General features: G+C 64.4%; 99 protein-coding genes and 11 tRNA genes (1 of these 110 running past the window's edge). 30 read left to right on the top strand and 80 right to left on the bottom strand.

Annotated features, from left to right (window positions below):
- A protein-coding gene (locus CAF92_RS17740) for a GntR family transcriptional regulator (protein WP_085601508.1) crosses the window boundary here: on the top strand, positions 1-514 show its 3' portion. 224 nt of this gene lie to the left of the window's left edge; the window shows 514 of its 738 coding nt (coding positions 225-738); its start codon lies beyond the left edge, outside the window; its stop codon occupies positions 512-514.
- A 72-nt stretch (positions 515-586) separates the two neighbouring features.
- On the opposite strand, the gene CAF92_RS17735 is transcribed toward CAF92_RS17740, so the two are convergent.
- Positions 587-3667: a MexW/MexI family multidrug efflux RND transporter permease subunit gene (locus tag CAF92_RS17735; protein ID WP_085601507.1), complete on the bottom strand. Its 3081-nt coding sequence runs from the start codon at positions 3665-3667 to the stop codon at positions 587-589.
- Complete coding sequence (locus tag CAF92_RS17730) at positions 3664-4761, bottom strand: efflux RND transporter periplasmic adaptor subunit (protein ID WP_046616295.1); 1098 nt, start codon at positions 4759-4761, stop codon at positions 3664-3666. Before CAF92_RS17730 ends, CAF92_RS17735 begins: the two co-directional genes overlap by 4 nt.
- 85 nt (positions 4762-4846) lie before the next feature.
- Between CAF92_RS17730 and soxR the strand changes: the two genes are divergently transcribed.
- Positions 4847-5302 (top strand): redox-sensitive transcriptional activator SoxR, encoded by a 456-nt coding sequence (gene soxR, locus CAF92_RS17725; RefSeq protein WP_085601506.1) that lies wholly within the window; start codon positions 4847-4849, stop codon positions 5300-5302.
- 191 nt (positions 5303-5493) lie between these two features.
- Here the strand turns inward: soxR and CAF92_RS17720 are convergent, their stop codons facing one another.
- Positions 5494-5790 carry a DUF3144 domain-containing protein gene (locus CAF92_RS17720; RefSeq protein WP_015269483.1) on the bottom strand — a complete coding sequence of 99 codons (297 nt, stop codon included), beginning with the start codon at positions 5788-5790 and terminating at the stop codon, positions 5494-5496.
- A 143-nt stretch (positions 5791-5933) separates the two neighbouring features.
- Here CAF92_RS17720 and CAF92_RS17715 point away from each other — a divergent pair, with 143 nt between their 5' ends.
- On the top strand, positions 5934-6794 hold the full coding sequence (locus CAF92_RS17715; protein ID WP_085601505.1) for a CAP domain-containing protein: 861 nt from the start codon (positions 5934-5936) through the stop codon (positions 6792-6794).
- Between the two features lie 37 nt (positions 6795-6831).
- Here the strand turns inward: CAF92_RS17715 and CAF92_RS17710 are convergent, their stop codons facing one another.
- Genes CAF92_RS17710 through CAF92_RS17690 form a run of 5 tightly spaced genes read right to left on the bottom strand, consistent with a single transcriptional unit; the run spans position 6832 to position 12671 of the window.
- Positions 6832-8016, bottom strand: coding sequence for an acetyl-CoA C-acyltransferase (locus CAF92_RS17710; protein ID WP_085601504.1), 1185 nt, complete (start codon positions 8014-8016; stop codon positions 6832-6834).
- Positions 8013-8465 (bottom strand): thioesterase family protein, encoded by a 453-nt coding sequence (locus tag CAF92_RS17705; protein ID WP_085601503.1) that lies wholly within the window; start codon positions 8463-8465, stop codon positions 8013-8015. Before CAF92_RS17705 ends, CAF92_RS17710 begins: the two co-directional genes overlap by 4 nt.
- Positions 8465-9628, bottom strand: coding sequence for an iron-containing alcohol dehydrogenase (locus CAF92_RS17700; protein WP_046616300.1), 1164 nt, complete (start codon positions 9626-9628; stop codon positions 8465-8467). The genes CAF92_RS17705 and CAF92_RS17700 overlap by 1 nt, the downstream gene beginning before the upstream one ends.
- Before the next feature lie 32 nt (positions 9629-9660).
- Positions 9661-11436 carry an acyl-CoA dehydrogenase C-terminal domain-containing protein gene (locus CAF92_RS17695; RefSeq protein ID WP_085601502.1) on the bottom strand — a complete coding sequence of 592 codons (1776 nt, stop codon included), beginning with the start codon at positions 11434-11436 and terminating at the stop codon, positions 9661-9663.
- Entirely contained in the window at positions 11433-12671 is a 1239-nt protein-coding gene (locus CAF92_RS17690; RefSeq protein WP_085601501.1) for a 3-hydroxyacyl-CoA dehydrogenase, read from the bottom strand. Before CAF92_RS17690 ends, CAF92_RS17695 begins: the two co-directional genes overlap by 4 nt.
- Before the next feature lie 83 nt (positions 12672-12754).
- On the opposite strand from CAF92_RS17690, the gene CAF92_RS17685 reads away from it, so the two are divergent.
- Together CAF92_RS17685 and CAF92_RS17680 are read left to right on the top strand one after the other, a co-directional pair.
- Positions 12755-13678 carry a LysR family transcriptional regulator gene (locus tag CAF92_RS17685; protein WP_085601500.1) on the top strand — a complete coding sequence of 308 codons (924 nt, stop codon included), beginning with the start codon at positions 12755-12757 and terminating at the stop codon, positions 13676-13678.
- A gap of 101 nt (positions 13679-13779) precedes the next feature.
- The gene (locus CAF92_RS17680) at positions 13780-15741 is read left to right on the top strand and encodes an alkyl/aryl-sulfatase (protein ID WP_085601499.1); all 1962 of its coding nucleotides are present in this window, start codon (positions 13780-13782) and stop codon (positions 15739-15741) included.
- A gap of 82 nt (positions 15742-15823) precedes the next feature.
- Here CAF92_RS17680 and CAF92_RS17675 read toward each other — a convergent pair whose 3' ends face one another.
- Genes CAF92_RS17675 through CAF92_RS17660 form a run of 4 tightly spaced genes read right to left on the bottom strand, consistent with a single transcriptional unit; the run spans position 15824 to position 19679 of the window.
- Positions 15824-16117, bottom strand: coding sequence for a DUF202 domain-containing protein (locus tag CAF92_RS17675; protein WP_046616305.1), 294 nt, complete (start codon positions 16115-16117; stop codon positions 15824-15826).
- Positions 16110-16496: a YidH family protein gene (locus CAF92_RS17670; protein WP_046616306.1), complete on the bottom strand. Its 387-nt coding sequence runs from the start codon at positions 16494-16496 to the stop codon at positions 16110-16112. Before CAF92_RS17670 ends, CAF92_RS17675 begins: the two co-directional genes overlap by 8 nt.
- Complete coding sequence (locus CAF92_RS17665) at positions 16496-17806, bottom strand: DUF1329 domain-containing protein (protein ID WP_085601498.1); 1311 nt, start codon at positions 17804-17806, stop codon at positions 16496-16498. The genes CAF92_RS17670 and CAF92_RS17665 overlap by 1 nt, the downstream gene beginning before the upstream one ends.
- 22 nt (positions 17807-17828) lie before the next feature.
- Complete coding sequence (locus tag CAF92_RS17660) at positions 17829-19679, bottom strand: DUF1302 domain-containing protein (protein WP_085601497.1); 1851 nt, start codon at positions 19677-19679, stop codon at positions 17829-17831.
- A gap of 214 nt (positions 19680-19893) precedes the next feature.
- Here CAF92_RS17660 and CAF92_RS17655 point away from each other — a divergent pair, with 214 nt between their 5' ends.
- Positions 19894-20838, top strand: coding sequence for a LysR family transcriptional regulator (locus CAF92_RS17655; RefSeq protein ID WP_046616309.1), 945 nt, complete (start codon positions 19894-19896; stop codon positions 20836-20838).
- 12 nt (positions 20839-20850) lie between these two features.
- Here CAF92_RS17655 and CAF92_RS17650 read toward each other — a convergent pair whose 3' ends face one another.
- The 3 genes from CAF92_RS17650 to CAF92_RS17640 form a co-directional block, all read right to left on the bottom strand.
- The gene (locus tag CAF92_RS17650; protein WP_046616310.1) at positions 20851-22104 is read right to left on the bottom strand and encodes an MFS transporter; all 1254 of its coding nucleotides are present in this window, start codon (positions 22102-22104) and stop codon (positions 20851-20853) included.
- Positions 22105-22206: 102 nt separating this feature from the next.
- On the bottom strand, positions 22207-23373 hold the full coding sequence (locus tag CAF92_RS17645; RefSeq protein WP_046616311.1) for an acyl-CoA dehydrogenase family protein: 1167 nt from the start codon (positions 23371-23373) through the stop codon (positions 22207-22209).
- A 14-nt stretch (positions 23374-23387) separates the two neighbouring features.
- On the bottom strand, positions 23388-24935 hold the full coding sequence (locus CAF92_RS17640) for an AMP-binding protein (protein ID WP_085601496.1): 1548 nt from the start codon (positions 24933-24935) through the stop codon (positions 23388-23390).
- A gap of 239 nt (positions 24936-25174) precedes the next feature.
- Here CAF92_RS17640 and CAF92_RS17635 point away from each other — a divergent pair, with 239 nt between their 5' ends.
- Both CAF92_RS17635 and CAF92_RS17630 read left to right on the top strand, forming a co-directional pair.
- Positions 25175-25957 (top strand): aldolase, encoded by a 783-nt coding sequence (locus tag CAF92_RS17635; RefSeq protein WP_085601495.1) that lies wholly within the window; start codon positions 25175-25177, stop codon positions 25955-25957.
- Between the two features lie 44 nt (positions 25958-26001).
- Positions 26002-26886, top strand: a complete 885-nt coding sequence (locus CAF92_RS17630; protein ID WP_046616314.1) for a dihydrodipicolinate synthase family protein — start codon at positions 26002-26004, stop codon at positions 26884-26886.
- Positions 26887-27025: 139 nt separating this feature from the next.
- Here the strand turns inward: CAF92_RS17630 and CAF92_RS17625 are convergent, their stop codons facing one another.
- On the bottom strand, positions 27026-28333 hold the full coding sequence (locus tag CAF92_RS17625; protein WP_085601494.1) for a DUF2235 domain-containing protein: 1308 nt from the start codon (positions 28331-28333) through the stop codon (positions 27026-27028).
- Between the two features lie 230 nt (positions 28334-28563).
- Here CAF92_RS17625 and CAF92_RS17620 point away from each other — a divergent pair, with 230 nt between their 5' ends.
- The 9 genes from CAF92_RS17620 to CAF92_RS17580 all read left to right on the top strand — a co-directional run bounded on the left by CAF92_RS17620 (position 28564) and on the right by CAF92_RS17580 (position 41189).
- Positions 28564-29523: a MoxR family ATPase gene (locus tag CAF92_RS17620; RefSeq protein ID WP_013971644.1), complete on the top strand. Its 960-nt coding sequence runs from the start codon at positions 28564-28566 to the stop codon at positions 29521-29523.
- A gap of 4 nt (positions 29524-29527) precedes the next feature.
- A complete protein-coding gene (locus CAF92_RS17615) occupies positions 29528-30472 on the top strand; it encodes a DUF58 domain-containing protein (protein WP_046616317.1) in 945 nt (314 codons plus the stop codon).
- 13 nt (positions 30473-30485) lie between these two features.
- Complete coding sequence (locus CAF92_RS17610) at positions 30486-30980, top strand: DUF4381 domain-containing protein (RefSeq protein ID WP_046616318.1); 495 nt, start codon at positions 30486-30488, stop codon at positions 30978-30980.
- Positions 30973-32049: a VWA domain-containing protein gene (locus tag CAF92_RS17605; RefSeq protein ID WP_046616319.1), complete on the top strand. Its 1077-nt coding sequence runs from the start codon at positions 30973-30975 to the stop codon at positions 32047-32049. Before CAF92_RS17610 ends, CAF92_RS17605 begins: the two co-directional genes overlap by 8 nt.
- Positions 32046-33761, top strand: a complete 1716-nt coding sequence (locus tag CAF92_RS17600) for a tetratricopeptide repeat protein (protein ID WP_085601493.1) — start codon at positions 32046-32048, stop codon at positions 33759-33761. The genes CAF92_RS17605 and CAF92_RS17600 overlap by 4 nt, the downstream gene beginning before the upstream one ends.
- Positions 33761-35395 carry a BatD family protein gene (locus CAF92_RS17595; protein ID WP_085601492.1) on the top strand — a complete coding sequence of 545 codons (1635 nt, stop codon included), beginning with the start codon at positions 33761-33763 and terminating at the stop codon, positions 35393-35395. Before CAF92_RS17600 ends, CAF92_RS17595 begins: the two co-directional genes overlap by 1 nt.
- A gap of 324 nt (positions 35396-35719) precedes the next feature.
- Positions 35720-36958 (top strand): exonuclease SbcCD subunit D C-terminal domain-containing protein, encoded by a 1239-nt coding sequence (locus CAF92_RS17590; RefSeq protein WP_085601491.1) that lies wholly within the window; start codon positions 35720-35722, stop codon positions 36956-36958.
- Positions 36955-40599 carry an AAA family ATPase gene (locus tag CAF92_RS17585; protein WP_085601490.1) on the top strand — a complete coding sequence of 1215 codons (3645 nt, stop codon included), beginning with the start codon at positions 36955-36957 and terminating at the stop codon, positions 40597-40599. Before CAF92_RS17590 ends, CAF92_RS17585 begins: the two co-directional genes overlap by 4 nt.
- On the top strand, positions 40596-41189 hold the full coding sequence (locus CAF92_RS17580) for a glutathione S-transferase (protein ID WP_046617084.1): 594 nt from the start codon (positions 40596-40598) through the stop codon (positions 41187-41189). The genes CAF92_RS17585 and CAF92_RS17580 overlap by 4 nt, the downstream gene beginning before the upstream one ends.
- Before the next feature lie 121 nt (positions 41190-41310).
- Here the strand turns inward: CAF92_RS17580 and CAF92_RS17575 are convergent, their stop codons facing one another.
- The 11 genes from CAF92_RS17575 to CAF92_RS17525 form a co-directional block, all read right to left on the bottom strand.
- Positions 41311-41490 (bottom strand): hypothetical protein, encoded by a 180-nt coding sequence (locus CAF92_RS17575; RefSeq protein ID WP_025338263.1) that lies wholly within the window; start codon positions 41488-41490, stop codon positions 41311-41313.
- A gap of 122 nt (positions 41491-41612) precedes the next feature.
- Entirely contained in the window at positions 41613-42743 is a 1131-nt protein-coding gene (locus CAF92_RS17570) for a lactonase family protein (protein WP_256573763.1), read from the bottom strand.
- On the bottom strand, positions 42709-42999 hold the full coding sequence (locus tag CAF92_RS17565) for a DUF5629 family protein (protein ID WP_025338261.1): 291 nt from the start codon (positions 42997-42999) through the stop codon (positions 42709-42711). Before CAF92_RS17565 ends, CAF92_RS17570 begins: the two co-directional genes overlap by 35 nt.
- A 118-nt stretch (positions 43000-43117) precedes the next feature.
- Entirely contained in the window at positions 43118-45493 is a 2376-nt protein-coding gene (locus CAF92_RS17560; RefSeq protein ID WP_085601525.1) for an RND family transporter, read from the bottom strand.
- Positions 45494-45513: 20 nt separating this feature from the next.
- The gene (locus CAF92_RS17555; protein ID WP_085601488.1) at positions 45514-46533 is read right to left on the bottom strand and encodes a YCF48-related protein; all 1020 of its coding nucleotides are present in this window, start codon (positions 46531-46533) and stop codon (positions 45514-45516) included.
- Positions 46534-46798: 265 nt separating this feature from the next.
- Positions 46799-49456, bottom strand: coding sequence for an aminopeptidase N (pepN, locus tag CAF92_RS17550; RefSeq protein WP_085601487.1), 2658 nt, complete (start codon positions 49454-49456; stop codon positions 46799-46801).
- Positions 49457-49469: 13 nt separating this feature from the next.
- Positions 49470-50300 carry a DUF2797 domain-containing protein gene (locus CAF92_RS17545; RefSeq protein WP_046617080.1) on the bottom strand — a complete coding sequence of 277 codons (831 nt, stop codon included), beginning with the start codon at positions 50298-50300 and terminating at the stop codon, positions 49470-49472.
- The gene (locus CAF92_RS17540) at positions 50297-50557 is read right to left on the bottom strand and encodes a YeaC family protein (RefSeq protein WP_003260154.1); all 261 of its coding nucleotides are present in this window, start codon (positions 50555-50557) and stop codon (positions 50297-50299) included. The genes CAF92_RS17545 and CAF92_RS17540 overlap by 4 nt, the downstream gene beginning before the upstream one ends.
- A gap of 13 nt (positions 50558-50570) precedes the next feature.
- On the bottom strand, positions 50571-51458 hold the full coding sequence (locus CAF92_RS17535; RefSeq protein WP_085601486.1) for a rhomboid family intramembrane serine protease: 888 nt from the start codon (positions 51456-51458) through the stop codon (positions 50571-50573).
- Positions 51455-52426, bottom strand: a complete 972-nt coding sequence (locus tag CAF92_RS17530; protein WP_046617078.1) for a metallophosphoesterase — start codon at positions 52424-52426, stop codon at positions 51455-51457. The genes CAF92_RS17535 and CAF92_RS17530 overlap by 4 nt, the downstream gene beginning before the upstream one ends.
- Positions 52426-53316, bottom strand: a complete 891-nt coding sequence (locus CAF92_RS17525; protein WP_025338255.1) for an NAD(+) kinase — start codon at positions 53314-53316, stop codon at positions 52426-52428. Before CAF92_RS17525 ends, CAF92_RS17530 begins: the two co-directional genes overlap by 1 nt.
- Positions 53317-53404: 88 nt before the next feature.
- Here CAF92_RS17525 and CAF92_RS17520 point away from each other — a divergent pair, with 88 nt between their 5' ends.
- The gene (locus tag CAF92_RS17520; RefSeq protein WP_085601485.1) at positions 53405-54337 is read left to right on the top strand and encodes a DUF1853 family protein; all 933 of its coding nucleotides are present in this window, start codon (positions 53405-53407) and stop codon (positions 54335-54337) included.
- Between the two features lie 223 nt (positions 54338-54560).
- Positions 54561-55106, top strand: a complete 546-nt coding sequence (locus tag CAF92_RS17515) for a cytochrome b (RefSeq protein ID WP_085601484.1) — start codon at positions 54561-54563, stop codon at positions 55104-55106.
- Here CAF92_RS17515 and CAF92_RS17510 read toward each other — a convergent pair.
- Both CAF92_RS17510 and CAF92_RS17505 read right to left on the bottom strand, forming a co-directional pair.
- Entirely contained in the window at positions 55097-55987 is an 891-nt protein-coding gene (locus CAF92_RS17510) for a 1-aminocyclopropane-1-carboxylate deaminase/D-cysteine desulfhydrase (protein ID WP_085601483.1), read from the bottom strand. The two genes, CAF92_RS17515 and CAF92_RS17510, sit on opposite strands and share 10 nt — an antisense overlap.
- 153 nt (positions 55988-56140) lie before the next feature.
- Positions 56141-58177, bottom strand: a complete 2037-nt coding sequence (locus tag CAF92_RS17505) for an NADPH-dependent 2,4-dienoyl-CoA reductase (RefSeq protein ID WP_046617250.1) — start codon at positions 58175-58177, stop codon at positions 56141-56143.
- Positions 58178-58368: 191 nt separating this feature from the next.
- On the opposite strand from CAF92_RS17505, the gene CAF92_RS17500 reads away from it, so the two are divergent.
- Complete coding sequence (locus CAF92_RS17500) at positions 58369-59487, top strand: nitrilase-related carbon-nitrogen hydrolase (RefSeq protein WP_046617249.1); 1119 nt, start codon at positions 58369-58371, stop codon at positions 59485-59487.
- Positions 59488-59491: 4 nt separating this feature from the next.
- Positions 59492-60532: an AraC family transcriptional regulator gene (locus CAF92_RS17495; protein WP_085601482.1), complete on the top strand. Its 1041-nt coding sequence runs from the start codon at positions 59492-59494 to the stop codon at positions 60530-60532.
- Between the two features lie 350 nt (positions 60533-60882).
- Here the strand turns inward: CAF92_RS17495 and CAF92_RS17490 are convergent, their stop codons facing one another.
- From CAF92_RS17490 to leuC, 21 genes are all read right to left on the bottom strand, one after another.
- Complete coding sequence (locus CAF92_RS17490; RefSeq protein WP_085601481.1) at positions 60883-61722, bottom strand: DUF2242 domain-containing protein; 840 nt, start codon at positions 61720-61722, stop codon at positions 60883-60885.
- Positions 61723-61922: 200 nt separating this feature from the next.
- Positions 61923-61999 (bottom strand) — tRNA-Asp (locus tag CAF92_RS17485).
- Positions 62000-62140: 141 nt separating this feature from the next.
- Positions 62141-62217: transfer RNA gene (locus CAF92_RS17480), tRNA-Asp, on the bottom strand.
- Between the two features lie 99 nt (positions 62218-62316).
- Positions 62317-62393, bottom strand: a tRNA-Asp gene (locus CAF92_RS17475).
- Positions 62394-62459: 66 nt separating this feature from the next.
- Positions 62460-62535 (bottom strand) — tRNA-Val (locus CAF92_RS17470).
- A gap of 179 nt (positions 62536-62714) precedes the next feature.
- Positions 62715-63488, bottom strand: a complete 774-nt coding sequence (locus tag CAF92_RS17465) for an SDR family oxidoreductase (protein WP_046617028.1) — start codon at positions 63486-63488, stop codon at positions 62715-62717.
- Complete coding sequence (locus tag CAF92_RS17460; protein ID WP_025338247.1) at positions 63485-64696, bottom strand: O-succinylhomoserine sulfhydrylase; 1212 nt, start codon at positions 64694-64696, stop codon at positions 63485-63487. Before CAF92_RS17460 ends, CAF92_RS17465 begins: the two co-directional genes overlap by 4 nt.
- A gap of 16 nt (positions 64697-64712) precedes the next feature.
- A complete protein-coding gene (gene purF, locus CAF92_RS17455; protein WP_046617029.1) occupies positions 64713-66218 on the bottom strand; it encodes an amidophosphoribosyltransferase in 1506 nt (501 codons plus the stop codon).
- Between the two features lie 42 nt (positions 66219-66260).
- Positions 66261-66818: a CvpA family protein gene (locus tag CAF92_RS17450; RefSeq protein ID WP_013971612.1), complete on the bottom strand. Its 558-nt coding sequence runs from the start codon at positions 66816-66818 to the stop codon at positions 66261-66263.
- Positions 66819-67029: 211 nt separating this feature from the next.
- Positions 67030-67701, bottom strand: coding sequence for an SPOR domain-containing protein (locus tag CAF92_RS17445; RefSeq protein ID WP_085601480.1), 672 nt, complete (start codon positions 67699-67701; stop codon positions 67030-67032).
- Positions 67685-68992: a bifunctional tetrahydrofolate synthase/dihydrofolate synthase gene (gene folC / locus CAF92_RS17440; protein WP_085601479.1), complete on the bottom strand. Its 1308-nt coding sequence runs from the start codon at positions 68990-68992 to the stop codon at positions 67685-67687. The genes CAF92_RS17445 and folC overlap by 17 nt, the downstream gene beginning before the upstream one ends.
- Positions 68992-69885 (bottom strand): acetyl-CoA carboxylase, carboxyltransferase subunit beta, encoded by an 894-nt coding sequence (accD, locus tag CAF92_RS17435; protein WP_046617032.1) that lies wholly within the window; start codon positions 69883-69885, stop codon positions 68992-68994. The genes folC and accD overlap by 1 nt, the downstream gene beginning before the upstream one ends.
- 221 nt (positions 69886-70106) lie before the next feature.
- Complete coding sequence (locus tag CAF92_RS17430; protein ID WP_046617033.1) at positions 70107-70727, bottom strand: phosphoribosylanthranilate isomerase; 621 nt, start codon at positions 70725-70727, stop codon at positions 70107-70109.
- A gap of 61 nt (positions 70728-70788) precedes the next feature.
- A complete protein-coding gene (truA, locus tag CAF92_RS17425) occupies positions 70789-71649 on the bottom strand; it encodes a tRNA pseudouridine(38-40) synthase TruA (RefSeq protein ID WP_046617034.1) in 861 nt (286 codons plus the stop codon).
- Between the two features lie 211 nt (positions 71650-71860).
- Positions 71861-74584: a FimV/HubP family polar landmark protein gene (locus tag CAF92_RS17420; protein ID WP_085601478.1), complete on the bottom strand. Its 2724-nt coding sequence runs from the start codon at positions 74582-74584 to the stop codon at positions 71861-71863.
- Positions 74585-74655: 71 nt separating this feature from the next.
- A complete protein-coding gene (locus tag CAF92_RS17415; protein WP_085601477.1) occupies positions 74656-75660 on the bottom strand; it encodes an aspartate-semialdehyde dehydrogenase in 1005 nt (334 codons plus the stop codon).
- 552 nt (positions 75661-76212) lie between these two features.
- On the bottom strand, positions 76213-77325 hold the full coding sequence (asd, locus tag CAF92_RS17405; RefSeq protein ID WP_003260268.1) for an aspartate-semialdehyde dehydrogenase: 1113 nt from the start codon (positions 77323-77325) through the stop codon (positions 76213-76215).
- Positions 77326-77388: 63 nt separating this feature from the next.
- Positions 77389-78471 carry a 3-isopropylmalate dehydrogenase gene (gene leuB / locus CAF92_RS17400; protein WP_013971603.1) on the bottom strand — a complete coding sequence of 361 codons (1083 nt, stop codon included), beginning with the start codon at positions 78469-78471 and terminating at the stop codon, positions 77389-77391.
- Between the two features lie 54 nt (positions 78472-78525).
- Complete coding sequence (locus CAF92_RS17395; RefSeq protein WP_085601476.1) at positions 78526-79290, bottom strand: class I SAM-dependent methyltransferase; 765 nt, start codon at positions 79288-79290, stop codon at positions 78526-78528.
- 146 nt (positions 79291-79436) lie between these two features.
- Positions 79437-80081, bottom strand: a complete 645-nt coding sequence (leuD, locus tag CAF92_RS17390; protein ID WP_046617038.1) for a 3-isopropylmalate dehydratase small subunit — start codon at positions 80079-80081, stop codon at positions 79437-79439.
- On the bottom strand, positions 80078-81511 hold the full coding sequence (gene leuC / locus CAF92_RS17385) for a 3-isopropylmalate dehydratase large subunit (RefSeq protein WP_013971600.1): 1434 nt from the start codon (positions 81509-81511) through the stop codon (positions 80078-80080). The genes leuD and leuC overlap by 4 nt, the downstream gene beginning before the upstream one ends.
- A gap of 131 nt (positions 81512-81642) precedes the next feature.
- Here leuC and CAF92_RS17380 point away from each other — a divergent pair, with 131 nt between their 5' ends.
- Both CAF92_RS17380 and CAF92_RS17375 read left to right on the top strand, forming a co-directional pair.
- Positions 81643-82521 (top strand): LysR family transcriptional regulator, encoded by an 879-nt coding sequence (locus tag CAF92_RS17380; RefSeq protein WP_085601475.1) that lies wholly within the window; start codon positions 81643-81645, stop codon positions 82519-82521.
- Positions 82522-82583: 62 nt separating this feature from the next.
- Positions 82584-85880 (top strand): PAS domain S-box protein, encoded by a 3297-nt coding sequence (locus CAF92_RS17375; protein WP_085601474.1) that lies wholly within the window; start codon positions 82584-82586, stop codon positions 85878-85880.
- Positions 85881-85974: 94 nt separating this feature from the next.
- Here CAF92_RS17375 and CAF92_RS17370 read toward each other — a convergent pair whose 3' ends face one another.
- The 12 genes from CAF92_RS17370 to gltX all read right to left on the bottom strand — a co-directional run bounded on the left by CAF92_RS17370 (position 85975) and on the right by gltX (position 92355).
- On the bottom strand, positions 85975-86418 hold the full coding sequence (locus CAF92_RS17370) for an Hsp20 family protein (protein ID WP_003260273.1): 444 nt from the start codon (positions 86416-86418) through the stop codon (positions 85975-85977).
- Positions 86419-86651: 233 nt separating this feature from the next.
- On the bottom strand, positions 86652-87623 hold the full coding sequence (locus CAF92_RS17365; protein ID WP_046617040.1) for a tRNA-dihydrouridine synthase: 972 nt from the start codon (positions 87621-87623) through the stop codon (positions 86652-86654).
- Positions 87624-87674: 51 nt separating this feature from the next.
- Positions 87675-88109 carry a thioesterase family protein gene (locus CAF92_RS17360; RefSeq protein WP_046617041.1) on the bottom strand — a complete coding sequence of 145 codons (435 nt, stop codon included), beginning with the start codon at positions 88107-88109 and terminating at the stop codon, positions 87675-87677.
- 140 nt (positions 88110-88249) lie between these two features.
- Positions 88250-89131: an alpha/beta fold hydrolase gene (locus tag CAF92_RS17355; RefSeq protein WP_046617042.1), complete on the bottom strand. Its 882-nt coding sequence runs from the start codon at positions 89129-89131 to the stop codon at positions 88250-88252.
- A gap of 15 nt (positions 89132-89146) precedes the next feature.
- Entirely contained in the window at positions 89147-89686 is a 540-nt protein-coding gene (locus tag CAF92_RS17350) for a TetR/AcrR family transcriptional regulator (protein ID WP_046617043.1), read from the bottom strand.
- 174 nt (positions 89687-89860) lie between these two features.
- A tRNA-Glu gene (locus CAF92_RS17345) sits at positions 89861-89936 on the bottom strand.
- Between the two features lie 42 nt (positions 89937-89978).
- Positions 89979-90054, bottom strand: a tRNA-Ala gene (locus tag CAF92_RS17340).
- Between the two features lie 60 nt (positions 90055-90114).
- A tRNA-Glu gene (locus tag CAF92_RS17335) sits at positions 90115-90190 on the bottom strand.
- Positions 90191-90231: 41 nt separating this feature from the next.
- Positions 90232-90307 (bottom strand) — tRNA-Ala (locus tag CAF92_RS17330).
- A 53-nt stretch (positions 90308-90360) separates the two neighbouring features.
- Positions 90361-90436: transfer RNA gene (locus CAF92_RS17325), tRNA-Glu, on the bottom strand.
- Between the two features lie 72 nt (positions 90437-90508).
- Positions 90509-90584 (bottom strand) — tRNA-Ala (locus tag CAF92_RS17320).
- Between the two features lie 289 nt (positions 90585-90873).
- Positions 90874-92355: a glutamate--tRNA ligase gene (gltX, locus tag CAF92_RS17315; protein ID WP_046616983.1), complete on the bottom strand. Its 1482-nt coding sequence runs from the start codon at positions 92353-92355 to the stop codon at positions 90874-90876.
- Positions 92356-92498: 143 nt separating this feature from the next.
- Between gltX and CAF92_RS17310 the strand changes: the two genes are divergently transcribed.
- Positions 92499-93554, top strand: a complete 1056-nt coding sequence (locus CAF92_RS17310; protein WP_046616984.1) for an HlyD family secretion protein — start codon at positions 92499-92501, stop codon at positions 93552-93554.
- The gene (locus CAF92_RS17305) at positions 93544-95094 is read left to right on the top strand and encodes an MDR family MFS transporter (protein ID WP_046616985.1); all 1551 of its coding nucleotides are present in this window, start codon (positions 93544-93546) and stop codon (positions 95092-95094) included. The genes CAF92_RS17310 and CAF92_RS17305 overlap by 11 nt, the downstream gene beginning before the upstream one ends.
- Positions 95095-95221: 127 nt before the next feature.
- Here CAF92_RS17305 and uvrB read toward each other — a convergent pair whose 3' ends face one another.
- On the bottom strand, positions 95222-97237 hold the full coding sequence (gene uvrB, locus CAF92_RS17300) for an excinuclease ABC subunit UvrB (protein ID WP_046616986.1): 2016 nt from the start codon (positions 97235-97237) through the stop codon (positions 95222-95224).
- Positions 97238-97525: 288 nt separating this feature from the next.
- Here uvrB and CAF92_RS17295 point away from each other — a divergent pair, with 288 nt between their 5' ends.
- The 3 genes from CAF92_RS17295 (at position 97526) to CAF92_RS17285 (ending at position 100261) form a co-directional block, all read left to right on the top strand.
- Positions 97526-98722: an amino acid aminotransferase gene (locus CAF92_RS17295; protein WP_085601473.1), complete on the top strand. Its 1197-nt coding sequence runs from the start codon at positions 97526-97528 to the stop codon at positions 98720-98722.
- 62 nt (positions 98723-98784) lie between these two features.
- Positions 98785-98860, top strand: a tRNA-Asn gene (locus CAF92_RS17290).
- A 114-nt stretch (positions 98861-98974) separates the two neighbouring features.
- A complete protein-coding gene (locus tag CAF92_RS17285) occupies positions 98975-100261 on the top strand; it encodes a cytosine deaminase (RefSeq protein ID WP_085601472.1) in 1287 nt (428 codons plus the stop codon).
- Here CAF92_RS17285 and CAF92_RS17280 read toward each other — a convergent pair.
- From CAF92_RS17280 to CAF92_RS17200, 17 genes are all read right to left on the bottom strand, one after another.
- Positions 100234-100650 (bottom strand): cupin domain-containing protein, encoded by a 417-nt coding sequence (locus CAF92_RS17280; protein ID WP_085601471.1) that lies wholly within the window; start codon positions 100648-100650, stop codon positions 100234-100236. The two genes, CAF92_RS17285 and CAF92_RS17280, sit on opposite strands and share 28 nt — an antisense overlap.
- A 108-nt stretch (positions 100651-100758) precedes the next feature.
- Positions 100759-101319 (bottom strand): DUF1285 domain-containing protein, encoded by a 561-nt coding sequence (locus CAF92_RS17275; protein ID WP_085601470.1) that lies wholly within the window; start codon positions 101317-101319, stop codon positions 100759-100761.
- A gap of 10 nt (positions 101320-101329) precedes the next feature.
- Positions 101330-101935, bottom strand: coding sequence for a DUF4823 domain-containing protein (locus CAF92_RS17270; protein ID WP_046616991.1), 606 nt, complete (start codon positions 101933-101935; stop codon positions 101330-101332).
- Between the two features lie 66 nt (positions 101936-102001).
- Entirely contained in the window at positions 102002-102970 is a 969-nt protein-coding gene (locus CAF92_RS17265) for a GTP 3',8-cyclase MoaA (RefSeq protein WP_046616992.1), read from the bottom strand.
- 284 nt (positions 102971-103254) lie between these two features.
- A complete protein-coding gene (locus tag CAF92_RS17260) occupies positions 103255-103890 on the bottom strand; it encodes a TetR/AcrR family transcriptional regulator (protein WP_003260720.1) in 636 nt (211 codons plus the stop codon).
- Between the two features lie 503 nt (positions 103891-104393).
- On the bottom strand, positions 104394-105176 hold the full coding sequence (locus CAF92_RS17255; RefSeq protein ID WP_046616993.1) for a TatD family hydrolase: 783 nt from the start codon (positions 105174-105176) through the stop codon (positions 104394-104396).
- 30 nt (positions 105177-105206) lie between these two features.
- Positions 105207-106193 carry a DNA polymerase III subunit delta' gene (locus CAF92_RS17250; protein ID WP_085601469.1) on the bottom strand — a complete coding sequence of 329 codons (987 nt, stop codon included), beginning with the start codon at positions 106191-106193 and terminating at the stop codon, positions 105207-105209.
- Positions 106186-106818 carry a dTMP kinase gene (gene tmk, locus CAF92_RS17245; protein WP_046616995.1) on the bottom strand — a complete coding sequence of 211 codons (633 nt, stop codon included), beginning with the start codon at positions 106816-106818 and terminating at the stop codon, positions 106186-106188. Before tmk ends, CAF92_RS17250 begins: the two co-directional genes overlap by 8 nt.
- A gap of 9 nt (positions 106819-106827) precedes the next feature.
- Complete coding sequence (gene mltG / locus CAF92_RS17240) at positions 106828-108036, bottom strand: endolytic transglycosylase MltG (protein ID WP_085601468.1); 1209 nt, start codon at positions 108034-108036, stop codon at positions 106828-106830.
- 4 nt (positions 108037-108040) lie between these two features.
- Positions 108041-108856 (bottom strand): aminodeoxychorismate lyase, encoded by an 816-nt coding sequence (pabC, locus tag CAF92_RS17235; RefSeq protein WP_085601467.1) that lies wholly within the window; start codon positions 108854-108856, stop codon positions 108041-108043.
- Complete coding sequence (gene fabF, locus CAF92_RS17230) at positions 108856-110100, bottom strand: beta-ketoacyl-ACP synthase II (RefSeq protein ID WP_015269411.1); 1245 nt, start codon at positions 110098-110100, stop codon at positions 108856-108858. The genes pabC and fabF overlap by 1 nt, the downstream gene beginning before the upstream one ends.
- 188 nt (positions 110101-110288) lie before the next feature.
- Positions 110289-110525 carry an acyl carrier protein gene (gene acpP / locus CAF92_RS17225; protein ID WP_013971576.1) on the bottom strand — a complete coding sequence of 79 codons (237 nt, stop codon included), beginning with the start codon at positions 110523-110525 and terminating at the stop codon, positions 110289-110291.
- Between the two features lie 203 nt (positions 110526-110728).
- Positions 110729-111469: a 3-oxoacyl-ACP reductase FabG gene (gene fabG / locus CAF92_RS17220; protein ID WP_003247160.1), complete on the bottom strand. Its 741-nt coding sequence runs from the start codon at positions 111467-111469 to the stop codon at positions 110729-110731.
- A gap of 15 nt (positions 111470-111484) precedes the next feature.
- A complete protein-coding gene (fabD, locus tag CAF92_RS17215; RefSeq protein ID WP_085601466.1) occupies positions 111485-112423 on the bottom strand; it encodes an ACP S-malonyltransferase in 939 nt (312 codons plus the stop codon).
- Positions 112424-112654: 231 nt separating this feature from the next.
- Positions 112655-113665, bottom strand: coding sequence for a phosphate acyltransferase PlsX (gene plsX / locus CAF92_RS17210; protein ID WP_023661403.1), 1011 nt, complete (start codon positions 113663-113665; stop codon positions 112655-112657).
- A gap of 3 nt (positions 113666-113668) precedes the next feature.
- A complete protein-coding gene (rpmF, locus tag CAF92_RS17205) occupies positions 113669-113851 on the bottom strand; it encodes a 50S ribosomal protein L32 (RefSeq protein ID WP_010223221.1) in 183 nt (60 codons plus the stop codon).
- 13 nt (positions 113852-113864) lie between these two features.
- The gene (locus CAF92_RS17200; RefSeq protein WP_012313431.1) at positions 113865-114392 is read right to left on the bottom strand and encodes a YceD family protein; all 528 of its coding nucleotides are present in this window, start codon (positions 114390-114392) and stop codon (positions 113865-113867) included.
- 96 nt (positions 114393-114488) lie between these two features.
- Between CAF92_RS17200 and CAF92_RS17195 the strand changes: the two genes are divergently transcribed.
- Both CAF92_RS17195 and CAF92_RS17190 read left to right on the top strand, forming a co-directional pair.
- On the top strand, positions 114489-115067 hold the full coding sequence (locus tag CAF92_RS17195) for a nucleoside triphosphate pyrophosphatase (protein ID WP_085601465.1): 579 nt from the start codon (positions 114489-114491) through the stop codon (positions 115065-115067).
- 118 nt (positions 115068-115185) lie between these two features.
- Positions 115186-115343, top strand: a 158-nt coding sequence (locus CAF92_RS17190; protein ID WP_143516153.1) for a transposase, incomplete at its 3' end; no start/stop codon positions are given.

Genomic DNA, 115343 nt, shown 5'->3' with positions numbered 1-115343 from the left:
TGGCTATTCGCAGTCACTGGCCAGCGTGGCGGACCTGGCGCACCTGGCGGAAACCCAGCAACGGGAAATCCAGGACGTGCGCCACTTCGTCGCCGACCTGAGCGAGGCGGTGCGGCTGGGGCTGGTACCGGGCGAGCACTACTTCTGCGTGTCGAGCATCCGTGTCGACCGCGTGCACAACACGGCGCCGCTGTGCTGGACCGATGTGTACGCGCAGCGCGACTATGCCGAGGTCATCGAGTTGGCCCGCGAGCACCCCGACCAACTGATTGCGGGGCTGATCGAGCAGCACTATGGCCGGGCGATCGCGGTGGTCGACCAGCAGGTGCGGGCAGTGTTGCTGACCGCGGAAATGGCCAGGGTGCTGAAGGCCGAGGCAGGCGCGCCGGGGCTGAAGATCATTCGCCATTACCGCGAGGAAAACGGCGACCTGATGGCGGTTTCCGAGACGGTGCACCCGGATGATCGCTTTACCCTCGTCACCCAGATGCGCCGCGATCGGTCGCCTGGCTGATCAAACCAGCGCCATGCTCGATATCCCAAAACTTGCGCGATCCCTGTAGGAGCGCATGTGGTCAGGTTTACCTCACATGTCCAGCACCCGCTCAGCCTCCGCCAACTGCTGCCCCCGCACCGTGGTCACCCGATGGTCTCGCGCCAGCAAGGCATAGATCGTCGGCAGCACAAACAGGGTAAACAAGGTCCCCACCAGCATCCCGCACACGATCACCACCCCCAGGCCAAAGCGGCTGTTGGCCCCGGCGCCGCTGGCAAACAGCAGCGGCAGCACGCCGAAGGTCATCGCCGCCGTGGTCATCAGCACCGGCCGCAGGCGTATCTGCGCGGCGCGGACGATGGCGGCGGCACGGTCGAGGCTGTCACGCACCTGGATCTCGTTGGCAAACTCCACCATCAAGATGCCGTGCTTGCTGATCAGGCCGATCAGGGTCACCAGGCCGATCTGCGTGTAGATGTTCAGCGTGGCCCAGCCCAGCGCCAGCGGCAGCAGCGCACCGCAGATCGACAGTGGCACGGTCACCAGGATGATCAGCGGGTCCACCAGGCTTTCGTACTGCGCGGCCAGCACCAGGTAGATCACCACCAGGGCGGCGAGAAACGCCCACATCAGGGCAAAGCCCTCCTGCACGTACTGGCGCGACTCCGATTGCCAGTCATGGCTGAAGCCAGGTGGCAGTTCGGCGGCAAGCTGTTCGAGAAATGCCACGGCATTACCCATCGACACACCGGGCGCCGGGATCGCCTGCAGGGTACTGGCGTTCTGCTGGTCGAACTGCAGCAAGCGGTTGGGCGCCACTTCGATGTCCAGGTGCACCACCGTGGCCAGCGGCACCAGGCTGCCGTTTTCGGCACGCACGTACTGGCGGTTCAGCGCAGCCGGTGTCAGGCGCTGGTCCTGGATGCTTTGCGGGATCACGTCGTAGGAGCGCCCGAACAGGGCGAAGCGGTTGAGGTACTGTTCGCCCACCAGCACGCCCAGCGACTCGCCGATGGCCTGCATACTGATGCCCAGGCTGGCCGCCTTGGCGCGGTCGATGCGCACCTTGACCACCGGGTTGTTGTAGTCGAGGTCGCTGTCCACCACGCTGAACAGGCCGCTGTCGCGGGCGCGCTGCTTGATCATCTCCATGGTCTGGTACAGCTCGGGGTAGTCCTGTGCGCTGCGCAACACCATCTGCACCGGCAAGCCACCGCTGGAGCCCGGCAGCGAGGCCACCTGGAAGGCGAAGATGCTGCTGCCCTCGATGTCCGCCACGGCCTGCTGCAACTGCGCCTGCACCTGCGCGGCGGAACGCTCGCGAACCTGCCAGGCGCTGAGGTTGATGCCGCCGAAACTGGCGGCCGGGCCGTCGGTGCCGTTGATGATCCAGGTGTCGGTGGTTTCGGCGAGGGACTTCATCACCTGGTCCAGTTTCAGGGCAAAGCGCTCCACATAATCCAGGCTGGCATGCTGCGGCGACTTGATGGCCGTCAGCACCGCCGCCTGGTCCTCGGGCGGGGCCAGTTCGCGCTGCGGCAGCAGGTATAGCCAAGGCAGGCTCAGGCACACCAGAAGCGCCACACCACCACTGATCCAGCGATGCGACAGGGTGTAGGCAAGTGCTCGCCCATAGGCCCCGGTCAGCATGCCGAACAGGCGGTCGGCCATGTTGGCCATGGCGCCATGCTGCTGGCCGGGTTGCAACAACAGCGAACTCATCACCGGCGACAGGGTGAGCGCGACGATGCCGGACACGATCACCGCCCCCGCCAGGGTCAGGGCAAACTCACGGAACAGCGTGCCGGTCAGCCCGCCCATCAAGCCGATCGGCGCGTATACGGCGGCCAGGGTCAGGGTCATGGCGATCACCGGCCCGGCGATTTCCCGCGCCCCGGCCAGCGCCGCGGCAACCGGCGACTTGCCCTCTTCGATATGGCGGTGCACGTTCTCCACCACCACGATGGCGTCGTCCACCACCAGGCCGATGGCCAGCACCATCGCCAGCAAGGTCAGCAGGTTCAGGCTGAAGCCGAACAGCAGCATCAGGCCTGCCGCGCCGAGCATCGACAGCGGGATGGCCACCACCGCGATCACCACGCTGCGCAGCGAACCCAGGCACAGCCAGATGACCAGCACCACGATCAGCATGGCTTCCACCAGGGTACGCAGCACCTCGTCGATCGAGGCGTCGATGAAGCGTGCGGTCTCGTAGGCCAGCGCCACCTCCACCCCGGGTGGCAGGGTCTGGCGGATCTGCGGCAGCAGCTGGCGAATACCCTCGACGATCACCAGCGGGTTGCCGGTTGGGGTGGGGAACAGCCCCAGGTGCACGGCGGGCTTGCCGTCCATGGTGGCGCTGGTCTGTGTGGCGGCCGCGCTCAGCTCGACGGTGCCGACATCGCGCAGGCGCACCAGGTCGGTGCCATCGTTGCGGATGATCAGCTCGCGGAAGTCCTCGACCCGGGTCAGGTCGGTGTCCACCTGGATATCGGCCAGCACGTACTGCCCACGCACCTGCCCCGGCGTCGCCTGGTAGTTGTTGGCACGCACCGCCTGCGCCACGTCGGCGGCCGTCACCCCGCGCCCGGCCATCTGCTCGCTGTCCAGCCACAGGCGCATGGCCAGGCGCTGCCCGCCGAACGACTGCACCTTGGCCACACCGTCGATGCCGGAGAACTGCGGTTCCACCACCCGCGACAGGTAATCGCTCAGTTCGGGTATCGATAAGGTTTCGCTGGCAAAGCCCACGTAGGCCACCGCCGTGGAGTCCCCTGCCGACAGCTCCACCACCGGGTCGTAGGCCTTTTCCGGCAGGCGATAGCGCACCTGGTTGACCTTGGCCATGGTCTCGGCAAGCGCCTGGGTCGAATCGCGATTGAGCACCATGCGCAAGGTGATCAGGCTGCGCCCCTGCTGCGACGACGAGGACAGGTAGTCGATGCCCTCTACCGACGACACCGCCTGGGTGATCGGCTGGGTCACGAAGCCTTGCATCAGCTCGGCAGAGGCGCCCGGGTACTCGGTGCTGATGGTGATGGTGGAGGTTTCCAGCAGCGGGTACTGGCGGATCGGCAGCTTGCCCATGGCAAACAGCCCCAGCAGGATGATCAGGCTGCTGACCACCAGCGCCAGCACCGGGCGGCGGACAAAGAGGTCAGTGAACTTCACGATTGCCGCCCTCCCTGGCTGGCCTGCAGGCTGTCCTGCGCCACAGGCTCGACCGGCATGCCGTCGCTCAGTTTCAACTGGCCGGACACCACCACCTGGTCACCGGGCGCCAGGCCTGAGGTGATCTCCACCCGCCCCTGCCAGCGCTCACCAGTAGTCACCCGCACCCGGCTGACCCGGGTGCCCTGTTCCGGGTCCCGGGTAGCGACGAACACCGTCTGCCCGTAGGCGGTGTAGGTGATCGCGGTTTCCGGCACGGCCAGCACGCTTGACGGCTGCGCGGCATCCAGGCGCACGCCGGCGTACATGCCCGGCTGCAACTGCCCGCCCGGGTTCGGCAAGGCCGCCTGCACCTGCACCAGGCGCGCCTTGCTCACCACCGGGTCCACCGCGACCACCCGGGCCTGGAAGTCCTGCCCGCGCACCGCATCCACCGTCAGCGCCAGCAGTTGCCCCACGTGCACTTCGGGGGCGGCTTGTTCGCCCAGGGAAAAATTGACGTGCAGCTGGCTGATGTCGGCCAGGCTGGCGATGGTCTCACCGGCGCTCAGGTACTGGCCCTGATGCACCCGGCGAATGCCGAGCTTGCCGGCAAACGGCGCGCGTATTGCCTTCTGCGCGATCAGCGCCTCGACATGCTGCAGCTCCCCGCTGGCCACGTCCACGGCGGTGGCCGCATTGTCGAGCAGCTCCTGTGACACGGCGTTCACCGCGCGCAGCTTGCGGCTGCGCTGCAGCACCACTTCGGCATTGCGTAGCCTGGCCCGCAACTGCACACGCTGGGCCTGCTCCGGGGCATCGTTCAGCTGTACCAGCAATTGCCCTGCACTCACCCATTGTCCCGACTCGAAGGCGATGCGGGTGATGCGCCCCGCCGTCTCGGCCGCCACCTGTACCTGGTTGACCGCCTCCAGTTCCCCCGAGGCAAAGTTCTGCCGTGCCAGCTGCACTTGCTCGGCCGTGGCCAGCGCCACCTTGGTCGCCGGCCATGCCGCCGTAGCCGGCGGCGCCGAGCCACTGCCGACCAATGCATAGGCAGCGGCCAGCACACCTGCAACAGCGCCAGCCCAGGCCAGTAACGTCCTTTTGTTCATGCAGTGCTCCGATCATCAGGAAAAGCGGTTGCGGGGAAGATCGGGCAGGACTATAAAAGCTCGAGTTAACTTGAGGTCAACAGGCATGGCAGCGGACAACACACGGATGCTAACGGTAGGGGAAGTGGCCAAGCGCAGCGGCGTGGCGGTGTCTGCGCTGCACTTCTACGAAACCAAGGGGCTGATCGCCAGCGTCCGTACGGCGGGTAACCAGCGCCGCTATCCTTCACTGGTGCTGCGCACGCTGGCCATCATCAAGGTGGCGCAGCGCACGGGTATTGCGCTTGAGGAGATCAAGCAGGCCTTCAGCCGCTATGCGCCCAACAGCAAGCTCACGGCAGCGCAATGGAGTGAGATGTCGACCGCCTGGCGCGAAGACCTGAACGCCCGCATTCGCACCTTGGAAGCGTTGCGCGACAGCCTGGACAACTGCATTGGTTGTGGCTGCCTGTCGCTGGAAGATTGCCCACTGCGTAACCCCGAGGATGTGCTGGGCAAGGAAGGTACCGGGCCGCGGATTCTGGAAAAAAAGGCCCGGTAAGGCTGCGCTGGCGGGTAGAGGACTGAATTCGCAAGCGGTCCGCGTACCCTGTGGGAGCGGGTTTACCCGCGAAGAATCCAACGCGGTGCATGGCACCGGCTGCGCCGGTGTTCGCGGCTAAAGCCGCTCCCACAGGGCCCCTGCTAATTCAATGAGCCTTGTGCAGCTCCATGAGATCGCGCCTCCATGGCTCAGTCGCCTTTGCCCAGCACATACCGGTCAAAATGCTCGATGTGCTCGTCCAGGTTGTCCTCGAGCATCATCCGGTACTGCTCGCAGAAATACTTCAACAGCTCCTCCCGCGCGGCAGCCAGTTCGGCACTGGTCTTGAAACTGCGGGCACTCATCCAGGCATTGAAGCGCGAGGCGCCGAAGGTCAGCGAGGCACTGACCTTGCCCAGGTCTTCGATTTTCTCGATCTGCTGGTTCGCCAGTTCGATATGCGCATCCGCGCGGTCGTAAAAAGCCTGATCGGTAGCTTGTGTCATTGCGGTTTACCTTGTTGCAGCATTCACGTTGAGTACCCGCGAAAAATTGTACTCCGTACACGTGAACCTGTATTGAGCCGCACAGTCTTAGCCGAGCTTTCAAATCGGCCTTGCCGTCGTTATCCACCAGAGCCATTCACCCCATGCGCCAAGCAGTCCGTCGCTTCCCCTTTGTCTCGCTCTGCTTCATTCCTTTACTTCCCCTGTTTGCCAACCCCGCCCATGCCAGCGGGGAAAGGCAACTGGTGGCAGCCATCAACGACTATCGCGCCCAGCCACAGCGCTGCGAGCGGCGCATTGTCCGGGTCTCGACACCGCTGGTGCAGAAACCGAAACTGGCGTTGCCGGTCGGCTACAGCGGGGGTTTGCGGGAAGGATTGAAGGCTGCGGGTTATCAGGCGGTGAAGGTGCGGGCCATCCGCCTGGTCGGCGCGCGAGATGCCGAGGAGGCCTTTGACATGCTCCGCAGCGACTACTGCGCAGCCCTGCTCGATAGCCAATATGCCGATATCGGCGTCAGTCGCTCACGCAATGAATGGCGGGTGCTGCTGGCTCGGCCCCTGCTCGATGCCCAGCTTGACGATAGGCGATCGGCAAGCAACGCGTTGCTGGCACAGGTGAACGCTGCACGGGCGAAGCCGCGCCTGTGTGGTCGCAAGCGCTTTGCCGCTGCACGCCCGTTGACCTGGAACACCGCCCTGGGAACGGCGGCGCAGCGCCACAGCCGGGCGATGGCCAACGACAATTTTTTCGCGCACCGCGACCTCGACGGTGATCTGCCCGCGGATCGGGCATGGGATGCCGGCTACCGTGGGCGGCAGATCGGCGAGAACATTGCCGCAGGCCAGGGCTCGCCGAGCAAGGCGATGGCAGGCTGGCTGGCCAGCCCCGGGCATTGCGCCAACCTGATGAACCCGATGTTTACCCAGGTAGGTGCGGCCTTTGCCGAAAACTCGCGTAGCGATAACGGCGTTTACTGGACGATGCTGTTCGGCGCGCCTTGACCGGCCCAGGCTCCGGGGCTGGCCAGACAAACCTTTGCTACAGCACTTCGAACAGCCCCGCCGCGCCCATCCCGCCGCCAATGCACATGGTCACCACCACGTACTTCACACCACGCCGCTTGCCCTCCAGAAGCGCATGCCCGACCATCCGCGCCCCGCTCATGCCGTAGGGGTGGCCGATGGCGATGGCACCGCCATTGACGTTCAGCTTCGCAGGGTCTATCTGCAAGCGCTGGGCGCAGTAGAGTACCTGGCAGGCGAACGCCTCATTCAGCTCCCACAGGCCGATGTCGTCCACCGTCAGGCCGTGCTGGCGCAGCAACCTGGGCACCGCCAGCACAGGGCCGATACCCATTTCTTCAGGCGCAAGCCCAGCCACGGCAATGCCACGATACAGCCCCAGCGGCGCCCTGCCCGAGCGGGCGGCCAGGGCACCTTCCATCAGCACGCAGGCACTGGCGCCATCAGACAGCTGGCTGGCATTGCCAGCCGTCACGCAGCCGCCTTCGACAACCGGCTTCAACCCTTGCAGGTCTGCCAGGGTGGTCGCCGGCCGGTTGCCTTCGTCCTGGCTGAGGCAGACTTGCTCATGGCTCACCGCACCGGTCAACTTGTCGACCACCTTCCTGCGTGCCGTGACGGGTACGATTTCATCGGCGAACAACCCCGCCGCCTGCGCCGCAGCAGTGCGTTGCTGCGACTGCAAGGCGTAGGCATCCTGCGCATCCCGGCTGATGCCATAGCGGCGGGCGACGAACTCGGCGGTTTGCAGCATCGGCATGTAGGCGTGTTCGCTCATGCGCAGCACGGCAGGGTCACAGGCCTCGCTGGCAAGCTGGTTGTGCACCTGCTGCACCAGGCTGATCTGCTCCTGCCCGGCGCCGATGGTCACCTGCATGCCATCGACAATGATCTGCTTGGCCGCTGTGGCGATGGCCATCAGGCCCGACGCACACTGGCGATCGAGGGTCTGCCCGCTGACCGACTGCGGCAAACCGGCTGCCAGCGCCGAAAGACGCCCAGGGTTGATAGCGGCAGTACCACTCTGCATGGCGGTACCCAGCACCAGGTCCTCCACCTGCGCCGGCTCGATACCAGCCCGTTCGACGGCTGCGCGAATGGCGACGGCTGTCATGCTGGGGGTTTTCAGGTCGTTGAAGGCGCCACGCATGGCTTTGCCGATGGGTGTACGGGCAGTGGCTACGATCACGGCGTCTTTCATGGTCGAAATTCCTCAGGGGACAAGGGCTGCAATTCGCTCAACACCTGCCGCAAACGGGCAGGCACCGGGACTGGGCGTCGACCCTGCCGGTCGACGAACACATGGACGAAGCGTCCGGTGGCGCAGGCCAGGGATTGGCCCTGGATGAAAACGGCCAACTGGTATTGCACCGAGGTGTTGCCCAGCCGGTTTACCGCCAGGCCCACCTCGATGTCCTGCGGAAACGCTACAGGCGACTGGTAGTCGCAGGCCGAGCTGACCACCAGCGCAATCGCCGCGCCGTGGTGGATATCCAGTCCGCCCTGCTCGATCAGCAGGCGGTTCACGGCGCTGTCGAAAAAGCCGTAATAGACCACGTTGTTCACGTGCCCATAGGCGTCGTTGTCATGCCAGCGGGTGGCGATGGGCGTGAAGTGCCGATAATAGTCACGTTGCCGATGCACGCTCATCAGTAGGCCGCCTCGTAGATGGCCAGTGCATCGGCCTGGGTGACTTCACGCGGGTTGTTGACCAGCAGGCGCTGCTGTTGCATGGCATCTTCTGCCAGTTGCGGCAGGCGATGGCGCGGAACATCGGCATCGCGCAGTCGCCCAGGCAAACCGCAGCGGGCGCCCAGCACAGCCAGTTCCTCGACGAACTGATCAGCCTGCCGGTGCAGGTCGCCAGGCTGCAACCGCGCGCCCAACAGGGGCACCGCCAGCTGGGCATAGTCCGTCACCGCGACGGGCAGGTTGAAGCGCAGCACATGTGGCAACACCAGTGCGTTGGACAGGCCATGGGGAATGTGGAAGTGCCCACCCAACGGATAAGCCAGGGCGTGTACCGCCGCCACCGGGGCATTGGCAAACGCCTGGCCGGCCAGGCAGGCGCCGAGCAGCATGGCCTGGCGCGCATCCAGGTTGCCGCCGTTGTGCACGGCCTGGTCCAGGTTCTCCGCCAGCAGCCGCAGTGCCTCGCGGGCCAGCAGGCTCGACAGCGGGTTGCGCTTGAGACGGCTGGTATAGGCTTCGATGGCATGCACCATCGCATCGATGCCGGTCGCAGCGGTTACCGCGGGGGGCAGGCCGAGGGTGCACACGGCATCAAGTACCGCCAGGTCCGGCAACAGCAGGGGCGAGACGATGCCCATCTTGCTGGTGGCGCCGGTGGTGACGATGGCGATTGGCGTCACCTCCGAACCGGTGCCGGCCGTGGTCGGCACCTGGATCAACGGCAAGCGCCGGCCCTTGGCCTTGTCTATGCCATAGAGCTCGGCAAGCGGCTGGCTACAGTCACGGTGAGCCAGCAACGCGACCAGCTTGGCGACATCCATCGAACTGCCGCCGCCAAAGCCTACCACCAGGTCGGCGCCGATATGCCGGGCCCGCTGGGTGGCCGCCAGCACACAGGCTTCGCTGGGGTCGGCGGTGACCTCGCTGAAGATCGCCACGCCGACCTTGGCCGTCGTGAACCCCGGCAGCAGGTCATCGAGCATGCCCAGGCGGGCGATACCGGGGTCACTGACGATCAGCACACGCCGTGCGCCGCGCTCGCGGCACAGAGTGGCAAGGCGCTGAACCGCGCCCGCTTCGCAGAGTATCTGTCCGGTAGTGGCAAAACTGAAAGGCTGCATCTGGCTCTCCTTGTGTCGTCGTTGGCCGAGCGCTAAAAGGCAAAGTCGCTCGCTGGCAGCGCCATGAGGCAATCTGCACCGCCCAGCAGGGCTTCACGGTGGGCGGTGGCACGGGGCAGGACACGTCGCCAGTAGAACTGCGCCGCGTGCAGTTTGGCCCGATAGAAACCCGTTTCGGCACTGCCACCCGCCAGGGCCGCCTCGGCGCGCATGGCCGCCTGCAGCCACAACGCGGCAAGCAGCACATAGGCCGAGTAAGCCAGGAAGTCCACCGAGACCGCGCCCATTTCCTGGGGGTCATGCTGGCAAGCCTCGACGACATGGCCGGCCAGTGCGCGCCATTCCTCCAGGCGCTGCCCGACCGCTGTCGCCATGGCATGCAGACCACCACCGGCACCAGCCGCCTCGACCTGCAGGGCCAGTTCATCGACCAGAAGGTTCAGCTCGGCCCCGCCATCGCCCAGCAGCTTGCGGCGCACAAAGTCGAGGGCCTGGATGCCGTTGGTGCCTTCATAGAGCTGGGTGATGCGGCTATCACGCATCAATTGCTCCATGCCCCACTCGCGGATATAGCCGTGCCCGCCGTACAGTTGCACGCCCAGGCTGGCGACCTCCTGCCCGACATCGGTGAAGAACGCCTTGACGATCGGGATCAGCAGCGCCGCCCGTCGGGCTGCGCCCTGGCGTGCCTGATCGCCCGCCGCTGCGTGCTCCAGGTCAAGCTGCCGGGCCGTGTAGATAGCCAGCATGCGACAGCCCTCGGTGAGGGCCTTCTGGGTCAGCAGCATGCGTCGCACATCCGGGTGGACGATGATCGGATCGGCCGGCCTGTCCGCCGCAACCGGGCCTGTCAGCGCGCGCGATTGCAAGCGTTCGCGAGCATAGGCCAGGCCACCCTGGAAAGCTGCCTCGGCAATGCCCAGCCCTTGCAGGCCGACCTGGAAACGGGCGTCGTTCATCATGGTGAACATGCACGCCAGGCCCTGGTTGGCCTCACCCACCAGCCATCCCAGGGCACCGTCGAAATTCATCACGCAAGTCGAGGCACCCTTGATGCCCATCTTGTGCTCAAGCGCACCACAACCCAGCGCGTTGCGCTCGCCACCCGGCAGCAGCTTGGGCACCAGGAACAGGCTGATGCCCCGCACCCCGGCAGGCGCATCGGGCAGGCGGGCAAGCACCAGATGAATGATGTTGTCGGTCAGGTCCTGCTCGCCGCCACTGATGAAGATCTTGCTGCCAGTGATGCGATAGGAGCCGTCGACCTGCGGCTGGGCGCGGGTGCGCAGCAAGGCCAGGTCGGTGCCGGCCTGCGGTTCGGTGAGGCACATGGTACCGGCCCACTCGCCACTGACCATGGGCGCCAGGTAGGCCTGCTGCAGCGCCGGGCTGCCATGGCGATGCAGGGCCAGCACGGCGCCTTCGGTGAGGCCGGAATAGATGCGGAACGACAACGACGCGGCCATCAGCATTTCGTGGAAACTGGCCGAGGCCATTTGCGGCAGGCCTTGTCCGCCGTAAGCCTGCGGGCCGGTCATGCTGGCCCAGCCATGGGCGACGTATTGCCGGTAGGCGTCGCGAAAACCGTCGGGCGTGGTGACCTCCCCCCCGGCCAACTGGCAGCCCTGCTCGTCACTGTTGCGGTTGAGAGGAGCGACGACTTCGCCGGTAAAACGCGCGGCCTCTTCCAGGATGCCGTCGAGGGTGTCGCGGTCCAGATCGATGCCCAGCTGCCGACAATGGCCGGCAACGTCGAACAGTTCGTGCAGCACGAAGCGCATGTCGCGCAAGGGAGCCTGGTAATTCATGCCTGAGCCTCCGCCAGCTGGTCGAAGCGCTTGCCCTTGGCCACCATCGAGTAGAGCAGGCCGGCCGGGCGCCAATGCTCGCCCAGTACGCTTTGCAGGTACTCCAGCCGGGCCAGGATGAATGCTGCACCCTGGTCATCGGCCCAGCGCATCGGGCCACCAGTGGCCGCCGGGAAGCCATAGCCGTTGAGCCACACCCGGTCGATGTCGGTGCTGTCGGCAGCGATGCCTTCCTGCAGAATCCTGGCCCCCTCGTTGACCAGCGCCAGCAGGCAGCGCTCGACGATTTCCTCCGCACTGATGCCCCGGCGACGGTAACCCAGGTCGTTGGAAACCTTGAGCACCAGGGCGTCGACCTCGGGGTCATGCTCGGCCTGGCGGCTGCCAGGTGCATAACGGTAATAGCCCTTCCCGGTCTTCTGACCCAGCCGGCCCAGATCGCACAGCGCATTGTCCACTTGCACCAGCGGATCGTGCATACCCTGCCTGGCCAGCTGACGGGCGCGCCATTCCAGGTCGATGCCTACCACGTCGTACATGCGGAACGGGCCCATGGCAAAACCGAACTGTTGCAGCACCGCATCCACCTGGTGCGGCAGCGCGCCTTCGAGCAGCAACTTGCGCGCTTCGGCCACATAACTGCGCAGCATGCGGTTGCCGATGAAACCCGGGCAGTTGCCGGCCACTACCGCCACTTTGCCCAGGCGTTCGCCCAGCGCCAGGGCGGTATCGAGCACCGCCTGGTCGGTGTGCGCGCCGCGCACTATCTCGAGCAGCTTCATGACATGCGCGGGGCTGAAGAAATGCAGGCCCAGCACCCGCGACGGTCGCTGGGTCACCGCCGCGATCGCGTCGATGTCCAGCGCCGAGGTATTGCTGGCCAGGATCGCCTCAGGTTTGAGGTACTGATCCAGGGCTCGGAAGATTTCCTGCTTGAGTTCAAGGCTTTCATACACCGCCTCGATCACCAGATCGGCCTGGGCCAGCGCGGTGTAGCCATCCACCGCCTGCACGCGCGCCAGGCAGGCTTGGGCCTCGGCCTGGGTGACACGCTGCTTTTCCACCTGCTGGGCCCAGGCCTGGCTGACCATGCTCAGGCCAGCGTCCAGGGCTGATGCGTTGCTGTCGAGCCACAGCACCGACAGGCCGGCACTGGCGAGGCTGATGACGATACCGCGGCCCATGGTACCTGCGCCTATCACGGCCACCTGGTTGATCGGAAAGGGGGTATTCACGCGCAACGCTCCTGCTTGTTGTAGGTATGAGGACAGGCATCACCCTAAGCAGGCCGCAGGTATTTTTGAAATTTCCATTTCGTATGCCATATATTCTGGCCATGAATATTTCCAACTTCGATCTGAACCTGTTACGGGTCTTCGACATGCTGCTGCGCGAGCAGAATGTCTCGCGGGCGGCTGAACGACTGGCCCTGACCCAGCCCACGGTCAGCAACGCCCTGGCGCGGCTGCGCGACCAGCTGGGCGACCCGCTGCTGGTTCGTGTTGGCCGGCGCATGCGCCCTACGCCGCGAGCACTGGCACTGGAAGGGCCGATTCGAGCGGCGCTGCAACAGATCGAGCAGACCCTGGCCACCGGCGATGCCTTCGAGCCACAGCGCAGCCACCGTCAACTGCGCATCGCCCTCACCGACTTCGTCGAACAGCTGTGCATGCCACCGCTGCTGGCACGCCTGCAGGTACTGGCCCCACACTTGCGCATCGATGTGGTGCACCTGGCTCCCAACCTGCCGGCCGAAGCGCTGGACCGCGGCGACCTCGATCTGGTACTGGGGCGCTTCGACGAGGTGCCGGCACGCTTCAGCCGTCGCCCCTGGCGGCGTGAAACCCTGCAAGTCGCGCTGCGCCAGAAGCATCCGCAACTGGCGCCGGACCAGGCGCTGGACCTTCAGGCGTTCCTCGGCTTGCGGCATATCTGGGTACACGGTGGCCAGACCCGGGGCATGGTCGACCAATGGCTGGCCGAACAAGGCCTGACCCGGCAAATTGCGTACACCACTCCCAACTACCTGCAAGCCGCGCATCTGGCTGCCGCCACCGAGATGTGCGTGGTGCTGCCGCGGCAACTTGCACAGCAGTTCGCGAAGTTGCTGCCCCTCACGGTGCACGAACTGCCCTTTGCCCTTGAGCCGTTCGAGCTGGAACTGGTGCACCTGACCCACCGCCGGCACGACCCCGCCCTTGCCTGGCTGGTGGAGCAGATCCTGGAGCTCCCGCCTGCCTGAGGCCATCAGCAAATGCGATGGCAACCATGCCGCTCTGGTATTGGCTGGTGCCCGAACCGGTCCCCTACAGTGGTCCGCCCCGATAACAACAAGGACACACCATGCGCTTCCCACTGTCGATGCTGGCGCTCGCCCTGCTGGCGCCCCTCCCGAGCCTGGCCGCTACGGCGGCAAAGGACGCCACCCCGGCCACCCAGGCCAGCAACCAGCAATGGCTGCAACGCCTGCCCTTCGATGACCACCGGGATTACGAGGCGGCCCGGCGCGGGCTGATCGAACGCTTCGACGGGCCGGTCGCGACCGCCGATGGCAAGACAGTGTGGGACCTGGGCCAGTACCGTTTTCTCGACCCGGCGCAGGCCCCGGCCACGGTAAACCCGAGCCTGTGGCGCATCGCCCAGCTGAACACCATCGCCGGGCTGTTCAAGGTCACCGAAGGCATCTACCAGGTTCGCGGCCTGGACCTGGCCAACATGACCATCATCGAAGGCCAGGACGGGCTGATCGTGCTCGATCCGCTGCTGGCCGTCGAAACCGCCAGGGCTGGCCTTGAGATGTATTTCCGGCACCGCCCGCGCAAGCCGGTGACCACGCTCATCTACACCCACCCACACATCGACCACTTCGGCGGCGCGCGCGGGGTGATCGACGAGGCGGACGTCAAGGCCGGCAAGGTCCAGGTCATTGCACCTGAAGGCTTCTTCGAGCATGCCATCGGCGAGAACGTGCTGGCCGGCCCGGCCATGAAACGCCGCGCCCAGTACATGTACGGCGCCCCACTGCCCCGCGGGCCACGCGGCCAGGTGGATGCCGGCCTGGGCAAAGGGGTGCCGGCCAATGCCACCGTCAGCCTGATAGCGCCGACGCTGGAAATCAGCCAGCCGCTGCAACGCATGACCCTCAGCGGCGTGGAGGTAGAGTTCCAGTTGACCCCGGGCACCGAAGCGCCAGCAGAGATGAACATCTACTTCCCTGGGCTCAAGGCATTGTGCATGGCCGAGAACGCCACCCACGTGCAGCACAATGTGCTGACCCTGCGCGGGGCGCTGGTGCGCGACCCGAAAGTCTGGGCGCACTACCTGGACCAATCGCTGTTGCGTTACGGCGACCAGGCCGAGGTGGTGTTTGCCCAGCATCACTGGCCGACCTGGGGCGGGCCGGCAATCCGCGAATACCTGGCCGACCAGCGTGACATGTATGCCTTCATCGATAGCCAGACCTTGCGCCTGATCAACCAGGGCCAGACACCGATGGAAATCGCCCAGAGCCTGGCCAGCCTTCCGCCGCGCCTGGCCAGCAAATGGTACAGCCGCGACTACTATGGCTCGCTCAGCCATAACGTACGTGCTGTCTACCAACGCTATATGGGCTTTTACGATGGCAACCCGGCCAACCTCGACCCACTGCCGCCGCAAGCTGCCGGCAAGCGTTACGTGGCGGCAATGGGTGGCTCCGATCAGGTGCTGGCCAGGGCACGCCAAGCCTTTGCCGAAGGTGATTACCGCTGGGTGGCGCAACTGGTGAACCACCTGGTATTCGCCGAACCGGGCAATACCGCAGCGCGCGAGCTGCAGGCCGATGCGCTGGAGCAGCTGGGTTACCAGAGCGAGAACGCCACCTGGCGCAATGCCTACCTCAGCGGCGCCCAGGAGCTGCGCGACGGAGTAGCCGCCAGCACCGGCAGTGGCGGCAATGCCGACGACATGGTACGGGCACTGACACCCAGCCTGTTCTTCGATTACCTGGGGGTACGAGTGGATGCCTTCAAGGCGGTGGATAGCGACCTCAGCATCAACTGGCGCTTCACCGACCTGGGCGAAGATTACGCCCTGACCCTGCGCAACGGCGTGCTCACCCATCGCGACCTGACTCGTCACGCCCAGGCCGATGTGCAGGTGAGCATGAGCAAACAGACGTTGGACCGCATTGCTCTGAAGCAGACCGGGTTCCTCAAGGAGGCCACCCTGGGCGAAATCTCCATCGAGGGTGAGCGGGTGAAGTTCCTGCGCTTCATGGGCGGCCTGGAGAACGCCGATTCCCGTTTCAACATCGTGACCCCTTGAGCCCCGGCGTCTTCGCCAGCAAGCCCGCTCCCACCGGTACCGTCTTGGCTTTCAGACTCACATTGTACCTGTGGGAGAGGTTTCAGCCCCCGTTCGCCAAGCGGTACAACCCTGCCAGCGCCATCAGGCACACCCCGCCACCCAGCGCCAATACCGGCAGAATCGCAGGCTGACCGCGCTCGGCGCACAACATCGCCAGGCCCTCGCTGTAGCGCCGCCCCTGGCGGGCCAACAGCATCAGCGTTGCGCAGCCCACCAGTGCGGCCAGCGGCAGGTCGCCCTGTCGCAAAGCCAGCCCCGCGACTGCCACCAGCGCCAGCCAGGTACGCCGCCAGGCCAGTTCGGTGCGTTCGGCCTGCAAACCCGGGTCAAGCATGCCAACGCGGCCACAACACGGCAGCGGCCATCAATGCCGCGACCAGGCAACCCAGTGCCAACATCGGCACCAGCGCTGGCAGCGGCAATGGCCGGCGTTGGCGCAAGGCACGCTCCACCCGCAGCCAGCGCAGGCAGGCGCCGGCGCTCAGCAGCGTGCTCAACAACATCAGGCCGCCGACCAGCCAAAGCCGAAGCGGCGCCTGCAGGGCCTGGCCGGCAAAGGTCTCGATGGCAATAGCACCTCCCAGCAACGCCAGCGCGGTACGGATCCAGGCCAGGAACGTGCGCTCGTTGGCCAGGGTGAAACGAGGGTCGGGCGCCTCGCCTTGCCCCAGCAGGCGCCGAGTCCAGTCCGGCCGTGGTTCGAACACGTCCATCAGCGCACGCCAAAGCTGCGCAAAGCGCCGGGAGAGAAATACGAAAGGCTGGTGCGAACATTGAAGTCAAACGGGCGACGCTGCTCGTTGATCAGCCCTGACGCATGGTAGCGGCCACTCTTGAGGTCATAGGTGACCTCCATTGCGTTGACCGCCACCTCGCCGCCCGGGTGGTAAAAGCTGTGGGCCTGTGATGTACGCCACAGCTGGCCGCCAGCATCGTAGCTGTCGGTTTCGAGAATGGCCCAGGTGTCTTCGTCGACATAGAAGCGTCGCTTGGCGTAGATGTGCTGTGCGCCGGGCTTCAGGGTCGCCTCCACCACCCACACCCGATGCAGCTCGTAGCGGGTGGGCGCCGGATTGACATGGCCAGGTTTGATCAGCTCGGCATAGCTCAGCTCGGGCGATGCCAGGCGGTAGCTGTTGTAGGGCACATGCAGGGCCTGCTTGCCCAGCAACTTCCATTGGTAACGGTCGGGGGCGCCATTGAACATGTCGCGGCTGTCGGCAGTACGCAGGCCGGCAGTGCCTGGCCCGGTGGTGTCGTAGGCGATGCTCGGCGCGCGCCGTACACGCCGCTGACTGGCACTGTAGACCCAGGACAAGCGGGGCTCGGCTACCTGGTCAAGGGTTTCATGGACCACCATGGCATCACCGGCAAGCCGTGATGGTGCCATCATGCGGTAGGTGAAGTAATACAGCACATTGCTTGCACCCAGCCCGCTCAGGCCTTCCGGGCGGGCCAGGTCCTGGCGCGCGCTCATCAGCACGAAGCGGCCGTTCTTGAGCGGTGTGACGCTGTCGGACATCTGAATGTAGCTGGCATTGCGGTGCCGGGTCAGGTGGTTCCAGATCACCTGCAGGCCATTGTCCGGCCGAGGAAACGCAATCACGCCACCGAACCCGCGCAGCCCGTTGCCCTGGTCATCCAGCTGCACCTGCACTGCGTTGCGGGCGGCCGAGGCGGCGACTCCGGCAGGCACCGCCACGCTACGATGGGTAGGGTAGACCGGCAGTTCGAAGGTTTGCGGGAAGCGCTTGAGCAAAGCTACCTGGCCGTCGGAAAGCTGGCTCTGGTAAAGCCGATAGTTGGCCGCCGTGATCCGGTACAGTGGCTGCTCGGCGGCATACGGATCCAGCGGCGTGCCGTTGTCGCCCAAGCGCTGCTGGGCTACTGTCAACCCGCCTTGCCAGGCCGGGATACGGCCGTCCGGGCTGGCCGCACGTTCAGCGCCCACAGGGGTCAGGTTGTCAGGCAGGCCTGCTGCAGCCAACCCGGCGCTGGCCCAGAACAGGCCGATCATCAGCATTCGCATTTTCATCATCATGCCCTCAGAAGGTGACGCCCAGGCTCAGCGAGACAAAGTCCCGATCGCCACGGGTGCCATAATCGCCGTCGATAAAGTCGGTGTACGACAGGCTCAGGCTGTAGGTGCTGGCAAGCGTCGCATCCAGCCCGACGCTAATGGCCTTGGAGCCTTCGCTGAAAGCCGAGCCCTCCACCGGGCCTGTACCGTGCACATCGTGCGACCAGGACAGGTTTGGCCGCAGGTCGAAGCCGGCGATCACGTTGGGGTAGGTCAAGGTGGCGCGTAGCCGGTAGCCCCAGGAGAACGGGGTCATGAAGCCTTGGTCGTTGCAGTGCTCTGGCGTCTTGGAAATCGCCCGGCATACGCTGTTGTCCGCCAGTTCGCCACTGTTGAAGGTACCCGAGCGGCCGTAACGCGGGCCTGTGCCGCCCTCCAGCCCGCCGACGTAGGTGGCCCCGGCCTCGCCCACCAGCAGCATCTGGTTGGCCCCCAGTACCTGGCTGAATGCATGCACGGCGGTGACCTGAAGCTGGGTCACCTCCTTGCGCCGGTAGCCATCGAACAAGGTGCTGGCGCTGTCTGGCCGCAGCCCGTCGCCCAGCAAAGGCGAACGCCCCTCGACATTGAGCAGTGACTGGATGATGTCGGTACCGTTGAGCTGCATGGGCATATTCGGCCGGTAACTCAGCTCACCCTGCAGAGCCGTACCGCTGCGCAGAGTGGTGGCGAACGACAAACCGTACATGCGGATGTCCTCGGGGTACTGCACGCGGTACTGGGAGGTACCCAGGCGCAATGCGCCGACCAGCGACTGACCGGCAGCGGAACCGAGAAACCCGGCACAGCCGGCCGGGCCAATGCCCAGGTTGGCGCACAACTGTGGGGCGAAGCGGCTGTTGTCGAAATATGGGCTGCTGACCGTCCCCAGATAAGGCGTGCGGCTGTGATAGTTGGCAGCGTAGGCACCGAACTCGGTGTCCAGCGCCGCCACGTACCAGCGCAGCGAAACGCCCCACTGCCCGCCGTCGCGGGCATCCTGGTCACTGCCCCGGGGTATGCGCACGCCTTCGCTGGTCAGGTTCACGCCAAACGGTGCAAGGCCGGCCACGGCAGCCGGGTTGCCAAGCAACCTGGCCCCCACATCCAGGCCATCGCAACCATCGGGCAGGAAGTCGTTGTTGGAGAAGAACGTGCCGCAGTTGTCGAGCTGGGTCTGGTCCCAGTCCAGCTGGTAGAAGCCATCGACCGACAACGCCTCGGTCAGGTTTTGAGTGAAATAGAACAGGTTCACCGGTACCAGCGCGTCCTTCACCTCCGAACCTGGGCGGCGCAACGCCGCCAGGTTGAAGGGATTGATGACGTTCAGCCCGCCCTGGATGAAGGTGCTCTCGCCCCAGTTCACCACCTGCTTGCCCAGCCTTACCGAGCCTGGCTGGCCATCGATGTCGTAGAGGTAGTAGCCGAAGGCGTCGAGCAACTGTGTACCTGCGGTCTTGGCCGAGCGCTTGCGGTTGTTGTCCTCGACCGCCTTGAAGCGCTGGTCATGGTCACGCAGCGCCGTGTCGTACCAGTAGGTGCCACGCAGGAACACACCCAGGTTGGCATGTTTGAGCTCCAGATCATGGGTACCTTTGAACACTGCCGAAAACACATCACCCGAGGCAAAGTTCAGGCGGCCGTCATCACTGTTTGCACTATTGTGCAAAGCCGGGTCCGGGTTGGCAGTGGAAATGCTGGTGCCAAACGAAAGCGCTGAATCAAACTGTCCTTCAAACGCTCCAAGATTAAATTGCACGGCCAGGGCAGGCATAGAAAAAAGTGCAGATGCAAGCAACGACAACGGCCCCGAAAGACCAGAAGTACGGAATGCCATCACTCTTAACCTCTTATTGTGTTTATTCGAGAGTGAGTTGCGAGTTAGCGCCGAAACACGGCGCAAAGGCTTGTATGAAAGGGCTTGGGTAAATAAGCGAACGTTTCTGTTATCCTCGATTCGGTGTTCCCTGATACTAAGTAGGCCACCAGACCGGAACAAATAACGTCTCCCGATAGTTGCCATACCACTTCGGCATAGCCTGAGAATTGCCATGACTTTGAAACAGCTGCGTTACCTGATTGCCATTGTCGAAGCCGGCAGTTTCTCCAACGCCGCGCGGCACGCGTTCATTGCCCAGCCGGCATTGAGCCGTCAGATAGGCCTGCTGGAAAGCGAACTGGAAATGCAATTGCTGGCGCGCCAGCATGACGGCATCGAGCTGACCGATGCAGGGCGCCAGCTGTACGAGGTGGCACGCTCGGTGATACAGAAGCTCGACTCGGTCAAGGACGAACTCAAATCCAGCCGGGGCAACCCCAAGGGCCACGTGGCCATCTCGATTCCGGCCACGGCTTCGGCGTTGCTGTTGCCAGCCATCATCACCCAGGCGCAGGCACGCTTTCCCGGCATCAAGCTCACCGTATGGGACGGCTTGAGCCGCGAAGGCGGCCAGGCGATCGAGCTGGGCAAGGTGGATTTCGGTGTGGTGCCCAACGCCGAAGAGCTGGCGCACGTGGTTGCCGAACCCGTGTTCTCCGAAGACCTGTACTGGGTAGGCCTGCCTGCGCATGGTCCGGACGACTCACCAATCACTCTGGCCGAGGCAGCGTCGAGCCGGCTGGTGATGCCGCCGCGCAGCCTGCACCTGCGCAGGCGCATCGAGCAGGCGGCCATGGAAACCGGCGTGACGCTGGATTCAAGCTATGAACAGCAGTCGGCACCCGGCATAACCAGCCTGGTACGTGCCGGCCTGGCGGCGACCATCAGCAACTGGCCGCCCTTGCTGGACCTGGCAGCCCCGGCCAGTGCGCGGCTGATCGTGGAACCGCGCATCACCCGAACCATTGCCCTGGCCCATTCGCAACACAAGCCACTGTCATTCGCCGCCGCCTGCATGCGCGACCTGGTGCGCGGGCTGCTGGTGGATGCGGTGCGCAGCGAGCGCTGGAGAGGCACCCTGATCGAGCGTGCTCCACTGCCGCAGCAGAGCCTCTGAACGCAGCGCAGCTCAGGCCCGGGCCAGCGCAGCCGTGTCCACCTGCAGCAGCCGTTGGCGGGTTTTCTGCGGGTCCATCCACACCAGCCCGGTCAACCCGGCGATCACCAGCACCGCCCCGCACACCAGGAAGCCCTGGCCATACCCTGCCGGGTGGTCGGCTCCGGCGCCCTGCACCAGCAAACCCGTGACTACGGGTGCCGCCAGCCCTGCCAGCGAAGCGATACCATTGCCGATAGCCAGAATGCCGCCACGCTGCCCGCTAGGCGTGAACTCCGCCAGCATGGCTGGCCCCACCGAGTACATGACCAGCGCCAGCCCGCCGCTGAAGGTCAGGCTCATGATTCGCTCGACATTGCCCAGACCCGGCAGGAACAACGCCGCCGACAGCAACCCGCTGGCAATCAGGCACAGAGAGACGAAGGCTCCGCGCGACCAGCGCGTCGCCACCCCGGCGCGCATCATGCGCTGCGACAGCCACGCCATGAACAGGCTCAGCGGCGTGGTCACCACGACGAACAGCACGAACACCCGGCCGGTCATGATCGGGTCGATGCCCAGCCCGGTTTCCAGGTAGCTCGGCACCCAGGTCAAGGTCAGGGCCAGCGACCAATTGGCGGCGAAGTGGCACAGGTAATTGCCCAGCACCGTGCGGTCGCCGAGCAGACGACGGTAGGCGATGTGCGCCTGCTCTTCCTTGAGCTGGCCAGGGCGGATGCGGTCAAGCGTACCCTCGCGCCCCAATGCCCACCACAGCGCGCACCACGCCGCGCCGATCAGAGCCAGCACGATGAAGTTCATGCGCCAGCCATAGTGCACGCTGATCCATGGAATCATTGCGCCTGCCACCAGCAGCCCCAGTGCACTACCGGTATGCAACAGCGCCACCGGCAGGTTGCGCCGGTCGTTGGGGAACCACTTGTACAAGGCATGGGTAGCCACCGGTGACGCCGGCCCTTCGCCGATGCCCAGCAACACCCGGCAAGCGACAATCGCCCACAGGGAGGTGACGAACAGCATGGGCAACTGGATCAGTGCCCAGAACGCGCCCATGCCCAACAGCAGCGTGCGGGTCGGCCGGCGGTTGGCCATGAAGCCGCCGACCACCGCAGAGATGGCGAAGAACCAGTGCAACGCGCCGCCTACCAGGCCGAACTCGGCCGGGGACAAACCCAGTTCCCTGGACATGGGTACCGCTACAAGGCCGATGACCACCTTGTCCAGGAAGTTCACCAACATAAGCATCGCCAGCAGTACCGCAATCATCCAGGCCGTGCCTGCACGCGCGGGGGAGTCAGTATGAGTCATGTCGATCTCTCTTATTGTTCTTGTGGGAGAGCCCGGCCAATCGAGGCCGGGTGTGCAGTTTCACTGCTCGGGCATGAGCACGCCCTTGGCAATGGTGTTGCGCTGGATTTCGCTGGTTCCGGTAAGAATGCGCATCATACGGGTCGCACGGAAAATCCACTCCACCGGGTTGCCCCGCAACAGCCCGGCCCCCCCATGAATCTGCACGGCACGGTCGGCGATACGGAAGGCCGTTTCCGATACGAACAGCTTGCACATCGGCGCCTGGGTACGGATATCGCCACCGGCGTCATTCAGCGCGGCAGTGGCATAGACCATGCTGCGTGCCGCATGCAGCTCGGTGGCCATGTCGGCGATCATGTGATTGATCGACTGGAACATCGCGATCGGCTGGCCAAACTGCTTGCGCGTGCGGGCGTAGTCGATCGACAGGTTCAGCGCCAGCCCCGCCAGGCCCAGCATGGTTGGACAATGCAGCAGACGATTGAGGGTGATGCGGCCCATTGCCAGCTTGAAGCCCTGCCCTTCCTCGCCAATGCGGTTGGCCACCGGCACCCGTACCTCATCGAGAAGGATGTCGCCATGGGCGCCGCCGCCGGACATGACCGAGTAATCGCTTTCTACCCGCACTCCCGGCGCATCCAGCTCGACAAAGAATGCCGAGATGCCTTGGGCGCCGCGCCCGGGGCCGGTGACCGCGAGCAGTACCGCGATGTCGGCATAAGGTGCACCGGAAATGTAGCGCTTGGCCCCGCTCAGCACGTAGTACTCGCCTTCACGCCGGGCGGTAGTCCTGATCGCCGTGGCATCGGACCCGGCTTCACTTTCGGTCAGCGCGAAGCACACGGCCTTTTCGGCCCGGCACACCGGCTGCAGGAATGCCTCGACCTGGGTTGGGCTGGCCACCTTGAACAGGTGGCCAACACGCGGCGGCCCGGAAAGCTCGCCGAGAATATGCGGCGCCAGCATGGAGCCAGTCAGCACCGTGGCCTCTTTCACCGCACATAAATCGGACACGCTCAATCCTGCACCACCGATCGTTTCAGGCAGCATGATGTTGTAGAAGCCCTGCTCGCACGAGCGCTGCCACACCTGCTGCAGCACTTCACGCGGGTGGGGCTCGGCCCAGCTGAGGCCGGCGCTTTGTTCCAGGGGCAGGATCTCGTTGCGAACGAAGCCGCCGATGGCCTCGATGATCTGTCTGGCCTTTTCACTTGGCTGGTACATGGCAATTCCTCAGGTCAAATGCGGCGTTCGCTGTTTTGCCAGTAGGCGTCTCGAATCAGGCGGCGCACCACCTTGCCGTTGGGGTTCTTCGGCAGCTCGCTGACGAAGTCCACCCCGCGCGGTTTCTTGAACCCGGCAAGGGCCTGGGCACAATGTTCGATGACCTCGTGTTCCTGCAGCTGCATGCCAGGCTTGAGCACGATCACTGCACGCACCGCTTCGCCCCACTGCTCGTCGGGCACGCCCACCACGGCGGCCTCGAACACTTGCGGCAGGCTGTAGAGCACCTGCTCGACTTCGCTGGGGTAGATGTTGAAGCCGCCGGAAATGATCATTTCCTTCTTGCGGTCGACGATGAACACGTAGCCCTGCTGGTCAACTGTGGCCAGGTCGCCGGTGAGGTAGTAGCCGTCACGCATCACCTCGGCGGTAAGGTGCGGTGCGCGCCAGTAGCCCTGCATGATGTCCGGGCCCTTGACCACGATCTCGCCCACCTCGCCTGGCTGGACGTCGCTAAAATCGTCGTTCACTACACGCAGGTCGGTCTCGAAGTAGCATCGTCCGCACGAGGCCAGCCGGCGGTAGTCGCCGTCTTCGCACAGGTGGTCCTGCTCGGTCAGCACCGTCACCAGCGAGCAGGTTTCGCCAGCACCGTAGCCCTGGGCCAATATCGGCCCGAACACTTCGATGGCCCGCTTGACGAGCGCTGGCGCCATTGGCGCTGCGCCATACATCACCAGGCGCAGGCTGCTCAGGTCATAGCGCTCGACCCCGGGGAAATTGACCAGACGGTTGATCATGGCCGGTACCAGGAACAACCGGGTCACGCCCTCGCGCTGGATGGTCTCGAGCAGCAACTGGTCGTCGTAGCGATCCAGCAACAGGTTGCAGGCGCCCACCGCCAGCAGCGGCATCAGCTGCATGCCGCTGGCATGGGTGATGGGGCCGACATGGGCCATGATGTCGCCTGGGCCGGCACGCCGCGTGGGGCTGGCGATGCTCTTGCGGATCAGCGCCTTGCGGTTGCCCACACTGAGCATTGCTGCCTTGAGCACACCGGAACTGCCCGAGGTGTAGTGCAACACGGCCAGTGCTTCGTCAGGCAGGTCGCAACTGACTGGCTGGCTGCTGCCCTGGGCCAGCAGTGCGGCGTAGCCGATGTCACCGCCCTGCTCGCCGAGGGTAACGATCAGGCGCAGCGCAGGCACCTCCTGCCTGCGCGCCAGCAAGGCCTCGGCAGCTTGTGGGTCGGCGATCAGCGCGACGCTGCAGGCGTCGTTCAGTACCTGGATCACTTCATCCAGCGCCAGGCGTGCATTGACCGGGACCTTGACCAGGCCGGCCTTGTAGAAAGCCACCTCCGCCTCCACCAGTTCGACCCGGTTGGGAGCCAGGATCGCGACATGTTCGCCGGTGGCGATGCCATGGGCCAACAAGGCCGAGGCCAACTGATTGGTACGCTGTTCAAGCTGGGCAAAGGTAAGCCGGGTATGGCGGTCGATCACCGCCAAACGTTCCGGCCAGTATCTGGCACTTCGACTGGTTAGGGTTGCGAGGTTCACGTTGTTGTTCTCGTCGCGGTTAAGACCCGGTCGATGCTAAACAGCGTGCAGCCGGAGCAAGTAATACCAGTTACGTATGCGGGCCATAACGGTTTGCACTGGGCCACATTGCCTGAACTGATATTGGAGATGACACATCGCTTGCATATGACACTTTGTGTCATTAATATCGCAATTGTGTCCTGACGGCGCCCTCGCCGATCAGCAATCCATCGCCCCTCCCCATGCAGATACCGCCCATGACGACCACCATGCAGACACCCAAGGACCAGCTGGTCAAGCTCGCCCAGCAGCAGATGCTGACGGCGCTGACCGACAACACCTACACCCCTCGACAAAAGCTCGCCCTCACCTGCCGCATCCTGTTCGATGGCGGCCACGACTCCGGCCTGGCCGGGCAGATCACCGCCCGCGCCGAGCAGCCTGGCACCTACTACACGCAACAACTCGGCCTGGGTTTCGACGAGATCGCCGCTTCCAACCTGCTGGTGGTCGACGAAGACCTCACCGTGCTGCAAGGCAGCGGCATGGCCAACCCGGCCAACCGCTTCCACAGCTGGCTGTACCGCGCACGCCCCGACGTCAACTGCATCATCCACACCCACCCGCTGCACAGCGCCGCCCTGTCGATGCTGGAAGTGCCGCTGGCCATCTCGCACATGGACCTGTGCCCACTGTTCGACGACTGCGCGTTCCTCAAGGAATGGCCCGGCGTACCGGTGGGCAACGAAGAAGGTGAAATCATTTCCAGGGCGATCGGCGACAAGCGCGCGATCCTGCTTTCCCACCATGGCCTGCTGATCGCCGGCCGCTCGATCGAGGAAGCCTGCGTGCTCGCCCTGCTGTTCGAGCGCGCGGCCAAGATGCAGCTGCTGGCCATGGGTGCCGGTGACATCCGCCCCATTCCGGATGCCCTGGGCAAGGAGGCTCACGACTGGATCTCCACCCCCAAACGTCATGGCGCCGCCTTCAGCTATTACGCGCGCCGTGCCTTGCGTGCCCATGGCGACTGCCTGGGCTGACTGAAGTTGTACTCTTTCCCCAACAACGGCAGAGGTGCCTGGTTATGTCTACACCTGTAATTCGCGGCGTTATCGGCTACACCATCACTCCCTTCACGGCAGACGGCACACTCGACCTGGATGCCCTGGGCCTGTCCATCGACCGGCTGATCGCCGACGGCGTGCATGCCATTGCCCCGCTGGGCAGCACCGGCGAAGGCGCCTACCTGTCCGACAGCGAATGGGAAACGGTGGTGCGCTTCAGCCTGGCACGCATTGCCGGTCGCGTGCCCAGCGTGGTCAGCGTCTCCGACCTGACCACCGCACGCACCGTGCAGCGCGCTCGCCTGGCACAGGCCTGCGGCGCCACGGCGGTGATGGTGCTGCCCGTCTCCTACTGGAAGCTCACCGAAGCCGAAGTGGTCGCCCACTACAAGGCCGTGGGCGCGGCCATCGACATTCCGATCATGCTCTACAACAACCCGGGCACCAGCGGCACCGACCTGTCTGTGGAGCTGATCCTGCGCATTCTCGGCGAAGTGCCCAATGTGACCATGGTCAAGGAAAGCACCGGCGACATACAGCGCATGCACCGCCTGTTCAAGGCCACCGATGGCCAGGTGGCCTTCTACAACGGTTGCAACCCGCTCACCCTGGAAGCCCTGGTGGCCGGCGCCACCGGCTGGTGCACTGCCGCGCCCAACCTGATCCCGGCGCTGAACCTGGCACTGTGGGACGCGGTGCAGCAAGGCGACCTGGCTGAAGCTCGCGCGCTGTTCTACCGCCAGTACGAACTGTTGGAGTACATCACCCGCCGCGGCCTGCCCACCACCATCAAGGCCGGTTTGAAGCTGCTCGGCCAGGATGTCGGCCCTCCACGCCTGCCCCTGCAGCCGCTGGACGGGCACGGTAGCGCCTACCTGAAGGGCCTGCTGGAGGAGCTGGCATGATGGCTGGCGGGTGTTTGCCACAATATTTGTAGCGCCTGTCAGATCGAGCGCCGCCCGCGCGGCGCTGATTCGGACAGGCCCTGAAAACGCAACGGCGAAGACCCGCCAGCCATCACGCCCTTCTATCCATCCAGACCAATCACCCAACCGGGTTGGCGTGTATCACCCGCCCTCCCGCCGCCGGCCGATCGACGAACAGCACATCCAACACACTGTTACGCAACCCCTTCAACGCATTCCAGTTCGCCGATGTATGCACATACCTGTCACGCAACAAACGCAGTTCATCCTCGGTCAACCCATGCTGTTCACACTCACCCAAGGCAAACCCGTGCAACTTGCGGCTGATGCCCAGCAACTCCTCCGGCAACCGATGCTCAGCCTGCCCGCCCAACGGCGCAAACGGCACACCCGCCCGCACTGCCAGCTCCCGCATGATGCTCAGGTATACCCGGGAGAGCTGTCCCGCCACTTCCCGCTCGCGGTACACCGCCGCATATACCTGCTTTTGCGCCTCGCTCGGCCGGCCACCGGCGATCGGTTCCTCCCAGGCGAGCACCTGCGGCCTGGGCGCCCCCAGTTCGCCGAACGCCGACGCCAGCAAGGCACTGACGGTGGCATGCACGCGAGTCTGCTCGGCGCGCATGCCCACTGGCACCCGCTGTGACTGCGGTTTGCACAGCAGCACCTGCTCTTGTGTGGTATCCGGGTAACCACCGCCAATGTTCGAGTGCACGCCCGGAAGCACGATGTCATGGTCGCTGCGCACCAGCGGGAAGTTGTGTCGCTGCTCGTCCTCCGCCACCAGCTGCACCATTTGCCGAGCAATGCCCGCGCCCAGGCCCAGGCGCAAGTCACCATGGCGGTCGTCGGCGGGGTCGAAGTCGCCCTGCAGCGGCGCGATGATCGCCGCCACCGTGTCGAACAGGCCGATGAAGTTGATCACGATGCCACAGGGCACAGCCAACAGGCTGCCGCCGCCATCATGCAGCAGGTTGGCCAGATGCCGCACAGCAGCTGCCCCTCGGCTGAAACCGAACAAGTCGAACTCGACCCGCTCGAGTCTTGCCTGCGGATTCGCCTGGCCCCACTCCCGCAGTTGCCCGGCAATTCCCTCCAGGGCCTCGTTGACCCGGGTCTCGGCCCCCCTGCACCCACGCCCGGTGAAGAAGGCATAGACATGATCCTCCTCGCCCGCCAGGGTGCCCACGCCTTCGACATAGCGCTTGAGGAACGCCGTGGCCCCGTCAGCGCCGGCCCCCTGCGCCGGGTACAGCGCATACAACAGGGCCACGTTGCTCAAGGCATTGGCATAACTGCCTCCTTTACCCCCCGGTGCATCCACCGGCATCACATTGTTCAGGTTGTTACCGGTGCCATCGAAGAACACACCAAAACGCAGAGTGACTGGCGTGATGTGTGCGGTGCTACAGCTGTTCAGGTCCATCGTGGTGCCTCCTGCTTGTACAAAAAGCACAAGCAAGCGCCAACACGCCGCTGCGGAACATCAGCCAATGGCCAGCCATATGCAGGACATTTCCGCACCTGCATGGCCCCGGCAAGGATAAATTTCCCTACCGCCATTGGTCGCCACCCCCCCGGATGGATTAAAGTATCACCCCTTGCCAGGGCAGCTGCTTCCAGCCGCCTGCGGCCCCATACCAGGAACCGTCACCGATGGAACACCGTGAAGCGCTGATCGCGCTGCGCACCTTTCTTTCTTCCCAGATCCTAGGCCAGGAAAAACTGGTCGAGCGGCTGTTGATCGTGCTCCTGGCCGACGGCCACATGCTGGTCGAAGGCGCGCCGGGCCTGGCCAAGACCAAAGCCATCAAAGAGCTTGCCGAAGGCATCGAGGCACAGTTCCATCGCATTCAGTTCACCCCCGACCTGCTCCCGGCCGACATCACCGGCACCGAAATCTACCGCCCGGAAACCGGCAGCTTCGTGTTCCAGCAGGGGCCGATCTTCCATAACCTGGTGCTGGCCGACGAAATCAACCGCGCCCCGGCCAAGGTGCAGTCCGCACTGCTCGAAGCCATGGCCGAACGCCAGGTCAGCGTGGGCCGCAGTACCTACGACCTGTCGCCGCTGTTCCTGGTGATGGCAACGCAGAACCCGATCGAGCAGGAAGGCACCTACCCACTGCCCGAGGCCCAGCTCGACCGCTTCCTGATGCACGTGAAAATCGGCTTCCCCGACGCTGCAGTGGAGCGGCGCATCCTGCTGCAGGCTCGTGGTGAAGCCCTGGGCGGCGAGACCAAGCCCGAGCGCCGGGTCAGCCAGCAGGCGATCTTCGCCGCCCGCAAGGAAATCCTCGGCCTGTACATGGCCGACGCGGTGGAGGAGTACCTGGTGCAACTGGTGATGGCCACCCGCACTCCGGCCAAGTTCGACGCCGAACTGGCCGACTGGATCGCCTACGGCGCCAGCCCGCGTGGCTCCATATCGCTGGACCGCTGCGCGCGCGCGCACGCCTGGCTGGCCGGGCGCGACTTCGTCAGCCCCGAAGACATCCAGGCGGTACTGTTCGACGTACTGCGCCACCGCATCATCCTCTCGTTCGAGGCCGAGGCGGCGGGGATCGACCAGGACCGCGTGGTCCAGCGCATCCTCGACGTCGTCGCCGTTGCCTGAGCCCATGCCCACCGCATCGCTGGCCGAGCCCGGCATCCGCATCGGCCTTGCCGAGCTGATCGACATGCGCCACCGCGTGCGCGAAATCCAGCTGTTTTCCCGGCCCGGCCAGCGCAGCCCGCTGGTGGGGCTGCACCACTCCAAATTGCGCGGACGGGGCGTGGACTTCGACCAGGTGCGCGTGTACCAGGCCGGTGACGATGTGCGCAACATCGACTGGCGGGTCACCGCGCGTACCCAGGAGCCGCACACCAAGCTGTTCCACGAGGAGCGCGAACGGCCCATCTTCATCCTCGTCGAGCAGAGCCAGCGGCTGTTCTTCGGCTCTGGGCTGATATTCAAGTCGGTGCTGGCCGCCCAGGCCGCCGCGCTGTTCGGCTGGGCCGCGCTGGGCCACAACGACCGCATTGGCGGTTTGGTGTTCGGCGACAACGAGCACCACGAAATCAAGCCCCGGCGCAGCAAGCAGAGCTTGCTGCAACTGCTCAACCGCCTGGCCAAGGTCAACCAGGCGCTGCACACCGAGGCCACGCCCGGTGCCGACAGCCTCGGCCTGGCCCTGCGCCGCGCCCGCGAAGTGCTGCGCCCCGGCAGCCTGGCCATCGTCATCTGCGATGAGCGCTCGCTCACTGCCCAGGTGGAACAGCACCTGGCCATGCTCTCGCGCCATTGCGACCTGCTGCTGATGCCGGTGTCCGACCCGCTCGACCACGCCCTGCCCGCCGCCGGCCTGCTGCGCTTTGCCCAGCGCAGCGCGCAGCTTGAGCTCGACACCCTGGACAGCAACCTGCGCCAGGCCTACCGCCAGCAGGCCGAAGCGCGCATCGAGCGCTGGGAGCTGATGGCGCAAAAGCTGCGTGTGCTGCTGATGCCCCTGAGCACCCAGAGCGAAATGATCGAACAGCTACGCGAATACCTGAACGCCCAGCGGCCACGGAGCGCGTCATGAAGAGCAGCGGCCGATGAACCCGCTTGACCAACTGCAGCCGCTGATCGCCCCCGCACCGATCGGCCTGTGGCCGCCGGCACCCGGCTGGTGGCTACTGGTAGCTGTGCTGCCGCTGCTGGCCTGGGGCCTGTGGCGGGTGCGCCGCTGGCGCCCCGGCAAACGCCGCATCGTGCGTGCCGAACAACCTTTGGACCCGGTACGCGTGGAAGCGCTGGCCGAACTGGCCCGCCTGCCGCGCCCCTACGACGGCGCCCCGGCCGGAGCCTGGCTGCAACAGATCAACGCCCTGCTCAAGCGCCTGTGCCGCAACCATTACCCAGGCGCCAACAGCCATACCCTCAACGGCCGCCAGTGGCTGGCGTTTCTCGACAACCGCTGCCCGGCCGCCGGCCTGACCCGCTGGATGGTACTGGTAGAAGGCGCCTACAAGCCCGAGTGCAAGCTTGACGACAAAGCCATCGCCGGGCTCAGCCAGGCCGTCGAAACCTGGATTCGCAAGCATGTTTGAACTGGCCTGGCCGTGGGTCTTCGCCCTGTTGCCGCTGCCGTGGCTGGCGCGCCTGGTGCTGCCGGCCGCCGACAGCGGCGAACCGGTGCTCAAGGTGGGCTTCCTCGACGAACTGGAAGGCCTGGCCGGGCGCCGCGCGCGGCTCAACCTGCCGACCTGGCGCCAGCAGGCACCCTTTGTCGTCATCTGGCTGTTGCTGCTGTGCGCCGCCGCCCGCCCGCAATGGTTGGGCGAGCCGGTACCAGTGGCTGCCAGCGGCCGCGACCTGCTGGTGGCGGTGGATGTGTCCGGGTCGATGGACTTCCCCGACATGCAGTGGCAGAACGAAGAGATCAGCCGCCTCGACCTGGTCAAGGCGCTGCTCGGCGACTTTCTGCAGGACCGCGAGGGCGACCGCGTGGGCCTGATCCTGTTCGGCAGCCAGGCCTACCTGCAGGCCCCGCTCACCTTTGACCGGCGCACCGTGCGCACCTTCCTCGACGAAGCGCAGATCGGCATCGCCGGCAAGAACACCGCCATCGGCGACGCGATTGGCCTGGCGGTCAAGCGCCTGCGCCAACGCCCGGCACAAAGCCGGGTACTGGTGCTGATCACCGACGGCGCCAACAACGGCGGGCAGATCCACCCGCTGACCGCCGCCCGCCTGGCCGCCCAGGAAGGGGTGCGCATCTACACCATCGGCATCGGCGCCAACCCCGAAGCCAGTGGCACCCCTGGCCTGCTCGGCTTGAACCCGAGCCTGGATCTGGACGAAGCCTCGCTCAAGGAAATTGCCGACATCACCCACGGTACCTACTTCCGCGCCCATGACGGCGCCGAACTGGACGCCATCGGCGACACCCTCGACCAGCTCGAGCCGGTGGCCCAGCAACCCACCCAGGCGCGCACGGCCAAGGCCTTGTATGCCTGGCCCCTGGCCCTGGCCTTGCTGCTGAGCGTGCTGCTGGTGCTGGCCGTGCAATGGCCCGACAACCTGTTGCACCGTATGCTGCGCAAGCCGCGCTTCCTGCAACCGCACCCGGAATGGCGCCAGCGCCTGAAGCGCCTGCGCCTGAGGAGGCGGCGATGATCGAACTGTGGCCCGAATGGTTGCGCCCGCTCTGGCTGCTGGCCGTGCCCCTGCTCGGCTGGCTGCTGTACAAACTGTGGCACCGGCGCAAGCGCGCCGGGCGCTGGCAGATGATTCTGCCACCGGCGTTCCATGGCGTCCTGCTCGGCGGTGGCAGCGGCAGCACCAGCAAGCTGCCGTGGGTAGCGCTGGGCCTGGCCTGGGCTCTGGTGGTCCTGGCCCTGCTCGGGCCCAGTTGGCAGCGCGTGGAAGAAAGCCGCCAGCGCCCGGCCGACCCGCTGGTGATCCTGCTGGAACTGACCCCGCAGATGCTCGCCGAAGACAGCCCGCCCAACCGTCTGGAGCAAGCAAGGCGCAAAATCCTCGACCTGTTGGAGCACCGCCGCGACAGCCAGACCGCGCTGGTGGTCTATGCCGGCTCCGCGCACACCCTGGTGCCGCTGTCCGACGACCTGGCCACCAGCCGCAACCTGCTTGAGGCGATCGACCCGTCGATCATGCCCAAACCCGGCCAGCGCGCCGACCTGGCCGTGCAAAAAGGCCTGGCCCTGCTGGCCCAGAGTGGCCTGGGCCAGGGCCGGCTGCTGCTGATCGGCTCGTCGCTCAGCGCCCCGGAGCGCCAAGGCATCGCCCAGGCCCTCGGCCGCCAGGGCCCGAGCCTGCTGATGCTGGGCATCGGCAGCCGCGAAGGCGCACCGGTGCGTCAGGTCAATGGCGAATATCTCAAGGACGACCAGGGCGGCATCCTGGTGCCACGCCTGGACAGCGCCAGCCTCAAGGGCTTCATCAGCGGTACAGGCGGGCGCTACCGGCATGCCCGCATCGACGACCTCGACCTGCGTGGCCTGGGCCTGTTCGACAACCCGCGCACCGGGCGCAATGACGGCCAGACCCTGCAACTGGACAGCTGGGCCGATCAGGGTTACTGGCTGCTGCTACCGCTGTTGCTGCTGGCCGCCTGTGCCGGCCGACGCGGCTGGCTATTCTGCCTGCCGCTGCTGCTGGCCCTGCCCCAGCCCAGCCAGGCCTTCGAGTTCAACGACCTGTGGCTGCGCCCCGACCAGCAAGGCCAGCGCCTGCTGGAGCAGAACCGTCCGGCAAGCGCTGCGCGCCAGTTCCAGGACCCGCAATGGCGCGGCATGGCCCTGTACCAGGCGGGCGACTATGCCGGCGCCGCCGAAGCCTTTTCCCAAGGCGACACCGCCGCCGCCCACTACAATCGAGGCAATGCCCTGGCCCGCAGCGGTGAGCTGGAAGCTGCCCTGGACGCCTACGAACAAGCCCTGGAACGCCAGCCCGACCTGCAACCGGCGCTGGACAACCAGGCTCTCGTGCAACAACTGTTGCAACAGCGCGAGGCCAAGGCCGAGGAACAACCGGCCAGCGGCGATGCCCAAGGCACGCCCGGCAGCGAAACCGAAGGCAACAGCAGCTCGGCCAGCAGCCCGGCCCAGGGCACGCCCGGCAACGACGAACAAGCCAGCGCCGAACAGCCCGGCGAAGGCACCAGCAACAGCCAGGCAGCGCCCGGCAACCAAGCGGGCGCGGATGACAGCGTCATCCAGCCGCCGCAGCGCCCGGTATCGACCAGCCTCGATGCCGAACAGCGCCAGGCCCTGGAACAATGGCTGCGGGAGATCCCCGATAATCCGGCGGAGCTGCTGCGGCGCAAATTCTGGTATGAACAGCAATTGCATCAGGAAACCCCATGATGAGTCGCTTCGGCGTCTTTCTCCTCAGTCTGCTGTGGGCCGTGCTGGCCCAGGCCGAACCGCTGCTGCGGGCCAGCGTCGACCGCACCCGCCTGGAAGCCGGCGAAAGCCTGGAGCTGACCCTGGAAAGCCAGGACGTCACCCAGTTCGGCAAGCCCGACCTGCGCGCGCTGGAGGGTGACTTCGAGGTGCGCGGCACGCGCCAGCTGAACAGCCTGCACAGCCTCGACGGCGAAACCCGCGCCAGCACCCGCTGGATCATCACCCTGCTGCCGCGGCGCAGCGGCAGCCTGCGCATCCCCGAACTGCAACTGGGTCAGTCGCACAGCCAGGCCATCGAACTGCAAGTGTTGCAGGCCGATGCCAGCCGTCAGGACAGTGCCTCGCAGGTGTTCATCGAAGCCACGCTCGACAGCAGCGAGGTCTACGTCCAGGCCCAGGCCGTACTCACCCTGCGCATCTACCATTCGGTGGCACTGTACGACGACAGCAGCCTGAGCCCGCTGCAGCTGGAAAACGCCAAAGTCGAACCGCTGGGTGAATCGCGCACGTATGAAAAGGAAATCAACGGCGTCCGCCACGGCGTGATCGAAACCCGCTATGCCGTGTATGCCCAGCAAAGCGGCACCCTCGACATCCCGCCGCTGACCTTCACCGCCACCGCCGCCGCCAGCCCGGACGAGGCCACACAAACCAACGGCACGGCCCGGGCCGGCCACCAGGTGCAGGTCAGCTCGCTGCCATTGCGCCTGGCCGTACGGCCGATTCCGGCGGCCTGGCCTGTTGGCGTGCCATGGCTACCGGCCCGCAGCCTGACCCTGGAAGAGCACTGGAACCCCGACCCTGGCAACCAGCAGGTGCAGATTGGCGACTCGCTGACCCGCAACATCACCTTGCGTGCCGAAGGCTTGTCCAGCACCCAGCTGCCACCGCTGCCAGCCACCGAAATCACCGGCCTGCGCCGCTATCCCGACCAGCCGTTGCTGCGCAACGAAATCAGCGACCGCGGCATGACCGCCAACCGCGAAGAGCGCGAAGCCCTGGTACCGACCCACAGCGGTGCGCTGGCGCTGCCGGCGCTGGAAGTGACCTGGTGGAACACCCGCGAAGACCACCTGGAGCACAGTAGCCTGCCGGCGCGCACGCTGAACGTGCAGGACAACCCGGCGCTGAGTGCCGACACCCCGGCGGGCGATAACAGCAGTGCCAGCGGCTTGCTGTGGCCCTGGCAGTTGGCCACCCTGCTGTTCGCCCTCACCACCTTGCTGGGCTTTGCCCTGTGGTGGCGTGCCCGCTCGCAGCCGGCAGTGCTGCGCGCCGCGCAGGCCGGGCCGAGCCCGCGTACCTTGCTGGACGACCTCAAGCGCGCATGCCAGGCCAACGACCCACAGGCAACCCGCCAGGCGCTGGACGCCTGGGCCCGCCAGCAGCCGGAAACCCTGGCCGAGATGGCGGCGCGGTTCGTGCCGTTGTCGGATGCACTGGATGGGTTGAACGGGGCGCTGTATAGCGAGAGTGGCCAGTATTGGCAGGGTGAGGATTTGTGGCGGGCGATTGGGACGATACCGCCGGCTGAGCAGGTGTTGCTGCCGACCGGCGAGAACGGCAGCCTGCCGCCGCTCTATCCCAAGTGATGTGCTGCCTTTGCGGGCATCTTCGCGGGTAAACCCGCTCCCACAATGCGCAGTACCTGTGGGAGCGGGTTCACCCGCGAACACCGGCGCAGCCGGTGCCACCGTAAGATATTTCTGCACCTGCAACCCAACGCCCTTTGGCGACACAAGGCCGCTACTGCAGAAAGCGTGATCGCATCAAGGCTGTCAGGCGTTCGCTGACACACTTTCAGCGCCTGAGAGATCGAGCGCCATACATCTTCAGGCGAGCACCTGTTAGCCCCATGCTTGGGTTACCATACCGCCCTTTCCCCGCTTGCTCGACTCGACACCAACAGGTCATCCATGCGTCTGTTTCATACCTCCGACTGGCACCTGGGCCAAAGCCTGCACGGCCAGGAACGCGACTTCGAACACGCCTGCTTCCTCGACTGGCTGCTCGGCCAGCTGCGCCTGCGCCAGCCGGATGCGCTGCTGATCGCCGGCGATATCTTCGACACGGTCAACCCGCCGGTCAAAGCCCAGGAACGTCTCTACGACTTCATCGTCCAGGCCCACGAGCAACAGCCGAAGCTGGACATCGTGATGATCGCCGGCAACCACGACTCCGGCTCGCGCATCGAGCTGCCCGCGGCGCTGATGCGCCGCCTGCGCACCCATGCCCTGGGCCGTGTGCACTGGCTGGACGAGGGCCAGCTGGACGCCGAGCGCCTGCTGATTCCGTTGACCAACGGCCGTGGCAAGGTCGCTGCCTGGTGCCTGGCCCTGCCCTTCCTGCGCCCGGCCGAGGTGACCGGCCCGCAATTGGGCGACGACTACCTGCAAGGCATCACCCAGGTGCACCAGCAACTGATCGCCGCCGCGCAAAAAAAGCGCAAGAAGGACCAGGCGCTGATCGCCATCAGCCACGCGCACATGGCCGGTGGTGCGGTGTCGGAGGACTCCGAGCGCAGCCTGATCATCGGCAACGCCGAGGCGCTGCCGGCCAAGCTGTTCGACAAGGCCATCAGTTACGTCGCCCTGGGCCACCTGCACAAGCCGCAGAAGGTCAACCGCGAAGAACGCATCCGCTACAGCGGCTCGCCGATCCCGCTGTCGTTCGCCGAAATCAACTACCCGCACCAGGTGCTGGAAGTGGAGCTGGACGGCACCGGCCTGATCAGCGTCGAACCGCGCCCGGTACCGCGCGCCGTAGCCCTGCAACGGGTCGGCCCGGCACCACTGGGCGAACTGCTGGAACAGCTGGCCGATCTGCCAGTGGTCGACCTGCTCGAAGACCCCAATCGCCAGCCCTGGCTGGAGGTGCGGGTGATACTGGACGAGCCGCAACCCGACCTGCGCCAGCAGATCGAAACCGCACTGCAAGGCAAGGCCGTGCGCTTGATCCGCATCAGCGCCGAATACGCCGGCCGCAACAATACCGAAGACGATGACCTGGCCTTTGTCGAACTGGCCCAGATGACCCCGCAGGACCTGTTCAGCCGTGCCTGGGAGCAGGCCTATGGCAACCCCGCCGACGAACAGGCGCTGGCCGACTTCGCCCTGCTGTTGCAGGACGTGCAGCAGGAAGAGGAACAGCCATGAAGATTCTCGCCATCCGCCTGAAGAACCTGGCATCCCTGGCTGGCCCGGTCGATATCGATTTCACCGCCGAGCCGCTGGCCAGCGCCGGCCTGTTCGCCATCACCGGGCCTACCGGGGCGGGCAAGAGTACCCTGCTCGACGCCCTTTGCCTGGCGTTGTTCGGCACCGTGCCACGGCTGAACGACATTGGCCGCGAAGCCAAGGTGCCCGACGCCGACGGTGAAATCCCTACCTCCGACCCGCGCAACCTGCTGCGCCGCGGCACCGGCAGTGGCTTTGCCGAAGTCGATTTCGTCGGCATCGATGGCCGCCGCTACCGCGCCCGCTGGGAAGCCAACCGCGCCCGCGACAAGGCAAACGGCAAGCTGCAGCACAGCCGCCAGAGCTTCTACGACCTGGACAGCGAGCAGGTACTGGGCAGCGGCAAGAACGAATACAAACAACTGGTCGAAGCCCGCCTGGGCCTGAACTTCGAACAGTTCACCCGCGCGGTGATGCTGGCCCAGAGCGAATTCGGCGCCTTCCTCAAGGCCGACGACAAAGAACGCAGCGAGCTGCTGGAAAAGCTTACCAACACCGCCATCTACACCCGCCTGGGCCAGCGCGCCTTCAGCAAGGCACGCGAAGCCGGCGAGGCCCACAACGCCCTGAAGGACCGTGCCAGCCACCTGCTGCCGATGGCCGCCGAAGCACGCGCCGAGCTCGACCAGCGCCTGGAGCAGGCGCAATTGCAGTTCAAGGCCGACCAGGCCGGCGAGCGCCAGCTGGAACAGCAACGCAACTGGCTGAGCGTGCAGCGCCAACTGCAGGCCCAGCACGCCGAAGCCGGCACTGCGCTGCAGGCCGCCGAACAGGACTGGCAACAACTGGCTGACCAGCGCCTGGACCTGGTGCGCCTGGAGCGCCTGGCCCCGCAGCGTCACCAGTTCCACCGCCAGCAGACACTGACCGCGCAACTGGCACCGCTGGCAGCGAAGATCGCCGAGCAACAGCAGCAGCAAGCCGAGCTGCAGGTACGCACCAGCGAGCTCGAACAGGCGCTGGACGCCGCGCGTCAGGCACTTGCCGATAGCCTGGCCCAACACAGCGAAAACGCCCCTCGCCTGCGCCAGGCCTTTGCCGCCCAGGACAACCTGGCCCGCCTGGACCAGGAGCTGGCAGCACAGCGCAGTGCCGGCCAGCAGGCCGAGCAGCAGGTCGCCGAAGGCCAACAGCACCTGCAGCAGCTGGAAGACAACCAGCAGCGCAGCCTGCAGCAACTGGCGCAGATCGATACCGCGCTCGCCGACAGCCAGCACCTGGCGGGCCTGGCCAATGCCTGGCACGCCTACCTGCCGCAGCTGAAGCAAGTGATGCTGATCGGTGGCCGCCTGGCCAAGGGCCGCGAAGAATTGCCCGGCCTGCAGGCCCAGGCCAGCCAGGCCAATGCGCACTTGCAGGCCGAGCGCGATGCCTTCGAACTGCTGTTCCGCGAAGCCAAGGCCGAACCCCAGGCCCTGGCAGAACAGATCGACCTGCTGGGTGGCATGCTGCAGGACAACCGCAAGCAGCAGCGCGCCGTGGAAGAGCTGTCACGCCTACATGGCCGCGAACTGGAACTGCGCCAGCAGCTGGAGGCCGTGCGCGTGCGTCAGCAGCAGGCCATGCAGCAGCGCCAGCAACTGATTACCGAAGGCACCGCCGCCAAGGCCGAGCTGGAGGCCGCCGAGCAAGCGCTCAACCTCACCCGCCAGTTGCTGGAACGCCAGCGCCTGGCACGCAATACCAGCGTCGAAGAGTTGCGCGGCCAGTTGCGCGATGGCGAACCCTGCCCGGTGTGTGGCAGCGCCGAGCACCCGTTTCACCAGCCAGAAGCGCTGCTGCAAAGCCTGGGTCGCCATGATCAGGCCGAGGAAGATGCCGCGCAGAAGCAGGTCGAAACCCTCAACAGCAAGCTGGTTGAGCTGCGCACTCAGCTGGGCGTGGTCAACGCCCAGCTCAAGGACTTCCAGCAGCAACAGCAGCAACTGGGCGAACAGCTGCAACCGCTGGTAGCCCAGGTGCAGGCACACAGCCTGTGGCCGGCCCTGGCCCCGCAAGACGACAAGGCCCGCAGTGCCTGGCTCGACAGCCAGCTGCGACGCCTGGACGAAGAAATCGGCCAGGATGAGAAACGCCAGAGCGCCCTGCTCGCCCTGCAAAAAGATGCAGCCCGTCTCAACCAGCAACTGCAGGCTGCCCAACAGGCGCAACAGCAAGCCCAGCGCCACCTGGAGCAACAGCACCAGGCCCTGGCCAGCGACGAGCAGCAGTTGCAGCAAGGCCTTGACGACCTGGCCGGGGTGTTGCCCGAAGAGGCCCTCAAGGCCTTGAACGACGACCCGGCCAATGCCTTCCTCGCTCTGGACCAGCAGATTGCCCAGCGCCTGCAGCAACTCGAGCAGCGCAAGGACGAACAGGAAGAACAGCAAGCCCGCCAGGCCCAGCTGGACAAACTGCGTGACCAGCAACAGGCTCGCATTCAGACCCTGCAGCAGTTGCAGCACACACTTGCCGCCCTCGACGAACAGCGCCAACAGGCCCAGGCTTCGCTCGGCGAACTGCTGGGCGAGCACGACAGCGCCGAAGCCTGGCAACAGCACATGGACGCCACGCTGGAGCAGGCCCGCGCCCTCGACGCCGACACTGCCCAGCGCCTGCAGGACCTGCGCACCCAAGGCGTGCAACTGGCCAGCGAACTCAAGGCCAACACCCAGCAGCAGCAGGCGCTGGATGCCGAGTGCCAGCAGTTGCAGGGCCAGATCGCCCAGTGGCGCGCAGAACACCCGGAACTGGACGACGCCGGCCTGAATCGCCTGCTGAGCATGGATGACACGCAAGTCAATGAACTGCGCCAGCGCCTGCAAGGGGCGGAAAAAGCCATCGAACAGGGCCGCGTGCTGCTGCAGGAACGTGAACAACGCCTGCAGCAACATGCTGCGCAAATGACCGTGGACACCTCTGCCGACGCGTTGGAACAGGCCCTGGCCGAGCTGCGCGAACGCTTGGCCGGCCACGAGCAGCAATGCGCCGAACTGCGTGCACAGCAGGCCGATGACCAGCGTCGCCAACAGGCGCACCAGGCGCTGGCGGCGGAAATCGACCAGGCCCATCAGCAGTGGCAACGCTGGGCTCGCCTGAACGCCCTGATCGGTTCGGCCTCGGGCGATGTGTTCCGCAAGATCGCCCAGGGCTACAACCTCGACCTGCTGCTGCACCACGCCAACGCCCAGTTGCGCCAGCTGGCCCGCCGCTACCGCCTCAAGCGCGGCGGCAGCGCCCTCGGCCTGCTGGTGCTGGACACCGAGATGGGTGACGAACTGCGTTCGGTGCACTCGCTGTCTGGCGGGGAAACCTTCCTGGTGTCGCTGGCCCTGGCCCTGGGCCTGGCCTCGATGGCCTCCAGCACGCTGCGTATCGAATCGCTGTTCATCGACGAAGGCTTCGGCAGCCTCGACCCCGAGTCGCTGCAACTGGCCATGGACGCCCTCGACGGTTTGCAAGCTCAGGGCCGCAAGGTGGCGGTTATTTCCCACGTGCAGGAAATGCACGAACGCATCCCGGTGCAGATCCAGGTGCGCCGCCAAGGCAATGGCCTGAGTGACGTGGAGGTGTGCGGGTGATCCTCTACTCGTTCCGCCGCTGCCCCTGGGCCATGCGCGCGCGCCTGGCCCTGCGCTATGCGGGGTGCGAGGTGGAGATTCGCGAGGTGGCGATGAAGAACAAGCCGGCGCAACTGCTGGCCTTGTCACCCAAGGGCACGGTGCCGGTACTGGATACCGGTGCCGGAGTGCTCGAAGAAAGCCTGGACATCATGCGCTGGGCGCTGGCGCAAAACGACCCACAGGACTGGCGACTGCAGGGCGACCCTGCGGCGGCGCAGCAGGCTGAAACACTGATTGCGCGCAACGACAGCACGTTCAAGGGGCAGGTAAACCTGTACAAGTATGCCGAGCGCTACCCCGAGCATACCCGCGAGCATTACCGCCAGCAGGCCGAGGCCTGGCTGGCGGAGCTCGAAGGCCTGCTGGCGGGCAGGCCCTACTTGCTGGCCACGCACCCGAGCATTGCCGATGCCGCATTGCTGCCCCTGATGCGCCAGTTTGCCGGGGTCGAACCGCAGTGGTTCGCCGAGGCGGCTTATCCGCGAGTGCGGAGCTGGCTGGAGGGGTGGTTGGCTTCGGAGCTGTTCAAGGCCGTAATGGCCAAATGAACCCTGTTTCCTGTACTGGCCCTATCGCCGGCAAGCCAGCTCCCACAGGTACGGTGCTGGACCTGAGGCCTGCTCAACCCCTGTGGGAGCCGGCTTGCCGGCGATAGGGCCAGTACAGGATTCAGTGGTTGTGCTTGCCACTCAATGCCGCATGGAAATTGGCACTCTGGCGCAGGTACTGTTCGGTGTAGCTATGGGTGGCGGATGCCTTGCCGCTGCTGTCGGCATGGGCATGCGTCGGCAATACGACCGAAGCGGAAATGGCGGATGCGGCAATGACCGGGAAGAGATTGAAGTTCATCTGGGCTGACCTCGACGGCGGTGGTTTGACGTTGGCCCGTTTGGGCCTTGGGTCAAACTTACGCCGCCGAAGCCGCAGGCAAAAATTCATTGCGGCAGTATCGATTATCACGCCGATCGATATCACTCGATGAACTTCAGGTCCGACGGCGCATCCTGCTTCAGTATCTGTACCGTCTCCAACAGGCGGCCGCTGCGCGGATCGCGGCGTATCACCACGATCTGGTTGCTCTTCTGGTTGGCCACCAGCAGGAAGTTGTCACTCGGGTCGAGGGCGAACTCGCGGGGGTGATCACCCTCCACCGAACGGCGCTGCAGGAATGCCAACTGGCCGTCCTGCTTGCCCACGCTGAACACCACGATCTCGTTGACCGTGCCACGGTTGCTCACATAAAGGAAGCGCCCGTCCGCCGACAGATGCAAGCCACCTGCCGCTTTAGCCGCAGCTTCCCTGCTCTCGGTCAGGGGCAGGCGCTGGCGCTCGACCAGGTTGCCCTCCTGCACATCGAACATCACCACTTCGGCAGTCATCTCCAGGGTCAGGTAGGCGTGCCGGCCCTTGGCGTCGAACAACAGGTGGCGCGGCCCGCTGCCCGGCGGCAGGTCCACCGACGCGGGGATCGCCGGCGTCAGCGGGTGGTCTGCGCTGGCACCGTCGTAGCGGTAGATGAACACCTTGTCGGCACCCAGGTCGCTGGCATACAGGTGGCGACCGTCCGGTGACAACACCAGCGAATGCACATGAGCGCCGACCTGGCGCTCGGGGTTGACCCCACTCGCCTTGTGCCGGGCCTGTTGCACCACTGGCTTGAGCTTGCCGTCCTTGGCCACCGGGATTACCACCAGGCTGCCGCCGGGGTCGGGCTGGACCGCGTAGTTGGCCACGAACAGGTAACGCTGGTCCTGGCTGAGGCTGGCGTGAGTCGGCTCGTCACCTTGGCTGGCCACCTGGTTGAGGGGCTTGATCTCGCCTTTTGCACTGACGCTGAAACTGCTGGCATGGCCGTTCGGGGTTTCATTGACTGCGAACAGCTGGCGTTGATCGGCCGACAGTACCAGCCAGGAAGGGCTGACACTCTTCACCACCTGCTGCGGCGCAGGGTCGATATGGCCGGTCTTTTCGTCAAACCGATAACGGTAGATGCCCTGGCTGGCGCCATCGGTGTAACTGCCCACCAACAAGGTGGCGGCGTGGGCGTGGAGGGTCATGCTCATCAGGCTAGCGGTCAGCAGGCTCGTCCAGATCCGATTCATCTTCATCATCATCCGGGGCACGAAAGGCACTCATACAGACTAGTCGATGCTCGCCGTTGGCATCGTCGAGTTGCCACTCGTCACCCACGGCGATGGCAGCAGTGATCTGCTCGGGGGTGAAGGACCAGCGGCGGAGCTGGCGGCCGTCCATGCATTCGATGGTGAGGCCGGATTCATCGGAGGTGAAGTCGAAAGCGTGCAGGCCGTCGATCAGGAGCATGTCACAGGACTGCAGGGCGGTGGCGAGGGGGGACATGGGGGTACCAATCTGAAATGAGCCGGCATTATAGCCCTGGGGCTGCCTTGCAGCCCATTCGCAGCACAAGGCTGCTCCTACAGAAGGTTCGCGGTCCCCTGTAGGAGCCCCCAACGATTCAATGAGCAAAAATGGAGCCCCCCTCCTTGCCCACCATCTTCTCGGGCTTGATCAGGAACCTTGCCAGCGCCGGCAACAGCCACAGCGCACCGAACATGTTCCACAGCAGCATGAAGGTCAGCATCAGCCCCATGTCCGCCTGGAACTTGATCGCCGAGAAGATCCAGGTGCACACGCCGATGGCCAGGCACAACCCGGTGAACAGCACCGCCTTGCCGGTCGAGCGCAAGGTCTCGTAATAAGCCTCCTGCAACGGCAACCCGGCGCGCAGGAAGCTTTCCAGCCGGCTGTAGATGTAGATGCCATAGTCCACGCCGATGCCCACACCCAGCGCCACCACCGGCAAGGTCGCCACCTTGACCCCGATGCCCATGTAGGCCATCAGCGCGTTGCCCAGCACCGAGGTCAGCACCAGCGGCAGGACAATGCACAGGGTGGCGGCAAACGAACGGAAGGTAATCAGGCACATCACCGCCACGCAGATGTACACCAGGATCAGGATGGTCAGCTCGGCCGACTTGATCACCTCGTTGGTCGCCGCCTCGATCCCGGCGTTGCCCGCCGCCAGCAGGAACTGCAGGCCTTCCTTGTTGTGGCTGTCGGCAAACGCCTTGGCCACGGCAGTGACCCGCTCCAGGGTTTCGGCCTTGTGGTCGTTGAGGAACACCAGCACCGGCGCCAGCGAGCAGTCGCCGTTGTACAGGCCATCGGCGCGGGCGATGGAGTTGTTGAGGATGTCAGGGTTGCGCGACAGCGTTTCCCATTTCAGGCTGCCCTCGTTCATGCCCTTGATCACCTGCTTGGACACGGTCACGAGGGAAATCGCCGACTGCACGCCTGGGGTGTTCTGCATGGTCCACATCAGCTCGTCGATCGGCGCCATGGTCGAGTGGATCGAGCAGCTTTCCGGCGGGGTCTTGACCATGATCACCAGCACATCGGAACTGGTCGAGTAGTTGCTGATGATGAAGTTGTTGTCCTGGTTGTAGCGCGAGTCGGGGCGCAGCTCCGGCGCGCCCTGGTCGAGGTCGCCGATCTTCAGGTTCTGGCTGTACCACAGGCCACCGGCGAAGGCGACCAGCGCCAAGGCCACCGATACTGGCGCCACCTTGGCACTGGCGAAGTTCGACAGCAGGCGCCAGAACGGGTGCTCGCGGGTGGCGTCCTGCTTGCTGCGCTCGACGGCCTTCCTGCTGATGCCGACATAGGAAATGGCTACCGGCAGCAGGATGAGGTTGGTGAACACGATCACCGCCACACCGATGGACGCACCGATGGCCAGTTCACGGATCACCCCGATGTCGATTATCAGCAAGGTGATGAAGCCCACGGCGTCGGCAAGGATGGCGATCATCCCCGGCAGGAACAGCTGGCGGAAGGTGCGCCGGGCGGCGGTCAGCGCGTTGTCGGCGTCACTCGACTGCAGGGCGATACCGTTGATCTTCTGCACCCCGTGGGAAATGCCGATGGCGAAGATCAGGAACGGCACCAGCATCGAGTACGGGTCCAGGCCAAAGCCCACCGCATGCATCAGCCCCAGCTGCCAGACCACCGCCACCAGGGTGGTGATGAGCACGGCGATGGTGCTGCGGATGCACCAGGTGAACCAGTACAACAGCACCCAGGTGATGGCCAGTGCGACGCCGAAGAACATCGCCACCATCACCAGGCCGTCGATCAGGTCGCCGACCTTCTTGGCGAAGCCGACGATGTGCACCTTCACGTTGGGGTTCTGCGCCTGGAACTTGTCACGAATCTTTTCTTCCAGCTGGTGCGAGAACTGCTGATAGTCCAGCTTCACCTGCCTGCCCGGGTCCTGCGGGTCTGGGTAGCTCTCCAGCAGCGGCACATCGACGATGCTGGACTTGAAGTTGTTGCCCACCAGGCGCCCCACCTGGCCCGACTTGAGCACGTTGTCGCGCAGGGTGTCGAGGCTGTCCTGCGAGCCGTTGTAGGTGTTGGGAATCACCTCGCCACCGGAGAAACCTTCCTCGGTGACCTCGCTCCAGCGCACGCTGGGGCTCCACAGCGACTTCAGCCCGGCACGGTCGACGCCAGGGATATAGAACACTTCGTCATGGATCTGCCGCAGGGTCTCCATGTAGTCCTTGTCGAAGATGTCGCCATTCACTGCCTCCACCGAAATGCGCACGGTGTTGCCGAGGTTGGCCAGGTCGTTGCGGTGCTCCATCATCTGCTCGATGAACGGGTGCTGCAGCGGGATCATCTTCTCGAAGCTGGTGGACGGGCGGATCTGCGTGGCCTGCCAGAACAGGAAGATGCTGACCAGCACGCACAGGGCGATGACCACCGGGCGGTTGTTGAAGATCAGGCGTTCGAGCAGCGTGGCCTTGTCCTGGTGATGCGGGTGCATGGTGATGCTCTCCCTGCTGGTCATGGACGCACCTCCTGGTCAGCACCCTGCGAGTCAGCCAGGTGCACGCCACCCTGCCCTACCAGCAGCAGGCCGCCATTGGCCAGGCCGCTGACGCCGGCCAGGGCAATGCGGTCGGCGCGGTTGTAGACATTGAAGGTCTGGCCATCATCGGTACTGCGCAGCACGCTGCCGCCATTGCCGACCAGCACCAGGCTACCGTCCTCGACAAGCGTAGCGCCTGCCAGGCCGAATTCGAGGGTGCCACGTGCGACCTTGAGCTCGATCGGCTGCCAGCTGTCACCAAAATCGGTGGAACGGAACAGGTTGCCGCGCAGGCCGTAGGCCAGCAGGGTGTGCGGCCGGGCAGTGCCGATCACGCCGAACAGCGAGCCCTCGTAAGGGCCCTGGACCTTGGCCCAGGTCTGGCCGTTGTCGGCGGAGCGGAACATGCCACCCTGCTCGCCGACGATGAACAGGCCTGCGTCGCGCACCTGGGCGATACCGTTCAGGTGCAGCTGGTCGGGGTTGTCCAGGCGCTCGGCCACGTCCTGCCAGTGCTGGCCACCGTCGGTGGTCTCCAGCAAGGCGCCGTAGGCACCTACGGCAAAGCCGTGCCGAGCATCGAGGAAGACGACATCGAGCAACGGTGCTTCGCGGGACAGGTCTTCGAATTGCTTGCTCCAGGTGGCACCACCATCGCTGCTGGCGAGCACCAGCGCATCGTGGCCGACGGCCCATCCGTGCTTGTCGTCGAGGAAAAACACCGCGGTGAGCAGTTGCCGGGTGGGCACCCGCGCCTGGGTCCAGGTTCTGCCCTGGTCGTCAGAGAACAGGATATGACCGCGATCGCCCACCACCACCAGGCGCTTGCCGGCATGGGTGGCGTCGATCAGCAGGCTTTGGCTGGCCTTGGCCGATTCGGTGGAATACTCGTCGGCGGCAGCGGCTTGCACGCTGTCAGCCCACACGCCAAGCCCCAGCGCCAGTACCGCGCCGGCTGCCAATGGCCAGGCAAAGCGCCTGTTCTGTTCCCTCATGACTGTCCCCTTTGTGTTTTTATTTGGCGGGTCAATGCACTGCACGTACTGCGAAAAGCCTGATCTAGAGGCCTGCAATAGCTTGAGGGGATCGTAGCGGGGATGTTTGCGGGAACACAACGAACGGGGTGTTATGTTTTGTTATCGGCCCAAAAAGCTTCGCGGGTAAACCCGCTCCCACAGGTCCTCCACCGCCCATGAAAGCAGTGCAGCACCTGTGGGAGCGGATTTACCCGCGAAGAGGTCGGCTCAGGCTACGGAAACCTCAAGCCAGGCTCTTGCTCACAACCTCGTACACATCACTGGACAGCTCACCAGAAGCCAGAATCCGCTCCAGCTCGCCCTTCATCAGGGCCTGACGCGCATCGTCATACTTGCGCCAGCGTGTCAGCGGCGCCAGTTGCCGCGAGGCGATCTGCGGGTTCAGCGCATTCAGCTCGATCACCAGGTCCGCCAGGAAGCGGTAGCCGGAGCCATCCGCCGCATGGAAGTTGACCAGGTTCTGCCCGGCAAAGGCGCCGATCAGCGCACGTACCTTGTTCGGGTTCTTCAGGGTGAACGCCGGATGCTGCATCAGCGCCTTGACCCGCGCCAACCCGCCCGGCAGCGCGCTGGCCGCCTGCACGCTGAACCATTGGTCCATGACCAGCGGGTTGTCCTTGAAGTGCTCGGCAAAGGCTTCCAGCGCCTTGGCCCGCTCGGCTTCGAACGGCGAGTTGACCAGCACTGCCAGCGCGGTCAGGCGCTCGGTCATGTTGTCGCAGTGCTCGAACTGCTCCAGGGTCGCTTCCAGCACCTGTGGCTTGCCACTCAGCATCAGGTAAGAGAGGGCGATGTTTTGCAGGCTGCGGCGGGCAAAGTGCTCGGCCGAGGCCACGTAGGCGGTGCTGCGCGACACTTCGCGGTTGGCCTTGTAGCGCGCCCACAGGGCGTCGAACAGCTGCTCGGCGATCTGCTGGCGGGCGAACTCGCGGGCGGCGTGGATGGCGTCCACGTCGGCCACCTGGCTGATCTCGGTGAGGTAGGCCTCACCCGGCAGCGAGAGCATTTCGGCAACCATGGCAGGGTCCAGCGACTCGTTGCCGAGCACGGTGCCAAGGGCGGTGATCAGGCGCTGATCGAGCGTGAGTGCTTCGCCACGCTGATGCTGGCCGATCAGCTCCTGCAACACCTGCACCGACAACTGCTGCCCCGCCTCCCAGCGGTTGAAACCGTCGCTGTCGTGCTGCATCAGGAACATCAGCTGGTCGCGGTCGTAGGGGAAGCTCAGCTTGACCGGTGCACTGAAACCGCGCAGCAGCGACGGCAGCGGCTTGGCCTGGATGCCCTGGAAGGTGAAGGTCTGCTCGGCCTCGGTCACCGACAGCACGCGGCTGGTGCCGTGCGCTGTCGCTTCGCCGGCCAGTTGCAGCGGCAGGTCGTTGCCTGCGGTATCCAGCAGGCCAAGTTCCACCGGGATCACGAACGGCAGTTTTTCGACCTTGTCCGGGGTCTGCGGGCAGCTCTGACGGAAGGTCAGGCTGTAGGTCTGCGCGGCCGCGTCATAGGCCTCGCTGACTTCCAGGCGTGGGGTGCCGGCCTGGTTGTACCAGCGCTTGAACTGGGTGAAGTCGACACCGTTGGCGTCTTCCATGGCCTTGATGAAATCGTCGGTGGTCACCGCCTGGCCATCGTGGCGTTCGAAGTACAGGTCGCTGCCCTTGCGGAAGCCGTCTGCGCCCAGCAGGGTACGAACCATGCGCACCACTTCGGCGCCTTTCTCGTACACGGTCAGGGTGTAGAAGTTGGAGATCTCGATGAAGCTGTCCGGGCGTACCGGGTGGGCCATGGGGCCAGCATCTTCGGCGAACTGGTGAGTACGCAGGTAGGCCACGTCTTCGATGCGTTTGACCGTGCGCGAGTTCATGTCGGCGCTGAACTCGGCATCGCGGAACACCGTGAAGCCTTCTTTCAGCGACAGCTGGAACCAGTCACGGCAAGTGACGCGGTTGCCCGACCAGTTGTGGAAATACTCGTGGGCAACCACACCTTCGACGCGCTGGTGGGCAGCATCGGTGGCCGTTTCAGCACGGGCCAGCACACAGCTGGAGTTGAAGATGTTCAGGCCCTTGTTTTCCATGGCGCCCATGTTGAAGTCGTTGACCGCGACGATCATGAAAATGTCCAGATCGTACTCGCGGCCATAGACTTCTTCGTCCCAACGCATGGACTTCTTCAGGCTGACCATGGCGTGGTCGCACTTGTCGATGTTCTCGGGCTCGACGTAGATGCGCAGGGTCACATCACGGCCGGACTGGCGGGTGAAGCTGTCCTCGACGCACCACAAATCACCGGCCACCAGGGCGAACAGGTAAGCCGGCTTCATGAACGGGTCTTCCCAGGTCGCCCAGTGGCGACCATCGTCTGCCGGCCCGCTACCGATCGGGTTGCCGTTCGACAACAATACCGGGTAGCGATGCTGTTCGGCGATGACCGTGGTGGTGAAGGTGCTCATCACGTCCGGGCGGTCGAGGTAGTAGGTGATCTTGCGGAAGCCTTCGGCCTCGCACTGGGTGCAGAACATCTTGCCCGACTTGTACAGGCCTTCCAGTGCGGTGTTGCTCTCGGGGTGGATCTTCACGCTGGTGTCGAGGGTGAAGCGCTCGGCCTTGGGCTGCACGGTCAGGCTGTCGGCATCGAGCTGGTAGTCGCCCGGCTGCAGCTCCTGGTCATCCAGCGAGGCGCGCAGCAGTTCCAGCTGCTGGCCATCGAGCTCCAATGGCGGCAGGCCGGCACCGCGTGCCGGGTTGCGGCGCATGACCAGTTGCGCGTGGACCAGGGTGTGGTCCTCGAACAGCTCGAAGGTCAGGTGCGTCTCGTCGATCAGGTACTCGGGCGCCTGGTAATCCTTGAGGTAGATCACTTGCGGTTGTTCGGTACGCATGTGCAGGTCCTTTTTACTGGAGCACGGCCAACTGGTAGGCCGTGTACTTGCGAATATTGATCACACCGGTGTCGAAGATCAGGTACTGGCCCTTGATGCCCAGCAGCGTGCCTTCCACTACCGGGTCCTTGTCGAGGTTGAAGCTGACAATCTTCGCCGGGTAGGCCTCGACCGGGTACTTCATCTGCACCACTTCGGCATCGGCCAGCGGCTGGATCGCCTGCAGGCCGAAGCGGCCCTGCAGCTCGCGCAGGCCATCTGCGCAGGCGTCGAAGACTTGCTCACGAATGGCGACCAGGTCGAGCTCCTCGGCATCGCCCTTGAGCAGGGTGCGCCAGTTGGTGCGGTCCGGCACCTGGCTGCGCAGCAGGTCTTCAACCAGGCCGGACTGCTGGCGGGTGGCAACGCGCATGATCGGCAGGGCCTGGCTGGCGCCCTGGTCGAGCCAGCGGGTGGGCAGCTGGGTGGCGCGGGTGATGCCGACCTTGATCCCCGACGAGTTGGCCAGGTAGACCACGTGATCGGTCATGCAGAACTGTTCGCCCCACGACGGCTCGCGGCAGGTGCCGGCGTCGTAGTGGCATTTTTCCGGAGCCATGATGCACACATCGCACTGGGCCAGCCTGGTCATGCACGGGTAGCAGTAACCCTGGCTGAAGCTGGTCTTGGTGCGCTTGCCACAATGGCTGCAGTGAATGGCGCCGAGGTATTCAAGGCGCAGGCGCTGGCCGATCAGCGGGTTCACCGGCACCTGCGTGTCATCCAGGCGGAAGCTGTACTGCACCACTGGTGCCTGCAGGCTTACCGCCATCTTGCTCAACGAGCCACGAGCGAGTTCGATCAATGTACCGAGTCCGACTTGAACAGAATGTTGGCGATCGGCGCGGACTTCGAGGCGCATTCCTGCGGGCCCATGTAGCCGGTACGCTGGTCTTCGGGGAGGTTTTTCATCTCCCATGCGATTACCGCCTGCAGCGACAGCTCTTTCTGCTCGGCAGTGAGCTTGCGGCCATCCGACCATTTGCCGATTTCCACGGCCAGTTTCAGGCTTTCGTAGATTTCCGGGGTAATGTTTTCGATCATTTGCGCGAAAGTGGACATAGAGTCTCCTGATTCAAGCCGACAGTTTACGCCGGGCCAGCGCCCCACCCAAGAGCCCGGTCAGGCATCCGATGAGCAGCCCGCCGACGTGGGCGGCATTGGCGATCTGGCCGAGGCCCAGGGTGTCGATAACGCCGCTCAGGCACACCACCAGCCAGATCAGCATCATCACCAGCACGCCCTTGGGCAGGTTGAAGTAACGGTCGGGTGCCAGCCATTGGCACAGCCAGATGTGCCCGAGCAGGCCGTACAGCACGCCGGACAGGCCGCCAAACAGGCTCGGCCCGCTGCTGAAGTGCTGGGCCAGGTTGGACACCAGGCTGAACAACAGGGTCAGGCCCAGCAGCGCCCACGGGCCCTGGCGCAATTCGATGCGTTTGCCCAGTTCCCAGTACCACAGGCTGTTCATGGCCAGGTGCAGCACGCCGAAATGCAGCAGCATGGGCGATACCAGGCGCCACCACTGGCCTTCGTCCAGGCTTTGCGCCAGTGGGCTGAAATACAGGTAGTCGCCCTGGACGCGGAAGTCGAGGAAGGTGAACCAGCTGATGGTGGTGAAGTTGTCGCCCAGGCCGGTAAGGCCGGCGACGATGAAGCACAGCAGCAGGGTGATAGTGGTGACTTTGCAGGCTTTGGCCTGTTCTGCCAGGGACGGTTGTGTGGGGCTATTCGCGGGTAAACCCGCTCCCACAGGGTCCTGAGCAAGTTCAAGGTCGGCGTTGCCGTCGGGGTAGCGCTGGTAGAGTTCGCGGACGTCTGCGGCCAGGGTGTCGGGGGCCCAGAGCACCTGGGCATCGCCTTCCTCGCTGACCCGGTGCGGCACCTGCAGGCGCTGCAGCAGGTGAACGAAGCCGCTGAGGTCGACCGACAGCGGCAGGCGCATCACTTCGATAATGTTCATTGGTTGGCCTGTGGGCGGTCCACATCGACCCAGACGAACTTGTGCGGGTCGATGCGGGTTTCATCATCCAGCCGGTAGGCGGCCAGCTTGCCGTAGAGCACGGCGCTGTAGTCCAGGCAGGCCAGGTTGGCGCGGATCGGCGCCGGGCGGCCGCTGCGCCAGTAATGGCCGACGAACAGCATGGGCTCGTCTTCGGCATAGCGCAGCAAGGCGTTCTTCTGGCTGTGACTGAGCGGGGTGCTGGCCACTTCCGCAGGCAGAGCGTCTGGCTGGAACACGATGTCGCCGTAGGTTTGCGGGTCCTCTTCCCAGAACTTGGTACGGAAGAAGGCACGGGTCAGACCATCGCCACCGGTGAGGGTCAGGCCGTCCGGCAGGCGCATGTCGGTACCGCGCAGCAGGCGGTTGCACACGGTGGCGGCAAAGCTGCCGCTCACCGCCGAAGCCTGGATGAAGTGCTCGTCGATACGACCGTCGGGGTACTGCTGGCGCAGCGGCTCGATCAGCCGCGGGTCCCAGCAGGCATGCACCAGGCGGAAACGCCCGGCGTCGACGAACAGCGGCAACTCGTAGAACCAGTTGACGAAGTCGTGCCAGTCAGCGGGGTGGTTGGCAAACTGGGTCAGGGTTTCGTCGATCAACCGGGCGTGGCGCGGCGTATGCTCGCGCACGAAGGCCTTGCCGCTGCCAGGCAGCGCCGGGGTAACCCAGCCCAGGGCATTGTACTCGTGGTTGCCCATGATGCAGAACGCCTGGCCGGCCTCGACCATGTCGTGGACGATGTGCAACGCCTCGCGAATGCGTGGCCCGCGGTCGACGATGTCGCCAAGGAACAGCGCCTGGCGCCGCGGGTGGCACCACACGCCGGCCACACGCTTGTAACCAAGGGCGTCGAGCAGGCGTTCAAGGGTCAGCGCACAACCGTGCACGTCACCGATGATGTCGAAACTACGCGCCGGATCGAGCATCAGTCGTCCCTGCTTCCCAGGCGGCTGCCCCAGCCGAGCTTGGTGCGGCAGACCTCGTAGTAGTTGTGGTCCAGCGGGTGGATCAGGCGCAGCTTCTGCGGTTTCTTGCTCACCGTGATGGTGTCACCGGGGGCGCAGGTGAAGTGGTTCTGGCCGTCACAGGATACTTGCGGGTAGATCTGCAGGTCCTTGGACACCACGATCTTCAGCTCGCTGTTGCCGTCGACCACGATCGGCCGGCCCGACAGGGTATGCGGGTACATTGGCACGATGACGATGGCGTCGAGCTTGGGGTGCATGATCGGGCCGCCGGCCGACAGGGCATAGGCTGTGGAGCCGGTGGGGGTGGCGACGATCAGGCCGTCGGCCTTCTGGCTGCAGACGAACTGGCCGTCGATGTAGATCTCGAACTCGATCATGCGCGTGGACTTGCCCGGGTGCAGCACCACGTCGTTCAGTGCATCACCCTGGCCGATGGCTTCGTTGTGGCGGCGTACCTCGGCCTGCAGCAGGAAGCGGTTTTCCACCAGGTAGTGGCCGTCGAGCACTTCGGCGACCTTCTCTTCCAGCTCGTCGGGGCGGATGTCGGTGAGGAAGCCCAGGTTGCCACGGTTGATGCCCAGCACCGGAATGTTGTGCCGGGCCAGGGCGCGGGCGGCGCCCAGCAGGCTGCCGTCGCCGCCGACCACGATGACCAGGTCGCAGACCTCGCCCAGCAGCTTGCGGGTAGAGGTTTGCAGGCCATGGCCAGGCAGCACTTCGGCAATGGTGTCCTCGAGGATCACGTGCAGGTGGCGCTCGAGGAGGAATTTTTTCAGTCGGCGAATGGTGTCGAGCACCTGGGAGCTGCCAAGGCGGCCGATGATACCGATATTGCGAAATTGCTCCATGGGGCTCCTGCGAGGCTCTGCGGCGGGTGACTATGCCGCGATTATGGGCGAAACCACCGGGTAGCGGCAAACCGGCTATGCTCGCAGGATGATGCCATTCGCCCTGCTCCACGACCTGCCCCGGCAGCTACACCGCCCCCACGTGCGCGACCTGGCCTGGGCCCTGCTGTCGCCCCCGTTGCTCAGCGCCCCGCCCTGCCCCCAGCGCCACCCGCTGGCGGGCAGCCTGTGGGCGGACCAGCCACAGCGCCTGGCGGACTGGCTGCGGGCGCTGGATGACGACGACCGCCCACTGCATGACTGGCTGGCGCAACTGGGCAGCCGGCGCCTGGGGCACTACTACGAACGGCTGTGGCAATTTGCCCTGGGCCAGGCGCCGGGCATCGAACTGCTGGCGGCCAACCTGGCGATTCGCGACGGCGGACGCACCCTGGGCGAGCTGGATGTGGTGCTGCGCGACCGCGACGGCGTGCACCACCTGGAACTTGCCATCAAGCTCTACCTGGGCCCGGAGCATTCCGGGCACGACCCCGCCGCCTGGCTGGGGCCGGGCTGCCATGACCGACTGGGAAGCAAACTGGCGCACCTGGCGCGGCACCAGTTGCCCATGTCGGCCGGGGCGCACAGCCGCGAGGTGCTGGCCCGGCTGGGGGTGGAGCAGCTGCAGGCGCATGTGTGGCTGGGTGGCTTTCTGTTCTACCCGTGGCCTGGGCATGCGCAGCCACCACAGGGCGCCAACCCGCAGCATTTGCACGGGCGCTGGCTGCGGCGGCGGGACTGGGTCATGGGCGAAGGTGAACGATGGCAGCCGCTGCAACGGCATGCCTGGCTGGCGCCGGCGCGGGTCGAGGCGCATGAGTGCTGGGCGGTGGAGCAGTTTGCGGCATGGCTGCATGTGCTGGAGCGGCAGGCTCCGGCGCAGTTGCTGGTGAGGTTGGAGCAAGAAGCAGATGGCGCCTGGCAGGAGGCTGAACGGGTGTTTCTAGTGGCTGACAGTTGGCCATTTCCCCCCGAGGCATGATGTCAGCTGTTCCGGCCTCTTCGCGGGTAAACCCGCTCCCACAGGTACAGCACAGCATTCAGAACCTGTGCAGTACCTGTGGGAGCGGGTTACCCACGAAGAGGCCGGTGCAGACAACACAATTTTCACAGACCTGGCGCAAAGATTCGTTCCCCCGTAGCCATTACAGTACTACCTGAGCGCCATCAAGAGCGCCATTCCGACCTGATGACGAGGACCGATCATGGTTTCATCCACCCCCGCGACCCATTACGCGCGCTTGTCCATCGCCCTGCACTGGATGATGCTGGTGCTGCTGGCAGCTGTCTATGCCCTTATCGAACTGCGTGGCCTGTTCCCCAAGGACAGCGTCGAACGCAACCTGATGAAGGACCTGCACTTCATGCTCGGGCTCAGCGTGTTCGTGCTGGTCTGGTTGCGCCTGGCCATCCGCCTGAGCCGCCCGACCCCACCCATCGTGCCCAAACCTGCGGCCTGGCAGACCGGCCTCGCGCACCTGATGCACCTGGCGTTGTACCTGCTGATGATCATCCTGCCGCTTGCCGGCTGGCTGATCCTCAGCGCCGCCGACAAACCAGTGCCGTTCTTCGGCCTGGAGCTGCCGCATCTGATCGGCCCGAACCCGGACCAGGCCAAGTTCATCAAAGGCTGGCATGAACGCATCGGCAGCTGGGGCTACTGGCTGATCGGCCTGCACGCTCTGGCCGGGCTGTATCACCACTATGTGCAGCGCGACAACACGCTGCTGCGCATGCTGCCCTACAAGTAACCACGCCGGCCCTGCAGGCCGCCGGTGTGCACCACGATCAGGCGGGTGCCGGGCGCGAAAAGCCCGGCCTCGACCTGCTCACGCAGGGCCAGCAGGGCCTTGCCGGTGTAGAGGGCTTCGAGCGGCACGCCGGTGTGCCGCTCGCAATCGGCGATGAACGCCAGCAGCTCAGCGTCGAACTTGCCGAAACCACCTCGGCAGGCGTCGTGCAGCTGGTAGCCATGCGCACCGGCCAGTGTCGCTACCGCGTCCGGCACGCCATGATCCCTGGGTACAGCCAATGCGCCATGCACGACATGTGCGCCCGCCTCGGCCATCACCAGGCCGGCCAGGGTAGTTCCCGTTCCTGCAGCAAGCCACCAGGCGTCGTAGCCCGACCAGCCCAGCGCGGCGATTTGCGCGCGCGCCTGCTGAATGACCAGCGCGCAGCCCTGTGCACCGGCCAGCCCGCCGCCCCCTTCGGGGATGCAGTGCCAACCCGGGTAGTGTGCGTGCCAGGGCTCCCAGAAACCCGCTTCGTTTCGTGCGCGGTAGCCGCCATAGCCCAGCCAGTGCAGTTCCATGCCCAGCGCTTGCAGGTCACGCACGGTTGGCGTGTTCTGGGCGTGGCCACGCAGCAGGCCGGCGGTGGCGAAACCGAAGCGCTTGCCGGCAGCGGCCAGGGCGTGCAGATGGTTGGAATGGTTGCCGCCGAGGCTTATCAGGCCTGGGGCCTTGATGGCGGAGGCGTGCTGCAGGTGGTGGTGCAGCTTGAACCACTTGTTGCCGCTGATCAGCGGGTCGATCAGGTCCAGGCGCAGGATGGCGGCTTCTACCTGGGCTTGTTGCAGCCAAGGCAGGATCAGAGGCTGCAGGGGGGCTTGGGGTAGGTCAAAGTGCATTGTGCGAGTTTACCAGCGAAAGCCGGGGGGCTGCTTTGCAGCCCATCGCCGGCAAGCCGGGCTCCCACAGATACAGCGCCAACCTCAAGCATCACGCTGTACCTGTGGGAGCCCGGCTTACCGGCGAAGGGCCGCGAAGCGGCCCCGGCAATCTCAGAGCTCAGCCGCCAATCTCGAACCCTGGTTGATCGCCCGCTTGGCATCCAGCTCGGCCGCCACATCGGCACCACCAATCAGGTGCACCGACTGCCCCGCCGCCACCAGCCCGTCCTGCAGTTCGCGCAGCGGCTCCTGCCCGGCACAGATCACCACGTTGTCCACCGCCAGCACCTGCGGCTCGCCATCGGCCACGCGAATATGCAGGCCGGCATCGTCGATACCCAGGTACTCGACGCTGTTGAGCATCTGCACCCGCTTGTTCTTCAACCCGGTACGGTGAATCCAGCCGGTGGTCTTGCCCAGGCCGTCACCCACCTTGGATTTCTTGCGCTGCAGCAGGTACACCTGCCGCGCCGGGGCATGCGGCTCGGCCTTGATCCCGGCCACGCCACCGCGTGCCCGCAGATGGGTATCGATGCCCCACTCCCGCCAGAACGCCTCACGGTCCTGGCTGGTGGCCACGCCCTGATGCACCAGGTACTCGGAAACGTCAAAACCGATGCCACCCGCACCGATCACCGCGACAGCCTTGCCCACCGGCTTGCGCTCGAGCAGCACATCCAGGTAGCTGAGCACCTTGGCATGCTCGACACCGGGGATGGCCGGCGTGCGCGGGGCAATACCAGTGGCCAGGATGATCTCGTCGTAGCCACCGTCCACCAGGGCCTGCACATCGACCCGGGTGTTCAGGCGCAGGTCCACGCCCGTGCTTTCGACCTTGTTGCGGAAGTAACGCAGGGTTTCATGGAACTCTTCCTTTCCCGGCACCCGCTTGGCGACATTGAACTGCCCGCCGATCTCGCTGGCGGCATCGAACAGGGTCACTGCGTGGCCGCGCTCGGCCGCCACCGTGGCTGCCGCCAGGCCGGCCGGGCCAGCGCCGACCACGGCAATGCGCTTCACGGTGCGCACGGGCAGGTAGTTGAGCTCGGTTTCGTGGCAGGCACGCGGGTTGACCAGGCAACTGGTCAGCTTGCCGCCAAAGGTATGGTCCAGGCAGGCCTGGTTGCAGCCGATGCAGGTATTGATCTCGTCGCCGCGGCCGGCAGCGGCCTTGTTGACGAAGTCCGGGTCGGCAAGGAACGGCCGGGCCATCGAGACCATGTCGGCATCGCCCTCGGCCAGCACCGCCTCGGCCACTTCCGGGGTATTGATGCGGTTGGTGGTGATCAGCGGAATGTTCACCACGCCGCGCAGCTTGGCGGTGACCTTGCTGAATGCCGCGCGCGGCACCTTGGTGGCAATGGTCGGGATACGCGCTTCGTGCCAGCCGATGCCGGTATTGATCAAGGTTGCGCCGGCCTGCTCGATGGCCTTGGCCAGCAGCTCGATCTCGTCCCAGCTGCTGCCGCCCTCGACGAGGTCGAGCATCGACAGGCGGAAGATGATGATGAAGTTCGGGCCTACCGCGCCGCGCACCCGGCTGACGATTTCCACCGCCAGGCGCATGCGGTTCTCATAGCTGCCACCCCAGCGGTCGGTGCGGTGGTTGGTGTGGGCGGCGAGGAACTGGTTGATGAAGTAGCCTTCCGAACCCATGATCTCGACGCCGTCGTAACCGGCGCGCTGGGCCAGCACCGCGCAATTGACGAAGTCGGCGATCTGCTTTTCGATACCCGCCTCATCCAGTTCCTTGGGCTTGAACGGGTTGATCGGCGCCTGGATCGCGCTGGGCGCCACCTGGCGCGGGCTGTAGGCGTAGCGCCCGGCATGCAGGATCTGCAGGCAGATCTTGCCGCCGGCAGCGTGTACCGCCTCGGTGACGATGCGGTGCTTGTCGGCTTCTTCCTCGGTGCTGAGCTTGGCCGCCCCGGAATACACCCCCCCCTCATCGTTGGGCGCGATGCCGCCGGTAACCATCAGGCCGACGCCACCGCGGGCGCGCTCGGCAAAGTACGCCGCCATGCGCTCGAAGCCGCCCGGGCGCTCTTCGAGGCCAGTGTGCATCGAGCCCATCAGGGTGCGGTTGCGCAAGGTGGTAAAGCCCAGGTCCAGCGGGGCGAGCAGGTGCGGGTAGCGGTCGGCGGCCATGGAAAGGTCCCCAGGTGGCGTGATCACGGAATGCGGGTGCCGCACCGTCTGGCGGGCCCCGTCGTTTGTCTGCCTGCGACATTAAACAGCCGTTTGAATGGGCTCAATGATCGAAACTGACAAGTTATTGATCCTCGCGCACAGCACGACTACCCTAGGAAACTCCCGTTTCCAAGGCGCTGTCCTGCTTCATGCGAAAACTTCTGGCAAGCGCCCTGGCGCTGGTGATGATCGCCGCCCTTTGCGGCTACGGTTTCTGGACCCAGCAGCGCCCGGAAGGCCACTACCTGTCCGACCTGCGTATCGAACTGGCACTTAACCACGGCGTACCGGGCGAGCACGGCAACCTGCTCGGTGTCGAACCGCTGCTCTACCCGGGCGACTACCAGAACCTGCAGCGCCTGCACCGCAAGCTCGCGGCCTACCTGGAGCAGGCCCGTACCCAAGGGCTTGTAGGCCCGCGTACGGTGGTGGTGCTACCAGAGCACATCGGGACCTGGCTGTGGGCACGCGGGGAAAAGAACGAGCTGTACCAGGTCACGCAAAGCCGCGAGGCCCTGCAATGGCTGGAACTGAGCAACCCGCTGCGCTATGGCCTGGCCATGCTCCGTGCCGACGGGGACGACCGGCGTGCCGACGCGCACCTGCGCATGAAGGCCGATCAGATGGCCGCGGACTACCAGCAACTGTTCGGCGGCCTGGCCAAGGAATTCAACGTCACCCTGGTGGCCGGCTCCATCGTGCTGCCCGCCCCTTACGTGAAACAGGGCGTGCTGCATGCCGGCAGCGGCCCATTGTTCAACAGTAGCGTAGTGTTCGCCGGCGACGGTTCGCTGCTGGGCCAACCGCAACGCCAGCAGTTCCCCGACAGCGAAACACGCCGCTATGTGCATGATGGCCGCCAGCACCCGCTGCAGGTATTGCAAACCCCTGCCGGGCGCCTGGGCGTGCTGGTGGGCAGTGACAGTTGGTACCCGGAAAACCACCAGCAACTGGCACGACAGGCGGTACAACTGATCGCCAACCCGGTGTTCCTCAGCGGCAGGGGCAGCTGGCAAGCGCCCTGGCGCGGCAATCGCCACCAGGATGCCAGCGCCGGGCTGGCGTTGCAGCGCGGCGAAGTCAGTGAACAAGCCGCCTGGCAACGCCTGACCGAAGCGGCCGGGGCTGGTGTCAGCAGCATGAGCGTGTTCATGCGTGGGCAGTTCTGGGAACAGGGCAGCGACGGCCAGGGCTTTGCCCGCCAGGCGGGTGAATTGCTGGCAGGCACCCCCAGCCCTGGCGCCCGCTTGCTGAATTTGTGGTTGTAAGCCCATGGCCCGCCCCCGCGTGCGCCTGGGCGACCTTTCGGTTGGCTTTGTCCAGCCGCTGACCGAGGCCCTGCGCGAACTGGGCCACGACCCCGAACCTTTGCTGCGCCGCTATGGCCTGGATGCGGCGCGCCTGAGCGAAGCCGGTGCGCGCTTGTCGATCCCGCGCTACATGCACCTGGGGCACGCCGCCATCGAACTGTCCGGCGAGGCCGCGCTGGGCCTGCACATGGGGCGCCTGAGCCGCCTGGCGCATGCCGGCCTGGCCGGGGTCACCGCTGCCCAGGCCCCGAACCTGGGCGAGGCGGCACGCGCCCTGTTGCGCTTCGAGCCGCTGTACGCCGCCAACTATCGCGGCCACTCCAGTTTCCAGGAAGATGCCCAGGGCGCCTGGCTACGCTTCTACTCCATCAGCCCCTACAACGCCTACAACCGTTTCGTGGTCGATTCGCTACTCGCCGGCTGGCTCGCCCAGCTTGCCGACCTGGCCGGTACGGCGGTGCAGGCCGAACAGATGGAAATCGAGTTTGCCGCACCCGCCTACGCCGCGCGCTACCAGCCGCTGTGCAGCACTCCCGTGCAGTTCGCCGCCGAAGGCAACCAGCTGCGCCTGAGCCGCGCCACGCTGCAGTTGGCCAACCCCAGGCACTGCCCCAGCACCTGGCAGCACCTGCTGCAGCTGTGCGAGGCGGAAATGCTCCAGCGTACGCGGGTGCGCAGCCTGGGTGAGCGCATCACCCACCTGTTGGGCCCTTTGCTCAATGGTGGCCGTGAACCGGACCTGGAAGAAGTGGCGCTGCACCTGCAACTGCCGACCTGGACCTTGCGCCGCAAACTGGCCGAGGAAGGCACGCGTTTTCGCGACCTGCTCAGCGAAACACGGCGCGACCTTGCCGAAACCTACATCCGCGATACGGAGCTGGCTTTTGGCGAGATTGCCTATCTGCTGGGGTTTGCGTCGGCCGAGGCCTTCCAGCGCGCTTTCAAGCGCTGGACGGGCCTTACACCGGGGGAGTTTCGCCGCAGTCAGCGGCGGGTGGGCTAGAGCTCGGTGGCGTCGTCAGCCGGCTCCGGGGGGTCCAGTTCATAAGCCTGGAATTCGAGAAGTTCTTCCTGGTATTCGTCCATAGCCCTACGCCCTCTTCACTCATTTTTCCTGATAACTGTCGCCTTCACCCTAGGCAGGTGGGATGAAGAAATCATGACAAGCTTATGAGTGGTAAACGTAGCAGGGGTTCAGGAAGTTATCGCGGTGCGTCTGTAACAGGGGATGGACTGCCTGCACCGGCCTCTTCGCGGGTAAACCCGCTCCCACAGGTACTGCGCAGTTCTCAACATCTGCGCAGTACCTGTGGGAGCGGGGTTACCCGCGAAGAGGCCGGTACAGGAAAGCTATCAAAGGGCGGGGGAAGCGGTCTCGGCGGCCTCGGCAGGCTGGGCTTCCTGCTGCACCTCGATCGGTGCCGCCTCCGCTGGCGGCGCCACTGGCTGCGAGCCCTGGCTGTCATCCAGCACCGGCGCTGCTATCGCCTCGCTGGCCGGGGCAACAGCGGCCGGGGCTGGCGCCGCTTCAACCAAAGGCGCCGCCACCGGGGCCGGTGCCACCGGCGCTGCCGCGGCCTGCTCCGGCAGCCCCAAGGCAGCCGCCGGCGCTTCGACCTTAGGCGCGGGCTCTTCGACCTTGGCCTTGCTCTCCTGCTTAGGCTTGGGCTTTGGCAGGTAGCTCTCCACCAGTGCGAAATAACGGTCATAGAACTGCGCCGCCGTCACCGTCTCGCTGGCCACCTTGACCATCGAGTCGTCGCTGGAGCCGATCGGCATCGACACCGAGCCCAGTACACCAACGCCCAGGCTGGCGGAGGTATTGGACTTTTTCAGTGCATAACGATCCTGCAGAGCATTGGCGAACATGGTCGAACGCTGCTCGTCGCTCACATCTGGCGCACAGGTGACGTTGAAACTGATCTGCAGGTGGTTCTCGCTGTTCTGCTGGAAGCTCTTGTTGCCCACCACCTGGTTGGCGCCGCTGCTGGTGATGATGTAGCCCTGGCTGAGCAAGGCGCGCCGGGCGGCCTCGCAGGAGCCGGCATCGCTCACCGGGAAGCTGCGCGAGTAGGTGCCCGAGTCATCGAAGTTCTCGTGCTCGTAGACGGCGGCTTTTTTCGAGGAACAACCGGTCACACCCGCCAGCACCAGGGCCAGCCCGAGCGCACCAAAGACGGAAGATCTGGTCATTGCGAATTCCGGGTAAGTCGAGAAGGTGCCTATTGTGCAACACAGCAGGCAGGCACAGGAACCGCTGATCGGTGAAGAGTCTGTCAGGTTCGTGTAAATCTGGGTCAAGGGCGGCAATTGCCAGGCGCAATAACGAAAAAAGCGACCCGAAGGTCGCTTTCTCGTAGCTTCGAGGCGTTCAAGGGGCCTCGAGGCGAAGATGGCGCAGCGGACGGGACTCGAACCCGCGACCCCCGGCGTGACAGGCCGGTATTCTAACCGACTGAACTACCGCTGCGTATCATTCAGGCTTGCGCCCGATTGAAACCTGGGTCTACCCTTCCGGCGCGATGGCCTCAGGGCAGGCACAAAAAAAGCGATAACGTGATCGCTTCTCTTGTGTTTGCTTCAAGGTGTTCAAGGGGCCTTGAAGCTAAGATGGCGCAGCGGACGGGACTCGAACCCGCGACCCCCGGCGTGACAGGCCGGTATTCTAACCGACTGAACTACCGCTGCGTATCGTTCAGGCTTTCGCCCGATTGAAACTGGGATCAGCCCAAGGTGTTTGCCTTGTGGCTTCAGACCGGTGCCAGGCACCCATCTGATACTGAAAAATGGCGCAGCGGACGGGACTCGAACCCGCGACCCCCGGCGTGACAGGCCGGTATTCTAACCGACTGAACTACCGCTGCGCAGTGCGTTCCTCTCTGGCTATCGGCTTCTTGCGAAACCTGAAGCACCAGGAACATCTCAGGAAGTGGTGGGTGATGACGGGATCGAACCGCCGACCCTCTGCTTGTAAGGCAGATGCTCTCCCGGCTGAGCTAATCACCCTCGCGATGTTGCTTGTTGCGTTTGCTTCGCTGAGGCCGCGAAATTTACGCAGGTGGCGAAGCTAAGTCAATAGCCCCATTGAATTTTTTTCAGAAAAGCGCAAAAGCGGTGCGGTTGCCTGTGGCGGCCTCTTCGCGGGTTTACCCGCGAAGAGGCCGGTACAGGATATGCAAAAGGGCTCAGGTGTAGATCATCTTGCGGGTCATGCCGCCATCGACCACGAATTCCTGGCCGGTGACGAACGCCGCTTGCCGAGACAACAGCCAGGCAACCATGGCCGCCACGTCTTCCACCGTCCCTACCCTGCCCGTCGGGTGCTGGGCATGGTCCGCCTCGGACAACGGCTCGGCACGGCGCTGCGACGGGTCACGGGCATCGATCCAGCCCGGGCTCACCGCATTGACGCGGATCTCCGGGCCAAGGCTCATGGCCAGGGCATGGGTCAAGGCCACCAGGCCGCCCTTGCTCGCCGCATAGGCCTCGGTATCGGGCTCGGACTGCCGCGCCCGGGTGGAGGTGAGATTGACGATCGCCCCGTTGTGCGCGCGCAGGTACGGCGCACAATGCTTGGCCAGCAGCATCGGGCCGTTGAGGTTGACCGCCAGCACCCGGTTCCACTGCGCCAGGCTCAGGCTTTCGAGGGTCTGGTTGTGCGGGTTGGCGATGGCCGCATTGCACACCAGCGCGTCCAGGCGGCCAAACTGCCCCAGCACCTCGGACACCCCGGCGCTGACCTGGGCCTCGTCGGCAACATCCATGGTGATGAACCAGGCATTGTCACCCAGGGCCTTGGCCACCTTGGCGCCACGCTGGCGGTCCAGGTCACTGAGCACCACCTGCCAGCCTTCGCAGATCAACCACGCGGCAATACCCAGGCCGATGCCGCGCGCGGCACCCGTCACCAGGGCTACCCTGCCGTTATGGCCGGGTTTACCGCCGCGGATTTCGATCACAGTGCTGCCAACCCGCGCGCCAGGTCTGCCTGCAGGTCGGCCACGTCTTCCAGGCCCACGGCAACACGGATCAGGCTGTCGCGAATACCGGCGGCTTCACGCTCCTGCGGCGTCAGGCGACCGTGGGAGGTGGTCGCTGGATGGGCGATGGTGGTCTTGCTGTCACCCAGGTTGGTGGTGATGGAAATCACCCGGGTAGCGTCGATGAAGCGCCAGGCGCCCTCTTTGCCACCCTTGACCTCGAAGCTCACCACCGCACCGAAGCCACTCATCTGGCGCTTGGCCAGTTCGTGCTGCGGGTGGCTCGGCAGGCCGGCGTAATGCACCTTCTCCACGCCCTCCTGCTGCTCCAGCCATTCGGCCAGTACCTGGGCGCTTTCGCAGTGCGCACGCATGCGCAGGCGCAGGGTTTCCAGGCCCTTGGTGAAGATCCAGGCGTTGAACGGGCTGAGGGTCGGGCCTGCGGTACGCAGGAAGCCCACCACTTCTTTCATCTGCTCGGCACGGCCGGCAACCACGCCACCCATGCAGCGACCCTGGCCGTCGATGAACTTGGTGGCCGAGTGGAACACGATGTCGGCACCCAGCTTCAGCGGCTGCTGCAGCGCCGGGGTGCTGAAGCAGTTGTCCACCACCAGCATGGCACCGTGGGCGTGGGCGATTTCGCTGAGTGCGGTGATATCGACCAGCTCTGCCAGCGGGTTGGACGGCGACTCGACGATCAGCAGCTTGGTATTGGCCTTGATGGCCTTTTCCCAGCCGGCGAGGTCGACCAGTGGCACGTAGTCCACCTGCACGCCGAAGCGCTTGAAGTACTTCTCGAACAGGCTGATGGTCGAGCCGAACACGCTCTGCGACACCAGCACATGGTCACCGGCACTGCACAGCGACATCACCACGGCGAGGATCGCCGCCATGCCGGTGGAGGTGCCCACGGCCTGCTCGGCCCCTTCCATGGCCGCCAGGCGCTCCTCGAAGGCACGCACCGACGGGTTGGTGTAGCGCGAATAGACGTTGCCCGGCGTTTCGCCGGCAAACCGCGCGGCGGCATCGGCAGCCGTGCGGAACACATAGCTGGAGGTCAGGAACAGCGCTTCGCTGTGCTCGGCCTCCGGTGTACGGTTTTGACCGGCACGCACCGCCAGGGTGTCGAAACCGACACCCTCGAGGTCACTGTCCAGTCGTCCGGCATCCCATTGATCCGTCATGCCGTCGCTCCCGAAATCAGTTGTTGTAGAGGTCGATGATCGCGCTGACCGCCTGGTTCTTGACCTTGGCGAGGTCATTACGAGCCTGCTCGATACGGTCGAGGTAGGCTTCGTCGATATCGCCGGTGACATACTCACCGTTGAATACCGCGCAATCGAACTGGTCGATCTTGATCTTGCCGCCACCAACCGAGTCGATCAGATCCGGCAGGTCCTGGTAGACCAGCCAGTCGGCACCAATCAACTCGGCCACTTGTTCGGTGGTACGGTTGTGGGCGATCAGTTCGTGAACACTCGGCATGTCGATGCCGTAGACGTTGGGATAGCGAACCGCAGGGGCTGCGGAGCAGAAGTAGACGTTCTTGGCGCCGGCTTCGCGGGCCATCTGGATGATCTGCTTGCAGGTGGTGCCGCGCACGATCGAGTCGTCCACCAGCATCACGTTCTTGCCGCGGAACTCCAACTCGATGGCGTTGAGCTTCTGGCGTACCGATTTCTTGCGCGCGGCCTGACCGGGCATGATGAAGGTACGGCCGATATAGCGGTTCTTGACGAAACCTTCGCGGAACTTGACGCCCAGGCGGTTGGCCAGCTCCAGGGCCGCGGTGCGGCTGGTGTCCGGGATCGGGATGACCACATCGATGTCGTGCTCGGGGCGCTCGCGCATGATCTTGTCGGCCAGTTTTTCACCCATGCGCAGACGGGCCTTGTACACCGACACGCCATCCATGATCGAGTCCGGGCGGGCCAGGTAGACATGCTCGAAGATGCACGGTTGCAGCTTCGGTGCTTCGGCGCACTGCTTGGTGTACAGCTGGCCTTCTTCGGTGATGTACACCGCTTCGCCCGGCGCCAGGTCGCGGATCAGGGTGAAGCCGAGCACATCGAGGGCCACGCTCTCCGAGGCGATCATGTATTCCACGCCTTCGTCGGTGTGACGCTGGCCGAACACCACCGGGCGGATGCCGTTGGGGTCACGGAAACCGACAATGCCGTAGCCGGTGATCATAGCAACCACGGCGTAACCGCCGACGCAGCGGCTGTGCACGTGGGAAACCGCGGCGAACACGTCTTCTTCGGTCGGCTGCAGCTTGCCACGCACCGCCAGCTCATGGGCGAACACGTTCAGCAGTACTTCCGAGTCGGAGTTGGTGTTGACGTGACGCAGGTCGGACTCGTAGATCTCCTTGGCCAGCTGTTCGACGTTGGTCAGGTTGCCGTTGTGTGCCAGGGTGATGCCGTACGGCGAGTTGACGTAGAACGGCTGGGCCTCGGCCGAGGTCGAGCTGCCCGCAGTCGGGTAGCGCACGTGGCCGATGCCGATGTTGCCGACCAGGCGCTGCATGTGGCGCTGCTGGAACACGTCGCGCACCAGGCCATTATCCTTGCGCAGGAACAACCGGCCGTCATGGCTGGTCACGATACCGGCAGCGTCCTGGCCGCGGTGCTGGAGGACCGTAAGCGCGTCATACAGCGCCTGATTGACGTTCGACTTACCGACGATACCGACGATGCCACACATGCGACGCAACCCCTACTTTGACGAAACTTGAGTGAATAGCGCTCAGGGCTTTGCCGGCCCGAGCAACTGTTCCTTGAACGGAAGATCAGCTGGAGTGCCGATCAGCCCACTGGGTGTCCACTGGCCGGTAAAACCCAGGATCAGGTTTTTCGACCAGTCGGCGACCAAGAGAAATTGTGGTATCAGGCGAGATTCCTGCCACCAGGTGTCTTGTTGAACCGGCCCCAGGCTGATCAGCCCGATGGCCACCACCACCAGCAAGGCCCCGCGCGCGGCGCCGAAGGCCATGCCCAGGAAACGATCGGTACCGGACAGCCCGGTCACGCGGATCAGCTCGCCGATGAGGAAGTTGATCATGGCCCCCACCAGCAAGGTGGCGACGAAAAGAATGGCGCAGCCGGCGATGACGCGCATCGACGGCGTCTGGATGTAGCTTTCAAGATACACCGAGAGCGAACCACCGAACATCCAGGCAACCGCACCGGCAATGATCCAGATGAGCAAGGACAAGGCTTCCTTGACGAAGCCGCGCTTGAGACTGATCAGTGTGGAGACGGCGATGATCGCGATGATCGCCCAATCAACCAAGGTAAATGCCACGGTGCTGCCTGCAGACGTTTGAGGCGGCGCATTTTAACAGAGCGGCGGGGGCTTGGGTAAGCGGAATGTCAGACAGATTGGTGTTGGCTTCATCGCCGGCAAGCCGGCTCCCACAGGGACTGCACAGGCCCTGAGAGCAGTGCGGTCGAGGTGGGGGCTGGCTTGTCGTGGCGACGAACCGCGTCGATGGGCGGCAAAGCCGCCCCGCGTATCAGCTGCGCTCAGGCTGGAAGCGCACCACGAAGCCCTTGAGGCTGTTCTGGCGATTGATGGCGTCACGCACGCGCTCAGCCTCGGCCCGCTCGATCAGCGGCCCCACGTACACCCGGTTCATGCCACCCGCCGAGCGGATATAGGCGTTGTAACCCTGGCTACGCAAGGTTTGCTGCAGCTTTTCGGCCCCGGCACGGTTGGACAGGCTGGCCAACTGGATCGACCAGCTGACCGGCAGGCCATTGACGTCGATCTTGGACGGCGCCGCGGGTGCGGCCGGCTTGGCTGCCGGCTGAGGCTCGACCTTGGCCACGGGCGCCTGCGGCTTGACGGGCTGGGGCTGAGGCTGAGGCTGCACCTGTACCTGAGGCTGGGTCTGCGGTGACGGTGTAATCGGCTGGCTGGGCGCGCTCGCCGGCGCAGTGGATTCGTCCACCACCACCGGTGCCTGCTGCGGCTCTTCGGGAATGACCTGCGGCTCCGGCACGGCGACCGGCTCCACCTTCACTTCCGGCAGGCTTGGCATGGCCGGCGCCTGCGGGGCCTCGACGCGCACCTGACGCATCTCGTCCTCGCGGGTGAACAGCATCGGCAGGAAGATCACCGCCAGCGCCACCAGCACCAACGCACCCACCATGCGCTGTTTCATCCCTTTATCCAGCACTGCCATCTACTCCACCCTCCTGGGCGTGCCGCTCCAGCCATTCCAGTGCCTGGGCAACACAGAAAAACGAACCGAACAGCAAGATCTGATCACCCGCCGTTGCCTGCGCGCACTGCCCTTCAAGGGCAGCGTCGACGCTGGCATAAGACTTCACCGCGGCGCCGAGGTTCGTCAAGGCCGTGGCCAGTTCTGCAGCCGGGCGACTGCGCGGGGTATCCAGTGGCGCCACTGCCCAGTCGTCGACCAGCCCCTGCAGCGGCGCGACAACACCGTCCAGGTCCTTGTCGGCGAGCAGGCCGAACACCGCCAGGCGCCGGCCTTTCAGCGGCCGGGCCGCCAGGCGCCGGGCCAGGTACTCCGCAGCATGCGGGTTGTGCCCGACATCCAGCAACAGTTCCACCGACTTGCCCTGCCAGCTCAGCAGGCGACGGTCGAGGCGACCCGTGATACGGGTATCCAGCAGCGCCTGGCGAATCTGCCCGGCGTCCCAGGGCAGGCCCATCAGCAGATAAGCCTGCAAGGCCAGCGTGGCGTTTTCCATGGGCAGGTCGAGCAAAGGCAGGCCACGCAGCTCCAACTGCGTACCATCAGCCGCAGTACCCCGCCAGTTCCAGCTGCCATCGGCACTGGCCAGGTCGAAGTCACGACCACGCAGGAACAGCGGCGCAGCCAGTTCGGCGGCCTTGTCCAGCAGCGGCTGAGGCGGATCCAGGTCACCGCACAGTGCCGGCTTGCCCTGACGGAAGATGCCGGCCTTCTCGAAGGCCACCAGCTCGCGGGTATCCCCCAGGTAATCGACATGGTCGACGCCGATGCTGGTCACCAGGGCCAGGTCGGCATCCACCACGTTCACGGTGTCCAGTCGGCCACCAAGGCCCACTTCGAGTACCACGGCATCCAGCTGCGACTGGTAGAACAACCAGAACGCGGCCAGGGTGCCCATCTCGAAGTAGGTCAGGGAAATATCGCCCCGCGCCGCCTCGACGGCGGCGAAGGCTTCGCACAGGCGCTCATCGCTGGCCTCTTGGCCATCGATCAGCACCCGCTCGTTGTAACGCAACAGGTGCGGCGAGCTGTACACGCCGACCTTGAGCCCCTGGGCACGCAGCAGCGAGGCCACGAAGGCGCAGGTCGAGCCCTTGCCGTTGGTGCCGGTCACCGTCACCACGCGTGGCGCCAGCTTGCCCAGCGCCAGCCGGGCAAGCACCTTCTGCGACCGCTCCAGGCCCATGTCGATGGCCGAGGGGTGCAACTGCTCGAGGTAGGCGAGCCATTCGCCCAGGGATCGTTGTTTCATCACGCGACGGCAGCCGCCTCGCGCGCTTGTTCCGGGGTTTCCTGGCCGGTCATCTGCGCCAGCAGGCGGGCCAGACGCGGGCGCAGCTCGCCACGGGAGATGATCAGGTCGATGGCGCCGTGCTCCAGCAGGAACTCGCTGCGCTGGAAGCCTTCCGGCAGCTTCTCGCGCACGGTCTGCTCGATCACGCGCGGGCCGGCGAAGCCGATCAGTGCCTTCGGCTCACCGACGATGACGTCACCGAGCATGGCCAGGCTTGCAGAAACACCACCGTAAACCGGGTCGGTCAGCACCGAGATGAACGGGATGCCTTCTTCGCGCAGGCGCGCCAGCACGGCCGAGGTCTTGGCCATCTGCATCAGCGAGATCAGCGCTTCCTGCATGCGCGCACCGCCGGAGGCGGAGAAGCAGACCATCGGGCAGCGGTTTTCCAGGGCATAGTTGGCCGCGCGCACGAAGCGCTCGCCAACGATGGCGCCCATGGAGCCGCCCATGAACGAGAACTCGAAGGCGCTGACCACGATCGGCATGCCCATCAGGGTGCCGCTCATGGAGATCAGGGCGTCCTTCTCCCCGGTCTGCTTCTGCGCCCCGGCCAGGCGGTCCTTGTACTTCTTGCCATCACGGAACTTCAGGCGGTCGACCGGCTCCAGGTCGGCGCCCAGTTCGGCACGGCCATCGGCGTCGAGGAAGATGTCGATGCGCGCACGTGCGCCAATGCGCATGTGGTGGTTGCACTTGGGGCAGACATCCAGGGTCTTTTCCAGCTCCGGACGATACAGCACGGCCTCGCAGGCCGGGCACTTGTGCCACAGGCCTTCAGGCACCGAGCTCTTCTTCACCTCGGAACGCATGATCGAAGGGATCAGTTTGTCGACTAACCAGTTGCTCATGCTTTCTTTCTCCAGTATTGGCAGGCGTGGGCCGGTATCGCCGGCCCTGCCCTGCCCTTGAGCTCAAAATCTTTTATGAAACGATGATGGACCGGCCGCCGGGACTTCCAGCGCGCCACCCCACCGCTAATGTATGTCTTGCCGCCACAGGCGCGGGCGGCTGCCCCGCGGGGCTGCGAAAGCTATGGACGATGGCGCGCAGCCAGCCGTCACATCTGCCATCACGCCTGTTTCACCGCACGCATGAATGCCTCGATCTTCGCCGCGTCCTTGATGCCCTTGGCTTGCTCCACGCCGCCACTGACATCCACCGCGTACGGCCGCACCTGGGCGATGGCCTGGCCGACATTGTCGGCAGACAACCCGCCCGCCAGGATGATCGGCTTGCTCAGTCGCGCCGGCACCAGCGACCAGTCGAACGCTTCACCGGTGCCTCCGGGTACGCCTGGCACATAGGTGTCCAGCAGAATGCCGCGGGCACCGGCGTAAAGCTGGCAGGCCGCCTCCAGGTCGTCGCCCGGGCGCACGCGCAGGGCCTTGATCCAGGGGCGGTGGTAGCCTTCGCAGTCCTGCGGGGTTTCATCGCCGTGGAACTGTAGCAGGTCCAGCGGAACCACTTCGAGGATCTCGTTCAGCTCGCAGCGCGAAGCGTTGACGAACAGCCCGACCGTGGTCACGAACGGCGGCAGCTCGGCGATGATCGCCCGCGCCTGGCGCACGTCCACGGCGCGCGGGCTCTTGGCATAGAAGACGAAGCCGATGGCATCGGCGCCCGCTTCGGCAGCGGCCAGTGCGTCTTCGATGCGGGTAATCCCGCAGATCTTGCTGCGAACATTGCTCATGGACAGCGAACCCTGGTTGTTACGGTGAAAGGCCGGATGTTAGCAAATGACTTTTCGCCCGTCAGTCTGCCAGTGCCTCGTAGCCGGTCAAAAAGTGTGGGCCGATGTAACGCTTGGGCAGCGCGTACTCCTCGGGGTACTCCACCTGCACAAGGTAGAGCCCGTACGGGTGCGCCGTGACTCCACCTTCGCGGCGGTTGCGCCCCTCCAGCACCTCGCGCGCCCAGGTGGCCGGGCGTTCTCCGGCACCGATGCTCATCAGTACACCGGCAATGTTACGCACCATGTGGTGCAGGAAGGCAGTGGCACGCACATCCAGCACGATCATCTGGCCATGGCGGGTGACGCGCAGGTGGTAGATGTGCTTGACCGGCGACTTGGCCTGGCACTGGCTGGCGCGGAAGGCACTGAAGTCATGGGTACCGAGCAGGTACTGCGCGGCTTCGGCCATGCGCTCCACATCCAGCGGGCGGTGGTTCCAGGTGACTTCCTCGGCCAGGTGCGCCGGGCGGATCGGGTCGTTGTAGATGACGTAGCGGTAACGCCGGGCACAGGCCTTGAAACGGGCATGGAAGTCGGCAGGCATCGGCCGCGACCAGACCACGCTGATGTCGTGGGGCAGGTTGAAGTTGGTGCCCATGGTCCAGGCGCGTTCGTCGCGCACGGCGCGGGTATCGAAGTGCACGATCTGCCCGCAGCCATGCACGCCGGCGTCGGTGCGCCCGGCGCAGATCACCGAGATCGGCTCGTTGGCCACCTTGGACAACGCCTGCTCCAGGGCCTGCTGGACACTGGGCACACCACTGGCCTGACGCTGCCAGCCACGATAGCGCGCGCCTTTGTATTCCACGCCCAGGGCGATGCGGGAGTAGCCTTCGGCCGCGGACTCGGCGGCGGCGGTGTCGATGATGTCCAAGAGCATGAAACCTGTGGGGTGTACGGAATGGCGGGGATTATAACGACAACGGCAGCCGTGTAGGGCTGTGGGAGCGGCCTTGTGTCGCGATAGGGCCGCATAGCGGCCCCGGCGATATTGGCGGTATGACTGAAATCCTGGGGCCGCTTTGCGGCCCTATCGCGACACAAGGCCGCTCCCACAATGACCGCGCTGGAGCCAATATTGGCTCCAACTTTCAGACCAGTCGGGAGAGCATGTCCTCGGCTTCCTGACGCTGGCTGTCGTCGCCATCCTTGACCACTTCATCGAGGATGTCGCGCGCGCCCTGGTTGTCGCCCATGTCGATATAGGCGCGGGCCAGGTCAAGCTTGGTGGCCACTTCGTCGCTACCGGAGAAGAAGTCGAAGTCCAGGTCGTCCAGTGGCTCGGGCTCAGGCTGGGCAAGCGCGTCCTCACTGGTGAAGTGCGGCTCCAGCGACGGCGATTCGAGGCTCTGCGACAGCTTGTCCAGTTCGGCATTGACGTCGTCCAGCTCCGAGGCAAAGCTCTTGGCTGCTGGCGAATCGTCTTCCAGCGACAGCGACAGGTCGAAGTCGGACGGCAGGTCGAACTCGGAAAGCGGGTCGAACGCTGGCTCGCTGTCGAAGGCAGCCAGCTCGGCAGCGACATCCACCGGGTTTGCGTCGTCTGCAGCCGGGGCGGCCGGGGCAACCGGTTCGCTGACGTCGAGGTCGAAGTCGGACAGGTCCACAGCGGGCTGTGTCTCGGCCTGGGCCAGCATGGCCTCGAATTCGGCGTCGGCGTCGGCCTGCAGCTCGGCGTCCACGGCAAACGGCTGGTCTTCCGGCTGAGCCGTATCCAGCACCGGCTCATCCAGTACCGGCTCGTCGACGACAGGTTGCTGGGCCACCGATTCGTCCAGCAACGGCGTCGCCAGCGGGTCTTGCTCGGGCAGGTAGTCACCCAGGCTCAGGTCGAAGGCACTGTCCAGGTCCTGCTCGTCCAGGCCCGGCGCATCGAGGGTAGGCACTTCATCGAAGGCATCCAGCTCAGCATCCAGATCAACTTCAGGCTCGAGCGCTGCGTCAGGTTCCGACTGGGCAACGGCCTCTGGTTCAGCCGCCACCTCTGGCTCGAACGCCGGCACTTCCTCGGCCGCCACGTCGGCAACCACTGGCGTTTCAGGCTGATCTTGCAGCAGCTCCTGCACGTACTGCTCGTCCATCTCGGCAGCCAGGGCCGCAGCGCCCAGGCCGGCAGCGGCCAGGCCGAGCATGGCTGGGTAACGCTCTTTCAGCCCGGCAACCGCTGCACTGTTCGGCTCGCTGGTCGGCAGCTTGCGCTCCTGCTCGACGAACGCGCTCTGATCCCCCTGGCGTGCATACACATCCATCAGTTTCAGGCGCAGGTCGTCACGCTGAGGCGCGGCGGCCACGGCAGGCTCCAGCAGGTCGGCGGCGCGGTTCAGGCGACCTTCGGCCACGCATTGCTCGACCTCCGCCAGCAACGCGGCATGGGGGTCGGCTTGCGGTTCAGGTTGCGCTTCGACGGCGGGTACCGATGTTTTTTCCGCGGCGGTGGCGGCGGCAGCCGAAGCAGCGACCACGGCCGGCGACAGGGTCACGCTCGGGGCCGAGACCTCGACGCCATCGAAGCTTGCGCTATCGCTGTCGAAGCCTGCGCCCTGCTCTTCTTCCAGCGCCCGCGCCATGCGCAGGTGCTTTTCAGCCTCCTGCTGGGCCTTGCGCTTGCGCGCCAGCAGCAACAGTAGAAGCAGCAGTACGAGGAAGGCACTACCGGCAATCAGCCCGAGCAGCAGCGGGTTGCCCATGATTTCGTCGACCACGCTGCCAGGCTGGCCGGCAGGTGCGACCTCGGCGGCGGGCACCGGCTTGGGTGCGTTATCGACGGCGGCAGGCGCAGGCTTGACGACCGGTTGGGCCGGCGCCGTCGCGCCCTGAGCCTCAAGGCGGGCCAGTTGGTTGTTCTTCAGCTCGATCAGACGCTGCAGCTTGTCCAGCTGGCTCTGCAGGTCGGCCATGCGGCTCTTGAGTTCTTCGTTGTCGCGACGGCTGGTGTCCAGGCTTTCCTGGGCCACCGCCAGCTTGTCGTTGAGAGCCTTGGCCTGGTCGGCACCGGCCTGGTTGCCCGGGCTGACCAGGCGCAGGTTGTCGCCCTGGGCGATACGTGCCGGCGCTGCCTCGGCGGCGCCGCGACGGGTCGCGTCCAGCTGGCGGGCGCGCGGGCCCAGGCGGCGGCCTTCACGCCAGGCGGCATACTGCTCGGCCACCTCAGCGATCGCCTCGCCCTGTGCGATATTCTGGATCTGCTGCTGGTCGGGCAGGCGCAGCACCTGGCCGACCTTCAGCTGGTTGATGTTGTTGCCGATGAAAGCGTCCGGGTTAAGCGCCTGGATCGCGATCATGGTCTGCTGGATCGAGCCACCCTGGGTGTTGCGCGCGGCAATCTGCCACAAGGTGTCGCGGCGTTGGGTGGTGTAGCTGCCGGCAGCGGTCACCGCTGGCGCGACATTGCCCGCCGCAGGCTTGTCGCCCTGGGCCTTGGCCTGGTCGAGCAGCACGCTGTAGTCACGCAGCAGGCGGCCTTGCGGCCACATCACCTGGACCAGGAACTTCACCACCGGTTCAGGCAGCGGCTGGCTGGAGGTAACCCGCAGCACGCTCTTGCCGTTGGGGTTGATCACCGGCGTGAAGGTGAGGTCTTCGAGGTACGTCGGCAGCGCCACCCCTGCCTTGCTGAACTCTTCCGGCGGCGCCAGGCTCGGTGCCACTTCGGCGGCGGTGAGGTCGCGCACGTCGAGCAGCTCGATCTCGGCGTCCAGGGGCTGGTTCTGTGCCGACTTGAGGGTCAGCTCCCCCAGGCCCAAGGCATTCGCCATGCCCGACGACAGCGCCGATGCTGCAGCCATGGCCAGAACCAGTTTGCGAATTCGAAGCATGACCTCTTCCCTTGTATAAAGCGTCCTGAAACCTGCATGCAGAGCAGGACAATAGTGCTCGCCAGTATCTTTTACGGCATGTGTTTAATCAACAATTGCGCCACTTGCACGGCATTGAGCGCGGCGCCTTTGCGCACATTGTCGGTGGTCAGCCAGAGGTTGAGCTGCTGGTCTTCATCAACACCGTGCCGTACACGACCAACATAGACCACGTCCTGGCCCACTGCGTCGCCTACCGGGGTTGGATAATCATCGCGCTCCACCAGTTCGACGCTGTCGGCTGCCTCGAGGGCCTGGTTGACCGCGCCCAGGTCTACCGGGCGACGGCTCTGTACCGCCACACTGAAGCTATCGCCGAAAAATACCGGGACTTGAACGCAGCTCACGGAAATCTTCAGCTCCGGCAGGCCCAGCAACACGCGCAGCTCGCTGACCAGGCGGCGCTCCAGGGCCGTGTGGCCTTGCTCATCGGCGGCTCCGACCTGGGCCAGCATGTTGAACGCCACCTGGCGATCGAAGAAGCGCGGCTCCAAGGGGCGGGCATTGAGCAGCTCGGCGGTTTGCCGGGCGAGTTCGTTGACCGCTTCACGGCCTTGTGCGGACACCGCCAGCGCGGCCATTACCTGCACCCGCTCGATATCCAGCAGGCCCTTGAGCGGTGCCAGTGCAACGGCCAGGGCTACCGCGGCCGAGCACGGGCTGACGATGCGGGCGGGCAATGCCAGGCCGGCCAGGCGTTCGGCGTTGGCTTCCGGCACCAGGGCCAGGGCGTCGTCCAGGCCAGCGGAAAGGTCGATGACCGTGCAGCCTGCCTGCAGCGCCTTGCTGGCAAAGCTGCGGCTGACGGCGGCGCCTGCGGCGAAGAAGGCCAGCTTGACCTGGGCGAAGTCGAAGCTGTCCACTTCACGTACCTTCAGCTTCTTGCCAGCGAACATCACGCTGCTGCCCGCCGATTCCATGCTGGCCAGCAGGTGCAGGGTGGCGACCGGGAAATCCAGCTCTTCGAGGATCTGCACCAGGGCTTCACCGACGCTGCCGGTGGCGCCGACGACGGCGATGTCCAAAGGGTGTGTCATGGAAGGGATCCTTTTGCTGAAAACGGCGGGGGGGCGGCACTTTACTCGGATTGTAGAGTTTTGTCTGTGCTGGCCCAAACCTAGAGCTGCGCTGCTCTTGCTCTTGCATCGAGTAGGCATTCATTCGCGATGGTGGCGCCAAGTCACCTTTCCGCCCTTACGGCGGGTCCCTTTTTGTCGTGGCAAAAAGGAACCAAAAACCGTCGGCTCCCATCATCCGGCCCCTACGCTTCGCTCCGGGGTCCCCTCGCTACGGGCCTGCTCCCGGGAGTACGCGCTGCAGGCCCCATCCATGGGGCCTCAGCGCTTGACGGGCATCCATGCCCGTCACCTCCCTCCGCAGTCCCTTCGCTCGGCCTCCTGAAGTCGCAATCGGCGGCGCCTGAACTATCGCGCGCCTAGAAGCAAAATCAAAAGCGAAAGCAAAAGCGAAAGCAAAAGCGAAAGCAAAAGCAAAAGCAAAAGCAGAGAAAAGCCGGGCCGGCCGGGATGGATCGGAAATAAAAAAACCCGCGCTGTCACCAGCGCGGGTTTTCGGTCAGACCGGAACGATCAACGCTCAAGCAGAATCCGCAGCATGCGACGCAGCGGCTCGGCCGCGCCCCACAGCAGCTGGTCACCTACGGTGAACGCGCCCAGGTACTGGGAGCCCATGTTCAGTTTGCGCAGGCGGCCAACCGGGATGTTCAGGGTGCCGGTAACCTTGGTCGGGCTCAGCTCCTGCATGCTGATTTCACGCTGGTTAGGCACCAGTTTCACCCAAGGGTTGTGCTGGCTGATCATGCCTTCGATGTCAGCCAGCGGCACGTCCTTGTTCAGCTTGATGGTCAGCGCCTGGCTGTGGCAACGCATGGCGCCAATGCGCACGCAGATGCCGTCGACCGGGATCGGGCTCTTGAAGCGACCGAGAATCTTGTTGGTCTCGGCCTGGGCCTTCCACTCTTCACGGCTCTGGCCGTTCGGCAGTTCCTTGTCGATCCACGGGATCAGGCTGCCAGCCAGCGGCACGCCGAAGTTCTCGGTCGGGAACGCTTCGCTGCGCATGGTCTCGGCAACCTTGCGGTCGATGTCGAGGATAGCGCTGGCCGGGTTGGCCAGGTCATCGGCAACGGCAGCATGGGTAGCACCCATCTGCTTGATCAGCTCGCGCATGTTCTGCGCGCCGGCACCCGAGGCCGCCTGGTAGGTCATGGCGCTCATCCACTCGACCAGGCCGGCTTCGAACAGGCCGCCAAGGCCCATCAGCATCAGGCTGACGGTGCAGTTGCCGCCGATGTAGTTCTTGGTACCCGCGTCCAGCTGCTGGTCGATGACTTTGCGGTTGACCGGGTCGAGGATGATCACCGCGTCATCCTGCATGCGCAGGGACGAGGCGGCGTCGATCCAGTAACCCTGCCAGCCGGCTTCACGCAGCTTGGGGAAGACCTCGTTGGTGTAGTCGCCGCCCTGGCAGGTCAGGATCACGTCGAGGGTCTTGAGTTCTTCAATCGAATAAGCGTCCTTGAGCGGAGCTGTATCCTTGCCCACGTTCGGGCCCTGGCCGCCAACATTGGAGGTGGTGAAGAACACCGGCTCGATGAGGTCGAAATCCTGCTCCTCCAGCATCCGCTGCATGAGCACGGAACCGACCATACCGCGCCAACCGATCAGACCTACACGTTTCATCGCAACTACACCTTTGCTAAAAGTGGGCCGCCACCAGGAATTTTGGGTGGCGGGCCAGAGAGATTACAGATTCCGCAGCGCTGCGACTACTGCGTCGCCCATTTCCTGCGTACCAACTTTGCGGCAGCCTTCCGAGAAGATGTCGCCGGTGCGCAGCCCCTGATCCAGGACCAGGCTCACGGCCTTCTCGATCGCCTCGGCGGCAGCCGACTGATTGAAGCTGTAACGCAGCATCATCGACACCGACAGGATGGTCGCCAGCGGGTTGGCGATGCCAAGGCCTGCGATGTCCGGCGCCGAGCCGTGGCACGGCTCGTACATGCCTTTGTTGTCGGCATCCAGCGACGCCGAAGGCAGCATGCCGATGGAACCGGTCAGCATGGAAGCTTCATCCGACAGAATGTCACCGAACATGTTGTCGGTCACCATCACATCGAACTGCTTGGGCGCACGCACAAGCTGCATGGCGGCGTTGTCGACGTACATGTGGCTCAGTTCCACATCCGGGTAGTCCTTGGCCACGTCCTCGACCACTTCACGCCACAGCTGGCTGGACGCCAGGACGTTGGCCTTGTCCACCGAGCACAGCTTCTTGCCACGCACGCGGGCCATGTCGAAGCCGACACGGGCAATGCGGCGCACTTCGCTTTCGCTGTACGGCAGGGTGTCGTAGGCCTGGCGCTCGCCGCCTTCCAGCTCGCGCTGGCCACGCGGGGCACCGAAGTAGATACCGCCGGTCAGCTCACGGACGATGAGGATGTCCAGGCCGGAAACGATCTCTGGCTTGAGCGACGAGGCATCGGCCAGTTGCGGGTAGAGGATGGCCGGGCGCAAGTTGGCGAACAGGCCCAGTTGCGAACGGATTTTCAGCAGGCCGCGCTCGGGGCGGATATCACGCTCGATCTTGTCCCACTTCGGCCCGCCCACGGCGCCCAGCAGCACGGCATCGGCCTTGCGCGCACGCTCCAGGGTCTCGTCGGCCAGCGGCACGCCGTGCTTGTCGATGGCAGCGCCACCGATCACGTCGTGCTCCAGGCTGAAACCGAGCTGGAACTTGTCGTTGGCCAGCTCCAGCACCTTGACCGCCTCGGCCATGATTTCCGGGCCGATACCGTCACCTGGGAGAATCAGAATCTGCTTGCTCATGCTTTCCTCTATCCATTCACGCGGTGCGGCCAAGCGGGCCCCACCGAAAAGTTCTTAACGCTCGGCCCACAACACCAGCACATCGGTGCTGAACGAACCGTCGGTCTCGATCTGGTAATACTGCCGTACTTCCTCGCCCATGGCTTGCTGCAATTGGCGAATTGCCACGCGCATTGGATCGGGGGTGCGCATGCGCTCGACCCAGCTGGAAAACTCCAGGCGCAGCGGCTGGCGGGTGTGGCTGCGTACATGCAAACCAGCCTCGCTGACCTGGCGTTGCCATTCGGCGGCGGAATAATCGCGCACGTGGCTGTTGTCGCGCAGCACTTCGACCGTTTGCAGGTAGGTGTCGAGCAGCGGGCTGCCCGGCGACATCACGTCGATGAACGCTGCCAGGCCACCCGGCTTGAGCACCCGGCGCACTTCGCGCAGGGCCAGGCCCAGGTCGCTCCAGTGGTGGGCCGAGTAGCGGCTGAAGACGAAGTCGAACGAGGCGTCGGCGAACGGCAGGCGTTCGGCGGCACCGCGTTCGGCGGTGATATTGGCCAGGCCGCGCTCGGCAGCGGCACTGGCGACCACGTCGAGCATGGCCTGCGAGAGGTCGTAGGCGACCACTTCGGCAACCAGCGGGGCGACGTGAAAGCTGACATGACCGGCGCCGCAGCCCAGGTCCAGCACGCGGGCATGGCCCTGCCCCGCCAGCGCAGCCTGCAGCAGGGCGAATTCACTGCCATGGGCGTGCACGGCGCTGCTGAGGTAGGCGCTGGCCTGTTCGCCGAACTGGCGCTGGACCACATCGGTGTGCTGGGTGCTGGTCATGTCTCGATCCTTCTGGTTTTGGGTTGTCTTTACTGGCTCTATCGCCGGCAAGCCAGCTCCCACAGAGAACCTACAGTTTTCAGACCTGTGGAGTTCCTGTGGGAGCTGGCTTGCCGGCGATGAGGCCAGCAAACCCACTAAATCATTCAGGCATCACGGAACAGCCAAGGCTGCGCGGCGCGGTGCTTGCCTTCGAAGGCCTTGATCGCATCGCTGTCCTGCAGGGTCAGGCCGATATCGTCCAGGCCGTTGAGCAGGCAGTGCTTGCGGAACGCATCGATCTCGAAGTGCAGCACCTTGCCATCCGGACGGGTCACCGCCTGCGCCTGCAGGTCGATGGTCAGCTGATAGCCCGGGATGGCTTCGACCTGCTTGAACAGCTCGTCGACTTCCTCGTCGCTGAGGATGATCGGCAGCAAACCGTTCTTGAAGCTGTTGTTGAAGAAGATGTCGGCAAAGCTCGGTGCGATCACGCTGCGGAAGCCGTACTCGTCCAGCGCCCATGGGGCGTGCTCACGGCTGGAGCCGCAACCGAAGTTTTCCCGCGCCAGCAACACGCTGGCACCCTGGTAGCGTTCGTGGTTGAGCACGAACTCCTTGTTCAGCGGGCGCTTGCTGTTGTCCTGGTAAGGCTGGCCCACGTCCAGGTAACGCCACTCGTCGAACAGGTTGGGGCCGAAGCCGGTGCGCTTGATCGACTTCAAGAACTGCTTGGGGATGATCTGGTCGGTGTCGACGTTGGCACGGTCCAACGGCGCGACGAGGCCAGTGTGCTGGGTAAAGGCTTTCATGCTGCGCTCCCTTGGATCAACTCGCGGACATCGATGAAGTGGCCGGTCACCGCGGCGGCGGCGGCCATGGCCGGGCTGACCAGGTGGGTACGGCCACCGGCACCCTGACGGCCTTCGAAGTTGCGGTTGGAGGTGGACGCGCAGTGCTCGCCGCTCTCCAGGCGGTCTGGGTTCATCGCCAGGCACATCGAGCAGCCTGGTTCACGCCATTCGAAACCGGCTTCGAGGAAGATCTTGTCCAGGCCTTCACGCTCGGCCTGGGCCTTGACCAGGCCCGAGCCCGGTACCACCAGCGCCTGTTTGACGTTGGCAGCGACCTTGCGGCCCTTGGCGATTTCGGCGGCGGCGCGCAGGTCTTCGATGCGCGAGTTGGTGCACGAACCGATGAATACGCGGTCGAGCTTGATATCGGTGATCGCCTGGTTGGCGGCGAGGCCCATGTACTTGAGGGCACGCTCGATCGAACCACGCTTGATCAGGTCAGGCTCGGCAGCCGGGTCCGGCACGCGCTGGTCGACGGCGAGGACCATCTCCGGCGAAGTGCCCCAGCTGACCTGCGGCTTGATTTGCGCAGCGTCGAGCTCGACCACGGTGTCGAACACCGCGTCAGCATCGGAAACAAGGCCTTTCCAGGCTTCGACCGCCTGCTTCCACTGCTCGCCCTTCGGCGCGTACGGGCGGCCTTCGACATAGGCAACGGTGGTGTCGTCCACCGCCACCAGGCCTACGCGGGCACCGGCTTCGATGGACATGTTGCAGATGGTCATGCGGCCTTCCATCGACAATTCGCGGATGGCGCTGCCAGCAAATTCCATGGCGTGGCCGTTACCACCGGCGGTACCGATCTTGCCGATCACGGCCAGGACGATGTCCTTGGCGGTAACGCCGGCAGGCAGCTGGCCTTCCACGCGCACCAGCATGTTCTTCATCTTTTTGGCGACCAGGCACTGGGTAGCGAGCACGTGCTCTACTTCGGAGGTGCCGATGCCGTGGGCCAAGGCACCGAAGGCGCCGTGGGTGGAGGTGTGCGAGTCACCGCAGACCACGGTCATGCCAGGCAAGGTGGCACCCTGCTCCGGGCTGATGACATGGACGATGCCTTGACGCTCGTCATTCATCTTGAATTCGACGATGCCGTATTCGTCACAGTTCTCGTCGAGGGTCTGCACCTGCAGGCGCGACACCTGGTCGACGATGGCCTCGATACCGCCCTTGCGCTCTGGCGTGGTCGGCACGTTGTGGTCCGGTGTGGCGATGTTGGCATCGATTCGCCAGGGTTTGCGGTTGGCCAGGCGCAGGCCTTCGAAGGCCTGGGGCGACGTCACTTCGTGGATGATGTGACGGTCGATGTAGATCAAGGACGAGCCGTCATCACGGCGCTTGACCTCATGGGCTTCCCAGAGTTTGTCGTAGAGCGTTTTGCCAGCCATCAGACTGTTCCTCATCAGCGTCTTTCTATGCCAAAGACCCCTTGGCTTGTGCGGTCGATGCTAGGGGGTTAAATTGAATAACTCAAATTCATAATTTTTATGCTTTGGATAACCAACAGGAATACAGCCCCATGGATCTGGCGAACCTTAGTGCCTTCATCGCGATTGCCGAAACCGGTAGCTTTTCCGGGGCCGCCGACCGCCTGTTCCTGACCCAACCGGCGGTCAGCAAGCGCATCGCCGGGCTGGAACAGCAACTGGATGTGCGCCTGTTCGACCGGCTGGGCCGCGAGGTGACGCTGACCGAGGCTGGCCGCGCCTTGCTGCCGCGCGCCTACCAGATCCTCAACGTTCTCGATGATACCCGGCGCGCACTGACCAATTTGTCCGGGGAGGTGAGTGGTCGCCTGACTCTGGCCACCAGCCACCATATAGGCTTGCACCGCCTTCCCCCGCTGCTGCGGGCCTTCACTCGGGAATACCCGGCAGTAGCGCTGGATATTCAGTTCATGGATTCGGAAGCGGCCTACGACGAAATCCTCCATGGCCGCGCCGAGATTGCCGTGATCACCCTGGCGCCCGAGCCGCACCATCTGGTCAGGGCCGTGCCGGTGTGGGAGGACGCCCTGGACTTCGTCGCCGCCCCCGAGCACCCGCTGGCCAACAACCATACGGTCAGCCTGGCCGACGTAGCCCGCCATCCGGCCGTGTTCCCCGGCGGCAACACCTTTACCCACCATATTGTCCAGCGCCTGTTCGAAAGCCAGGGCCTGACACCGAACATCGCCATGAGCACCAACTATCTGGAAACCATCAAGATGATGGTGTCGATCGGCCTGGCCTGGAGCGTGCTGCCGCGCACCATGCTCGACGAACAGGTTGCACCCATCGCCTTGCCGGGCATACAGCTGTCACGCCAGCTAGGCTACATTTTGCACACGGAGCGTACGCTATCGAACGCGGCCAGGGCATTCATGGCCCTGCTCGACAGCCACGCAGGGCCCGCCTGACCGGTCGTCAGCCCGGTATTGCCACCTCCAAGGACGCGTCACACGCCAAAGGTCTGGTACCGATGCCCAAATCAGCGAATCGCTTTTTGCGCCTGCCGCGCATACCTGCGGCCGACCCTCAGGAGTCCGAGCAGGCCTGGCAGAACGCCCCACAATTGCTGGCCGCGCTCAACGGTGCGCGGCTGGGGGCCTGGCTATGGGATATCGAAAGCGGCCGGGTCAGCTGGTCACGGGGCACCCAGGCCCTGTTCGGCTTCGACCCGCAGCGCCCGCTCCCCGCCGATGTCGACTACCTCGACCTGCTGCCCGAGGAAGACCGCGCGCGCACACGCCAGGTATTCCAGGCGGTGTTCAACGGCGAACCGGTGGAACAGGCCATGCGCCACCGTATCCGCTGGCCGGACGGCAGCCTGCACTGGCTGGAGATCAACGGCAGCCTGACCCACGACCCGCACGGCCGGCCACAGATGATTGGGGTGATCCGCGAAATCACCCGCCAGCGCGAGCGGGAAACAGCGCTGATCAATTCGGAGAAACGCTTCGCCACCCTGTTCCACCTCAGCCCCAATGCCATTTTGCTCACCCGCCGCCACGACGGCATGATCTTCGAGGTCAACCAGCACTTCGAAGACATGTTCGGCTGGCCCGGCAGCCAGGTGATCGGCAAGACCAGCCTGGAACTGGGCCTGTGGGTCAACCCCGAACAGCGCCATATGGTGCTGGAATCGACCCGGGCCAACAGCGGCCCGTTGATCCTCGAAGTACAATTTCGCGCCATCAGCGGCAAGGTGCATGACGGCATTCTCTGCACCCAGGGCATCGAACTGGAGGGCGTGACCTTCCTGATCAGCACTTTCGTCGACACCACCGAACGCAAGCGCGCCGAGCAGGCCCTGAAGGACAGCCAGGAGCGCCTGGACCTGGCCCTGGACTCGGCACAGCTGGGCACCTGGGACTGGCATATCCCCAGTGGCATGCTCTACGGCTCGGCCCGCGCCGCGCAACTGCACGGCCTGCCGCCCATCCCCTTTCACGAATCGTTCGACGCGTTTTTCGAAGGAGTACCGGAGCAGGAGCGCAACTCGATGCGCCAGGCCTACCGCAGCCTGCGCGAAGGGCCTGCCGGCAATTACCAGATCACCTACCGGGTGCAACTGGAGAACGGCATCTCGCGCTACATCGAAAGCCGCGCCCGACTGTACCGCGACGAACAGGGCAACCCGCTGCGCATGGCCGGTACCTTGCTCGACATCACCGACCAGGTGGAACGCGAACAGCGCCTGAGTGCCTCGGAAGAGAAGTTCGCCAGCCTGTTCCAGGTCAGCCCCGACCCGATCTGCGTCACCCGCCAGGACACTGGCCAGTTCATCGAGATCAACCCGGCGTTCACCCAGACCTTCGGCTGGAACACCGACCAGGTGATCGGACGCACCGCCGAGGAAATCGGCCTGTGGGCGGAGTCGATAGAACGCGCGCAACGCATCGAGCGAGTGATCCGCGAACAGGCCCTGAGCAACGTCGCCGTGGTGGTCAACCACCGCAATGGCGCACCGCTGACCTGCGTGATTTCCAGCCGCCTCATCACCGTCGACGACCAGCCCTGCAGCGTCACCACCCTGCGCGACATCACCCAGCAGCAGCGCGCCGAGGCGGCACTCAAATCCAGCGAAGAAAAGTTTGCCAAGGCCTTCCACTCCAGCCCCGACGCCATCACCATCACCGAACGCCACAGCGGTCGCTACCTGGAAATCAACGACGGCTTCTGCCGCCTGACCGGCTACAGCGCTGCCGAAGTGGTCGGCCACACGGTGTATGAGATCGGCATCTGGGCCGACGACAAGCAGCGCAGCGCCCTGCTGGCCGAGTTGCGCGAGCGTGGCCGGGTGCACCATCGCGAGATGCTCGGGCGCAACAAGCGTGGCGATATTCTTACCGTGGAGGTGTCGGTGGAGCCGATCACCCTCAACGAGGTGGACTGCCTGCTGCTGACCGCCCGCGATGTCAGCCAGCTGAAGAACGCCCAGGCACAGATTCGCCACCTGGCCTACCACGACCCGCTGACCAACCTGCCCAACCGCGCCCTGCTGATGGACCGCCTGAGCCAGCAGATCGCCCTGCTCAGGCGCCACAACCTGCGCGGCGCCCTGCTGTTCCTTGACCTCGACCACTTCAAGCACATCAACGACTCGCTGGGCCATCCGGTGGGCGACACTGTGCTGAAGATCATCACCGCGCGGTTGGAAGCCAGTGTGCGCCTGGAAGACACCGTGGCGCGCCTGGGTGGCGACGAGTTCGTGGTATTGCTCAGCGGCCTGGAAGGCAGCCGAGAGCTGGTCGAAGAGAAAGTCCGCGGGCTGGCCGACACCCTGCGCGAACTGCTGGCCGAGCCGATGTCGCTGGACGGCCAGCGCCTGCAGGTGACACCCAGCATCGGCGTGGCGCTGATCCCCGACCACGGCGCCACCCCGGCCGACCTGCTCAAGCGTGCCGATATCGCCCTGTACCGGGCCAAGGACTCCGGGCGCAACACCACCCAGCTGTTCCATACCACCATGCAGAAGGCTGCCAGCGAGCGCCTGCGCATGGAAAACGACCTGCGCCTGGCCCTTGCCCGCGGCGAGCTGGCGCTGCACTTCCAGCCACAGGTGGATGCCCGCGACAACCGCATCGTCGGCGCCGAGGTTCTGCTGCGCTGGCATCACCCGCAACTGGGTCAGCAGCCACCCGCGCAATTCATTCAGGTACTGGAAGAAAGCGGCCTGATCCTTGAAGTTGGCAGCTGGATCCTCGACGAAGCTTGCGATGCCTGCGCGCGCATGCTCGGCGACGGGCTGATCGACGCCGATGATTTCAGCCTGTGCGTGAACATCAGCCCACGGCAGTTCCGCCAGAACGATTTTGTCGGGCGGGTGCTGCGCAGCCTGGACGATTACCGCCTGCCACGGCAGATGCTGACACTGGAGATTACCGAAGGCATCGTCATCCAGAACCTGGAAGATACCATCAGCAAGATGCGCGAACTGAAGCGCTACGGGGTGAGCTTTGCCATGGATGACTTCGGCACCGGGTATTCCTCGCTGACCTACCTGAAGCGTCTGCCGGTGGATGCGCTGAAGATCGACCAGACCTTCGTGCGCGATGCGCCGATTGACCCCAACGACGCCGAAATCGTCCGCGCCATTGTCGCCATGGCCCGCAGTCTGGACCTGGCGGTGATTGCCGAAGGGGTGGAGCTGACCGAACAGCTGGAGTTTCTGGAGCGGCTGGGGTGCCACCTTTACCAGGGATACCTGCACAGCCGGCCGCTGCCGTTGCCAGAGTTTCGCCAGATGTTGCTGGAGGCGCCGGCGGATTACTGAAACCGATGCAACCGCTCCCACAAGGAAGCCGAACCGGCGATAACAACAAAAAAGGGCACCCCTGGGGGTGCCCTTTTCCACATCTACTACGCGATCAGTTCAGCGCTGGCTTGTCGCCGTTGATCGGAATGCGCTTGGCCTTGGCTTCTTCAGGCACGATGCGCAGAAGGTCGATGCTGAGCAAGCCATTGGCCAGGCCGGCGGCCTTGACTTCGATATGGTCGGCCAGGCGGAACGACAGCTTGAAGGCGCGCTGCGCGATACCCTGATGCAGGTAGGTCACTTCAGCAGGGCCATTGTCGCGCTTGCCACCGGTCACGGTCAGGACACCTTTTTCAACCTGCAGGTCGAGGTCCTCTTCCTGGAAACCAGCTGCAGCAACCACGATGCGGTAGTGGTCATCGCCATGCTTTTCCACGTTGTAGGGCGGGTAGCTGCTACCAGCCTCGTTACGTGCCGCGGATTCGAACAGGTCGTTGAAACGGTCGAAACCAACGGAATGGCGGAACAGTGGAGCGAGAGAGAAAGCGGTAGTCATGGTCATGAACTCCTGAGATTCAGCAAGTAAGTCATTACGCGACCCGACTTCGGCATCGCGTACTCAAGAGATATGGCCGAGGGAAATGCTTTCAAGGGGCGAGCAAAAAAAATCCGATTTTTGTACTGGATTCAATGGCCCTTTCGCGGGTGAACCCGCTCCCACAGGATCACCACAGGCCTTGAGACCTGCTCGGTACCTGTGGGAGCGGGTTCACCCGCGAAGTGGCCGGATCAGGCAACACAAGCCTCAAGCGCCTGCCTCTCAACCCCGAGCAACCTGCTGATCCGCGCACAGTCATCCTCCCGCCGCAACTCGGCAAACAGCACAACCGCTTCGGGATAACTGCGGGTCAGCATCGCCAGCCACTGCTTCATCCGCCCAGGCGCATAGCGCGGCGACAACTTGGCCTGGGCCTGGCGCCAGAACTCGCGCAGCAACGGAAGCAGGTCGTCCCAGCTCATCGGCTGGTAGTCCCGCCCGTCTCGCGCCGCGGCAATCTGCAGCCCCAGGTCGGGGCGCGAGACCAGCCCGCGGCCCAGCATGATATCTTCGGCGCCACTGACCTCACGGCAGCGCCGCCAGTCGTCCACGGTCCAGATTTCGCCATTGGCGAACACCGGCACCTTGACCACATCCTGCACCCGCGCCACCCACTCCCAGTGGGCCGGTGGCTTGTAGCCCTCGACCTTGGTCCGCGCATGCACCACCAGGTGCGCCGAGCCGCCTTCGGCCAGCGCCGTGGCGCACTCCAGCGCGCCGTCGGGGCTGTCGAAACCCAGACGCATCTTCGAGGTGACCGGGATATCCGCCGGCACGGCACGGCGCACCTCACGCACAATGGCGTGCAGCAGCTCCGGCTCCTTGAGCAGCACCGCTCCACCACGCGACTTGTTCACGGTCTTGGCCGGGCAACCGAAGTTCAGGTCGATCACCGGCGCGCCCAACTCGCAGGCCAGCGCGGCGTTTTCCGCCAGGCACACAGGGTCCGAACCCAACAGCTGCACACGCATGGGCACCCCTGCGGCAGTCCGCGCGCCATTGCGCAACTCGGGTGCCAGCTTGTCGAACGAGGAAGGCGGCAGCAGGCGATCGCACACGCGAATGAACTCGGTGACGCACCAGTCGATACCGCCCACGCGGGTCAGCACGTCGCGCAGGATGTTGTCGACCAGCCCCTCCATGGGGGCCAGGGCAATTTGCATGTCGGGGTCTCGGCGGAAAAAGCCGGCAGTCTAACAAAAATTGCCGGTGTTTCAGGCGCCGATCAGCGCCGGGCCGTAACCGTCGAGGAACTCGGCCGGCATACGCCTGGGCTTGCCGCTGGACAATTCGATACAGGCAAAGGTGGTCTGGGCGCGCAGCAAGGTCACACCGTCGCGTGGGCGCTTGAGCTGAAAGCGCCGGGTCATGCGCAGGCGCTGGTCCCAGTCGATGATCCAGGTGGCCAGTTGCAGCTCATCATCCTCATAGGCAGCGGCCAGGTAGTCGATTTCGTGACGCACCACGGCCATCGCCCGGTCCAGCCGGCGATATTCGGCCAGGTCCAGGCCCAGGCGCTGGGAGTGGCGCCAGGCGCAGCGCTCCAGCCAGGTGACGTAGACCGCGTTGTTGGCGTGGCCAAGGCCGTCGATATCCTCGCTGCCGACGCGCAGGTCGATGACGAAGGGTGTTGCCAGGTCCCAACTCATGTTCGCTTCCTTGGAGCAAAAGTGGATTTAGCAGGGACCGCCGGGGGAAAGTCCAGCCCTTCTGCACTTGCCTGCGGGGCTACGCGGTACCTGTAGGAGCGGCCTTGTGTCGCGATGGGGCGCGCAGCGGCCCCAAAATCTCAGTCCCGACACAGATTGCCGGGGCTGCTGCGCAGCCCATCGCGACACAAGGCCGCTCCTACAGGGACCGCGCCAGCCCGGGCCAGCAGCTCCAGCACCGCTTCACTCAGGCGCGAATCGGACAGCACCCGCTGGTGGCCACCCGCCTCCAGCAGCATCAGGCGGCTATCGAACCACGCCTTGTGAATAACCTGAGCCTCATCGACGGGCACCAAGGCATCATCGGCGGCATGCACCACCAACCCAGGCAACTCCAGCTGGTAACCAGTCACATCCAGCCGCGCAATCTGCATGCCCACATCCCGCTCAACCTGGCGAATGAACGCCGCCCGCGCCCGCGCTGGCAGCCCCAGGCGATGGGCAAAGCCACGCAGTACGCCCAACAGCCGCGCCGGAGCGGCAATGCTGACCGCTGCCTCTGTGCGTAGCCCCATCTGCAGGGCCAGCAATACACTGGCGCCTCCCATGGAATGGCCAATAACCGCGCGCAGCGGCGGCAGTTCGGCGGCAGCCTCCAGCAGCGCACGGGCAAACAGCACCACATTTGCCTGCTCGCCAGGCGAACGCCCATGCCCCGGCCCCTCCAGCGACACCACCGTGTGCCCGGCCTGGACCAAGGTTTCGATCAACGCGGCAAACTGGGTCGGGCGCCCTTCCCACCCGTGCATCAGCAGCACGGTCGGCCCCTTGCCCCAGCGCAGGGCCGACAAACCGAAGCGCAGGGTGATGCGCTCGGCGCTGGCCAGCACGGGCAACTCCCAATCCCGTGGCGGCAGGTTGCGCGGGGTCATGAAGGCACGGCGCATCTTGCCCGCGACATGCTCAGGGGCCAGGCGGCCCAAGGTGCCATTGACACCACGAATCCAGCTCAGGGTAGTCATCGCCATGCTCCAGGATCAAAGCACCGCCGATTTGGCGGCGCGCAGAATACGATCAGACAGCTCGCTGGTGCCCAGGGCACGGGCCAGCGCCAGGCCGCCAATCATCAGGGCCAGGTCGGCCAAGGCCTTGTCGGCATCCTCGGGACGGTCGACCATGGCGGCAGCCATCAACTCGATGTGCTCGGCCAGCACCTCGCGGAAGGCCTCCGGCAGGCGCTGCATCTCGCCCAGCGAGTTGGGCAGCGGGCAGGCGTGCACTTCGGCATCACGGTGCTTGCGCGACAGGTAGAAAGCGCTGGCCAGCGCCCGCCGCCCGGCGCCATCGAGGCTGGGGTCGATCTGCGCGAGCAAGGCGCGGCGCTCACACAGCAACTGGCGGAACGCTTCGAGCATCAACTCGTCCTTGCTGTCGAAGTGCGCGTAGAAACCACCGACGGTCAGGCCTGCCGCACCCATGACCTGGCTGACGCTGGGCTCGGCCGGGCCGTGCTGGATCAGCGCACTTCGCGCCGCCTCGAGGATGCGTTCGCGGGTTCTGCTCTTCTTGTCGCTCATCGTGCCACTCGCCAATCAAAATATGATGATAGAAATATTATTCGCATAATATTTTTTGGCAAGCAGAATCTGCAGCCGCCTGTCGGTCGCGAAATTTTTGAGCAGGGGAGAAAAACAAAAGGCCCATTCAATAATCGAATGAGCCTTAAAAGTCCCGCAAAACGCGGGTAAACGTGGCGTCCCCTAGGGGACTCGAACCCCTGTTACCGCCGTGAAAGGGCGGTGTCCTAGGCCACTAGACGAAGGGGACGTAACCTTCGTGCCGATCCGCTTGCGCGAACCGCGGCAGAAATGGTGGAGCTAAGCGGGATCGAACCGCTGACCTCCTGCATGCCATGCAGGCGCTCTCCCAGCTGAGCTATAGCCCCGAAACAAAAGGCTCATCAGTAATCGACGAGCCTTTAAAGCCCTGCAAAACGCAGGAAAAGTGGCGTCCCCTAGGGGACTCGAACCCCTGTTACCGCCGTGAAAGGGCGGTGTCCTAGGCCACTAGACGAAGGGGACGTAACCTTCGTGCCGACCCGCTTGCGCGGACCGCGGCAAATTGGTGGAGCTAAGCGGGATCGAACCGCTGACCTCCTGCATGCCATGCAGGCGCTCTCCCAGCTGAGCTATAGCCCCGGATTTCTAGCCTCTCGGCCCAGCGACATCCTGAAACATCGCTTGTGCAAAACTGGCGTCCCCTAGGGGACTCGAACCCCTGTTACCGCCGTGAAAGGGCGGTGTCCTAGGCCACTAGACGAAGGGGACGAACCTTCTTACCTTCAAGACCCGGTTGCTGGACCCGGTCTTGCCTGACAACCTTGGCTGCCAAGCGGAATTTGGTGGAGCTAAGCGGGATCGAACCGCTGACCTCCTGCATGCCATGCAGGCGCTCTCCCAGCTGAGCTATAGCCCCACAATGTCGCTTTGATCCGAAGCGCTGGCTGGGTGCCTGGCGTTTCGTTTTCGTTCATCGCTGTGGACGGGGCGCATATTAAGATCGGATTGCAGGGCTGTCAAACGAATTTTTCAAAATATTCAAAAAAATTTTCACAGATAACAATCACTTACCGCCCTGCCCTTGCCAAAACTCAACAGTGAGCCCTGTGGGAGCGGGTTTACCCGCGAATGCGCCGGAAAATGCACCATCGTATTCGCGGGTGAACCCGCTCCCACAAGTTCGGCTTATGGCCTCGGGACTACTGTCAGGCGATAGAGGCCAGCAGCTTTTCCCACTCTTTGTTTTCTTTCTTCGACACACCACCCAGCAGGTCCAGGGCCTGGCGCAGGCGATATCGGGTCAGGTCCGGGCCAAGGATTTCCATGGCATCCAGTACCGAAACCGAGCTGGCCTGGCCGGTAATGGCAGCAAACATCAGCGGCATGGCGTCACGCAGCTTCAGCTCCAACGCCTCGACCACCGCCTGGATGCAACCGGTGATGCGCTCTTTTTCCCATTGACGCAGGCTTTCGAGCTTCCACAGGATCAGCTGGATCACCTGGCGTACCTGGTCAGCCGACAGCTTTTTGCTTTCGAACAGCTTGGCGTCGAGCTTCAGCGCGCCTTCGAAGAAGAACCCGCCCAGCGGGGCTACCTGGCTGAAGGTTTCCACCCGGCCCTGCACGTGCGGGGCGATCTTCATCATGTAATCGCTGTTGAACGCCCACTTCTGCAGGCGTGCGGCGAACTCCTCGACCGGCAGTTCGCGCAACCACTGGCCGTTCAGCCAGGACAGCTTCTCGATGTCGAAGATCGGGCCGCCCAGCGAGATACGCGACAGGTCGAAGTGCTCGACCATCTCGGCCAGCGAGAACTTCTCGCGTTCATCCGGCATCGACCAGCCCATGCGGCCCAGGTAGTTGAGCATCGCCTCGGGCATGAAGCCCATGCGCTCGTAGAAAGTCACCGAGGTCGGGTTCTTGCGCTTTGACAGCTTGGACTTGTCCGGGTTACGCAGCAGCGGCATGTAGCATAGCTTGGGCTGTTCCCAGCCGAAGTATTCGTACAGCTTGATCAGCTTGGGTGCCGATGGCAGCCACTCTTCGCCGCGCAGCACGTGGGTGATACCCATCAGATGGTCGTCGACCACGTTGGCCAGGAAGTACGTCGGCAGGCCGTCGTTCTTCATCAGCACCTGCATGTCCATGCGGTCCCACGGGATCTCGACATCGCCACGCAGCATGTCCGGGACCACGCACACGCCTTCGCTCGGCACTTTCATGCGGATCACGTGCGGCTCGCCAGCGTCCAGGCGGCGCTGCACTTCCTCGGCGCTCAGCAGCAGCGCGCGGCCGTCGTAGCGCGGGGTTTCGCCACGGGCTTGCTGCTCGGCGCGCATCTGCTCCAGCTCTTCGGCGGTGCAGAAGCAGTAGAAGGCATGGCCAGCGTCAACCAGCTCCTTGGCGTACTTGGCGTAGATCTCGCCACGCTCGCTCTGCCGGTACGGGCCGTGCGGGCCGCCGACGTCCGGGCCTTCGTTCCATTCGATGCCGAGCCAGCGCAGGGCATCGAAGATCTGCTGTTCCGACTCGCGCGTGGAGCGCAGCTGGTCGGTGTCTTCGATGCGCAGGATGAACTCACCGCCGTGCTGCTTGGCAAAGCAGTAGTTGAAAAGGGCGATGTAGGCGGTGCCGACATGGGGGTCGCCGGTAGGCGATGGCGCGATACGCGTGCGTACGGTGGTCATGGAGAGTCTCGAACGAAAGATGAAACAAAGGCGGGATGTTAGCAGGAGGCGGGCTCCGGGCTCCAGCAATGGCGCGAACGTCACTTGTCGACCGGCCATGCGCCGCTGTTAAATTTATTTACATTTCTGGAACGATAGTCCTCATGCCTGCCCAACTCAAACGCCGCCTGCTGGTCTTCTTCACCTTGGTGGCCGTCATCGCCCTCGCTTTCGTGGGGCACTGGTACTTCAAGGGTCGCTTCTACGAAAGCACCGACAACGCCTACGTACAGGGCGAGATCACGCGCATTTCCAGCCAGTTGGGCGCACGCATCGACGAGGTGCGGGTCGAGGACAACCAGCATGTCAGCAAAGGCGACCTGCTGGTGCGCCTGGAGTCCGCCGACTTCGAACTGGCCGTGCAACGCGCGCGCGCCGCCTTGGCCACCCGCGAAGCCGAGCAGGTGCAGGCGCAAAGCCGCCTGACCCAGCAAGCCAGCCTGATCGCCGCCGGCCAGGCCCAGGTGGCGGCCAACCAGGCCACCTTCGACCGCTCACGCCTGGACCTGAGCCGTGCCGAGAAGTTGCGCAAGCCAGGTTTTGTATCGGAAGAGCGGGTCACCACCCTGTCCGCGGACAGCCATGTCGCCGGCTCGCAGGTCGACAAGGCCCGTGCCGACCTGCAAAGCCAGCGCCAGCAGGTCAATGCGCTGACCGCCGAGCTCAAGCGGCTCGACGCGCAGATCGCCAACGCCCGCGCCGATCTGGCCCAGGCTGAACTGAACCTGACCCGCTGCGAAATCCGCGCCCCCATCAGCGGCAGCATCGGCCAGCGCAACGCGCGCAGTGGCCAGGTGGTACAGGCCGGTGCCTACCTGCTGTCGATAGTGCCGGACGAAGACATCTGGGTGCAGGCCAATTTCAAGGAAACCCAGATCGGCCACATGCAGCCCGGCCAGCGTGCCGAACTGCTGTTCGACAGCTACCCCGACACACCGATCGAAGGCCGGGTCGACAGCCTGTTCGCCGCCTCCGGCGCGCAGTTCAGCCTACTGCCGCCCGACAACGCCACCGGCAACTTCACCAAGGTGGTGCAGCGTATCCCGGTCAAGCTGACTTTCCGCGCCGACAACCCACTGCACGGGCGCATCCGCCCTGGCATGTCGGTGACCGCCACCGTCGACCTGCGCAGCGAAGACGAAGGCCGCGATGGCCGGTGACCAGCTGCTCAGGCCCACCACCGAGCCGACCCGGCGGGACTGGATCGCGGTAATGAGCGTGATGCTCGGCGCCTTCATGGCGGTGCTGGACATCCAGATCACCAACTCGTCGCTCAAGGACATCCAGGGCGCGCTGTCAGCGACGCTGGAGGAAGGCTCGTGGATTTCCACCTCTTACCTGGTCGCGGAAATCATCATGATCCCGCTCACCGCCTGGCTGGTGCAGCTACTGTCGGCGCGGCGCCTGGCGGTATGGGTATCCGGCGGCTTCCTGCTGTCGTCGCTGTTGTGCTCGATGGCCTGGAACCTCGAGAGCATGATCCTGTTCCGCGCCCTGCAGGGTTTTACCGGCGGTGCGCTGATCCCGCTGGCCTTCACCCTGACCCTGATCAAGCTGCCCGAACACCACCGCGCCAAGGGCATGGCCATGTTCGCCATGACCGCCACCTTCGCCCCCTCCATCGGCCCTACCCTGGGCGGCTGGCTGACTGAGAACTGGGGCTGGGAATACATTTTCTACATCAATATCCCGCCGGGCCTGGTGATGATCGCCGGCCTGCTGTATGGGCTGGAGAAGAAAGATGCGCACTGGGACCTGCTGAAAAGTACCGATTACGCCGGCATCGCCACCCTGGGCCTGGGGCTTGGCTGCTTGCAGGTGTTCCTGGAGGAAGGCCACCGCAAGGACTGGCTGGAATCGCAGCTGATCGTCGGCCTGGGCAGCATCGCCCTGGTCTGCCTGATTACCTTCGTGATCCTGCAGTTTTCCAGGCCACACCCGCTGATCAACCTGCGCATTCTCGGCAATCGCAACTTTGGCCTGTCGAGCATCGCCAGCCTGGGGATGGGAGTGGGCTTGTACGGGTCGATCTACCTGCTGCCGCTATACCTCGCTCAGGTACAGGGCTACAACGCCTTGCAGATCGGCGAGGTGATCATGTGGATGGGTATCCCGCAGCTGTTCCTGATCCCTTTGGTGCCGCAACTGATGAAAGTGGTGTCGCCCAAGGTGTTGTGTGCCCTGGGGTTCTGCCTGTTCGGCGCCGCCAGTTTCGGCTCGGGGGTGCTCAACCCGGACTTTGCAGGGCCGCAGTTCAACCATATTCAGATCATCCGTGCCATCGGCCAGCCAATGATCATGGTGACCATCTCGCTGATTGCCACGGCGTATATACAACCGCAGGATGCGGGTTCGGCGTCGAGCCTGTTCAATATCCTGCGTAACCTGGGCGGTGCGATCGGCATTGCGCTGCTGGCCACCCTGCTGGATGCACGGACAAAAGTGTATTTCGACTACCTGAGGGAGGCGGTGGTGCCGAGCAACCCGCAGGTGGCGGAGCGGTTGGCGCAGCTGGCGGAGCGGCTGGGCAATGACAATGCGGCACTGGGCAAGTTGAGCGAGATCACTCATCAGCAGGCGTTGATCATGGCCTACAACGATGCATTCCACTTTGTGGGGATCGGGTTGGCGGTGAGCATGGTGGCGGTGTTGTTGACCCGCAAGTTGCCGGAGGGGCTGAAGGCGGGAGAAGCACATTGAGGCTACTTCAGACTGTATGCGGTCCCTGTGGGAGCGGGCGCGCCCGCGAACACCGGCGCAGCCGGTGCCAGCCACCGCGTTGAATTCTTCGCGGGCACGCCCGCTCCCACAAGGCCCGCGTCAGGCTTCAGCTGGTAATCAACCGCTCGCGCAGCTGGGCAATCTCGTCGCGCAATTGCGCCGCGGCCTCGAACTCCAGGTCGCGGGCGAACTGCATCATCTTCTCTTCCAGTTGCTTGATGCGCTTGGTGATCTCGCCCGGCGTGCGCAGCTCGGCCTCGTAACGGGCGCTCTCCTCCGCTGCCTTGGCCATGCCCTTGCGCTTCTTGCTGCGCGCGCCGGGCACGGTGGCGCCTTCCATGATATCGGTGATGTCCTTGACCACACCCTTGGGTACGATGCCATTGGCCAGGTTGAAGGCGATCTGCTTCTCGCGACGACGCTCGGTCTCGTCGATGGCGCGCTGCATGGAACCGGTGATGTTGTCGGCATACAGGATGGCCCGGCCATTGAGGTTACGCGCAGCACGGCCGATGGTCTGGATCAGTGAGCGCTCGGAGCGCAGGAAACCTTCCTTGTCGGCATCGAGGATCGCCACCAGCGACACCTCGGGCATGTCCAGGCCCTCACGCAGCAGGTTGATGCCCACCAGCACATCGAAGGTACCCAGACGCAGGTCGCGGATGATCTCCACCCGCTCGACGGTATCGATGTCCGAGTGCAGGTAACGCACCCGCACGTCGTGGTCGGCCAGGTAGTCGGTGAGGTCTTCGGCCATGCGCTTGGTCAGCGTGGTGGCCAGCACCCGCTCGCCCTGTGCCACGCGCTTGCGGATTTCCGACAGCAGGTCATCCACCTGGGTAAGCGCCGGGCGTACTTCCACCTGTGGGTCGACCAGGCCGGTGGGGCGCACCACCTGCTCCACCACCCGCCCGGCGTGCTCGCTCTCGTAGGGGCCGGGGGTGGCAGACACGAAGATGGTCTGCGGGCTGACATCTTCCCACTCGTCAAAACGCATCGGCCGGTTGTCCAGCGCCGACGGCAGGCGGAAGCCATACTCGACCAGGGTTTCCTTGCGCGAGCGGTCGCCCTTGTACATGGCGCCGACCTGCGGAACGCTGACGTGGGATTCGTCGATCACCAACAGCGCATCGGGCGGCAGGTAGTCGTACAGGGTGGGCGGCGGCGCCCCGGCCGGGCGACCGGACAGGTAGCGCGAGTAGTTCTCGATGCCGTTGCAGTAGCCCAGCTCCAGGATCATCTCCAGATCGAAGCGGGTGCGTTGCTCCAGGCGCTGGGCCTCGACCAGCTTGTTGGCCTTTTGCAGGTACTCCAGGCGGTCCTTGAGTTCTTCCTTGATGCCCTCCACCGCCTCCAGCAGGGTTTCCCGCGGGGTGACGTAGTGGCTCTTTGGGTAGAAGGTGAAACGCGGCAGCTTGCGGAATACCTCGCCGGTCAGCGGGTCGAAGGCGGCGATGTTCTCCACCTCGTCATCGAACAGTTCGATGCGGATGGCCTCGAGGTCCGATTCGGCCGGGAAGATGTCGATCACATCGCCGCGCACGCGGAAGGTGGCGCGAGCGAAGTCCATCTCGTTGCGGGTGTACTGCAAGTCAGCCAGGCGGCGCAGCAGCGCGCGCTGGTCGAGCTTGTCGCCGCGGTCCACGTGCAGGACCATTTTCAGGTAGGTCTCGGGGCTGCCCAGGCCGTAGATGCACGACACGGTGGTGACGATGATCGCGTCACGCCGCTCCAGCAATGCCTTGGTCGCCGACAGGCGCATCTGCTCGATGTGGTCGTTGATCGAAGCGTCCTTCTCGATGAAGGTGTCGGACGACGGTACGTAGGCTTCAGGCTGGTAGTAGTCGTAGTAGGAAACGAAATACTCCACCGCATTGTTGGGGAAAAACGCCTTGAATTCGCCATACAGCTGCGCAGCCAGGGTCTTGTTCGGCGCCAGCACCAGGGTAGGCCGCTGCACCTGCTGAATGACGTTGGCGATGCTGAAGGTCTTGCCCGAGCCGGTCACCCCGAGCAGCGTCTGGTGCGACAGCCCCGCCTCGATGCCTTCGACCATCTGGCGGATGGCCTCGGGCTGGTCGCCGGCCGGCTGGAAACGGGTGACGAGCTGGAACTCGGACATGACGGACCTCGCGGTGTTGCAGCAACTGTAAATTTAGCCAGTAGTCTATACCCAAATGCGCCCGCCGGGGGGCGCTTTCAAGGCACAGCGGTGAGCGCTTGTTACGGTGGACCCGGCAATTAGACCAATGGTCGAAAAATATTTGCGCAAATGACTGGAAAAGCGACGCCGGACTGTCGCGGTGACCGGTCGGTATCACTATACTGACTCCCCGTTTGTGCACCGCTTCAGTGCATTCGGGCTGGAGCGTGTACGTCCTATCACACTCCAATCAGAGCCAAGGTAACAATGAGCCTGTTTTCCGCTGTCGAGCTGGCACCCCGCGACCCTATTCTGGGCCTCAACGAAGCATTCAACGCCGACCCACGTACCGACAAGGTCAACCTGGGCGTGGGCGTGTACTGCAATGAGGAAGGCCGCATTCCGCTGCTGCGCGCCGTGATCGAAGCCGAAACCCAGCGTGCCGCCCAGCACGCCTCGCGCGGCTACCTGCCGATCGACGGCATCGCCACCTACGACCAGGCTGTACAAAAGCTGCTGTTCGGCGCCGAGTCGCCACTGCTGGCCGCCGGCCGCGTGGTTACCGTGCAGGCCGTCGGTGGTACCGGCGCGCTGAAGATCGGTGCCGACTTCCTCAAGCGTGTGTCGCCTGAAGCCGTGGTTGCCATCAGCGATCCGAGCTGGGAAAACCACCGCGCGCTGTTCGAATCGGCCGGCTTCCCGGTGCAGAACTACCGCTACTACGACGCGCCGACCAACGACGTCAACCGCGCCGGCATGCTCGAAGACCTGAACAACCTGCCGTCCGGCTCGATCGTGGTACTGCATGCCTGCTGCCACAACCCGACCGGCGTCGACCTGAACCTGAACGACTGGAAAAACGTTCTGGAAGTGGTCAAGGCCAAGGGCCACGTGCCGTTCCTCGACATGGCCTACCAGGGCTTCGGTGACGGCATCGCCGAAGACGCCTTCGCCGTGCGCCTGTTCGCCGAGTCGGGCCTGGAGTTCTTCGTGTCCAGTTCGTTCTCCAAGTCGTTCTCGCTGTACGGCGAGCGCGTCGGCGCGCTGTCGATCGTCACCGCCTCCAAGGACGAGAGCACTCGCGTGCTGTCGCAGGTCAAGCGCGTGATCCGCACCACCTACTCCAACCCGCCGACCCACGGTGCAACCATCGTTGCCACCGTGCTGAACAGCCCCGAACTGCGCCAGATGTGGGAAACCGAGCTGGCCGAAATGCGCGAGCGCATCCACGGCATGCGCAAGCAGATGGTTTCGCTGCTGGCCGAATATGGCGCCAACCGCGACTTCAGCTTCGTTGGCCGCCAGGTTGGCATGTTCTCGTACTCGGGCCTGACCGTAGAGCAGGTCGCCCGCCTGAAGAACGAGTTCGGCATCTATGCGCTGGACACCGGCCGCATCGCCGTGGCCGCGCTGAACCAGAGCAACATCCACGTGGTGACCAAAGCTATCGTGCAGGTGCTGTAACTCATTGTTTTGCCTAGGGGTGGCTTGACTTCCCCTGGGCAATCAGTAAGATACGCACAGATTCCGCGATAGCTCAGTCGGTAGAGCAAATGACTGTTAATCATTGGGTCCCTGGTTCGAGTCCAGGTCGCGGAGCCAAACATTGAAAACCTCCAGATGCGCAAGCACTGGAGGTTTTTTGTTGCACTTATCCTCTCATGCCAGCGCACGGCTGCTGTATCGTCCGAGATCCCTCGACGAGCGCAGGCAAGCATGAAAGCCAACGATTTCACCCAGAACGCTCAGCAAGCGGTAGCAATCGCCGCCAACCAGGCCCTCCTGGCAAGCCGACAAGCAACGTTCGCCGTGGGTGGCTGCATCATCGAAAATGCCACTGGCAAGGTATTGGTCGCCCTGCACAACCGCGTGCTGGAGCCCTCTGCCAGCCAGGCGCAACCCGCATTCAGGCTCCACGACCCAACGGGGCATGGTGAGCGCCGGTTGGTGGACTGGTATTTCGACAACCAGCAGCGCCTTGCCCTACCCCCCACCCATGAACTGACCGTCATCACCACGCTCGACCCCTGCGCCATGTGCGCAGGCGCTTTGCTGACTGCCGGCTTCAATGTTGCCGTAAGTGCGCTCGACACCTTTGCCGGCATCAATCATGACGGTCGCTTCGAATTCCCCGGCCTGCCGGCCGCACTTCGTCTGCGCGCGCAAGCCACGTGGGGCTACTATGCTGTCGGCAGCCCTTTTGATCGCGACTATGTCGGGCCGACGCAAGGGCCGATCTATGCCGGCGAACGCATCGACGCCGCAACGATGTGCCTTACCCGTTCGTTGTTCGAGGCCAGCGTGAATCACGTGCACGACGAAAGCAGCAACGCCGGCCTCCCGCCATCTGCCCTGAAAGACCCTATCACCCTACCCAGCCGAAGCTTGGTACGCCAGGCCCTGGCGGGCTTGAGCCCATGGAGCCTGCGCATCAAAAGTGCAGACCCTCGCCTGCCCGGCATCGAATTGGCCGAGCCATTGGTCGACACAGCTCTCGCGGCAGATACGTGCAACGCCGTAGCCTTGCTGGACCCATTCGGCAATCTGCTGGCCTGCCTGGGCGGTGACGAAACGCGCTCCCCCATTCGCACTGCGTTCATGGAAACCACTCGCAGCTACGCCGCGTTACGCTGGAACCTGATGAACCATGACGACCCACAGGTCCGCGACGAAGCACACCAGCATCTCACCCACCCCCGTTACTGCACATTCGTCCTGCTCCGTTTTCCGGACCCGGCCGGCAGCGAGGCGGTCATGACCCTTGGCGCCTATGGCTCCACCATGGAACGGCATACCGCGCCGTCCTTCCCCTCAAGCCTGCAATATGTATTGCTGCCAACAGGCTGCACTGCCAGGGACGTTGCTCGACTGGCGCGAAACCTGCCGCCGTTCTACACAAGCAACGCGCAGGTCGCGCCTTGCCAGGTACTGGACCCGAACCTGACACAGGAAGTGGCGATCCGGCTGGGGAAGGCTCAGCGCTCCGAGCCTGCTGCCGGATAGGGCAATGTGACCGCACTGCCTTCATCCACCAGACTCCAGACCAGCAACTTGGCTGACTGCTTCTGACTGGCGTTGCGTGACACGCTGTGCACGGTACCCAGGGCTTCGTACCAATATTCACCGGCCTTGTAGGTTTTCTCCGGCTCGTTATCGAGCTTCGATACCACTGCCCCTTCCAGCACGTAGGCCATCACTGCGCCCGGGTGCTGATGCGCGGGTGATGCCTGGCCGGGGGCGTAGCTGACGGTGAGCATCACGGCGTTCTTGCCGGGGGCGTTCGAGGGTTGTTGCTGCTGCAGGACCTTGACCTGGTCGGCAGAGTCGCCGTGCGCCCAGGCAGGGGTTTGAGCGGCGAGCAGGGCGAAAAGGATGATGCTAGGGGATTTCATGGGAGGCCTCTCCTGGATGGCAATTGCCTGCAGGTTAGGCCTGTGGGACAGAGAGACAAATGGCCAATTCGGGAAAAAACCAAGAGGCCGGCACAGGCAACGGAGGTTTCAGCTGCTACGCCCGATCGGATAAAACTCACCGTGGCTCCAGACCCCAAGCCACTCTTCACCATCGATCTCACGCGGTACCGCCAGCTCTACCAACTGGTAGAACACGTTGCGATGAATCAGTGCCTCGAGGTTGGTGCGCATCAGCACATACGGCGATGGCTCCTGGGTGACCGGGTCGATCACCACGCGCAGCGGGTTGGCCGGCCCGGCTTCGACCTGGTCCTCGACATTGCTGGTGAAGCGCAGCACCTGCTGCTCACCCTCACCTTCCACGTCCAGCGCCACGGCCACGAACGGCGCATCGTCGACGCGGATGCCCACCTTCTCTACCGGGGTGATCAGGAAGTAGTCATCGCCATCGCGGCGGATGATGGTGGAAAACAGCCGCACCATTGGCTTGCGGCCGATCGGCGTACCCAGGTAGTACCAAGTGCCATCACGAGCGATGCGCATGTCGATGTCACCGCAAAAGTCCGGGTTCCACAGATGCACCGGCGGCAGGCCCTTGGCTTTGGGGATCTGCGCCAGAAGATCATTGGCCTTGCCGGAATCGCTCATCACGCTTGCCTCATTCACTCATACCCAGAAGGCTACGAGCGTACTCGCGCATCGGCGCGCCAAGCAAATCCTCCGGGGTTTTATCGTGGAACGTCAACAAACCGCCACGGCTCTTGATACGCGCAGTGTCGATCAGGTAGCGGGTGCTGGTTTCGATGAGCATCATCTGCACCACGCCGGTGTCCCAGCCCAGGCGGTCGACTGCCTGTTCGTCATACCACTCGTCGCCATTGCCGATACGATCGTCGGTGCGGGCGAAGCGGGTATACAGCACGTAGTCGGCACCCACCGAACGCGCCTGGGCGATGGCCTCTTCCAGGCCCAGTGGCCCTTGGGCGCGGCGCACCAGTGGGAAATACTCGACGAAGCTCTTGTAGGCCTGTTCGGCCACTGCGTTCTGCCGTGGCACAGGCCCCTTGCCCGGGGGCACGAATGCGCCCTGGCCGATGAAGATGAACGAATCGGGCTGCAGGCGGATCGACAGGGTGCGGCGGGTATCGCTGTGGTCCAACAGACCGGCATCGCTCATGTGGTAACGGACGCCCTCGCCCATATCGCTGACATTCATGCAACCGCCCAGCGCCAACAGCGCCAGCAGCAAAACCAGGCTACGCATCTTTCCTCCAATGGCCGGCGACGAAAAACCGGCGAATAGCCGGCGGATGCAGCTTTTGCGCCAGCTTCAGCCGCCGATCACCTTCATCACCATCACATCGCCGGAAAACGCCAGGTCCTGCTTGTCTGCCAGGGCCTTGACCAGCAGGCGCTGCAGGGCCGGCAGCGCCTGATGGCGCGGTTTTTCCAGCAGGTCGCCCACGAAATGGCGATTGCCCGACGACAGGCAGCCGTGCAGCCAACCCGTGGAGGACAGTCGCAGCCGCGAACAGGTGCGGCAGAACGGTACGCTTTCGTTGGCGATCACCCCGAAGTGGCCTTTGCCGGGTACCGCATAACGCAAGGCGGTGGCATCCAGCGGCGCGTCGACCTGAACGTAGGCATGCTTGCCAGCGATCAGTGCGAGCAGCTGGTCGAGGCCGACGAACTGTTGCAGGAAGGCGTTATGATCACGGGCCAGGTGGCCCATGCGCATGAGCTCGATGAAGCGCAGTTCGAAGCCGCGCTCAAGGCAGTAATCCAGCAGCGGCAGCACCTGATCGAGGTTGTGCCCACGCATCGGCACCATGTTCACCTTGATCTGCATACCCATGGCGTTGGCCTGCTCCATACCCGCCAGCACACTGGCCAGGTCGCCGCCCCGGGCGATACGGCGGAAGGCATGTGGGTCGAGTGTGTCGAGGGAAACGTTCAATCGGCGGATACCTGCCGCCTGCAACTGGGGCAACTTGCGCGTCAACAGCTGGCCATTGGTAGTCAGCGAGATATCGTCAAGGTCGAGCTTGGCCACGGCGGCCAGGAAAGCATCCAGGCGCGGACTGACCAATGGCTCACCGCCGGTAATGCGCAAGCGTTCGATGCCGGCGGCTTCGATCAGGTAGGCCACGCCACGGGCCAGGGCATCCGCCGGCAGTTCGTCCTGTGCTGCCACCAGGCGCTTGCCGTCTGGCACGCAGTAGGTGCAGGCATAATTACAGGCAGCCGTCAGGCTGACGCGCAGGTTGCGAAAACGCCTGCCTTGACGATCGACGATCATGAATGACTCCGGCATGGATGATGGGGGCTGGCAAAACCTGACTCATAAATCAGGTTTTTGCAAGCCCTATCCTTTTTGCCGCTTTCGGTGTCGCCGCGCTGTTGTGGAAGCAGGCATGTCAGTCATGGGGCTGCTGCGCAGCCCATCGCAGGCAAGCCAGCTCCCACAGGATCGCGCAACACTTGAGATCTGCGCTGTACATGTGGGAGCTGGCTTGCCTGCGATGGCCGCAAAGCGGCCCCAATAACGCTGACTGGCAGGCTTCAGGGAAAGCCTGCACTATCTCAGTTGGAAGGTTCCGGGTCGCGCTTGCGCTTGTTGCCCATGCGCACGCCGATGTCCATCAGGAACTGGAAGAAGCCTTCCTGATCCTCCAGCACATTGCTCCAGAACGGCGAGTGGTACAGCGCCACGGCGCCGTGCACCAGCGCCCAGGCAGCGCAATAATGGAAGTACGGCGGCACGTCCTCGAGCTTGCCTTCGCTGATACGGCCCTTGATCAGCTGGGTCAGGCGGTCGAAGTTGGAGGCACGGATGCTGTGCAGCTGTTCGACCATTTCCGGTACCTGGTTGCCCTTGACCACCTTTTCTTCCAGGCGGTCGAACAGCCGGTACCGCTGCGGATCGCGCATGCGGAACTCGAAGTAGGCTCGCGACAGGGCTTCCTTGTCGCGGTCGACGTCGGCCGAATGCAACAGCGCGTTCAGGTCGCGCTCGTAATCGAGCATCAGGCGCAGGTAGATCTCCGCCTTGGACTTGAAGTGCTTGTAGATCGTGCCTTTGCCGATGCCCACGGCGTCAGCGATCATCTCGACGGTGACGCTGTCTTCCCCCTGTTCGAGAAACAGTTTGAGCGCGGTGTCGAGGATTTCCTGTTCGCGACGGCGAAACTCACGGACCTTACGAGGTTCTTTCTGCATAGGAAGGACTGGATGACAATCGAAGCGGTTTATTATGCCTAACTTGCAAGAAATTGCACGGATCATCCACGCATGTCTGTGTTTCACGATGCTTACGGCCATGCGATGCGGGAGGAATGAAACGTTGGCGTATTCCAAATCTGTTTAAAAAACGATCAATATGCACTGGCACTGCACCAAAGCTGGCCAATACTTGAAGTGTTGGCGCGGCGCATCCCCCCAAGTGGCGCGCCGATAAAGGTGCTCAGGGACCGCGTACCTTTGTTTTACTCCTAATGGTCTTAACCCGGATTCCCCCCCCAGAACCCGGGTTTTTTTTGCTTACGTGACGGGCCGCCCACTCGAGGCTCGTGCTGAGCTTTTGATCTTGCTCTGGCTTTTGATCTTGCTTTTGATCTTGATCTTCGCGACTTCAGGAGGCCGAGCGAAGGGATTGCGCGCTTAAAAGCAAAAGCCGAAGCAAGAGCAAGAGCGCTCAGGCGTTGTATTGTGAAGAGTTGCTGTCAGGCCACCCGCGCCAACGGGAACAAGCGCTTGAAGTTGGCAGTGGTCTGTTCGGCCAATTGCTCATAACTGGCCCCGCGCAACGAAGCCACATACTCGGCCACCTCACGCACGTACTGCGGCAGGTTCGGCTTGCCCCGATGCGGGATCGGCGCCAGATACGGCGAATCCGTTTCCACCAGCAGCCGATCGACCGGCACCTGCCGCGCCACTTCACGCAGGGCATCGGCATTGCGGAAGGTAACGATGCCAGACAACGAAATGTAATACCCCAGGTCCAGCGCCGCCTTGGCCATGTCCCAGTCTTCGGTGAAGCAGTGCAGCACGCCGGCCTGCGGCAGGTTGGCCTCGCGCAGCAGCGCCAGGGTATCGGCACGCGCCGCACGGGTATGCACGATCACCGGCTTGCCGGTCTGCCGCGAGGCCTCCAGGTGCAGGCGGAACGAGGCTTGCTGCAGCTCGGCTGCTTCCGGCTCGTAGTGGTAATCCAGCCCGGTTTCACCAATCGCCACCACATGTGGGTGAGCGAGCTCGCGCAGCAGCCATTCCAGCGCCGGCGTTTCGCCCGGCGCAAGATCCAGCGGGTGCACGCCCACCGAGCAATCGACATCGGCGTAGCGCTCGCTCAGCGCCTTAACCGCACCAGCATTCTCGGCGCTGACGCCAATACACAGGAAATGCCCGACCCCGCGCTCACGCGCCGCCTGCAGGGCAGCATCGAGGGAGCCCTGGTGGGCGCTCAGGTCCAGACGGTCAAGATGGCAATGGGAATCTACAAGCATGGGATAACGGCACACATGAAAAAATGAAAATCAGCGGGCGCCCGGCAACTGCAGCCAGTGGGCCAGCAGCGATTCAAGCAGCAGGGCGCGGTTGAGGTTGGCCTTGCCCAGAACCTTCTGGCGCTGCTCCAGGATCCACGCCTGCACCTCCAGCACCTTGGCCTGGCGGCTCTTCTGCGCCAGGTACTGCACCACCTTGCGCATATCGGCCAAGCCTAGCCCCTCCTCGTCCTGGGTCAATTGGTAGCGCAGGATCAGATGCGCCCAATCGCAGAACCAGTCGAACAGCAGCAACAGCGGCACGCCGTTCCAGGCATCGGCCAGCTGGCTGGGCGATTGCTGCTGCTTCAGCAGCTTCTTCACCCCGTCGGTGACCAGCGCGCGCTGCTCGCGCACGCCTTGGGCCTGCAAGCTGACCGCCATCAGCGGCGAACCGGCAGCCAGGGTCAGCAACTCGTCGCGCTCGGCCTCGTCACTGTCGGGCAGCGCGCCGGCCAGCCAGGCCTGGCTCTGGGCCAGGCTGGGCTGGGGGCAGGCGACCTGCTGGCAACGGCTCTTGATGGTCGGCAACAGGCGGCTGGGCTGGTGGGTAACCAACAGCAACACGGTATCGCCGGAGGGTTCTTCGAGGCTCTTGAGCAGGGCGTTGGAGGCGTTGACGTTCATCGCTTCCACCGGCTCGATCAGTACCACCTTGCGCCCACCCAACTGCGCGGTCTGCACCACAAAGGCCACCAACTCGCGCACCTGGTCGACCTTGATCGGTTTGTCGGCTTCTTCGGGCTCGAGGACGAAGTTGTCCGGGTGGCTACCAGCCTTGAGCAGCAGGCAGGACTTGCACCCGCCACAGGCCTCCATACCCTGGGGCTGCTGGCACAGCAGGCGGGCCATCAGGCGCTCGGCCAAGGCCCGCTTGCCGATACCCTGCGGCCCATGCAGCAGGTAGGCGTGAGCGTGCTGGCTGCGACCGGCCAGTTGCTGCCAGAGGGCCTGCTGCCAGGGATAGGCCTCAGCCACGGCAACGCTCCACGATGCCTGGTAGCAACGCATCGATGGAACGTTGCACGGCCTCCAGAGGTTGGGCGGCGTCGAGCAGGCTATAGCGCTGTGGTTCGCGGTTGGCGCGCTGCAGGTAGGCCTGACGCACCGCTTCGAAGAACGCCTGGCCTTCCTGCTCGAAACGGTCCAGGCGGCCGCGCGCGGCTGCGCGGGCCAGGCCCACTTCGACCGGCAGGTCGAAGACCAGGGTCAGGTCCGGGCGCAAATCGCCCTGGACGAATTGCTCCAGGGTGGCGATACGCTCGACAGGCAAACCGCGCCCGCCGCCCTGATAGGCGTATGTGGCATCGGTAAACCTGTCACACAAGACAACCGCCCCGCGGGCCAGTGCCGGCCGGATCACCTGCGCCAGGTGCTGGGCACGCGCAGCGAACACCAGCAACAGTTCGGTGTCGGCCGCCATGCTTTCATCGCTGGGCGCCAGCAGCAGCTCGCGCACCTTTTCGGCCAGCGGCGTGCCGCCGGGCTCACGGGTCAGCACCACGTCCAGGCCCTGCTCGCACAGGCGCGCAGCCAGGTAGTCGCGGTTGGTGCTCTTGCCCGCGCCTTCGGGGCCTTCCAAAGTAATAAACAAGCCGCTCACAGGCAGTCCTTAATGTTGTTCGTCAGGCAGCGGCCGTTCGGCCGCTTGCGCGCCGCCGGCAGGAGCGTCCTGCACAGGCGGCTGGTCGGGCGCTGGCTGCGCTGTAGATTCATCGGCAGGCGCCTCGGGCTGTTCGGCCTCGTCGACACTTGGTTGTGTTTGTGGCTGCGGCTCTGACTGCGATTGCGGCGCGGGGCTGGAACGGTAGTCCGCACGGCGCTTGAGCTGGAACTCGCGCACCGCCGAGTTGTGGTCGTCGAGGTCGTCGGAAAACACGTGGCTGCCATCGCCACGGGCGACGAAGTACAGGCTTGTGCCATCGGCCGGGTTGAGCGCCGCGTGAATCGCTTCGCGACCGACCATGGCGATCGGGGTCGGCGGCAGGCCGGTGATGGTGTAGGTGTTATAGGGCGTCGGCTCGCGCAGGTCGGCGCGGGTGATCTTGCCGTTGTAGCGCTCACCCATGCCGTAGATCACCGTCGGGTCAGTCTGCAGCATCATGCCCAGGCGCAGGCGCCGCACGAAAACGCCAGCAATCTGCCCGCGCTCCTGGGGAATGCCGGTTTCCTTTTCTACCAGCGAGGCCATGATCAGCGCCTGGTACGGGTCACGGTATGGCAGGTCGGCTGTGCGCTCGGCCCATTCCTTGGCCAGCACTTCATCCAGGCGCATATAGGCCTGCTGCAGCAGTTCGACGTCGCTCATGCCGCGCACGAAGCGGTAGGTGTCCGGGAAGAAGCGCCCCTCGGGGAACACACCGGTATGGCCGAGCTTGTCCATCACTTCCGAATCGGACAGCCCATCCAGCGTGTGCTTGATCTTTTCATGCTTGGCCACGGCCGAACGCACCTGGCGGAAGGTCCAGCCTTCGACCAGGGTCAGGTTGTACTGCACCACGTCGGCCCGACGCCAGGCATCGAACAACTGCTCCACGGTCATGCCTGGGGTCAGGCGGTACTCGCCGGTGTGCAGGGGGGTGCCGGCCATGTTGAAGCGCCAGTACAGGCGCAACCAGACGGCGTCGTCGAGCAACCCTTCGTTCTGCATGCGATAGAACATGCGGTTGGGGGTGGTGCCATTGGGCACGTCGAGCAGGCGCTCCTGCGTCACGTGCAGGGGCTGCTCCAGGACCGAGTTGACCTTCCAGGCCGACCAGCCCACGGCGAGGCCGGCGAGGATCAAGCCCATTTCCAGCAGCAGCAGGAATTTACGTCTCACGAATTCAGGTTTCCAGTAACGTACGGGCAACGGCCTGCAGTTTACGGGTGAGCGGGCCCGGCGACCAGTTTAGCGCGGCAACGCCACGCACAGGCCAGACACCGTAGACGCTGTTGCAGACAAATACTTCATCTGCCTGCTCCAGCGCGTCGAACGGCAGGTCGCAGACCTGCACCGGGATGCCCAGCAGCGCTGCCTGTTCCAGCAACGCGGCCCGCATCACGCCAGCGACGCCACAGCGGCTGAGGTCGGCCGTGAACAGCACGCCATCGCGCACCAGGAACAGATTGCTGTACACCCCTTCGATCACCCTGCCCTGCCCATCACGCATCAGGCCTTCGGCATGTTCGCTGCCCTGCCATTCGGCACGGGCCAGCACCTGCTCCAGGCGGTTGAGGTGTTTGAGGCCGGCCAGCAGCGGTTGTTCCCCAAGCCGGGTCTGGCAGGGGAACAGGCACACGCCGTGCTCGGCATGTTCGACAGGATAGCTGGGCAACGGGCTGCCCTGCAGGATACGGCGCGGCGCGGCACCGGCAACCGGCGCGTAACCGCGCTGGCTGTCGCCACGAGTAAGGATGAGTTTGGCTACGCCATCACCGAGTTGGTTGGCGTAGCGCAGGAGCTCGTCGCGCACCAGCGCCAGGTCGGCATTGATCGCCAGGCGCTGGCAGCCCAGCGCCAGGCGTGCGAGATGGCCGTCCAGCAGGCTGGGCCGGCCCCCGCGCACGGCGATGGTCTCGAACAGCCCATCGCCGTAGGCCAGGCCGCGGTTCTGCAGGTTGATTGCAGCCGCCGGCTGGCCATCGATCCAGCTTTGCATCAACCGGCGAACCGGCGGAATACCAGCGAACCGTTGGTACCGCCAAAGCCGAACGAGTTGGACAGCACCACATCGATTGGCATGCTGCGCGCCTGGTGCGGTACGAAGTCGAGGTCGCAGCCCTCGTCCGGCTCGTCCAGGTTGATGGTGGGCGGAGCCATCTGGCTGTTGATCGCCAGCACGCTGAAGATCGCTTCCACGGCACCGGCGGCGCCCAGCAGGTGACCGGTCATCGACTTGGTCGAGCTGACCGCCAGCTTGTAGGCATGCTCACCGAACACACGCTTGATCGCCGCCACTTCGGCCACGTCGCCAGCAGGGGTCGAGGTGCCATGGGCGTTGATGTAGCTGACCTCTTCCGGCTGGATGCCGGCATCACGCAAGGCGTTGGCCATGCAACGGGCAGCGCCTTCGCCGGTGTCGGGTGGCGAAGTCATGTGATAGGCGTCACCGCTCATGCCGAAGCCGACCAGCTCGGCATAGATGGTCGCGCCGCGGGCCTTGGCGTGCTCCAGCTCTTCGAGCACCAGGGCACCGGCACCGTCGGAAAGCACGAAGCCGTCACGGCCCTTGTCCCACGGACGGCTGGCCCGGGTCGGCTCGTCGTTGCGAGTGGACAGCGCGCGGGAGGCACCGAAGCCGCCCATGCCCAGGCCGCAGGCGGCCATTTCGGCGCCGCCGGCGATCATCACATCGGCTTCACCGTAGGCGATGTTGCGCGCGGCCATGCCGATGCAGTGCGTACCAGTGGTGCAGGCAGTGGCAATGGCGTAGTTCGGCCCCTGCAGCCCCAGGTGGATCGACAGGAACCCGGAGATCATGTTGATGATCGAGCCCGGCACGAAGAACGGCGAAATACGACGCGGCCCCGAATCGTGCAGGGTGCGGCTGGTTTCTTCGATGTTGGTCAGGCCGCCGATACCCGAGCCCATGGCCACGCCAATACGCTGGCGGTTGGCGTCGGTGACCTCCAGGCCGGCATTACGCACCGCCTGAAACCCGGCCGCCAGGCCATACTGGATGAACAGGTCGAGCTTGCGGGCCTCTTTGGCCGACAGGTATTGCTCGACCTCGAAGCCTTTCACCGAGCCGCCAAAACGGGTGGAGTAGGCAGACAGGTCCGTGTGTTCGATCGGACCGATGCCACTGCGGCCAGCCAGAATGCCCTGCCAGGTGCTCGGTACATCAGTACCCAGTGGCGACAGCATACCCATACCGGTGACCACGACGCGTCTACGCGACACAGTACTCTCCTTTTCTAATGACAGAGTTTCTTGCCATTGCATTCAAGCAATGGAATGAAATGGCAACAAGCTCTTGGTACCCGGTGAACGAGACCGACCTGCAAAACGCAGGGTGCTCGCAAAGAAAAAACCGCACGCCGGCAAAGGCAGTGCGGTTTTTCCCGACAAGAAGCGTCGACTACAGCGTCTTAGGCCTGGTGGGCTTTGACGTAGTCTACGGCAGCTTGAACGGTAGTGATCTTCTCGGCTTCTTCGTCAGGGATTTCGGTCTCGAATTCCTCTTCCAGAGCCATCACCAGCTCAACGGTGTCAAGCGAATCGGCACCCAGGTCATCGACGAAGGACTTCTCGAGAGTCACTTCCTCTTCCTTGACGCCCAGTTGCTCGGCGACGATTTTCTTGACGCGTTCTTCGATGGTGCTCATACCTAGTTTTCACTCCTAATGGACATATGTCAGGCAGCTGGCCGGTGGCTAATTTTATAGAAAGACGTTCGCTTTTCAAGCTAAACGCACCTTCACACCAGTCACCACACCCGCTGCCTGGAATCTGGTTGCAGCTTTATAACGGATTTTAGGCTCGCAGTATGACTCTTTTTTTACGAAATCCGTCACATTGAGTTGCAGTATTACATGTACATCCCGCCGTTGACCGGCACGGTGGCGCCGGTTACGTAGGCTGCGCCGTCGGATGCCAGGAACGAAACCACCTTGGCGATTTCGTCGGCCTGGCCCAGGCGGCCCAGCGGGATCTGGGTCTGCAGGGCTTCGCGCTGCGCCTCTGGCAGCTCGCGGGTCATGTCGGTGTCAATGAAGCCCGGGGTCACCGAGTTGACGGTGATGCCACGCGAGCCCACTTCACGCGCCAGGGCGCGGCTGAAGCCTTCAAGCCCGGCCTTGGCGGCCGCGTAGTTGGCCTGGCCAGCGTTGCCCATGGCACCGACGACCGAGCCGATGCTGATGATACGACCCCAACGTGCCTTGGTCATGCCACGCAGCACACCCTTGGACAGACGGTAGAGGCTGTTCAGGTTGGTATCGATCACATCGAACCACTCGTCGTCCTTCATGCGCAGCATGAGGTTGTCACGGGTGATACCGGCGTTGTTGACCAGGATGGCCGGTGCGCCGAACTGCTCGCCGATGGCGGCCAGCACAGCTTCAACCGATTCGGCGCTGGTCACGTTCAATTCCATGCCGGTACCGGTGATGCCGTGTTCTTTCAGGGTGGCAGCAATGCGCTCGGCGCCGGAAGCCGAAGTGGCGGTGCCGATCACGGTCGCGCCCTGGCGGCCCAGCTCGAGGGCGATGGCCTGGCCAATGCCACGGCTGGCGCCGGTGACCAGTGCAACTTTACCTTGCAGGCTCATGCAAGCTTCTCCAAATCAGGCCAGTGCCGCGCGGGTGGCGGCGACGGCGTCAGGGGTATTGAGGTTGTAGGTGGTCACGCCATCGGCGCAACGCTTGTTCAGGCCGGCGAGGACCTTGCCCGGGCCGCACTCGACCAGGTTGACCGCACCGTTGGCGGCCAGGGTCTGCACGCACTCGACCCAGCGCACTGGCTGGTACAGCTGCGCCAGCAGGTCGTGCTTGAGAGCATCGAGGTCGGCAGCTACTGCGGCAGTAACGTTCTGCACCACCGGAATTTGCGGGGCCTTCCACTCGATGGCGTTGACCGCGTCGGCAAAGCGCTCGGCAGCAGGCTTCATCAGCGCGCAGTGCGACGGCACGCTGACCGCCAGCGGCAGGGCGCGCTTGGCACCCTTGGCCTTGCACAGCTCGATGGCGCGATCGACGGCGGCCTTGTTGCCGGCGATGACCACCTGGCCTGGCGAGTTGAAGTTGACCGCGCTGACCACCTGGTCTTCGGCCGCTTCGGCGCAGATTTGCACGACCACGGCGTCGTCCAGGCCGAGAATGGCGGCCATGGCGCCATGGCCGGCCGGCACGGCTTCCTGCATCAGCTGGCCACGGCGCTCGACCAGGCGCACGGCATCTTTCAGGCTCAGGCTGCCGGCGGCAACCAGGGCACTGTATTCACCCAGGCTGTGGCCAGAGACGAAGGCCGGCCTGGCACCGCCCTCTTCCAGCCACAGGCGCCACAGCGCGATGGACGCGGTGAGGATGGCCGGCTGGGTCTTGTCGGTCTGGTTGAGTTGCTCTTCCGGGCCTTCCTGGACCAGCTTCCACAGGTCGTAACCGAGTGCCTCGGACGCTTCCTTGAAGGTTTCGATGATCACTGGCTTCTCGGCGCCGAGCTCGGCGAGCATGCCCAGCGACTGGGAACCTTGACCGGGAAAGACGAATGCGAGAGATGCAGACATTGAACAAGCCCTTATGATCTTGTCGTCGGATAGGGTGCGCCAGGCCCTGGGCCAGGCGCGGAATCTGAAAGCTTGGATGAAGACGCAGACCAAGCGGTCACATTTAAGCACTTCATCGTCGATATGCCTAAGGCCTTTATTCCTTCGGCACTGGCCCTTTCGCGGGAAAACCTGCTCCCGCAGGGTTACCACAGGCCTGAACAAGTTTGCCCGCGAACGGGCCGGCACAGGCTACAACAGCAGGTCCTCGAGCCGCCCATGCAAGCGCTGCGGCAGGTTTTCCTGGATCTCGATCAACGCCCGCTGGATGGCACTCTGGAAGCCCTGCACCCCCGCCGAACCATGGCTCTTGATGACGATGCCCTGCAACCCCAGGAAACTCGCGCCATTGTGCCGCGCCGGTGCGAGGTCGGCCTGCAGGCGCTTGAGCAGCGGCATGGCCACAGCTCCGGCTGCCCGCGACAACACGCCCCCCTTGAACAACTGCTCGATGCGCGCGCCGATCATCGTCGCCAACCCCTCGCTCGACTTGAGCAGGATGTTGCCGACGAACCCGTCGCACACAACCACATCAGCTTCGCCGCGATACAACCCGTCACCTTCGACGAAGCCTATGTAGTTGAGCCCGCGGGCATTCTGCAACAGGCTGGCCGCCAGCTTGACCTGCTGGTTGCCCTTGATGTCCTCGGTACCGATGTTCAGCAGTGCCACGCGCGGCCGCTGCACGCCCAGGGCCTGGGCGGCCACCGAGCCCATCACCGCGAACTGGTAGAGGTTCTCGGCGCTGCAGTCGACGTTGGCACCAAGGTCGAGCAACTGGCAGTAACCGGTCTGGGTCGGGATCGCCGCCACCATGGCCGGCCGGTCGATACCCGGCAGTGTCTTGAGCACGAAACGCGAGAGCGCCATCAGCGCCCCGGTATTGCCGGCGCTGACGCAAGCCTGCGCCTTGCCGTCACGCACCAGTTCGAGGGCGATGCGCATCGACGAGTCCGGCTTACCGCGCAACGCCTGGGATGGCCGCTCGTCCATGCCGATCACCTCGCTGGCGGCCACGATTTGCAGGCGCGCGCGATCCGCAGCCGCAAGGCCGCTGACAAGATCTTCAAGGAGGGAGGGTTGACCGACGAGGGTCAGGTGCAGCGAGGGGGTAGCCGAAAGGCAGGCAATGCTAGCCTGGACAATGCTGCGGGGACCGAAGTCCCCGCCCATTGCGTCGATCGCGATGATCTGAGCGGACAAGGATTACTCGTCAGCGCCCTTGTCGATCACTTTGCGACCACGGTATACGCCTTCTGGCGAAACGTGGTGACGCAGGTGTACTTCACCGGTGGTTTTCTCTACCGACAGCGCGTTTTCCGACAGGGCGTCGTGCGAACGGCGCATGTCACGGGCAGAGCGGGATTTTTTGTTCTGCTGAACAGCCATAATTGATTAACTCCTAAACGTTTGGGTCACGCTTTAACTGCGCCAAAACACTGAACGGGTTGGACCGCGATACCTCGTCCTTGCTCGATTCGGGCTCGTCTGCGCCCGCCGGCTGCTGGCATTCTTCCGGATGATGAGCAGGCACGATTGGCAAGGCGAGCAAAAGCTCCTCTTCGATCAATGCCTGCAGATCCAAAGGATCTTCGCCCAGTTCCAGCACGTCATAGCCTTTCGGCAACGACTGGGTATTCGCACCCTCCTTCACCACAGCGTATGTACATTCGCTGTGGATCGGCAGGGTGACCAGCTCAAGACAACGCTGGCAAACCATCTTGACTTCGACATCCAGCTCGCTGTGGATAACCACCACGTGCTGTTCATCTCGTTCAAAATCGAACTTCGCCTGCACCGTACCGACATTGTCGGAAAGCGGGTCGCAGAGTCTTTCCAAATCAGCGAGCTGCAGCGAACCGTTAAGGGTTACGCCACGATCGGCTAATTTGCGCGGGTCAACGTGAGGTGGAATCGGGTCATTCAACATAGGCGCAGCATTCTAGGGATGCCCCCCGCCCCTGTCAAAGGAAATTCGGCGGCATCGTGCGTGATAGAATTTGTTCAACCGAATCAGGAGTCTACCATGCTTCCTCTGTTACTGGCTTCCAGCTCTGCCTACCGCCGCGAACTGCTCGCGCGCCTGCGCCTGCCCTTCACCTGGGCAAGCCCCGATATAGACGAGCGGCGCCTGGACGACGAACCGGCGGTGGAACTGGTGCGCCGGCTGGCCAGGCAAAAAGCCGAGGCCCTGGCGGGCAGCCACCCCGGGCACCTGATCATCGGCTCGGACCAGGTTGCGGTGCTGGGCGAGCAGGTACTGGGCAAGCCGCACACCTTCGAGCGGGCCTGCGAGCAGCTGCTGGAGTGCAGCGGGCAGCAGGTAAGCTTTCTGACCGGGCTGGCATTGCTGAACAGCGCCACCGGGCACTGCCAGGTGGACTGCGTGCCGTTTACCGTGACCCTGCGCGAACTGGACCGGGAGCGAGTGGAACGCTATGTGACGGCAGAACAGCCGCTGGACTGTGCCGGCAGCTTCAAGGCCGAGGGGCTGGGAGTGAGCCTGTTCCAGAGCACGCACGGGTGCGATGCGACCAGCCTGATCGGGCTGCCGCTGATTAGATTGGTGGATATGTTGACCAGGGAAGGGGTGGTGATTCCCTGAGATTTTGGGGCCGCGCTGCGGCCCTTCGCGGGCACGCCCGCTCCCACAGGCGTGTCGCAGCCTGCGAGTTTGGACTGCCCCCAAGAAGTTGGACACCAATCCAACCCTTGGGGGATCTATGGGTAAATACACAGAGCAGTTCAAGCTCACGACTATCACCGCTTACCTAGAGGGCAACCGGGGCTTTCGCAAGGTGGCACAACACTTTGGCATCGATTTCAGCCTGCTTCGGCGCTGGGTTGCTGGCTACCAAGTCGGTGCCAGCCTCAGCCCTCG

The sequence above is a fragment of the Pseudomonas sp. B10(2017) genome (assembly GCF_002113295.1).
GTDB lineage: Bacteria > Pseudomonadota > Gammaproteobacteria > Pseudomonadales > Pseudomonadaceae > Aquipseudomonas > Aquipseudomonas pudica.
Note: the sequence above shows the minus strand (reverse complement) of the source record. Positions and strands in the feature narration are given on the sequence as shown.

Bases quoted from the DNA above. Each gene is read 5' to 3' on its own strand.
- CAF92_RS17195 (WP_085601465.1), top strand. From the start codon at position 114,489: ATGCTTCCTCTGTTACTGGCTTCCAGCTCTGCCTACCGCCGCGAACTG.
- CAF92_RS17445 (WP_085601480.1), bottom strand. From the start codon at position 67,701: ATGGCAGTGCTGGATAAAGGGATGAAACAGCGCATGGTGGGTGCGTTG.
- CAF92_RS17520 (WP_085601485.1), top strand. From the start codon at position 53,405: ATGATGCCATTCGCCCTGCTCCACGACCTGCCCCGGCAGCTACACCGC.
- CAF92_RS17590 (WP_085601491.1), top strand. From the start codon at position 35,720: ATGCGTCTGTTTCATACCTCCGACTGGCACCTGGGCCAAAGCCTGCAC.
- CAF92_RS17375 (WP_085601474.1), top strand. From the start codon at position 82,584: ATGCCCAAATCAGCGAATCGCTTTTTGCGCCTGCCGCGCATACCTGCG.
- fabG (WP_003247160.1), bottom strand. From the start codon at position 111,469: ATGAGCCTGCAAGGTAAAGTTGCACTGGTCACCGGCGCCAGCCGTGGC.
- CAF92_RS17575 (WP_025338263.1), bottom strand. From the start codon at position 41,490: ATGAACTTCAATCTCTTCCCGGTCATTGCCGCATCCGCCATTTCCGCT.
- CAF92_RS17365 (WP_046617040.1), bottom strand. From the start codon at position 87,623: ATGCAAATTGCCCTGGCCCCCATGGAGGGGCTGGTCGACAACATCCTG.
- CAF92_RS17460 (WP_025338247.1), bottom strand. From the start codon at position 64,696: ATGACGGATCAATGGGATGCCGGACGACTGGACAGTGACCTCGAGGGT.
- CAF92_RS17615 (WP_046616317.1), top strand. From the start codon at position 29,528: ATGCCCACCGCATCGCTGGCCGAGCCCGGCATCCGCATCGGCCTTGCC.
- fabD (WP_085601466.1), bottom strand. From the start codon at position 112,423: ATGTCTGCATCTCTCGCATTCGTCTTTCCCGGTCAAGGTTCCCAGTCG.
- CAF92_RS17360 (WP_046617041.1), bottom strand. From the start codon at position 88,109: ATGAGTTGGGACCTGGCAACACCCTTCGTCATCGACCTGCGCGTCGGC.
- CAF92_RS17280 (WP_085601471.1), bottom strand. From the start codon at position 100,650: ATGAAATCCCCTAGCATCATCCTTTTCGCCCTGCTCGCCGCTCAAACC.
- gltX (WP_046616983.1), bottom strand. From the start codon at position 92,355: ATGACCACCGTACGCACGCGTATCGCGCCATCGCCTACCGGCGACCCC.
- CAF92_RS17645 (WP_046616311.1), bottom strand. From the start codon at position 23,373: ATGTACCAGCCAAGTGAAAAGGCCAGACAGATCATCGAGGCCATCGGC.
- CAF92_RS17370 (WP_003260273.1), bottom strand. From the start codon at position 86,418: ATGACTACCGCTTTCTCTCTCGCTCCACTGTTCCGCCATTCCGTTGGT.
- CAF92_RS17430 (WP_046617033.1), bottom strand. From the start codon at position 70,727: ATGAGCAATGTTCGCAGCAAGATCTGCGGGATTACCCGCATCGAAGAC.
- CAF92_RS17560 (WP_085601525.1), bottom strand. From the start codon at position 45,493: ATGCACCCGCATCACCAGGACAAGGCCACGCTGCTCGAACGCCTGATC.
- CAF92_RS17720 (WP_015269483.1), bottom strand. From the start codon at position 5,790: ATGACACAAGCTACCGATCAGGCTTTTTACGACCGCGCGGATGCGCAT.
- CAF92_RS17415 (WP_085601477.1), bottom strand. From the start codon at position 75,660: ATGACACACCCTTTGGACATCGCCGTCGTCGGCGCCACCGGCAGCGTC.
- accD (WP_046617032.1), bottom strand. From the start codon at position 69,885: ATGAGCAACTGGTTAGTCGACAAACTGATCCCTTCGATCATGCGTTCC.
- asd (WP_003260268.1), bottom strand. From the start codon at position 77,325: ATGAAACGTGTAGGTCTGATCGGTTGGCGCGGTATGGTCGGTTCCGTG.
- leuC (WP_013971600.1), bottom strand. From the start codon at position 81,511: ATGGCTGGCAAAACGCTCTACGACAAACTCTGGGAAGCCCATGAGGTC.
- CAF92_RS17350 (WP_046617043.1), bottom strand. From the start codon at position 89,686: ATGAGCGACAAGAAGAGCAGAACCCGCGAACGCATCCTCGAGGCGGCG.
- CAF92_RS17600 (WP_085601493.1), top strand. From the start codon at position 32,046: ATGATCGAACTGTGGCCCGAATGGTTGCGCCCGCTCTGGCTGCTGGCC.
- CAF92_RS17200 (WP_012313431.1), bottom strand. From the start codon at position 114,392: ATGTTGAATGACCCGATTCCACCTCACGTTGACCCGCGCAAATTAGCC.
- CAF92_RS17540 (WP_003260154.1), bottom strand. From the start codon at position 50,557: ATGTCCACTTTCGCGCAAATGATCGAAAACATTACCCCGGAAATCTAC.
- CAF92_RS17570 (WP_256573763.1), bottom strand. From the start codon at position 42,743: ATGAATCGGATCTGGACGAGCCTGCTGACCGCTAGCCTGATGAGCATG.
- CAF92_RS17295 (WP_085601473.1), top strand. From the start codon at position 97,526: ATGAGCCTGTTTTCCGCTGTCGAGCTGGCACCCCGCGACCCTATTCTG.
- CAF92_RS17705 (WP_085601503.1), bottom strand. From the start codon at position 8,465: ATGAGCGTGCATCGGCAACGTGACTATTATCGGCACTTCACGCCCATC.
- CAF92_RS17700 (WP_046616300.1), bottom strand. From the start codon at position 9,628: ATGCAGCCTTTCAGTTTTGCCACTACCGGACAGATACTCTGCGAAGCG.
- CAF92_RS17525 (WP_025338255.1), bottom strand. From the start codon at position 53,316: ATGGAGCAATTTCGCAATATCGGTATCATCGGCCGCCTTGGCAGCTCC.
- CAF92_RS17515 (WP_085601484.1), top strand. From the start codon at position 54,561: ATGGTTTCATCCACCCCCGCGACCCATTACGCGCGCTTGTCCATCGCC.
- pabC (WP_085601467.1), bottom strand. From the start codon at position 108,856: ATGCAAAGCTGGATCGATGGCCAGCCGGCGGCTGCAATCAACCTGCAG.
- CAF92_RS17620 (WP_013971644.1), top strand. From the start codon at position 28,564: ATGGAACACCGTGAAGCGCTGATCGCGCTGCGCACCTTTCTTTCTTCC.
- CAF92_RS17680 (WP_085601499.1), top strand. From the start codon at position 13,780: ATGCGCTTCCCACTGTCGATGCTGGCGCTCGCCCTGCTGGCGCCCCTC.
- CAF92_RS17610 (WP_046616318.1), top strand. From the start codon at position 30,486: ATGAACCCGCTTGACCAACTGCAGCCGCTGATCGCCCCCGCACCGATC.
- purF (WP_046617029.1), bottom strand. From the start codon at position 66,218: ATGTGTGGCATCGTCGGTATCGTCGGTAAGTCGAACGTCAATCAGGCG.
- rpmF (WP_010223221.1), bottom strand. From the start codon at position 113,851: ATGGCTGTTCAGCAGAACAAAAAATCCCGCTCTGCCCGTGACATGCGC.
- folC (WP_085601479.1), bottom strand. From the start codon at position 68,992: ATGAAACAACGATCCCTGGGCGAATGGCTCGCCTACCTCGAGCAGTTG.
- pepN (WP_085601487.1), bottom strand. From the start codon at position 49,456: ATGCGTACCGAACAACCGCAAGTGATCTACCTCAAGGATTACCAGGCG.
- CAF92_RS17650 (WP_046616310.1), bottom strand. From the start codon at position 22,104: ATGATTGCGGTACTGCTGGCGATGCTTATGTTGGTGAACTTCCTGGAC.
- CAF92_RS17305 (WP_046616985.1), top strand. From the start codon at position 93,544: ATGGCCGGTGACCAGCTGCTCAGGCCCACCACCGAGCCGACCCGGCGG.
- CAF92_RS17635 (WP_085601495.1), top strand. From the start codon at position 25,175: ATGACGACCACCATGCAGACACCCAAGGACCAGCTGGTCAAGCTCGCC.
- CAF92_RS17710 (WP_085601504.1), bottom strand. From the start codon at position 8,016: ATGAAAGACGCCGTGATCGTAGCCACTGCCCGTACACCCATCGGCAAA.
- leuB (WP_013971603.1), bottom strand. From the start codon at position 78,471: ATGAGCAAGCAGATTCTGATTCTCCCAGGTGACGGTATCGGCCCGGAA.
- CAF92_RS17665 (WP_085601498.1), bottom strand. From the start codon at position 17,806: ATGCTGATGATCGGCCTGTTCTGGGCCAGCGCCGGGTTGGCTGCAGCA.
- CAF92_RS17395 (WP_085601476.1), bottom strand. From the start codon at position 79,290: ATGACCAGCACCCAGCACACCGATGTGGTCCAGCGCCAGTTCGGCGAA.
- CAF92_RS17510 (WP_085601483.1), bottom strand. From the start codon at position 55,987: ATGCACTTTGACCTACCCCAAGCCCCCCTGCAGCCTCTGATCCTGCCT.
- CAF92_RS17380 (WP_085601475.1), top strand. From the start codon at position 81,643: ATGGATCTGGCGAACCTTAGTGCCTTCATCGCGATTGCCGAAACCGGT.
- CAF92_RS17595 (WP_085601492.1), top strand. From the start codon at position 33,761: ATGAGTCGCTTCGGCGTCTTTCTCCTCAGTCTGCTGTGGGCCGTGCTG.
- CAF92_RS17695 (WP_085601502.1), bottom strand. From the start codon at position 11,436: ATGAATTACCAGGCTCCCTTGCGCGACATGCGCTTCGTGCTGCACGAA.
- CAF92_RS17490 (WP_085601481.1), bottom strand. From the start codon at position 61,722: ATGACCAGATCTTCCGTCTTTGGTGCGCTCGGGCTGGCCCTGGTGCTG.
- CAF92_RS17310 (WP_046616984.1), top strand. From the start codon at position 92,499: ATGCCTGCCCAACTCAAACGCCGCCTGCTGGTCTTCTTCACCTTGGTG.
- CAF92_RS17260 (WP_003260720.1), bottom strand. From the start codon at position 103,890: ATGCAGAAAGAACCTCGTAAGGTCCGTGAGTTTCGCCGTCGCGAACAG.
- CAF92_RS17655 (WP_046616309.1), top strand. From the start codon at position 19,894: ATGACTTTGAAACAGCTGCGTTACCTGATTGCCATTGTCGAAGCCGGC.
- CAF92_RS17255 (WP_046616993.1), bottom strand. From the start codon at position 105,176: ATGCTTGTAGATTCCCATTGCCATCTTGACCGTCTGGACCTGAGCGCC.
- CAF92_RS17265 (WP_046616992.1), bottom strand. From the start codon at position 102,970: ATGATCGTCGATCGTCAAGGCAGGCGTTTTCGCAACCTGCGCGTCAGC.
- CAF92_RS17630 (WP_046616314.1), top strand. From the start codon at position 26,002: ATGTCTACACCTGTAATTCGCGGCGTTATCGGCTACACCATCACTCCC.
- acpP (WP_013971576.1), bottom strand. From the start codon at position 110,525: ATGAGCACCATCGAAGAACGCGTCAAGAAAATCGTCGCCGAGCAACTG.
- CAF92_RS17530 (WP_046617078.1), bottom strand. From the start codon at position 52,426: ATGCTCGATCCGGCGCGTAGTTTCGACATCATCGGTGACGTGCACGGT.
- CAF92_RS17505 (WP_046617250.1), bottom strand. From the start codon at position 58,177: ATGGCCGCCGACCGCTACCCGCACCTGCTCGCCCCGCTGGACCTGGGC.
- CAF92_RS17715 (WP_085601505.1), top strand. From the start codon at position 5,934: ATGCGCCAAGCAGTCCGTCGCTTCCCCTTTGTCTCGCTCTGCTTCATT.
- CAF92_RS17555 (WP_085601488.1), bottom strand. From the start codon at position 46,533: ATGAGGGAACAGAACAGGCGCTTTGCCTGGCCATTGGCAGCCGGCGCG.
- CAF92_RS17355 (WP_046617042.1), bottom strand. From the start codon at position 89,131: ATGACTACCCTGAGCTGGATTCGTGGTGTCAATGGCACCTTGGGCCGC.
- CAF92_RS17285 (WP_085601472.1), top strand. From the start codon at position 98,975: ATGAAAGCCAACGATTTCACCCAGAACGCTCAGCAAGCGGTAGCAATC.
- CAF92_RS17670 (WP_046616306.1), bottom strand. From the start codon at position 16,496: ATGGACGTGTTCGAACCACGGCCGGACTGGACTCGGCGCCTGCTGGGG.
- uvrB (WP_046616986.1), bottom strand. From the start codon at position 97,237: ATGTCCGAGTTCCAGCTCGTCACCCGTTTCCAGCCGGCCGGCGACCAG.
- leuD (WP_046617038.1), bottom strand. From the start codon at position 80,081: ATGAAAGCCTTTACCCAGCACACTGGCCTCGTCGCGCCGTTGGACCGT.
- CAF92_RS17535 (WP_085601486.1), bottom strand. From the start codon at position 51,458: ATGAACATTATCGAAGTGATGCGCCTGCCGCTGTCGGTCGACCTCAGC.
- CAF92_RS17605 (WP_046616319.1), top strand. From the start codon at position 30,973: ATGTTTGAACTGGCCTGGCCGTGGGTCTTCGCCCTGTTGCCGCTGCCG.
- CAF92_RS17585 (WP_085601490.1), top strand. From the start codon at position 36,955: ATGAAGATTCTCGCCATCCGCCTGAAGAACCTGGCATCCCTGGCTGGC.
- CAF92_RS17685 (WP_085601500.1), top strand. From the start codon at position 12,755: ATGCCATATATTCTGGCCATGAATATTTCCAACTTCGATCTGAACCTG.
- truA (WP_046617034.1), bottom strand. From the start codon at position 71,649: ATGCTCTTGGACATCATCGACACCGCCGCCGCCGAGTCCGCGGCCGAA.
- CAF92_RS17565 (WP_025338261.1), bottom strand. From the start codon at position 42,999: ATGTCCCCCCTCGCCACCGCCCTGCAGTCCTGTGACATGCTCCTGATC.
- CAF92_RS17495 (WP_085601482.1), top strand. From the start codon at position 59,492: ATGGCCCGCCCCCGCGTGCGCCTGGGCGACCTTTCGGTTGGCTTTGTC.
- CAF92_RS17275 (WP_085601470.1), bottom strand. From the start codon at position 101,319: ATGAGCGATTCCGGCAAGGCCAATGATCTTCTGGCGCAGATCCCCAAA.
- CAF92_RS17730 (WP_046616295.1), bottom strand. From the start codon at position 4,761: ATGAACAAAAGGACGTTACTGGCCTGGGCTGGCGCTGTTGCAGGTGTG.
- CAF92_RS17420 (WP_085601478.1), bottom strand. From the start codon at position 74,584: ATGCTTCGAATTCGCAAACTGGTTCTGGCCATGGCTGCAGCATCGGCG.
- soxR (WP_085601506.1), top strand. From the start codon at position 4,847: ATGGCAGCGGACAACACACGGATGCTAACGGTAGGGGAAGTGGCCAAG.
- CAF92_RS17270 (WP_046616991.1), bottom strand. From the start codon at position 101,935: ATGCGTAGCCTGGTTTTGCTGCTGGCGCTGTTGGCGCTGGGCGGTTGC.
- CAF92_RS17675 (WP_046616305.1), bottom strand. From the start codon at position 16,117: ATGCTTGACCCGGGTTTGCAGGCCGAACGCACCGAACTGGCCTGGCGG.
- CAF92_RS17500 (WP_046617249.1), top strand. From the start codon at position 58,369: ATGCGAAAACTTCTGGCAAGCGCCCTGGCGCTGGTGATGATCGCCGCC.
- CAF92_RS17625 (WP_085601494.1), bottom strand. From the start codon at position 28,333: ATGGACCTGAACAGCTGTAGCACCGCACACATCACGCCAGTCACTCTG.
- CAF92_RS17660 (WP_085601497.1), bottom strand. From the start codon at position 19,679: ATGGCATTCCGTACTTCTGGTCTTTCGGGGCCGTTGTCGTTGCTTGCA.